The organism is Pseudaquabacterium terrae (genome assembly GCF_013266755.1).
GTDB lineage: Bacteria > Pseudomonadota > Gammaproteobacteria > Burkholderiales > Burkholderiaceae_C > Pseudaquabacterium > Pseudaquabacterium terrae.
Genome location: NZ_JABRWJ010000005.1, coordinates 1 through 112,686, shown reverse-complemented (window position 1 = coordinate 112,686; position 112,686 = coordinate 1). Strand labels below are relative to the sequence as shown.

Sequence of the window (112,686 nt, the reverse complement as noted above, 5' to 3'; positions counted from 1 at the left end):
CGAGCCGCGCGAGGACGGGCCGTCGTCGTTCCAGCCCGACATGAAGAACGCCGGCGTCGGCATCGGCCTGATCGGCTTCGTCGTGCTGGTGATCTGGGCCGGCAGCGGCTTCTTCATCGTGCAGGAAGGCCAGCAGGCGATCATCACGACCTTCGGCCGCTACAGCTCGACGGTCGACGCCGGCTTCCAGTGGCGCTTCCCGTATCCGTTCCAGGCCCATGACACGGTCGCCGTCACGCAGCTGCGCTCGCTCGACGTCGGCCGCAACAGCATCGGCCAGACCACCGGCCTGCGCGACTCGTCGATGCTGACGCAGGACGAGAACATCATCGACATCCGCTTCACGGTGCAATATCGCCTGAAGGAAGCGAAGAACTATCTCTTCGAGAACCGCGATCCGGACAAGGCGGTCGAGCAGGCCAGCGAATCGGCCGTGCGCGAGATCGTCGGCCGCAGCAAGGTCGACTCGGTGCTCTACGAGGCGCGCGATGCGATCGCCGCCGATCTCGTCAAGTCGATCCAGTCGCAGCTCGACCGACTGAAGGCCGGCATCCTGATCGTCAATGTGAACGTCCAGAACGTGCAGGTGCCCGAGCAGGTGCAGGCGGCGTTCAACGACGCGGTGAAGGCCGGCGCCGATCGCGACCGCTTCAAGAACGAAGGCCAGGCCTACGCCAGCGACGTGATCCCGAAGGCGCGCGGTACCGCTGCGCGCCTGCGCGAGGAGGCCGAGGGCTACCGGCAACGGGTCATCGCGCAGGCCGAGGGTGATGCGCAACGCTTCCGCTCGGTGCTGACCGAATACCAGAAGGCGCCCGCCGTCACCCGCGACCGCATGTACATCGACACGATGCAGCAGGTCTATTCCAACGTCAGCAAGGTGCTGGTCGACACCCGCGGCAGCTCGAACCTGCTGTACCTGCCGCTCGACAAGCTGCTGCAGCAGGCCGGCGCCACCACGGCGGCTCCGGCTGCGCCGCCGACGATGCCGGCCGCGCAGCAGACCGAGCCGAGCGCCAGCGGCGACGCCCGCGCGCGCGACGGCAGCCGCAGCCGCGACCGCGACGGCCGCTGAGGACGAGACAAGAACATGAATCGCATCGGACTCATCATTGCCAGCATCTTGATCATGCTGATGCTGGCGTCGTCGATCCTGTTCGTCGTCGACCAGCGCCAGGTGGCGGTGGTCTACGCGCTCGGCGAGATCAAGGAAGTCATCACCGAGCCGGGCCTGAAGGCCAAGCTGCCGCCGCCGTTCCAGAACGTCGTGTTCCTCGACAAGCGCGTGCAGACGCTGGACAGCCCCGAGACGCGGCCGATCTTCACCGCCGAGAAGAAGAGCCTGGTGATCGACTGGCTGGTGAAGTGGCGCATCGTCGAGCCGCGCCAGTTCATCCGCAACAACGGCACCGACATCCGCAACCTCGAGGGCCGGCTGAGCCCGGTGGTGCAGGCGGCGTTCAACGAGGAAATCACCAAGCGCACCGTGCGCGGCGTGCTCGCCGCCGAGCGCGACAAGGTGATGCAGGACGTTCGCAACCGCCTCGTCGACGAGGCCAAGTCCTTCGGCATCGAGATCGTCGACGTGCGCATCAAGCGCGTCGATTTCGTCGCCGACATCACCGACTCGGTCTACCGCCGCATGGAGTCCGAGCGCAAGCAGGTCGCCAACGAGCTGCGTTCGCAGGGCGCTGCCGAGGCCGAGAAGATCCGCGCCGATGCCGAGAAGCAGCGCGAGATCATCATCGCCGAGGCCTATCGCGACGCGCAGAAGGTGCGCGGCGAGGGCGATGGCAAGGCCTCGCTGCTGTACGCGGATGCCTTCGGCCGCGATCCGCAGTTCGCGCAGTTCTACCGCAGCCTCGAGGCCTATCGCTCCAGCTTCCGCAATCGCAGCGACGTGATGGTCGTCGATCCGTCGAGCGACTTCTTCAAGGCGATGCGCGGGCCGGGCAGCAGTGCCGGCGTCGCCCCGCCGGCCGCTGCGGCGGCTCCCGCGGCGCCGCGGCGCTGACGCCCGCGTCCCGCCGCGCGCATGGGTGACTTGCTGCTGGGTGCCCTGGCGCTGGTGCTGGTCGTCGAGGGACTGCTGCCGTTCTTCAGCCCCGGCACCTGGCGCCAGGTCTTCGAGCGCGCGATTCGCATGAGCGACGGCCAGATTCGTTTTCTCGGCTTGTCCAGCATGCTGATCGGTCTGCTGCTGCTGGCGATCTGGCGCTGATCACGCCGGCCGGCGGCCGGTCGGGGCGCGAAAATCGCCTCGATGGCGGCCAGTACAATGCCGCTTTTAATCCCCCCGGATTTCCTCATGTCGTCTGCTTGGCTGTTGCCCGAGCACATTGCCGATGTCCTGCCTGCCGAGGCCCGACGCATCGAGGAGCTCAGGCGCAGCCTGCTCGACATGGCGCGCGGCTACGGCTTCGAGCTGGTGATGCCCCCGCTGCTCGAGCATCTGGATTCACTGCTCACCGGCACCGGCCGCGAGCTCGACCTGCGCACCTTCAAGCTGGTCGACCAGTTGAGCGGCCGCACGCTCGGCGTTCGGGCGGACAGCACGACGCAGGTCGCGCGCATCGATGCGCACCTGCTCAATCGCCATGGCGTGACGCGCCTTTGCTATTGCGGGCCGGTGCTGCACGCGCGGCCGCAGGCCGCGCACAGCACGCGCGAGCCGCTGCAACTCGGTGCCGAGATCTACGGCCACGCCGGCCTGGAGGCCGACCTCGAGGTGCAGGACCTGGCACTCGACGGCCTGCGCATCGCCGGCCTGACGCGCATGGTGCTCGACCTGGCCGACGCGCGCATCATGCGCGGCATTCTCGCCGGCGTGACGCTCGAACCGGCGCAGCTGGGCGAGGTGGTCGCCGCGATGGCCATCAAGGACGTGGGCGAGCTGCGCCGCCTGTCGCACGACTTTCCCGAGGACGCGCGGCGCGGCCTGCTGGCGCTGCCCGGCCTCTACGGCGACGAGACGGTGCTCGACGCCGCGCGGCGCGAGCTGCCGCAGCGCCCGCTGATCCACTCGGCCCTCGACGACATGGCCTGGCTCACGAGCCACGTGCGGCGCGCGCATGCCGAGGTACGCATCGGCTTCGACCTCGCCGACATCGGCGGCCACGGCTACTACAGCGGCGTGCGCTTTGCGGTTTATGTCGATGGCGCGAGCGATGCCGTGCTGCGAGGCGGGCGCTACGACGAAGTCGGCGCCGTGTTCGGTCGCACCCGGCCGGCAGTCGGCTTCAGCACCGACCTGAAGACGCTGGTGGCGGTCGCCGCGCCGCAGCCGCGCCGCATGGCGATCCGCGCGCCCTGGGGCGAGGACCCCGGGCTGCGCAGTGCGATCCGCAGCTTGCGCGAACAAGCCGAGACCGTCGTCTGCATCCTGCCCGGCCACGAGCACGAGGGCGAGGAATTCGACTGCGATCGCGAGCTGGTGGCCGTCGACGGCCGCTGGGTGCTGCACGCGCTGTAGACGCGCGCCGCGGCACGCATTGATTCAACCGGACCAGAGCAACATGCAACAAGGCAATCAGATTCGCCACGGCCGCAACGTCGTGGTCGTCGGCACCCAGTGGGGCGACGAAGGCAAGGGCAAGGTCGTCGACTGGCTGACCGACCATGCGCAAGGCGTCGTGCGCTTCCAGGGCGGCCACAACGCCGGCCACACGCTGGTGATCAAGGGCGTCAAGACGGCGCTGCAGCTGATCCCGTCGGGGATCATGCGCGAGGGCGTGCCGTGCTACATCGGCAACGGCGTGGTCGTCGACCCGGTGCACCTGCTGATGGAGATCGAACGGCTGGAGGCGATCGGCGTCGAGGTGCGCTCGCGCCTTTTCGTCAGCGAGTCCTGCCCGCTGATCATGCCGTTCCACGTCGAGGTCGATCGCGCGCGTGAAGCGCTGCGCGAATCGAGCGGTGCCGGCAAGATCGGCACCACCGGCAAGGGGATCGGGCCGGCCTACGAGGACAAGGTCGCGCGGCGCGCGCTGCGCGTGCAGGACCTGAAGCATCCCGAGCGCTTCGCGAAGAAACTGCGCGAGCTGCTCGAGCTGCACAACTTCGCGCTCGCCGGCTACCTGAAGGGCCAGGCGCTCGAGTTCCAGCCGATCTACGACCAGGCGATGAAGGTGGCCGAGGCGCTGAAGCCGATGCTGGCCGATGTCGGTTACCGCATCCACAACGCGAGCCGCGACGGCGCCAACCTGCTGTTCGAAGGCGCCCAGGGCACGCTGCTCGACATCGACCACGGCACCTATCCGTACGTGACCTCGAGCAACTGCGTCGCCGGCAATGCGGCCGCGGGCTCCGGTGTCGGACCGGACCTGCTGCATTACATCCTCGGCATCACCAAGGCCTACACGACGCGCGTCGGCAGCGGTCCGTTCCCGACCGAGCTGCCGATGGATGTGCCGGGCACGGTCGGGCACCACCTGTCGACCGTCGGCCAGGAGCGCGGTGTCGTCACCGGCCGCGCGCGGCGCTGCGGCTGGCTCGACGCGGCGGCGATGAAGCGCTCGATCATCATCAACGGCGTCTCGGGGCTGTGCATCACCAAGCTCGACGTGCTCGACAAGCTGCCCGAGATCAAGGTCTGCGTCGGCTACAAGCTGGGCGGCCGCGACATCGACATCCTGCCGCTCGATGCCGACGACATCGTCGCCTGCGAGCCGGTGTTCGAGGTCTTCCCCGGCTGGCAGGAGACGACCTTCGGCGTGACGAGCTGGGAACAACTGCCTGTCAATGCACGCGCTTACCTCGAGCGCGTGCAGACCCTGATCGGCGCCCCGATCGACATGATCTCGACAGGGCCCGATCGTGAGCACACGATCGTTCTGCGCCATCCTTACAAGACCTGAATGGAGACCCTTCCATGCTGACCGACGACGGCAAGCATCTGTACGTATCCTGGGACGAGTACCACCTGCTGACCGAGAAGCTGGCACTGAAGGTCGCCGCGTCGGGCTGGCAGTTCGACCAGATCCTGTGCCTCGCGCGCGGCGGCATGCGCCCGGGCGACGTGCTGTCGCGCGTGTTCGACAAGCCGCTGGCGATCATGTCGACGAGCTCGTACCGCGCCGAGGCCGGCACGATCCAGGGGCGGCTCGACATGGCCAAGTACATCACGATGCCCAAGGGCGAGCTGGCCGGTCGCGTGTTGCTGGTCGACGACCTCGCCGACTCGGGAGTCACGCTGAAGGCGGTGGTCGAGCGCCTGCGCGGTCTGCCCTCGATCAGCGAGCTGCGCAGCGCGGTGATCTGGGTCAAGGGCGTTTCGAACTACACGCCGGAGTACTACGTCGAGATGCTGCCGACGAGCCCCTGGATCCACCAGCCGTTCGAGGAGTACGACGCCTTGCGGCCGGACGGACTGGCGAAGAAGTTTGCCGTCTGATGCAGCGGCAATGCGGGTTCTGGAAGCTGGGCCCGCAATGGAAAATGGCCGACACTTTCGTGTCGGCCATTCATTTTTTCTTGGTGCCCAGGAGAGGACTCGAACCTCCACGCCGCTAAGCGCTAGTACCTGAAACTAGTGCGTCTACCAATTCCGCCACCTGGGCAGGTACCGAAGCTAGGAGTCTAGCATAAAGACAACACAGACAACAAACCCGACGCCGCTCGGCGCTGCACTGATGAGCGAGATCGAGGGCACCGTGCTCGGGCACCGAGACGGCCACGGCTTCGTGCGCCGCGACGACAACGAGCCCGACATCTACCTCTCGCCGCAGGAGATGCGCGCGGTGCTGCACCGCGACCGCGTGCGCGTGCGTGTCGTGCGCTACGACCGCAAGGGCCGGCCCGAAGGCCGCGTGCTCGAAATCGTCGAGCGCCGCAAGACGCCGATCATTGGCCGCCTGCTGCACGAGAACGGCATCTGGCTCGTCGCGCCCGAGGACCGCCGCTACGGCCAGGACATCCTGATCCCGAAGAACGCCACGGCGAACGCCACCGTCGGCCAGGTCGTCGCGCTCGAGCTGACCGAGACGCCGTCGATGTATTCGCAGCCGGTTGGCCGCATCACCGAGGTGTTAGGCGAGATCGACGATCCCGGCATGGAGATCGAGATCGCGGTGCGCAAGTACGAGGTGCCGCATCGCTTCTCGGCGGAGACGCTGGCGCAGGCCGCGGCGCTGCCGGACCGCCTGCGCGCGGCCGACAAGCGCCACCGCATCGACCTGACCGACGTGCCGCTGGTGACGATCGACGGCGAGGACGCGCGCGACTTCGACGACGCGGTCTACTGCGAGCCGCTCAAGCGCGGCCGCGGCAAGAGCGCGTTCGACGGCTGGCGCCTCATCGTCGCGATCGCCGACGTCAGCCACTACGTCAAGCCGGGCGAACCGCTCGACGAGGATGCCTACGAGCGCGCGACCTCGGTCTACTTCCCGCGCCGCGTGATCCCGATGCTGCCGGAGAAGCTGTCGAACGGCCTGTGCTCGCTGAATCCGGACGAGGAGCGGCTGTGCATGGTCTGCGACATGCTGGTCAGCGCGCAGGGCGAGATCGAGGCCTACCAGTTCTATCCGGCGGTGATGCGCTCGCAGGCGCGCTTCACCTACACCGAGGTCGCGGCGATCCTCGGCAATACGCGCGGCGCCGAGGCGCAGCGGCGCAAGGACCTGGTGCCGCACCTGCTGCACCTGCACGAGGCCTACCGCGCGCTGCTGAAGCACCGCGGCACGCGCGGTGCCGTCGACTTCGAGACCACCGAGACGCAGATCGTCTGCGACGACAACGGCCGCATCGAGAAGATCGTGCCGCGCGTGCGCAACGAGGCGCACCGCCTGATCGAGGAGTCGATGCTCGCGGCCAACGTCTGCGCTGCCGATTTCATCCAGCGCCACAAGCACCCGGCGCTGTACCGCGTGCACGAGGGGCCGACGCCCGAGAAGCGGGTGACGCTGCAGAACTACCTGCGCGCGCTCGGCCTGGGCCTGAGCATCGGAGACGACCCGACGCCGGGCGAGCTGCAGGCGATCGCGCAGGCCACGAAAGACCGCGTCGACGCGGTGCAGATCCACCAGATGCTGCTGCGCTCGATGCAGCAGGCGATCTATACCGCGACCAACAGCGGCCACTTCGGCCTGGCCTACGAGGCCTACACGCACTTCACCAGTCCGATCCGGCGTTATCCGGACCTGCTGGTGCACCGTGTGATCAAGGCCTTGCTGCATGCCAAGCGCTACCACCTGGCCGGCGGCGTGATGGAGGATGCGGCCCCGGCCAAACCGGCGCGCAAGGGCGGCAAGGCGCTGCCGAAAGTACCGGTCGATTCGCACGAGGCGGAGCTGTGGGAGGCCGCCGGTGCGCACTGCAGCGCGAACGAGCGGCGCGCCGACGAGGCATCGCGCGATGTCGAGGCCTGGCTGAAGTGCCGCTTCATGCGCGATCACCTCGGCGAGGAGTATTCGGGCACCGTCAGCGCGGTGACCAGCTTCGGCGTCTTCGTCACGCTCGATGACCTCTACGTCGAGGGCCTGGTGCACATCACCGAGCTCGGCGGCGAATACTTCCGCTTCGACGAGGCGCGCCAGGAGCTGCGCGGCGAACGCACGGGGGTGCGCTACAGCGTCGGCTCGCGCGTGCGGGTGCAGGTCAGCCGCGTCGACCTCGATGGTCGCAAGATCGACTTCCGCATGGTGCGCGAGGGGGACACCGATCAGCTGCTGTCGCGCGGCCGCAGGCCCGTGACCAGCGCCGCGCAGGCGCTGAAGGAAGTGCAGGCCAAGGACCGCAAGGCCAAGGCCGCGCGGGCGAAGGTGGCCGCCGGCCGCGCGGTGACCGCCGGCAAGGCCGTGCGCGAGCGCGGCGGCGGCAAGAGCGGGCGCGTGCGCAAGACGCCCTGAACGGGCGGGCGCGCACGGCGCCCCGAACGGGCGGTGTCAGCGCAGCGCGTCGGCGAGCGCGTCGACCAGCGCGGACGCCGCCAGCGGCAGGCGCTGATCGCCGAGCTCGGCCGCGCGCCCGTGCAGCCAGGCCGCCGCCGCGGCGGCCTCGGTGGCGCTCCAGTCGGCGTGGGCCGACCACAACCCGCCCAGCCAGCCGGCGAGCACGTCGCCGCTGCCGGCGCTGCCCAGCCGCGCATTGCCGGTCGGGTTGATGATCGGTTGCTGGCCCGGTGTCGCGATCACGGTTCCCGAGCCCTTGAGCAGCACGCTGACCGACAGCGATTGCGCCAGGCGCGTCGCCGCGCGCAGCCGGTCGGCTTGCACGTCGGCGGCGCTGCTGCCGAGCAGGCGCGCCGCCTCGAGCGGATGCGGCGTGACCACGCTCGGCAGGCCGCGCGCCGCGCGGCCGGCCAGCAGCGCGCGCAGCGCTGGCGCGGCGGCGATCGCATTCAGCGCATCGGCGTCGAGCACCAGCTTCATGGCATGGGCGAGCACGGCAGGAAGCCATTCGGCAATCACCTGGCCGCCGCCGCAGCCGCAGACCACCGTCGCGCGGGCCAGGCGCATCGGCTGCACCAGCTCGGCCGCGGGCCGCAGCATCAGCTCGGGGCGCAGTTCGTCGAAGCCACGATCCGCGCCACCGAGCCGGCCGAGAAAAACGCGACCGGCGCCGGCTGCGGATGCGGCACGCGCCGCCAGCGCCGCGGCGCCACCCATGCCGGCCGCACCGCCGATCACCAGCACGTCGCCGAAGCTGCCCTTGTGCTGCACGTGGCGCCGCAGCGCCACGCGCGGCGGCCCGGCGAGGATTGCCGTTGCGTCCTGCGCGGCGGCGTCCACGGAGAGGTCGTCGAACCACACCTGGCCGGCGTGGTCGCGGCCATCGGCGGTGAACAGGCCCGGCTTCAGGCTCAGCAGCGACAGCGTGTGGTCGGCGCGCACCACGGCACGGCCGCGCGCCGCGCCGGTGTCGGCCGGCAGGCCGCTGGGGAGATCGAGCGCCAGCACCGGGACGCCGCAGGCGTTGATGCGCTCGATGAGGCGCGCCATCTCGGCGCGCACCGGCTGCTGCGCGCCGATGCCCAGCAGTGCATCGACGATCAGCCCGGCGTCGTCCGGCAGCGCCTGATCGAAGCGCACGCCGGCGGCCGCGGCCGTGTCGTAAGCGTGCCGCGCATCGGCGGGCAGGCGTGCCGGATCGCCGAACAAGCCGACGCTGACCTGCTTGCCGGCGGCCGCCAAGTGGCGCGCGACGATCAGGCCGTCGCCGCCGTTGTTGCCGCCGCCGGCGGCGACCCACACCACGCGCGCATGCGGCGCAGTCGCCAGCGCCAGCCGCGCCGCGGCCAGGCCGGCGCGCTCCATCAGCGTGTGCGGCGGCAACTCGGATTGCGCCGCCTGCTCGCGTGCGCGCGTCGCGGCGGTGTCGTACAGCGGCCAGGCGCGTTCGGACGGCAGCACGCGATGCAGCATCGTTCGCCTCAGCGCTTCAGCCGTTCGATGCCCAGGCCCTCGAGGTCGATCGGCGCGGGCCGGCCGCCGATCACGTCGGCCAGCGCGCGCGCCGAGCCGCAACTCAAGGCCCAGCCGCTGGAGCCGTGGCCGAGGTTCAGCCAGATACCGTCGGTGCCGCTGCGGCCGAGCACCGGCGGACCGTCCGGCAGCATCGGGCGTGCGCCTTTCCACGCCTGGACTTGGGACAGCTGGGCGCAGCCCGGGAACCAGTCGTCGAGCAGCTTGTAGAGGGTCTGCAGCGCCGGCGCGCTGTGGCGGTCGAGGCGGCCGCCGAGCTCGGCGCTGCCGGCCACGCGCACACGCTGCCCCATGCGCGAGATGGCGACCTTGTAGTGCTCGTCCATCACCGCGGAGCGCGGCCCGGGCGTCGGGTGGCCGTCGATCTGGCGCAGCGGCGCGGTGATCGAGTAGCCGTGCACCGGCACCAGCGGCAGCCGGCAGCCGAGCGGCGACAGCAATGCGGGCGCCCCCATCGCCGCGCAGACGACGATGGCGTCGAAGCGGTCCTCGGTCGCTGCAGCGTCGCTGTCGACAGCGCGGTGTTGCACGATCGGCACGCTGCCGCCGCGCAAGCCCAGCACCTGGTGCTGGAAGCGGAAGTCGGCGCCCAGTCGCTGCGCTTCGCCGCGCAGCAGGTGGGCGAACTGCCGACAGTTGCCGACGCTGTCGTTCGGCAAGTGCACGGCCGCGTGCAGGGGCGTCTGCGGGTTGAGTCCGGGTTCGAGCAGGCGCGCCTTGGCCGCGTCGATCAGGTGAAAGCTCACGCCGAGCTCGGCCAGCAGCTTCAGGCTCGTGCGGGCGAGCACCAGGTCCTGCTGCGACCGCAACAACACCAGGTATCCGCTGCTTTGCTCGTAGTCGAGCCGCAGGTCATGCGTCAGCGCGGCCAGCCGCTGCTGGCTGTAGCGTGCCAGTCGGTGCATGCGTTGGCGGTTGGCCTGGAAGCTCGCCGCGCTGCAGGCGCGCCACCAGCGCCACATCCAGCGCAGCTGGCCGCGCGCCATCGGCCGCGCCAGCCGCACCGGCGCATGGCGGCTCAACAGGTGCTTGAAGACCTTCGCCGGCATGCCCGGCGCGGCCCACGGCGTGACATAACCCGGCGCGACCAGGCCGGCGTTGGCGAAGCTGGTCTCTTCGGCGACGCTGCTGCGGCGCTCGAAGACGGTCACCTCGTGGCCGTCCGCGGCCAGCTCGTAGGCAGTCGTGACGCCGATGATGCCGGCGCCGATCACGGCAATCCGCATGTCAGTGCCGCCCGGCCGCCCGAAGGCACTGACGCACCCCGGGGATCCCGCAAGGGATCCTTCGGATCCTTGGGGGCAGCGAACGCAGTGAGCGTGGGGGCTCCATGGCGTCAGGCTCCGGCCAACACGGCTTCGATCGCCAGACCCACGCCGAGCACGGCGTCGTCGCACAGTGCCGGTGCCCAGACCATCAGGCCGACCGGCAGCGTGCCGGGCGCCTGGCAGGGCAGCGAGAGGGCGCAGCCGTCGAGCAGGTTGATCACCGACGGGTTGCGCAGCAGCAGCGCGTTGGTCGCGAAGAAGGCATCGTCGTCGTGCAGCAGCGGCGCCAGCGGCGGCGCCGTGATCGGCACGGTCGGCGACAGCAGCGCATCGAAGCCTTGCACCGCGAGCTCGACGCGCTCGATCCACGAGCGGCGGGCTTGTTGCAGGTCGAGGTAGTCGGCGGCACTGATCGCCGCACCGCGCTTGATTCGCATCGCGACGCGCGGGTCGTAGTCGGCTTCGCGCGTGGCGAGGCGCTGGCGGTGCCAGGCCCAGGCCTCGGCGGCGGCAAAGCCGCCCTGGGCCTGCAGGCCGGCCATGTCGGTGAGTGCCGGCAGCGGCAGGGTTTCGATCTGCGCGCCGGCCGCAGCAAGGCGGCGCAGCGCGCTGTCGAAGGCTGCCGCGACGTCCGGCGCCAGCGCATCGAGCATCAGCGTCGACGGCACGCCCAGACGCAAGGCGCGCAACGGGCGGCGCAGCGGCTGCGGCAGCCGCGCGGACAGGATGCCGTGCACCAGCACCGCATCGCCGACGCTGCGCGTGATGGCGCAGGTCGTGTCCAGCGTCGGCGACAGTGGGATGCAGCCTTCGAGCGGCGTCAGCCGTTGCGTGTTCTTGAAACCGACCAGGCCCTGCAGCGCCGCCGGGATGCGGATCGAGCCGCCGGTGTCGGAACCGAGTGCGGCCCAGCTCGCGCCGGTAGCCACCGAGACGGCGGCCCCTGAGCTCGAGCCGCCGGGGATCAGCGCCTCTGCGACCGAGCAAGGGTTGCGCGGCGTGCCGTGGTGCGGATTGATGCCGACGCCGGAAAACGCAAACTCGGTCAGGTTCGTGTGGCCGACGAGCACCGCACCGGCGGCGCGCAACCGGGCCACGGCCGTGCTGTCACGCACTGCCGGCGGCGCATCGGCCAGCGAGCGTGAACCTGCGGTGGTCGGCTGGCCGGCCACGTCGAACAAGTCTTTGATCGAGATCGGCACGCCGGCCAGCACGGGCAGCGGCAGCCCGGCGTCGCGAGCGCGATCGACCGCCTGCGCCGTGGCGTCGGCCGCGGCATCGAAGCGCCGCAGAAAGACATGGCGGCATGCCGGCGCGTCGCCCTGCACCTGCGACTCGCGCAGCGCCTCGCGGGCGCTGATCGTGCCCGCTGCTATACTCTTTGGGTTTATCTGGATCTGCATGCGGCATTCAAGCCCGGTCACCGAAAGGCAGCACCGGACGCTTTCACCGGATGCTCTGAAAACCGATCCAGACGAACCAATCGCGAACCGGCTTCGAAAAGGTGTCGCTGACTGCGTGCTACGAGGAGAAAACCGCGTAACGACGTCAGCGATTCGCGCCGGATTCTAGACCCAACCTTTGGAGCTACTCCATGTCAGTCACGATGCGTGAAATGCTGGAAGCGGGTGTCCATTTCGGACACCAGACCCGCTTCTGGAACCCCAAGATGGCCCCGTTCATTTACGGCCATCGCAACAAGATCCACATCATCAACCTCGAAAAGACGCTGCCGAAGTTCGAGGAAGCGATGAAGTTCGTGCGCCAGCTCGCAGGCAAGCGCGGCACGATCCTGATGGTCGGCACCAAGCGCCAGGCGCGCGACGTCATCAACATGGAAGCGCAGCGCGCCGGCATGCCCTTCGTCGACCAGCGCTGGCTCGGCGGCATGCTGACCAACTTCAAGACCGTCAAGGGTTCGCTGAAGAAGTTGAAGGACATGCAGGCCCAGAAGGAAACCGGCCTCGAGCAGCTGACCAAGAAGGAAGCGCTGATGTTCGAACGCGAGCTGTCCAAGCTCGAGAAGGACATCGGCGGCATCCAGGACATGAACGCGCTGCCCGATGCGCTGTTCGTCATCGACGTCGGCTACCACAAGATCGCCGTCGCCGAAGCCAAGAAGCTCGGCATCCCGGTCATCGGCGTCGTCGACACCAACCACTCGCCGGACGGCATCGACTACGTGATCCCGGGCAACGACGACTCGGCCAAGGCCGTCGCGCTGTATGCCCGCGCGGTCGCCGATGCGGTCACCGATGGCAAGGCCAACGCGATCAACGAAGTCACGCAGGCCGTTGCCGGCGCCGACGAGTTCGTGGAAGTCAACGAAGACGCTTGAGGCGCCCCTCGCCCCGGTCTTGAACGAGGGGCTCTACAGCCCCTTTTTCGCAAACGTTGTTTGGAGAAATTTCAGATGGCTGCAATCACTGCAAGCATGGTCGGCGAGCTGCGCGCGAAGACCGACGCCCCGATGATGGAGTGCAAGAAGGCACTGACCGAGGCCGACGGCGACATGGGCCGCGCCGAGGAGATCCTGCGCGTCAAGCTCGGCAGCAAGGCCGGCAAGGCCGCCTCGCGCGTCACTGCCGAAGGCGTGGTGTCGGCGGTGGTCAATGGCAGCACCGGCGCGATGATCGAGGTCAACTGCGAGACCGACTTCGTCTCGAAGAACGATTCCTTCCTGGCCTTCGTCAAGTCGTGCGCCGAGCTGGTGGCCCAGCACAACCCGGCCGATGTGGCCGCGCTGTCGGCGCTGCCGCTGTCGCAGGACGGCTTCGGCCCGACGGTGGAAGACGTGCGCAAGGGCCTGATCGGCAAGATCGGCGAGAACATGGCGATCCGCCGCTTCAAGCGCTACGCCGGCGACCAGAAGCTCGCCAGCTACCTGCATGGCACGCGCATCGGCGTGGTCGTCGAGTTCACGGGCGACGACGTCGCCGCGAAGGACGTGGCGATGCACGTGGCCGCGATGAAGCCGGTCGCGCTGTCGACCGCTGACGTGCCGGCCGACAAGATCGACCTCGAGCGCAAGATCGCCACCGAGAAGGCGGCCGAGTCCGGCAAGCCGGCCGAGATCGTCGCCAAGATGGTCGAAGGTTCGGTGCAGAAGTACCTGAAGGAAGTGTCGCTGCTCGACCAGGTCTTCGTGAAGGCCGCCGACGGCAAGCAGACCGTCGGCGCGATGCTGAAGGACAAGGCGACGACGGTGAAGGGCTTCACCCTCTACGTCGTCGGCGAAGGCATCGAGAAGAAGGTCGACGACTTCGCGGCCGAAGTGGCGGCGCAGGTCGCTGCCGCGAAGGGCCAGTAAGCCCTTCGTTGCCGCCAGGTAAAGCGCCTGGCGGCCCGGGCGCCGCGCCTCGCGGCGCCCTTTAAACTCCCCTTTTTGTGCCCGACCCCGAGCGGAGAAACCGAACGCATGCCCGCCTACAAGCGCCTCCTGCTGAAACTCTCGGGTGAAGCCCTGATGGGCGACGACGCCTACGGCATCAACCGCGCGACGATCGTGCGCATCGTGCGCGAGGTGCAGGAGATCACCGCGCTGGGCTGCGAGGTCGCCGTGGTGATCGGCGGCGGCAACATCTTCCGCGGCGTCGCCGGCGGCTCGGTCGGCATGGACCGAGCGACCGCCGACTACATGGGCATGCTGGCCACCGTGATGAACGCGCTGGCGCTGGCCGACACGATGCGCCAGGAAGGCATGACCGCGCGCGTGATGTCGGCGATCAGCATCGAGCAGGTCGTCGAGCCCTATGTGCGGCCGAAAGCCCTGCAGTACCTCGAGGAAGGCAAGATCGTCATCTTCGCCGCAGGCACCGGCAACCCGTTCTTCACCACCGACACCGCGGCCGCGCTGCGTGGCGCCGAGATCGGCGCGGAGATCGTGCTGAAGGCGACCAAGGTCGATGGCGTCTACACCGCCGATCCGAAGAAGGACCCGACGGCGACGCGCTACGCCAGCGTCACGTTCGATGAAGCGATCACCCGCAACCTGCAGGTGCTGGACGCGACCGCGTTCGCGCTGTGCCGCGATCAGAAGCTGCCGATCAAGGTGTTCTCGATCTTCAAGCCCGGTGCGCTCAAGCGCGTGGTGCTGGGGCAGGACGAGGGCACGCTGGTCCACGTTTGAGAGCTGAGGAGTCATCACCATGACGATCGCCGAGATCAAGAAGAACGCCGAGTTCAAGATGGCCAAGACCACCGAGGCGCTGCGCAGCGAGCTGCAGAAGATCCGCACCGGTCGCGCGCATCCGGGCATCCTCGACCAGGTGCACGTCGACTACTACGGCTCGATGGTGCCGATCAGCCAGGTCGCCAACGTCTCGTTGCTCGATGCGCGAACGATCGGCGTGCAGCCCTGGGAAAAGGGCATGGGCCCGAAGATCGAGAAGGCCATCCGCGAGAGCGAGCTCGGCCTGAATCCGTCGAGCCAGGGTGACCTGCTGCGCGTGCCGATGCCGGCGTTGACCGAGGAGCGGCGCAAGGAACTGACCAAGGTCGCGCGCCACGAGGGCGAGGAAGCCAAGATCGCCGTGCGCAACCTGCGCCGCGATGCCAACGAGCACCTGAAGAAGCTGCTGAAGGACAAGCTGGCGACCGAGGACGAGGAACGCCGCGCGCAGGACGAGGTGCAGAAGCTGACCGACCGCACCGTCGCCGAGATCGACAAGCTCGTGCATTCGAAAGAAGCCGACATCATGGCGGTCTGAGCACCGCCCGAAGCCCGCCGTGCATCGCGACCTGTCGATTCCGCAGCACGTTGCCATCGTGATGGATGGCAACGGGCGCTGGGCGAAGAAACGCTTCCTGCCGCGCTTCTTCGGCCACAAGGCCGGCGTCGATGCGCTGATCCGGATCATCGACGCCTGCGCCGACCGCGGCATCCGCTACCTGACGGTCTTCGCGTTCTCGTCGGAGAACTGGAAGCGCCCGGCCGACGAGGTGTCCGGGCTGATGGGCCTGGTGCTCGTCGCGCAGGCCAAGTACATGCAGAAGATGGTCGGCAACGGCGTGCGAGTCGTGATCGCCGGCGACCGCGAGGCGGTCTCCGACCGCCTGCGCAAGGCCTGGAACGACGTCGAAGAGGCCACGAAGAGCAACCACCGCCTGACGCTGACGGTGGCCTTCAACTACGGCGGCCGCTGGGACATGGTGCAGGCCTGCCGCCGCGCGGTCGCCGACGGCCTCAAGCCCGAGCAGATCGACGAGGAAGCGCTGTCGCGCTACATGGCAATGGGCCATGCGCCCGATCCTGATCTCTTCATCCGCACCGGCGGCGAGGTCCGCATCAGCAATTTCCTGCTCTGGCAGGCCGCGTATTCGGAGCTGCTGTTCACCGATTGCCTGTGGCCCGACTTCGGCGAGGCCGAGCTCGACGCCGCACTGGCCGCCTATGCCGGGCGCGAGCGCCGCTTCGGTGCACTCAACATGGGTGCCGCCGCGCATCCGGCCTGAGCTGCGCGATGCTGCGCCAGCGCGTCATCACCGCCGTGATCCTGATGGCCGTGCTGCTGCCGGCCTTGTTCGCGCCGCATCCGATGCCCTTCGTGCTGTTCACGCTGGTGCTGATCAGCGCGGCCGGCTGGGAATGGGCGCGACTGAACGGCCTCGCGACACCGCCCGCAGCGATCGCCTGCGGCGTCGCGCTGGCCGTCGCGTGCGGGGTGGCCGGCCTGCTGGGTCCCTTGGGCGCCGGACCGGCGTGGCCATGGTGGCTCGGTGTCGCGGTCTGGGTGCTCGGCGGAGCTGCGGTGTTGCGAGGCGGCCCGGTTGGCTGGCCCGCGGTGCCCGCGGCACTGCGCGTGCTGATCGGCCTGGCGCTGCTGTGGCTGGGCTGGTGGGCACTGGCCAACGCACGGGTCATCGGCATCAATTTCCTGCTGTCGGTGCTGTGCATCGTCTGGGCCGCTGACATTGCGGCTTATTTCGGCGGCCGCGCGTTCGGCAAGCGAAAGCTGGCGCCGGCCATCAGTCCCGGCAAGAGTTGGGAAGGCGTGTTCTCCGGCATGGCCGGCGTGCTGCTGCTGGCGGCGCTGTGGCTGGCCGCCGATCAGCGCTGGGACTTCGATTCGATGAGCCTGTTCACGGTGCTGTCGCTGCGCATCGGGCTGGCCGGCATGGCGATTGCCGCGCTGGCACTGGCGGGCCTGAGCGTCGTCGGCGATCTCTTCGAGTCGCTGGTCAAGCGCGCCGCCGGCGCGAAGGATTCGAGCCACCTGCTGCCGGGACATGGTGGCGTGCTCGACCGGGTCGATGCGCTGCTGCCGGTGCTGCCGGTGGCGCTCGCGCTGGCCCACCTCTAGAAGTTGCTTGGCAGTCGTGAGAGCAGGTTGTCGATGATCCAGCGCGTATGCATTCTCGGAGCCACCGGGTCGGTGGGTCTCAGCACGCTCGAGGTGATCGCACTGCATCCCGAGCGTTTCGAGGTTTTCGCGTTGACGGCGCAGCAGCGTGTCGACGAGCTGATCGCCTTGTGCCGGCGCTGGCGTCCGCGTTTCGCGGCCGTGGCGACCGCAGCGCAGGCGCGGGAGATGCGCGCCGTGCTGCAGGCCGAGGGCGTGCGCACCGAGGTGCTGCACGGCACGCAGGCGCTGTGCGACCTCGCGGCGCATCCGGAGGTTCACAGCGTGATGGCGGCGATCGTCGGCGCCGCCGGCTTGGCCCCGTGCATCGCCGCGGCACGCGCCGGCAAGCGGCTGATGCTGGCCAACAAGGAAGCGCTCGTCGTCGGCGGCCGCTGGTTCATGCAGGCGGTGCACCAGGGCGGCGCCACACTGCTGCCGATCGACAGCGAGCACTCGGCGATCTTCCAGTGCCTGCCCGACGACCGGCGGCAGTGGCCCGAGCGCATCGATCACATCGTGCTGACGGCCTCCGGCGGGCCGTTCCGCGCGCGCGATCCACGCAGCCTCGACGACGTGACTCCCGACGAAGCCTGCGCGCACCCGAACTGGGTGATGGGCCGCAAGATCTCGGTCGACTCGGCGACGATGATGAACAAGGCGCTCGAGGTGATCGAGGCGCGCTGGCTGTTCGACCTGGCGCCCGAGCGCGTTCGCGTCGTGCTGCATCCGCAGAGCATCATCCACTCGATGGTTGTCTGCCGCGACGGCTCGGTGCTGGCGCAGCTCGGCACGCCGGACATGAAGGTGCCGATCAGCGTCGGCCTCGCGCATCCGGCGCGGCTCGAGTCGGGTGCCAGCCGGCTCGATTTCCTGGCGCTGCAGGCGCTGACCTTCGAGGCCGCTGACCATGGACGTTATCCGGCGCTCGGCCTCGCGTACGCGGCGCTGCATGCCGCCGAGGGCAGCACGACGGTGCTGAACGCAGCCAACGAGGTCGCAGTGGCCGCCTTCCTGGAGCGGCGCATCCGCTTCACCGATATCCACCGCATCAACGCCGCGATCGTCGAGGCGCTCGAGCCGCGCAGCGGCGATGCCGACAGCCTCGATGCACTGCTCGCACTCGACGCGCGCGCCCGCGCGGCGGCCCTGGCGGCCGTGGAACGGAGCCGCCGATGATCACCACCGTGCTTGCCTTCCTGTTGACGCTCGGCGTGCTGATCGTCGTGCACGAGTACGGCCACTACCGCGTCGCGGTGGCCTGCGGCGTCAGGGTATTGCGTTTCTCGATGGGCTTCGGCCGCGTGCTGTGGCGCCGCCAGGCGACGCCCGACAGCACCGAGTTCGTGCTGTCGGCGCTGCCGCTCGGTGGGTATGTGCGCATGCTCGACGAACGCGAAGGGCCGGTCGCGCCGCATGAGCTCGATCGCGCGTTCAACCGCAAGTCGCTGTGGCAGCGCACGGCGATCGTCGCCGCCGGGCCGATCGCCAACCTGCTGCTCGCCGTCGTCCTGCACGCCGCGTCGCACTGGATCGGCGTCGACGAGCCGAAGGCCTTGCTCGGCACGCCGGCCGCCGGTGGCCTGGCCGAGCGCGCCGGCATGCGCTCGGGCGACTGGGTCCTGGCCTATGGCGAGGACGATGGCGCCTGGAACGAGCTGCGTTCGCTGAGCGAATTGCGCTGGCAGGTCACGCAGCACGCCTTGCAGGGCAGGCCGCTGCGCCTGCAGGTCAGCGATGCGCGCGGCGTGCAGCGGCGCGAGATCGTGCTGGCGCTCGACCAGCTCGAGTCGAAGGAGATCGATGCGGCGATGATGAAGCGCATCGGCCTCGGCCTGCCGTTCAGCGAACCGGTGCTCGGCGAGATCAAGCCCGGCGGTCCGGGCGCAGCGGCAGGGCTGCGCAGCGGCGACCGCGTGCTGCGCATCGACGATGTGCCGATCAACGATGCCTATGCGCTGCGCGAGCGCGTCAGCGCGGCAGTCGACGGCGACACCGGCCGGCCGATGCGCTGGCGCATCGAGCGCCAGGGCCAGGGGCTCGACATCGTGGTGACGCCGCGTGTCGCGCGCGACGGTGAACGCCGTGTCGGCCGCGTCGACCTTGCGCCCGGCCAACCGCCGGCAATGGTCACCGTGCAGTTCGGCTTCATCGAAGGCCTGCAGCGCGGTGCCGCGCGCACCTGGGAGGTCTCGGTGCTGACGCTGCGCATGCTCGGCCGCATGCTGATCGGGCAGGCCTCGATCCGCAACCTGAGCGGTCCGCTGACGATCGCCGACTATGCGGGCCAATCGGTCAACCAGGGCCTCGCGTACTACCTCGGTTTCCTCGCGCTGGTCAGCGTCAGCCTGGGCGTGCTGAACCTGTTGCCGCTGCCGATGCTCGATGGCGGACACCTCATGTATTATCTTTTCGAGGGCCTGACCGGGCGCCCGGTCTCCGACCTGTGGCTCGCGCGTCTACAGCGCGGCGGCATCGCAGTCCTGCTGGCGATGATGTCGGTAGCCCTCTTCAACGACGTGGCCCGCCTGCTGGGCCTGCACTGAACCCACCCGAATGCTTTCGATTTTTCCGTCGAGTTTGAATCGCCCTGCGGCCATCGCCGTGGCCGCCATCGCGACGCTCGCGGCCCCGGCTGCGTTTGCGGTCGAGCCGTTCGCACTCGCCGACATCCGTGTCGAAGGCCTGCAGCGCACCGATCCCGGCACCGTGTTCGCCGCGCTGCCGTTTCGCGTCGGCGACACCTACACCGATGACAAGGGCGCTGCCGCGCTGCGTGCGCTGTTCGCGACCGGCCTGTTCAAGGACGTGCGCATCGAGATCGATGGCAAGGTCGCGATCGTCGTCGTCGAAGAACGCCCGGTCATCCAGTCGGTCAACTTCGCCGGCCTGAAGGAGTTCGACAAGGACACGCTGATCAAGTCGCTGAAGGATGCCGGCATCGGCGAGGGCCTGCCCTTCGACCGCGCGCTGGTCGAGCGCGCCGAGCAGGAGATCAAGCGCCAGTACCTGTCGCGCAGCCTGTACGGCGCCGAGGTCGTCACGACGATCTCGCCGGCCGAGCGCAACCGCGTCAACGTGACCTTCACGATGACCGAAGGCGACGCCGCGAAGATCAAGGACATCCGCATCGTCGGCACCAAGGCCTTCAGCGAATCGACGCTGACCGGCCTGATGGACCTGACCGTCGGCGGCTGGCTGACCTGGTACACGAAGAACGACCGCTATTCGCGCGCCAAGCTCAACGCCGACCTCGAGACGATTCGCTCGTACTACCTGAATCGCGGCTACCTCGAGTTCGAGATCGAATCGGCGCAGGTGACGATCTCGCCGGACAAGCAGGACATCTCGATCACCATCACCGTCAAGGAAGGCCAGCCCTACACGGTGACCTCGGTCAAGCTGCAGGGTGAGTACCTCGGCAAGGACGACGAGTTCAAGGAACTGGTGTCGATCAAGCCCGGCGAGCCGTATCGCGCCGCCGCGGTCGCGGAGACGACGAAGGCCATGGCCGAGCGCTTTGGCGTCTATGGCTATGCGTTCGCGCGCATCGACGCGCGGCCCGAGATCGATCGCGCGACGGGCCAGGTCGGGCTGACCCTGGCCGCCGATCCGCAACGCCGCGTCTACGTGCGGCGCATCGATGTCGCCGGCAATACGCGCACGCGCGACGAAGTGGTGCGTCGCGAGTTCCGCCAGCTCGAGTCCTCGTGGTACGACGGCGGCAAGATCAAGCTGTCGCGCGACCGGGTCGAGCGCCTGGGCTACTTCAAGGAAGTCAACGTCGACACCAACGAGGTCGCCAGCGCGCCCGACCAGGTCGACCTGGCCGTCAACGTCGTCGAGCGGCCGACCGGCAACCTGCTGTTCGGCGTCAGCTTCTCGAGCGCCGACCGGCTGGCACTGAACGCATCGATCCGCCAGGACAATGTGTTCGGCTCGGGCAACTACCTCGGCTTCGAGGTCAACACCAGCAAGAGCCAGCGCAGCCTCGTCTTCAGCACCGTCGACCCTTACTTCACTGTCGACGGCATCTCGCGCTCGCTCGACGTCTTCTACCGCACGACGCGGCCGTTCAACAGCCTGGGCGACGAGTACCAGATCAGCAACCCGGGCGCGACGGTGCGCTTCGGCGTGCCCTTCACCGAGTTCGACACGGTGTTCTTCGGCATCGGCCTGGAGCAGACGAACATCGGCACGACCGCCGGCATTCCGAACAGCTACTTCGACTACCGCTTCCGCTACGGCCCGCGCAGCACCTCGGTGCCGCTGACGCTGGGCTGGGCCCGCGACAGCCGCGACAGCGTGGTCACGCCGACCGCCGGCAAGTTCCAGCGCGTCAACCTCGAATGGAGCGTCGCCGGCGACGTGCGCTACCTGCGCTCGAACCTGCAGTGGCAGCAGTACATCCCGTTCTGGAACAACAAGATGAGCCTCGGCCTGAACGCCGAGCTCGGCTACGGCAAGGGCCTCGGCGGCCGACCGTTCCCGGTGTTCAAGAACTTCTACGGCGGCGGCCTCGGCTCGGTGCGCGTCTTCGAGCAGAACTCGCTCGGCGTCATCGATCCGACCGGTGCCTACGTCGGCGGCGCGAGCAAGCTCAACGTCAATGCCGAGCTGTACTTCCCGGTGCCGGGCACCGGCAACGACAAGTCGCTGCGCATCTTCGCGTTCGCCGATGCCGGCAACGTCTGGCGCGAGGGCGAGCGGCTGGACGCCGGCAGCCTGCGCGCGTCGGCAGGTGTCGGCCTGTCGTGGATCTCGCCGGTCGGCCCGCTGAAGCTCAGCTACGGCACCCCGGTGCGCAGCAAGCCCACGGATAGAATCCAGCGTTTCCAATTCCAGATCGGGACTGCGTTCTGATGATCACCAAGTTTTTCAAGTCCCTGGTCGTGACCGCCGCAGCCGTTGCGGCACTGGGCAGCGCGCAGGCGCAGGACCTGAAGATCGGCTACGTCAACAGCGAGCGCGTGCTGCGCGAAGCGGCACCGGCGAAAGCCGCGCTGCAGCGCATGGAAGCGGACTTCAGCAAGCGCGACAAGGACCTCAACGACCAGGGCGCCAAGCTCAAGGCGGCCGCCGACAAGCTCGAGAAAGACGCCCCGACGCTGCCCGAAGCCGAGCGCAACCGCCGCCAGCGCGAGCTGGTCGAAGCCGACCGCGACCTGCAGCGCAAGCGCCGCGAGTTCCAGGAAGACCTGAACCAGCGCCGCAACGAAGAGACCGCCGGCATCGTCGAGCGCGCCAACAAGGTCATCAAGCAGATCTTCGACGCCGAGAAGTACGACCTGATCCTGCAGGACGTCGTCTTCGCCGGCCCGCGTGTCGACATCACCGAGAAGGTGATCAAGGCGCTCAACGCCGCGCCGGCCGGCCGCTGACGGCTTCGTTTCCCGTGCGGTGATGTCACCGGTCACGCTGGCCGAGATCGTCGCCGCCCTCGGGGGCGAACTGTTCGGTGACGCGACGCTGCCGATCAGCCGGCTCGCACCGCTCGACAGAGCCGATCCCGCGGCGCTCAGCTTCCTCGCCAATCCGCGCTACGCGGCGCAGCTCGCGACGACGCAGGCCGCGGCCGTGATCGTCGCCCCGGCGCTGCGCGAGGCGGCCGCGGCCCGCGGTGCGGTCATCGTCACCGCCGACCCCTATCTGTACTTCGCGCGCCTGACGCAGTGGTGGGCCGCGCGCACGCGCCGCCGCGCCGTGGCCGGCGTGCATCCGAGCGCGGTGATCGGCGCCGGCGTGCGGCTGCATCCGAGCGCTTCGATCGGCGCCTTCGCAGTGATCGACGACGGCACCGAGATCGGCGCCGATGCCGTGATCGGCCCGCACAGTCACATCGGCGCGGACGCGTTCGTCGGCGCCGGCACGCGCTTCGGGGGTCGGGTCACGCTGGGTGACGCCTGCCGCATCGGCGCACGCGGCATCGTGCACGCCGGCGTCGTGATCGGCGCCGACGGCTTCGGCTTCGCGCCGCAAGCGCTGGACGCCGGTGGCCGCTGGGAAAAGATCGAGCAGCTGGGCGCCGTGCGCATCGGCGACGACGTCGAGATCGGCGCCAACACCTGCATCGACCGCGGCGCCCTCGACGACACGGTGATCGACGAGGGCGTCAAGCTCGACAACCTGATCCAGGTCGGCCACAACGTGCGCATCGGCGCGCATTGCGCGATGGCCGGCTGCGTCGGCATCGCCGGCTCGGCCAAGATCGGCCGCCACTGCACGGTCGGCGGCGGCGCGATCATCCTCGGCCACCTCGAGCTCGTCGACCACGTGCACATCACCGCGGCGACGGTGATCACGCGCTCGATCCTCAAGGCGGGACAGTACAGCGGCCTGTTCCCGTTCGATGACAATGCGTCCTGGGAAAAGAACGCCGCCACGCTGCGCCAGTTGCACTCGCTTCGCGAACGGCTGCGTGCGCTGGAGAAGAAATCATGACCGCCGCCGTGCTCGATATCCACAAGATCCTCAAGAAGCTGCCGCATCGCTATCCGATCCTGCTGGTCGACCGCGTCATCGAGTTCGAAGCGAACAAGCGCATCAAGGCGCTGAAGAACGTCACCATCAACGAGCCCTTCTTCATGGGCCATTTCCCGCACCGCCCGGTGATGCCGGGCGTCCTGATGCTCGAAGCGCTGGCGCAGACGGCGGCGCTGCTGTCCTTCGAATCGATGGGCGAGGACCCGGACGAGAACACCGTGGTGTATTTCGTCGGCATCGACGGTGCGCGCTTCAAACGCGTCGTCGAGCCCGGTGACCAGCTGATCCTCGAGGCCAGCCTCGAGCGCGCGAAGGCCGGCATCTACAAGTACAAGGTGCGCGCCAGCGTCGACGGCGAGACGGCCGTCGAGGCCGAGCTGATGTGCACGATGCGCAAGGTCGCCTGACGCCGGAGGAGCGCGACGATGTCCCGCATCCATGCCACCGCGATCGTCGACGTGCAGGCCGAGCTGGCCGATGACGTCACCGTCGGCCCCTATGCGGTGATCGGCGCCCATGTGCGCATCGGCGCCGGCTCGACGGTCGGCGCGCACTGCGTGATCGACGGCCACACGACGATCGGCCGCGACAACCGCATCTTCCAGTTCGCCTCGGTCGGCGCGGCGCCGCAGGACAAGAAGTACGCCGGCGAGCCGACGCTGCTGCAGATCGGCGACGGCAATACGATTCGCGAGTTCGTGACGATCAACACCGGCACCGTGCAGGACGGCGGGCTGACCAGCATCGGCGACGACAACTGGATCATGGCCTACGTGCACATCGCGCACGACTGCCACATCGCCGACCACACGATCATCGCCAACGCGGTGCAGCTCGCCGGTCACGTGCACCTGGGCGACTGGGCGTACCTGGGCGGGCTGTCCGGCGTGCACCAGTACGTGCGCGTCGGCGCGCACGCGATGGCCGGCTTCCAGACCCGGTTGTCGCAGGACGTGCCGCCGTACGTGACCTGTGCCGGCAACCCGGCCGAGGCGCAGGGCATCAATGCCGAGGGGTTGAAGCGGCGCGGCTTCAGCGCCGAGCGCATCAGCCGCATCAAGCAGATGCACCGCGCGCTGTACCGCAAGAGCCTGACGCTGGAGGCGGCGATCGCCGAGATCGAGTCAATGAAGGCCGACGCGCCGGAATCGCTGGCCGACATCGAGCTGATGCTCGGCTTCCTCGCTTCGGCCGCCCGCGGCATCGTGCGTTAGGCGCATGTCCGGCGACGCACTGCGGCTGGCGCTCGTCGCCGGCGAAGCCTCGGGCGACCTGCTCGCGTCGCTGCTGCTGGCCGGCGTGCGCCGACGCTGGCCCGATCTGCAGGCTGCCGGCATCGGCGGGCCGCGCATGGCCGCGCAGGGTTTCGACGCCTGGTGGCCGCATGAGCGGCTCTCGGTGTTCGGGTATGTCGACGCTTTCAGCCGGCTGCCCGAGCTGCTGCGCATCCGCCGCCAGCTTGCTGAGCGCCTGCTGCAGGAACGGCCGGCGGCCTTCATCGGCGTCGATGCGCCGGATTTCAACTTCGGCCTCGAGACGCGGCTGCGCGCCGGCGGCATCAAGACACTGCATTTCGTCTGCCCGTCGATCTGGGCCTGGCGTGGTGAGCGGGTGAAGAAGCTCAGCGAAGCCGCCGACCACGTGCTGTGCCTGTTCCCCTTCGAGCCCGAGCTGCTGCAGCGGCACGGCGTCGCCGCAAGTTACGTCGGCCACCCGCTGGCCGATGTGATTCCGCTCGAGCCGCCCCGTGCGGCCAGCCGCGCCGCGCTCGGCTTGGCCGATGGCGACACGGTCGTCGCGCTGCTGCCGGGCAGCCGGCGCAGCGAGATCCGCCACATCGCGCCGCTGATCCTGGCGGCTGCGGCGCTGATGTTTCGCCAGCGCCGCGAGCTGCGCTTCGTGATGCCGGTCGTACCGGGATTGCGCGGCCTGGTCGATCCGCTGCTCGGGCAGCTGGCGCCCGGCGTGCCGGTCGAGCTGCTCGACGGCCGCTCGCACGAAGCGCTGGCGGCCTGCGACGTCACGCTGGTCGCCAGCGGCACCGCGACGCTCGAAGCGGCGCTGTTCAAGCGGCCGATGGTGATCTGCTACCGCCTCGCCTGGCTGAACTGGCAGCGCATGAAGCGCATGCGCTACCAGCCCTGGGTCGGGCTGCCGAACATCCTGAGCCGCGAGTTCGTCGTGCCCGAGCTGATCCAGGACGACGCGACGCCCGAAGCACTGGCGCGCGAGGCGCTCGCATGGCTGGACAATCGGCCCCGCGTCGAAGCGGTCGAGCGCCGCTTCGCCGAACTGCACCAACTGCTGCGCCAAGACACCGCCCAACGAGCCGCCGATGCGATCGCGCAAGTCCTCGCCGCCTGACCGCAGCCCCCAAGCGCCGGCCCGCCGCGCGAAGCGTTTGCGTGCCCCACAACAGCTCGGCCTGTCGTGGGACGTGCCGGGCGGCTTGGTCGCCGGCGTCGACGAAGCCGGCCGCGGCCCGCTGGCCGGCCCGGTCGTGGCCGCGGCGGTGATCCTCGACGAGCTGCACCCGATCCGCGGCCTCGCGGATTCGAAGGTGCTGACGCCGGCGCGGCGCGAGAAGCTGTTCGACGAGATCCGCGCCAAGGCGCTGGCCTGCTGCATCGCCGAGGCCGATGTCGAGGAGATCGACCGACTGAACATCCTGCAGGCAACGATGCTGGCGATGCGCCGCGCGGTCGACGGGCTGCGCCTGGTGCCGCACAAGGTGCTGGTCGACGGCAACCGGCTGCCGGTGCTGCGCATGCCGGGCGAGGCGATCGTCAAGGGCGATGCGCTGGTGGCCTCGATCTCGGCGGCGTCGATCCTCGCGAAGGTGCACCGCGACCGCTTGTGCCTCGAGCTGCACGAGCGCTATCCCGCCTATGGCTTCGCCGCGCACAAGGGCTATGCCACGGCCGAACACCTCGAAGCCTTGCGGGTGCATGGCGCCTGCGACATCCACCGCCGCAGCTACGCACCGGTGCGCGTGGCGCTCGGCCTGCCGGTCGATGCACTGGCGGCGGCGCAGGCGGTCGCCGACGTGATCGACGACGAGGATCGACGGTGACGTCGCCGGTCGCGCAGGCAATCACCGCCCGCGACAACCCGTTGCTGGTGCGCCTGCGCAAGCTGCTGCGCGACGGAGCCGGCTACCGCAAGGACGGCCAGGTGTGGCTCGAGGGCGAACACCTGTGCAGTGCGCTGCGCGCGCGCGGTGAGCGGCCGGCGCAGGCGCTGGTCGCCGAATCGGCCTGGGGTCGTGCGGCGCTGCGCTCGCTGGCCGAATGGGCGCCGCGTGTCGCCGTGGTGCCCGACGCGCTGTTCGACAGCGTCAGCGCACTCGAATCGCCCGGCCGCATCGGCTTCCTGTGGGCGCTGCCGGCCGCGCCCGACATCGACGGCCGGCTCGCCAGCATCGTGCTCGACCGCGTGCAGGATGCCGGCAACGTCGGCAGCCTGCTGCGCAGCGCATCGGCGTTCGGCTTCACGCAAGTGCTGGCGCTGCGTGGCACCGCATCACTGTGGTCGCCGAAGGTGTTGCGCGCCGGCATGGGCGCGCACTTCGCGCTGCGGCTGATCGAGGGGCTGCAGCCGGCAGACATCGATCGGCTGCAGGTGCCCTGCATCGGCAGCAGCCTGCAGGCGAGCGCGCCGCTGCATCGCACGGCGCTGCCGTGGCCCTGCGCGTGGTTGTTCGGCCATGAAGGGCAGGGTGTCGACCCGGCGTTGCAGGCGCGCTGCGCGCAACTGGTGCGCATCGCGCAGCCGGGCGGCGAGGAATCGCTGAACGTCGCCGCGGCGGCGGCGATCTGCCTGCACGAATCGATGCGCGGGGCGGACGCCGGTCAATAGATCAGCCGGTCCGGCCGGATGTCGCGCAGGATCGTCGTCGCGATCTCCTCGATCGACTTGTGCGTGGAACTCAGCCACGAGACGCCGTGGCGCCGCATCATCGCTTCGGCCTCGCGCACCTCGTAGCGGCAGTTGTCGAGCGAGGCGTATTTGCTGTCAGGCCGGCGCTCGTTGCGGATCTGGCGCAGCCGCTCCGGATCGATCGTCAGGCCGAAACACTTGGCCAGGTGCTGCGACAGCGACCCCGGCAGCTTGCCGCGCTCGAAGTCCTCCGGAATCAGCGGATAGTTCGCGGCCTTGATGCCGTGCTGCATCGCCAGGTACAGCGAGGTCGGCGTCTTGCCGCTGCGGCTGACGCCGAGCAGGATCACGTCGGCCTGCGCCAGGTTGCGCGCCGACTGGCCATCGTCGTGGGCCAGCGAGAAGTTGATGGCCTCGATGCGATCGTTGTACTCGGAGCTCTTCGCGGCATCCGAGAAGCGGCCGACGCGGTGGTTCGACTTGATGCCGAATTCGGCCTCCAGCGGCTCGACGAAGGCGCGGAACATGTCCAGTACCAGGCCGCGGCAATTGTCGGAGGTGACGATGTCGCGCACCTCGTCGCTGACCAGCGTGATGAAGACGATCGGCCGCTTGCCTTCGCTGGCCGCGACGCCGTTGATCTCGTCGACCACCGCGCGCGCCTTGTCGATGGTGTCGATGAACGGCCGCCGCACGTGCCGGGGCTTGGCCGCGAACTGCGCCAGGATCGAGTTGCCGAAGGTCTCGGCGGTGATGCCGGTCCCGTCCGAGACAAAGAACACACTTCGTAGGGGCATGGCGGGGCGGCCGGCAGGCGTCGATTCAGCAGCGGTTCAGGATGATAGGTGTTTCATCCCTAGAATCCAGGCCCAGCGCTTTTCGCAGTTGACTGCCCCTCGATGAGCCCCTCCCGCCTCGTACAAGAATCGACAAACGCTGGAGCGTGGGCCCGTGGTGCAGCCTGGACGGCACCGGTTTCTCACCATCACGGAGCTTTCCCATGTCTGCAACCCCCCTGGCGACCGCCTTGGTCGTACCGTTTGAACACCTGAGGATGACCGACGTCGAGGTCGTTGGCGGCAAGAACGCCAGCCTCGGTGAAATGATCAGCCAGCTGGCCGCTTCCGGCGTGCGCGTGCCCGGCGGCTTCGCGACCACCGCGCTCGCCTTCCGCCGCTTCCTCGAGCACGGCGGCCTGACCGCGAAGATCAACGCGCGCCTCGCGGCCCTGAACACCGACGACGTCAAGGCGCTGGCCGAAGCCGGCGCCGAGATCCGCGGCTGGCTGATCGACGCGCCGTTCCCGGCCGATTTCGAAGCCGCGGTGCGGCAGGCCTTCGCGACGCTCGAAGGCGACGGTCCCGCCGGCAGCTTCGCGGTGCGCTCGTCGGCCACCGCCGAGGACCTGCCCGACGCCTCGTTCGCCGGCCAGCAGGAGACCTTCCTGAACGTGCACGGCATCGACGACGTGCTGCACAAGATGAAGGAAGTCTTCGCGTCGCTCTACAACGACCGCGCGATCAGCTACCGCGTGCACAAGGGCTTCGCGCATGCCGATGTCGCGTTGTCGGCCGGCGTGCAGCGCATGGTGCGCTCCGACCTCGGCGCCGCCGGCGTGATGTTCACGATCGACACGGAATCGGGCTTCGAGGACGTCGTCTTCATCACCTCCAGCTACGGCCTGGGCGAGACGGTGGTGCAGGGCGCCGTGAACCCCGACGAGTTCTACGTGCACAAGCCCGGGCTGAAGGCCGGCAAGCAGTCGGTCATCCGCCGCACGCTTGGCTCGAAGCTGATCCGCATGGAGTTCGCGTCCGACGCCGAGCGCGCCGCCAGCGGCAAGCTGGTCAAGACGGTCGACACGCCGCCGGAGCAGCGCAACCGCTATTCGCTGAATGACGCGGACACGATCGAGCTCGCGAAGTACGCGCTGATCATCGAGCAGCACTACAAGCGCCCGATGGACATCGAGTGGGGCAAGGACGGCATCGACGGCAAGCTCTACATCCTGCAGGCCCGCCCCGAGACGGTGAAGAGCCAGGCGGTCGGCCAGGTCGAGCACCGCTACAAGCTCAAGGGCCAGAGCGCCGTGCTGGCCGAGGGCCGCGCGATCGGCCAGAAGATCGGCACCGGCCCGGTTCGGCTGGTGACCTCGATCGCCGAGATGGATCGCGTGCAGCCCGGCGACGTGCTGGTCACCGACATGACCGACCCGAACTGGGAGCCGGTGATGAAGCGGGCCTCGGCGATCGTCACCAACCGCGGCGGCCGCACCTGCCACGCGGCGATCATCGCGCGTGAGCTCGGCATCCCGGCGGTCGTCGGCTGCGGCGACGCGACCGACAAGCTGGCCGACGGCGCGCTGGTGACGGTGGTCTGCTCCGAGGGCGACACCGGCTACATCTACGACGGCCTGCTCGAGACCGAGGTCAGCGAGGTGCGCCGCGGCGAGCTGCCGTACTGCCCGATCAAGATCATGATGAACGTCGGCAACCCGACGCTGGCCTTCGACTTCGCGCAGATCCCGAACTCGGGCGTCGGCCTGGCGCGGCTCGAGTTCATCATCAACAACAACATCGGCGTGCACCCGAAGGCGATCCTCGACTATCCCAACGTCGACCCGGACCTGAAGAAGGCGGTCGAGTCGGTGGCCCGAGGCCATGCGTCGCCGCGCGCGTTCTATGTCGACAAGCTCGCCGAGGGCGTGGCGACGATCGCCGCGGCGTTCTGGCCCAAGCCGGTGATCGTTCGGCTGTCCGACTTCAAGAGCAACGAGTACCGCAAGCTGATCGGCGGCAAGCGCTACGAGCCCGACGAAGAGAACCCGATGCTCGGCTTCCGCGGCGCGTCGCGCTACATCAGCGGCGAGTTCGCCGACGCCTTCGGCATGGAGTGCGAGGCGATCAAGCGCGTGCGCAACGACATGGGGCTGAACAACGTCGAGATCATGGTGCCCTTCGTGCGCACGGTGCGCCAGGCCGAGCGCGTCGCCAAGCTGCTGGCCGATCGTGGCCTCGAGCGCGGCAAGGACGGCGTGCGCCTGATCATGATGTGCGAGGTGCCGAGCAACGCGATCCTCGCCGAACAGTTCCTCGAGCATTTCGACGGCATGTCGATCGGCTCGAATGACCTGACGCAGCTGACGCTGGGGCTGGACCGCGATTCCGGGCTCGAGCAGCTGGCCGAGGACTTCGACGAGCGTGATCCGGCCGTCAAGGCGATGATCTCGCGCGCGATCGCCGCCTGCCGCGCCACCGGCAAGTACATCGGCATCTGCGGCCAGGGGCCCAGCGACCATCCGGACTTCGCCGACTGGCTGGCCGCGGAAGGCATCGTGTCGATCTCGCTGAATCCGGACTCGGTGGTCGACACCTGGGTCCGGCTGGCCGGGCGCTGAAAGCGGGCGAGGGCGGTCTTGGACGACACCGGCCAGCCGCCGCCCCCGCAAACCACCCGCAGCTTCGCGCGCAGCCTGCACCGGCGCTATGCGCTGTTCACCGCCGGTGTCGTGCTGTTCGTCATCGTGCTTGCGCTCGGCGAGCGTGCCGGCTGGCCGCGGCACGGCATCGGCGCGAGCTTCCTGATCGCCACGGTGCTGATCTATGCGGCGATCGGCCTGCTGAGCCGCACCACCGACGAGGCCGAGTACTACGTCGCCGGCCGCCGCGTGCCGGCGATGTACAACGGCATGGCGACCGCGGCCGACTGGATGTCGGCGGCGTCCTTCATCGGCACCGCCGGCGTGCTGTACCTGCAGGGCTTTGCCGGCCTGGCCTACATCCTCGGCTGGACCGGCGGCTTCTGCCTGGTTGCGCTGCTGCTCGCGCCCTACCTGCGCCGCTTCGGCCAGTACACGGTGCCTGACTTCCTCGGCGCGCGCTACGGCGGCCAGCTGCCGCGGCTGATCGGCGTCGGCGCGACCGTGCTGGTGTCCTTCGTCTACGTCGTCGTGCAGGTCTACGGCGTCGGGTTGATCACTTCGCACCTCACCGGCTTCAACTTCGAGATCGGCATCTTCGTCGGGCTGGGCGGCGTGCTGGTCTGCTCGTTCCTCGGCGGCATGCGCGCGGTCACCTGGACGCAGGTGGCGCAGTACATCGTCCTGATCATTGCGTATGTCGTGCCGGTGCTGTGGCTCAGCGTCAACCAGACCGGCTCGTGGGTGCCGTGGCTGAGCTATGGCCAGCAGCTCGCGGTCGTCACGCAGCGCGAAGGGGAGCTGCGGGCCGATCCGCGCGAGCTCGACGTGCAGCGCCTGTGGGCGCAGCGTGCCGACGATGCCCGCCGCAAGCTCGCCGACGTGCCCGCGGCGATGGTCGCCGATGCCGAGCGGCTGGCGCGCGAGGCCGACCGGCTGCGCGCCGAGAACGCACCGCTGGCCGAGATCCAGCAGGCCGAGCGCGGCCTGCAGCGGCTGCCGCGCACGGTGGCCGATGCGCGCGCCGGGTATCAGCGCGAGCTGACGCTGGCCGATGCGCAGTCGCGCCCGATGGCCGGCATCGCGCCGCAGACCGACCCTTTCGCGGCCGTCGCCGGCGCGTCGACCGGCAGCCCCGAATCGCCGCCGCGGCGCAACTTCCTCGCGCTGGTGTTCTGCCTGATGCTCGGCACCGCGGCGATGCCGCACGTGCTGACGAGGTACTACACGACGCCCGGCGTCGCGTCGGCGCGGCGCTCGGTCGGCTGGTCGCTGTCGTTCATCGTGCTGCTGTACCTGTGTGCGCCGGTGCTCGCGGTGCTGGTCAAGTACCAGGTCTTCACCGAGCTCGTCGGCACCTCGTTCGGCGCGCTGCCGGACTGGATCCGGCGCTGGTCGAAGCTCGATTCCGGGCTGGTGTCGGTGCAGGACATCAATGCCGACGGCATCCTGCAGCTGTCGGAGCTGCGGCTGGCCGGCGACATGATCGTGCTCGCCGCGCCCGAGCTCGGCGGGCTGCCGCTGGTCGTGACCTACCTCGTCGCGGCCGGCGGGCTGGCGGCGGCGCTGTCGACCGCCGACGGGCTGCTGCTGACGATCTCCAACGCGCTGTCGCACGACCTGTACTACCGCGTGCTGAACCCGCGTGCGTCGGCCGTCAAGCGGGTGATGCTGTCGAAGATGATGGTGCTGGTCGCCGCGGTCGCCGCGGCCTGGGTCGCCTCGCTGCGCATTGCCGGCATCCTGCCCTTCGTCTCGGCGGCGTTCTCGCTCGCCGCCGCGGCCTTCTTCCCGGCGCTGGTGCTCGGGATCTTCTGGCGCCGCGCGACCCGCGCCGGCGCCACCGCCGGCATGCTCGCCGGCCTCGCGGTCTGCGTCGGCTACATGATCGCCGGGCTGCCGGCGGCGCGCATGTGGCTCGGGCTGTCGCCGCAACCGCTGCGCTGGTTCGGCATCGATCCGGTGTCGGCCGGCGTGTTCGGCGTGCCGGCCGGTGCGCTGGTGCTGATCGTCGTCAGCCTGTTGAGCCGGCGCCCCGGCCCGGCCGAATCGTCGCTGGTCGAGCAACTGCACCAGCCGGTGCCGGCGCGCCATCCGGGAACTGCCGCGAGCCCGACGAGCGGGCTATAATCGCCGGCTTTTCCCGGACTGGCCATGCCTTGAAGGCGGTCACGTCCACTTGCCACACCAGCTCCTGACGCTGCTGGGTGGCTTCCGATCCACGGAACCCACAAGGAGTGTTCATGCGTCATTACGAGATCGTGCTCGTGATCCACCCGGATCAAAGCGAGCAGGTTCCGGCCATGCTGGAACGATACAAGGGCATCGTCGCCGCTGCCGGCGGCAAGCTGCACCGGGTCGAGGACTGGGGCCGCCGCCAGCTGGCCTACCAGATTCAGAAGCTCGCCAAGGCGCACTACGTGTGCCTGAACATCGAGGTCTCGAACGAGACCTTGATCGAGATCGAGACCGGCTTCCGCTACAACGACGCCGTGCTGCGCCACCTGACGGTGGCCAAGGCCAAGGCCGAGACCACGCCTTCGGTGATGATGAAGGCGGTCGAGAAGGAAGAAGCCCGCAAGGCCGCCCAGGAGACCAGCGCCTGACATCGGCAACCGCCGCCGCGACCGAGCCGGTCGCGCCGTCGATGAACCGGCTGGTTCTGACGGCGCAACTGGTCGAACGAGGTGCGATGCGCTACACGCCCGCCGGCTTGCCGGCCCTCGACCTGAGACTCCAGCACGAGTCGACGGTCAGCCAGGATGGTTCCCCGCGCAAGGTCTCGATGGAGATCAAGGCACTGGGCATCGGGGCGATCACGCAGCACCTGGGCGCGCTGGCGCTGGGCAGCCAAGGCACTTTCGCCGGCTTCCTGGCCACAGCACGCAACGGACGCGGACTGCTGTTCCATGTCACCGCCCTGGATTTCGGCCTCGAGTCCTCGAGCCCCAACGTTTCGCAAGATTGAGAGAGGTGCACCATGCCCCCGCCCCGTGGTAAAGGTAAGTTTTCCAAGGACCGCAAGCCCAAGCGCAACCAGCAATCGCTGCTGTTCAAGCGCAAGCGCTTCTGCCGCTTCACCGTCGCCGGTGTCGAAGAGATCGACTACAAGGATGTCGACGTGCTGCGTGACTTCGTCGGCGAGAACGGCAAGATCACGCCGGCCCGCCTGACCGGCACCCGCGCGTACTACCAGCGCCAGCTGACCACCGCGATCAAGCGCGCCCGCTTCCTGGCGCTGCTGCCGTACAGCGACCAGCATCGCGTCTGAGCCAGGAGAGAACAACATGCAAGTGATCCTGCTCGACAAGGTCGCCAACCTCGGCAACCTGGGTGATGTGGTCAAGGTCAAGGACGGCTACGCCCGCAATTTCCTGATCCCGACCAAGCGCGCCCGCCGCGCGACCGACACCGCGATCAAGGAATTCGAAGCGCGCCGTGCCGAGCTCGAGAAGGTCGCCGCCGACAAGCTCACCGCCGCGCAAGCGCTCGGCGAGAAGCTGTCCGGCAAGACCGTGACGATCTCGCAGAAGGCCGGCGTCGACGGCCGCCTGTTCGGCTCGGTGACCAACGCCGACATCGCCGACGCGCTGAAGAAGACCGGCTTCGACATCGCCAAGGCCCAGGTGCGTTTGCCCACCGGTCCGCTCAAGACCGTTGGCGAGCACCCGGTGTCGGTGGCACCGCACACCGACGTGGTCGTCGAAGTCACGGTGCACGTGGTGGCCGAGGCCGAATAAGCCTGCGGCTCCCAGCACCCGAAGGGCCGGCAACGCCGGCCCTTTTCCCGAAAGGGGCCGGCATTGCCGGCCCTTTTTCGTTGGTGCGGCGATTTCGGTGGCTATGCACCGAAGCTCCCCCGCCCGTCCACAGCTCTGTCCACAGGCCGCGCAGGCGTGCGGCCGTATCATCGCCAGCGCCCATGTCTGCAGTCTTCCGCTCCGCCGAACCCCCTGCCGCCGACGACGAAGTCGCCCGGCTGCGCATCCCGCCACATTCGAACGAAGCCGAGCAGAGCGTGCTCGGCGGCCTGCTGATCGACAACCAGGCCTGGGACCGCGCCGGCGATCTGATCAACGACAGCGACTTCTACCGCTACGAGCACCGCGAGATCTTCAACGCCATCGCCGTGCTGATCAATGCGAGCAAGCCGGCCGACGTGATCACCGTGTTCGAGCGGCTGCAGAGCAACGGCAAGGCCGAGTCCTGCGGTGGCCTGGCCTACCTCAACGCGCTGGCGCAGAGCGTGCCGAGTGCCGCCAACTTGAGGCGTTATGCCGAGATCGTGCGCGAGCGCGCGATCCTGCGCAAGCTGATCTCGGCCTCCGACGAGATCGCCACCAACGCCTTCAATCCGCAGGGTCGCGCGGTGTCGCAGATCCTCGACGAGGCGGAGGGCCGCATCTTCAAGATCGGCGAAGAGGGCTCGCGCAACAAGCAGGGCTTCATCGGCATCAGCGAGCTTGCGGTGCAGCTGATCGACCGCGTGACCGAGCTCTACGAGAACGGCGCCGAGGACGTCACCGGCGTGCGCTCGGGTTTCTACGACATGGACCGCATGACCGCCGGCCTGCAGAAGGGCGACCTGCTGATCCTGGCCGCGCGGCCGTCGATGGGCAAGACTGCGTTCGCGCTGAACATCGCCGAGAACGTCGCGGTCAACGAAGGCCTGCCGGTGCTGGTCTTCTCGATGGAAATGGGCGCCTCGCAGCTGGCGCTGCGGATGGTCGGCTCGCTCGGCCGCATCGACCAGAGCGGGCTGCGCACCGGCCGCATCAAGGACGACGAGTGGGGGCGGCTGACCGAGGCCGTCGACAAGCTCAGCAAGGCGCCGCTGTACATCGACGAGACGCCGGGCCTCAATCCGGCCGAGCTGCGTGCCCGCGCGCGCCGCATGGCGCGCCAGCACGGCACGGTCGGCCTGATCGTCATCGATTACCTGCAGCTGATGAGCGGCACCTCGAAGTCCGACGGCGAGAACCGCGCCACCGAGCTGTCCGAGATCTCGCGTGGCCTGAAGGCGCTGGCCAAGGAGCTGCAGTGCCCGGTGATCGCGCTGTCGCAGCTGAACCGCTCGGTCGAGACGCGCACCGACAAGCGGCCGATGATGAGCGACCTGCGCGAGTCCGGCGCGATCGAGCAGGATGCCGACGTCATCATGTTCATCTACCGCGACGAGTACTACACCAAGGACCAGTGCAAGGAGCCGGGGATCGCCGAGATCATCATCGGCAAGCAGCGCAACGGGCCGGTGGGCACCGTCAAGCTGACCTTCCTGAAGCCGCTGACGAAGTTCGACAACCTGGCGCCCGGCGCGCTCGGCGGCGGCGAATACTGAAACCGACGCTGGACGGATCCACAGGTGCTGTATATATTCACAGCATGCGCCGGATCCCGATCGTTCCCGTCACCGAGCCGCCAGCGACCCTGGTCTACGCGCCGGCCAAGGGCCGCGGCACCGTCTGGGCGCTCGAGCACCGCTTCAATCGCGACCAGCGCGAATCCTTCGACGATGGCTGGGGCACGCTCGAGCAGGCAGCGCTGGAAGAGCCGCTGCCGATCGGCACGCAGGTGCTCGAGGAGCACGTCAAGACCATCCTCGCCGGCAACGATTCGCCGGACATCGGATTCGACCTGTCGATCAACCCGTACCGCGGTTGCGAGCACGGCTGCATCTACTGCTACGCGCGCCCGACGCACAGCTACCTGAACCTGTCGCCGGGCATCGATTTCGAGACCCGCATCATCGCGAAGGTCAACGCCGCCGAACGGCTGCGCGAAGCGCTCTCGGCGCGCAACTACACGCCGCTGCAGCTGAACATCGGCTCGGCCACCGATGCCTACCAGCCGGTCGAGCGGCGCCTACGAATCACGCGCTCGGTGATCGAGGTGCTGAAGGAATGCAGCCACCCGTTCTCGCTGATCACCAAGTCGGCCGGCGTCGAGCGCGACCTCGACCTGATCGCTCCGATGGCCGAACGGCGGCTCGCCTCGGTGTACTTCTCGATCACCACGCTCGATCCTGCGCTGGCGCGCGTGATGGAGCCGCGTGCCGCCGCGCCGCAGCGCCGGCTGAGGGCAATCGAGACATTGGCGAAAGCCGGTGTGCCGGTCGGCGTCAGCGTGTCGCCGGTGATCCCGTTCCTGAACGAACCGGAGCTCGAGCGCATCCTCGAAGCAGCGCGCGAGGCCGGCGCGACGTCAGCGTTCAGTATCGTGCTGCGCCTGCCGTGGGAGGTGAAACCGCTCTTCCTGCAGTGGCTGCAGCAGCATTTTCCGGAGCGTGCCGAGCGCGTGATGGCGCGGCTGCGCGACATGCGCGGCGGGCGCGACTACGACGCGACGTTCGGCCGCCGCATGACCGGCAGCGGCTTGTGGGCGCAGCTGTTGCGGCAGCGCTTCGAGAAGGCCTGTGCGCGGCTTGGCTTCAACCGCAAGCGTGTCGAGCTCGACCTGACGCAGTTCCAGCGGCCGGCCAAGCGCGGCGACGAATCGCCGCGGCAGGCCTCGCTGTTCTAGCCCTAGCGGCCCTAGCGGCTCAAGTACGCAGCACCAGCCCGCCCGGCGAGCGCCCGGTGCGCCGCACGCCGGCCAGGTGCGTGATCGGCTGGCAGAAGCGCTTCTGCAGCGTCGCCGCTTCGGCGAGCAGCGAGTCGCGGTCCTCGATCGAGTCGGCATGCCGGCGCGCGACCAAGCCGGCCATCTCGATCAGTTTCGCGTTGCGCGTATCGGTGCCCTTGCTCAGCAGCGACTCGACGGCCGAGCGAGGCCGGCCGCGCACCGAGTGCGCCATCGCCTCCTCGGCGATCGCGGTGATCTCGGCCTGGCAGCTGCGGATCGTCGTCAACAACGGGTCGCGGCGTTGCGCCGAGGCGACCAGCACCTCGGTGACCGCCTTGGAGACGCAGAACCGCATCGCGATCGTGCGCGCCAGGGTGTCGAGCTCGCCCGCCGGCACTTCCTTCTCCGGCAGCCGTGTCCACAGCGCGAGCAGGATGTTCGATGCCTCGACATCGAAGTGATCACTCTCGATGCCGTCGGCGAGACGGCGGGCGACGGCCAAGGCTTCATCGATGTTGCGCGTCATCAGCAGGCGCAGCGCGCTGGCGGCCTGCTCCAGGCGCTGCAGCCGCTTCGATTCCGGATGGCGCTCGCAGAAGCGCTTGATCTGGTCGTGCGCGACGACCAGGCCCTTGGGGTCGGCACTGTCGAAGCGCAGGAAGGCGATCAGCAGCAGCGTCAGCGCATCGAAGAGCTTGGACTTGATGCCCATGCCGGCCGTGCGTTCCAGCAGGCGCAGTGCTTCGTCGCGCTCGCCCTGGTAGAAGGCCAGCGTGCCGCAGTGCTGCAGGCGCAGCAGGCAGCCCGGGGTCAGTTGCGAAGCGGTGCGGTAGGTCACCAGCGCCTGCGCCAGCTCGCCCTGGTCGACCTGCAGGCTGCCGAGCACATCGTAGGCATCGGCGTGCTCGGGCGAGTCGCGCAGCAATGCCTCGACGCTGCGCCGCGCCGGGTTGATCTCGCCGGCGCCGAACTGCGCGCGGGCGACGCCCAAGCGGGCCCAGGAGACGTTCTTTTCCTTGGCCACGGCCTCGTAGATCTGCCGCGCATCGTCATGCCGATCCATCTTCAGCAGCAGCTCGGCGGCCAGCCGCGCGCTGAACATCCAGTAGGACTCGCGGCCCTGGTAGCGGCGCAGGCAGATCTTGGCCGCGACGTCGAGCTGGCCGCGCTCCAGCGCCTCGAAGATGTCGCACAGCACGCGCTTGCGGCGGCGCGCTTCGCTCAGCCGCTCGCCGAGCGCCGAGGCGGTGTAGGGCTTGATCAGGTAGCTGTCGAGCGCGGCCTCGGCGGCCTCGACGACCTTCGAGTAGCTCGCGTCGCCGGTGACCATGATGAAGACCGTCGAGTACGGCAGCTGGTTCTCGCGTCGCAGCTCGTCGAGCAGGTCCTGGCCCGACATGTCGGTGCCCTCGAAGTGGTAGTCGCACAGCACGATGTCGTACGGCCGCTGTTCGAGGGCCAGCCGCGCTTCGTTGACGCGTCCGGTCTGCTTGACATGGCCGACGCCGAGGTCGCGCAACTGCGCCGCCATCACGCTGCGCGAGGTGACGTTGCCGTCGATGACCAGCGCGTGGGCCTGATCGATGTCGCGGTCGATCATCATGCCGGGCGCCTTTCGTGCGAAGGGCGCTGGTGCAGCGCGAGAAGAATGCCGGGCAGGGACATGGGGAGGGTGACCTGGAACGGTGGTTCCCCACGATATCGGCGGCAGCGGCGGCCGCCTTGAGGGGCTGACCGCCGCTGCGAACCTGCAATTACGCGCACTTACCCGGTGCAGTTCTCGCGCCCGGGCTGGTGCCGGCGTTACTTGAACAGGTCCTTGACCCGGTCGGTCCAGCTCTTGGCGTTCGGCGAATGTTTGTCGCCGCCCTTGCGCAGCGCCTCGTCGAGCTCACGCAGCAGCTTGCGCTGTTGGTCGGTCAGCTTGACCGGCGTCTCGACGGCGACGTGGCAGTACAGATCGCCCGGATAGCTGGAGCGCAGCCCCTTGATGCCCTTGCCGCGCAGCCGGAAGGTCTTGCCGTGCTGCGTGCCCTCGGGCAGCTCGATCTCGGCCTTGCCGCCGAGCGTCGGCACCTCCATCGTGCCGCCGAGCGCCGCGGTGGTCAGCCCGACGGGAACGGTGCAGTGCAGGTCGTCGCCGTCGCGCTCGAAGATCTCGTGTTCCTTGATCCGGATCTCGATGTACAGGTCCCCGGGTGGGCCGCCGTTGGTGCCCGGCTCGCCGTTGCCGGCCGAGCGGATGCGCATGCCTTCGTTGATGCCGGGGGGGATCTTCACCTCCAGCGTCTTCTGGCGCTTGATCTTGCCGGCGCCTGAGCAGGTGGTGCAGGGCTCGGGGATCACCTTGCCCGAGCCGTGGCAGTGCGGACAGGTCTGCTGGATGCTGAAGAAGCCCTGGCGCATGTGCACCGTGCCGGCACCGTTGCAGGAGCTGCAGGTCTTGGCGCTGGTGCCGGGCTTGGCGCCGGTGCCGTGGCAGGTGTCGCAGGTGTCCCAGGTCGGGATGCGGATCTGCGCCTCCTTGCCGTTCGCGGCTTCGTCGAGCGTGATCTCCATCGCGTACGACAGGTCCGAGCCGCGGTAGACCTGCGGTCCACCCGCGCCGCCGCCGCGGCGACCGCTGTTGAAGATGTCGCCGAAGATGTCGCCGAAGGCCTCGGCGAAGCCGCCGAAGCCTTCCGGCCCGCCGCGGAAGCCACCGCCCACGCCCGCGGCGTTCGGATCGACGCCGGCGTGGCCGTACTGGTCGTAGGCCGCGCGCTTCTGCGGCTCGGAGAGCATTTCGTAGGCCTCTTTGGCCTCCTTGAACCGCTCTTCCGCCTTCTTGGCGTCGTCACCCTGGTTGCGGTCAGGGTGGTGCTTCATCGCCAGCTTGCGATAAGCCTTCTTGATGTCTTCGTCCGTGGCGTTTTTCGGAACGCCGAGGATGTCGTAGTAATCGCGCTTTGCCATCGAAAACTTTCAGCACTCGGAAGCGAAACCGCCGCGTCGGGGCGCAGACACCGTCTGACGCCTCGAACGCGGCGAGATATCGGCGCAGCCCGCGCGGGCTGCGGCCGATCTCACTTCTTGACTTCCTTGAACTCGGCGTCGACCACGTTGTCGTCGGACGGCTTGGCCTCGGCCTTCGGCGCTTCCGCACCTGCGCCGGCACCTGCACCTGCACCCGGGGCCGCACCGGCCGCACCGGCGGCACCCGCCTGCTCGGCGTACATCTTCTCGCCGAGCTTCTGGCTGGCCGTCATCAGCGCCTCGGTCTTGGCTTCGATGTCGGCCTTGTCGTCGCCCTTCATCGCTTCATCGACGTCCTTCAAGGCCGCCTCGATCTTTTCCTTCTCCCCGGCGTCGAGCTTGTCGCCGTGCTCGCCGAGGCTCTTCTTCACCGAGTGCAGCATCGCGTCGGCCTGGTTGCGGGCCTGCACCAGCTCCAGCTTCTTCTGGTCCTCGGCCGCGTTCAGCTCGGCGTCCTTGACCATGTTCTGGATCTCGTCTTCCGACAGGCCCGAGTTGGCCTTGATCGTGATCTTGTTTTCCTTGCCGGTGCCCTTGTCCTTGGCGTTGACGTGCAGGATGCCGTTGGCATCGATGTCGAAGGTGACCTCGATCTGCGGCAGGCCACGCGGCGACGGCGGGATGCCTTCGAGGTTGAACTCGCCCAGGCTCTTGTTGCCCGCGGCCATCTCGCGCTCGCCCTGGAAGACCTTGATCGTCACCGCCGGCTGGTTGTCGTCGGCGGTCGAGAACACCTGCGAGAACTTGGTCGGGATCGTGGTGTTCTTCTTGATCATCTTGGTCATCACGCCGCCGAGCGTCTCGATGCCCAGCGACAGCGGCGTCACGTCCAGCAGCAGCACGTCCTTGCGGTCGCCCGACAACACCTGGCCCTGGATCGCGGCGCCGACGGCGACCGCTTCATCCGGGTTGACGTCCTTGCGCGGCTCCTTGCCGAAGAACTCCTTGACCTTTTCCTGCACCTTCGGCATGCGGGTCATGCCGCCGACCAGGATCACGTCGTCGATGTCCGACAGCTTGACGCCGGCGTCCTTCACGGCGATGCGGCAAGGCTCCATCGTGCGCTCGACCAACTCGTCGACCAGGCTTTCCAGCTTGGCGCGGGTGAGCTTGATGTTCAGGTGCTTCGGGCCTGACGCGTCGGCGGTAACGTAGGGCAGGTTGATGTCCGTCTGCGTGCTGTTGGACAGCTCGATCTTGGCCTTCTCGGCCGCCTCCTTCAGGCGTTGCAGTGCGAGCACGTCCTTGGTCAGGTCGACGCCCTGTTCCTTTTTGAACTCGACGACGATGTAGTCGATGATGCGCTGGTCGAAGTCCTCGCCGCCGAGGAAGGTGTCGCCGTTGGTCGACAACACTTCGAACTGCTTCTCGCCATCGACATCGGCGATCTCGATGATCGAGATGTCGAAGGTGCCGCCGCCGAGGTCGAACACGGCGATCTTGCGGTCGCCCTTGCCGTGCTTGTCGAGGCCGAAGGCGAGTGCCGCGGCGGTCGGCTCGTTGATGATGCGCTTGACCTCGAGGCCGGCGATGCGGCCGGCGTCCTTGGTGGCCTGGCGCTGGCTGTCGTTGAAGTAGGCCGGCACCGTGATCACGGCTTCGGTCACTTCCTCGCCGAGGTAGTCCTCGGCAGTCTTCTTCATCTTGCGCAGCACTTCGGCGCTGACCTGCGGCGGCGCGAGCTTCTTGCCGCGCTCCTCGACCCAGGCGTCGCCGTTGTCGGCAGCGACGATCTTGTAGGGCATCAGGTTGATGTCCTTCTGCACTTCCTTCTCGGTGAACTTGCGGCCGATCAGGCGCTTGACCGCATAGAAGGTGTGGCGCGGGTTGGTGACGGCCTGGCGCTTGGCCGAGGCGCCGACCAGCACCTCGCCGTCTTCCTGGTAGGCGATGATCGACGGCGTGGTGCGTGCGCCCTCGCTGTTCTCGATCACGCGAGTCGTGTTGCCTTCCATCACGGCGACGCACGAATTCGTGGTGCCGAGGTCGATGCCGATGATCTTGCCCATGGAGTTACTCCTGCGATTGGTATTCGGTTGTCGTCGAGTTGTGGTTCAGCGCGCAGCTTTCAAGGGTCCACCGGGCGCTACTTGGGCGCGGCGACGGTGACCAGTGCCGGGCGCAGCACGCGGTCGGCGATCAGGTAGCCCTTCTGCAGCACCGCGACGACGGTGTTGGGCTCCTGTTCGGCCGGCACCATGCTGATGGCCTGGTGCTGGTGCGGATCGAACTTGGTGCCGGCGGGCGGTGCGATCTGCAGCACCTTGTTGCGCTCGAGCACGGCGCTGAGCTGGCGCAGCGTGGCGTGCACGCCCTCGAGCACCTGCTCGGTGCTGGCACCCGGCATGGCGATCGCCGCCTCCAGGCTGTCCTTCACCGGCAGCAGGCTCTCGGCGAAGGAATCGATCGCGAACTTGCGCGCCTTGCTGACTTCTTCGTCCGCGCGGCGGCGTGCGTTCTCGGCCTCGGCCTTGGCGCGCAGGAACGCATCCGACACTTCGGTGTGCTTGGCTTCCAGCTCGGCCAGGCGCTGTTCCGGCGAGGGGGCGGGGGCGGCTGCGGCGGGCGCCGCGGCCTGCGCAGGGGCCTCGGGGCTGTCGCCTGCGGGCGGAAAGGGGAAGTCGTTCTCCGGGGTGGTCGTTGTCATGGCGTTGGCTTCTTTCAAGCGGTCGCAGCCGGATATGGGGCGCATACCCGCTGCTTCAAGAGGGATTCTTGCGGAATGTTGCGAGGCGTCAGCGGTCGTCGACCGAGGCGCTCCAGCGCTGCCACTCCACCTGCGAGCGCTCCAGGTCGCGCCGGTCACGCTTGGTGGGCCGGCCCTGCTCGATGCTCAGTGCCGGCTCGGCGGCCAGCCGGCGTTCCTCGGCGGCCTTCGAACGGGCGGCCAGGCTGTCGGCGGTTTCCTCGTACAGCGCCTGGGCCACGGGCGCCGGCCCGCGCATCGCGCTGATGCCGCGCACGATCACCGTGCGTGGCCCGTGCGGCTGGCGCATTTCGACACGGTCGTCGATGCGCAGCTCACGCGATGGTTTGGCCACCTGGCCGTTGACGCTGACCCGGCCCTTGCCGATCTCGTCGGCGGCGAGCGAGCGGGTCTTGTAGAAGCGGGCAGCCCAGAGCCACTTGTCCAGGCGCAGCGTGGATGAAGATTGCATGGCGTGTGATTCTGCCGCCGCTGCTTCAGGGCCCTCAGCCGTGCGGCCCTGCCACCGGCGCGGCCAACGGCAGCCGCACCAGCGCATTTAGGCCCTCGACCGCTCCGTCCGTGCCCCGATTCTCGAGGCTCAGGCTGCCGCCGAGCGACTGCACGATGTCGCGGCAAATCGCGAGCCCGAGCCCGGAACCGGAGCTGGTCGGGCCGGCTGCGAAGGGCTGGAACAGCCGCTCGCGCAGCGCCGCGGGCAGGCCGGGCCCGTTGTCGGCGACGGTCAACAGCGCTTCTGCGCCAGGGGCGGTCAGCCGCACCGACAAGCGACCGCCCCGCGGCACGTGCCTGATGGCGTTGTGCAGCAGGTTGCGCACCAGCTCGCGCAGCGCCCACTCGTGACCCAGCACCAGCGCCGGCTGCACGACATCGAGCTCGAAATCGATCTCCCGTTCGGCCACCAGCGGCGCGAGGTCCAGCGAGACGCTGCGCACCACCTCGGCCCAGTCCTGCGGCGTCGGATCGCCTTGCTGGCGCAACTGCTCGACCTTGGCCAGCGCCAGCATCTGGTTCGCGAGCTGCGTCGCGCCGTCGATGGTCTGGCCGATCTCGAGCAGAGCCACCTCGGGCGCAACGTCGCCGCGCTGCGCCGATTGCACCTGCGTCTTCAGCACCGCCAGCGGCGTGCGCAGCTGGTGCGAGGCGTCGCGCACGAAGCGGCGCTGGTGCGCGACGAGGCTGGCGACGCGCGCCATCGCGTCGTTGGTGGCATCGATCAGCGGCATCAGCTCGCGGGGTGCTGTCGGCGCGTCGATCGGCGACACATCGTCGGGGTCGCGCGCCTTGATCGCCGCCGACAGCGCATGCACCGGGCGCGTCGCCCGCTGCACGACCCAGATCACGACGCCGGCGATCACCAGCACCAGCGCGGCCTGGCGCCACAGCGTGTCGACAAGCAGCTGCCGCGCCAGCGTGCGGCGCAGCTCGAGCGTCTCGGCGACCTGGATCGTCGCCATGCCCTGGCCGGCCTGACCGGCGACCGGCTGCAGCAGCACCGCGACACGCACCGGCTCGCCGCGGAACCGGTCGTCGTAGAAGTCGACCAGCGCAGCGTAGATGCCGCGGTCGGGCAGCCGGCCGCGCCAGGTCGGCAGGTCCTCGAAGCCCGAGACCATCTCGCCGGCGAAGCCGCTGACCTTGAAGTAGGTGCGGCTGCGGTTGTCGGCTTCGAAGGCTTCCAGCGCGGAGTAGGGCACCGCGGCACGCAGCTGCGGCGCACCGCGCTCGCCGGTGACCGAGAGCAGTTCGCCGATCGACTTGGCCGAGGCCAGCAGCGTGCGGTCGTAGGCCGTGTCGGCGGCGCGCAGCGCCTGGCGGTACAGGCTGACGGCGTTGAAGGCGACCAGCGCCAGCACCGGCAGCAGGATGCCCAGCAGCAGCCGGCTGCGCATCGACAGGTGCGACGTGTTCACTGCGGTGCGACGAGGTAGCCGAGTCCGCGCAGCGTCACCAGCTTCAGCTCGGTGGTCGCGAGCTTCTTGCGCAGGCGGTAGGCGACGACCTCGATGGCATCGGGCTGCACGTCGCTCTCGCCGGCGAAGACGAGCTCGAACAACCGTTCCTTCGCCACCGCCTGGCCCGGCCGCGCGAGCAGCGCGCGCAGCAGCGCCGATTCACGCGGCGCAAGCTCGAGCGGCGTGCCGCGCTGGTAGACGGCGCCGCTCGCGGCATCGACACGCAGGCCGCAGTAGTCCGCCGATTCGGTACGTGTCGCTTCGTGGGTGCCGCTGCCGCCGCGGCGGCGCGCCAGCGCGCGCACGCGGGCTTCGAGCTCGTCGAGGTCGAAGGGCTTCGGCAGGTAGTCGTCGGCGCCGGTGTTGAGCCCGAGGATGCGGTCGCCGACGGCGCCGCGTGCGGTCAGGATGATCACCGGCGTCGTCAAGCCGGCGTCGCGGGCGCGCGCCAGCACCTCGAGGCCATCGAGTCCCGGCAGGCTCAAGTCCAGCAGCACGATGTCGGGCACGCTGGCCTGCCAGCGGTCGAGCGCTCGGGCACCGTCGGCACAGGTCACGACCTGGATGCCGCGGCGCTCGAACGAGCGCTGCAGCGTCGCCTGCATCGTCGGGTTGTCTTCGATCAGCAGCAGCTTCATCGGCTGCCGATGATCGCAGGTTCGGTGAGGCTATCTTTTCGCGACCTGCACGTCGCGCATGATCTGCATGCCCGCGGATTCCCACTCCGGCAGCCCGCCGCGGAACCAGTAGACCTGCTTGAAGCCCTTGGCGATCGCCGCGCGGCTGGCCTTGTACGACTTCCAGCACTCGGCGCCATTGCAATGGAAGATCGTCGGCTTGGCGCTGTCGAGCTTGTCGAGGCCGGCGAAGTCATCGAGCTTGGCGTCGTAGGCGACGTCCTTCAGGCTCTTCTCGTGGTAGGGCACGAACACCGCGCCGGGGATCTGCTTGCTGCGGAATTCCTTCTCGTTGCGCGTGTCGACGACCACCGCGCCCTTGGCGAGCAGCTGCTGCACGTCGGCCGCGGTGACCACCGTTGCGCCGGGCAGGTGCGTCGGCGTGAAGGTGCCGAGCTGGGCGACGGCCTTGTACTGCGCGAGCTCGGCGTGCTGGATCACCGGCTTCAGCCCGGCGCTCTGCGCGGACGTGGCGAACCACTTGGCGACCTTGCTGCGCACGTCGGCCGGCAGGTCCTTCTTGACCGCGACCGAGAAGCCGCCGGGCACGGCGCCCGAGCTGGCCAGCACCTTGGCGACGCCGGGGTTCTCGCGCGACCACGCGTCCCATTCGCCGCGGCGGATCACGGTCGCGTCGCTCAGGCCGAGGCTGACGGCGGTCAGCCCGGCCTGCGGATAACGCGCGAACTCGACGATGCGCAGGTCCTTGAACGACAGCCCGCTGGACGTCAGCATGCCGCGCGCCATGTAGGTGTAGATCGAGTCCTGCTGCGGCAGGTAGATGCGGCCCTTGCGCATATCGGCGGTCGACGCGAGCTGCTCGCGCCCGACCAGCAGGTAGTGCTCGGACGGGTCGGTCGATCCGACCAGCTCGTAGCCGTGGGCCAGCGCCGAGGCGGCCACTTGCGCCGGCGCGATGAAGACGTCGTAGCCGCCGCTGCGCGTGGCGCGCATCGCGTCGGTCAGGTCTTCGGTCGTCGTCACGGTGACCTGCTGGTTGAGCAGCTTCTGCAGCTGCTCCTCCATGCCGAAGCGCGACAGCATCAGCCCGTTCTTGCGCGCCGTCGGCTCGATCGCGACGACGGCTGAAATGTCGCCCCACGCGGGCGCGACCATGGTGAGGCCGATGGCGCAGGCCACGGCGCCGAGTGCTGACTTCATCGCTGGACTCCCCCGAACTTCGATTGGTGGAGGGCCCGCGCTGATCTGCAGCGTGCCCGCTCGTTGCGGGCGGCATCATGCCCCAGCAGGTGTCCCCATGTGGTAACGATCGATAACAGCTCACACGTCGCGCAATGGTTGCATCGGGCGCCTGCAATGGGGCTGCCGCAACGGTGCCTGTCAGGAGTTCCCCTAGGTCGGTCGACAGCCGATCGACAGCCTGGCTGGTCACGATGCATGCTGTTTTCCAACCGACCAGGAGACACAACATGCGTCGCGACGCTTTCCTCAAGTCGATGGCCACGCTGGCCGCAGCCGGCATGCTGCCGCTGTCCGCACGGGCGTCGGCCAACCTCAAGATGATGATTCCCGCCAACCCCGGCGGCGGCTGGGACACCACCGGCCGCGCACTCGGCAAGGCGATGCAGGACGCCGGCGTCGCCTCGTCGGTGAGCTACGACAACAAGGGTGGCGCTGCCGGCGCGATCGGCCTGGCGCAGTTCGTCAACGGCAGCAAGGGCGATCCGAATGCGCTGATGGTGATGGGCGCGGTGATGCTCGGGGGCATCATCACCGGCAAGCCGCCGGTCACCCTGTCGCAGGCCACGCCGCTGGCGCGCCTGACCAGCGAGTACAACGTCTTCGTGCTGCCGGCGAATTCGCCGCACAAGACGATGAAGGACGTCGTCGAGCAGATGAAGAAGGACCCCGGCAGCATCAAGTGGGGCGGGGGCTCGCGCGGCTCGACGGAACACATCGCCGCGGCGATGATCGCGCGTGAAGTGGGCGTCGATCCGGCGAAGATCAACTACGTCGCGTTCCGGGGGGGTGGCGAGGCGACGGCGGCGATCCTCGGCGGCAACGTGTCGATCGGCGGCAGCGGCTACAGCGAGTTCGCCGAGTACATCAACAGCGGCAAGATGCGGGCGATCGCCGTCACCTCCGACAAGCGGCTGAAGGGCATCGAGGTGCCGACGCTGAAGGAGCAGGGCATCAACGTCGTGATCGGCAACTGGCGCGGGGTCTATGGCGCGCCGGGCATCAACGCCGACCAGCGCAAGGCGCTGACCGAGATGGTGATCAAGGCGACCAAGAGCAAGGCCTGGTCCGACGCGATGGAGAAGAACAACTGGACCGCCGCGCTGATGGCCGGGCCCGAGTTCGAGAAGTTCGTCGACGATGAATTCGCCAGCCTGCGGGCGGTGATGGTCAAGTCCGGGATGGTCTGATGAAGCTGCAGGCGCTGGTGGGTGTGGGTGTGCTGGGCCTCGGCGCGCTGCTCGCCGCCGGCGCCATCGGCATTTCGGGCGACGCGGGCTACGCCGGCGTCGGCCCGAATTTCCTGCCGTGGCTCGTCGCATCGGCGATGCTGCTGTGCGGCGGTCTGTTGGTCTGGGAGGCCAACAGCGGCGGCTTCCGGCAGATGGAGGCGCCCGAGGGCGCCGCGCGCGGTGACTGGCCGGCCTTCGTCTGGGTCTCGGCCGGCATCCTCGCGAACGCCGCGCTGATCACGACGATCGGCTTCATCCTGAGCTGCACGCTGTGCTTCGTGATGGCGGTGCGCGGCTTCAAGGCCTCGGAAGGGCAGCTCGACCTGAGCCCCCGTGCCTGGCTGATCGACGCGGCGATCGGCGCTGCGATCTCCGCACCGGTGTACTGGATGTTCACCAAGGCGTTGGCAATCAACCTGCCCGGGCTGACCGGCACCGGGTGGCTGTGATGATGGATATCTGGAACCAGTTGCTGCAGGGCTTCATGACGGCGGGCACGCCGGTCAACCTGCTGTGGGCGCTGCTCGGCTGCACCATCGGCACGGCGGTGGGCGTGTTGCCCGGCATCGGGCCGGCGACCGCGGTGGCGATGCTGCTGCCGATCACGCTGAAGGTCGAGGCGACGGCATCGATGATCTTCTTCGCCGGCATCTACTACGGCGCGATGTACGGCGGCTCGACGACCTCGATCCTGCTGAACACGCCGGGCGAGGCCGGCTCCATGGTCACCGCCATGGAAGGCAACAAGATGGCCAAGAACGGCCGCGCCGGTGCGGCGCTGGCCACCGCGGCGATCGGCTCGTTCGTCGCCGGCACCATCGCCACCGTGCTGGTCACGCTGTTCGCTCCGGTGGTCGCCGAATTCGCGGTCAAGCTCGGGCCGCCCGAGTACTTCATGCTGATGGTGCTGGCCTTCTGCACCGTCAGCGCGGTGCTCGGCGGCAGCACGCTGCGCGGCCTGACGGCGCTGTTCGTCGGGCTGGCGATGGGGCTGGTCGGCATCGACCAGCTCACCGGCCAGGCCCGCTACACCGGCGGCGTGCCGGAGCTGATGGACGGGCTCGAGGTGGTGCTGATCGCCGTCGGCCTGTTCGCGGTCGCCGAGGCGCTGTACGCGGTGCTGTACCAGGGCCGCGAGGTCGAGACCCAGAACCGCATGAGCCGAGTCCACATGACCGCCGCGGAGTGGCGGCGCTCGATACCGGCGTGGCTGCGCGCGACCTTCATCGGCTTCCCGTTCGGCACGATTCCGGCGGGCGGCAGCGAGATCCCGACCTTCCTCAGCTATGCGACCGAGAAGAAGCTGTCGAAGCACAAGGAGGAGTTCGGCACCACCGGTGCGATCGAAGGCGTCGCCGGTCCGGAGGCAGCCAACAACGCGGCGATCACCGCGACGCTGATCCCGCTGCTGACGCTCGGCATCCCGACCTCGAACACGACGGCGATCCTGCTCGGCGCATTCCAGAACTACGGCATCCAGCCGGGGCCGCAGCTGTTCGACAAGAACGCGGCGCTGGTGTGGGCGCTGATCGCCTCGCTGTACATCGGCAACGTGATGCTGCTGGTGCTGAACCTGCCGCTGGTCGGCCTGTGGGTCAAGCTGCTGAAGATCCCGAAGGCGCCGCTGTACGCCGGCATCCTGATCTTCGCGACGGTCGGCGTCTACGGCATGCGGCAGTCGGCGTTCGACCTGGTGCTGCTGTACGCGATCGGCCTGCTCGGCGTGGTGATGCGGCGCTTCGGCTTCCCGGCCGCCCCGGTCGTCGTCGGCATGATCCTGGGGCCGCTGGCCGAGGCGCAGATGCGCAATGCGCTGTCGATCGGCGAGGGCAAGTGGACCGTGTTCATCGAGCGGCCGATGTCGGCAACGCTGCTGGTGGTCGTGATCGCGGTGCTGGTGCTGCCGCGTGCGGTCGGCTGGTTCAGCCGGCGCCAGGGGCGCTTGAACGCCGCGCGGACCTAACGCGGCGCGCCGGCGGCCACGGCACGCCTGGCCTGCTCGTCGAGCAGCGCCGGATCCGGCACCTGCGTGGGCCAGCCCTGCAGGTGCTGCAAGCTCAGCTCGGTCAGCGCGCGCATCCAGGGGTCGCGGTCGTTGAGGCAAGGCACCAGGCGGAACTCCTTGCCGCCGGCACCTAGGAACGCCGCCTTGCCCTCGATGCCGATCTCTTCCAGCGTCTCGAGGTTGTCGGCCGCGAAGCCGGGGCAGATCGCATCGACCGTGCGCACGCCTTCGGCCGCCAGCCGCTTCAGCGTCGGCTCGGTGTAGGGCTGCAGCCACCTGGCGCGGCCGAGGCGGCTCTGGAAGCTGACGATGTAGTCCTGGGCTTGCAGCTGCAGCCGTTCGGCCAGCAGCCGCGCGGTCACCTGGCATTCGCAGTGGTAGGGGTCGCCAAGTGCCAGCGTGCGCGCCGGCAGGCCGTGGAAGCTCATCACCAGCTTGTCCGCGCGGCCCTCGCGACGCCAGTGCTCGCGCACGCTGTCGGCCAGGGCATCGATGTAGCCGGGGTCGTCGTGGTAGTGGTTGACGAAGCGCAGCTCCGGCAGGCGGCGGATGCGCCGCGCCCAGGCGGCGACTGCGTCGAACGCGCTGGCCGTCGTCGCCGCGGCGTACTGCGGGTACAGCGGCAGCACCAGGATGCGCGTCGCGCCTTCGGCCTTGAGCGCGTCGAGCGCGGATCCGATCGACGGCGCGCCATAGCGCATCGCGTGGCGCACGAGCAGCTGGTGGCCACGCTGGCCGAGGTTGCCTTGCAGCCGCTTGGCCTGGCGCGCGGACCAGGTCAGCAGCGGCGAGCCGTCGGGCGTCCAGATTGCCGCGTACTTGGCGGCCGACTGCGCCGGCCGCACGCGCAGCAGCAACCCGTGCAGCAGCAGCCACCACAGTGGGCGCGGAATCTCGACGACGCGCGGATCGGACAGGAACTCGGCCAGGTAGCGGCGCAGCGCGGCTGCCGTCGGCGCGGCCGGCGAGCCCAGGTTGATCAGCAGCACGGCGGTGCGCTCCGCGCGGTCATGCAGATGCGGCGGCTCGGGCGCGAAGCTCATCGAGTCGGCGGCAGACGGTCGAGCTCGGCCAACAGGCGCCGGCGGTCGATCGGCTTGACCCAGTAGCCGCAGAAGCCGGCACTCAGGTGGCGCTGCTGGTCCTCGGGCTGCTCGTCGGCAGAGCAGACGAAGGCCGGCACGTTCGCGAGCCCGGCCAGCTGCCGCAGCTGCGCAAGCAGCGCGAGGCCGCTGGTGTCCGGCAGGTGCGCGTCGAGCACCAGCACGTCCGGGGGCCAGTCGCGCACGATGGCCAACGCCTCGGCGCCGTCTTCGGCCACCTGCACTTCGTAGTCGCCACGCTCGCGCAGCGCTTCGGTGAACAGCAGCGCGGCGACGCGGTCGTCCTCGGCGTAGAGCACGCGCCGCGGCGGGGCGGGGGCGGGGCTCACATCAGGAGGGGTGCGGCACGGTGTCGAGGAAGGACAGCACCTCGAAGCGCACGGTGGGCGCCATCGGGTCGGAGGGTGATCCGCCGAGGCCGATCACGCCGCTGCCGTGCAGCGTGCAGCTGCCGCGGCGCAGGCTGACGACTTCCTCGGCATTGGCGAAACGCACGTAGGTGCCGTTGTAGCTCAAGTCGGTGATCTGGAACACGCCGCTGTGCCAGTCGAGCCGTGCATGCGAGCGCGACACGCGCGAGTCGTCGACGCGGAAATGCGCCTGCGGGCTGCGGCCGAGCACGACCGGCATGTGCTCGCCGTCGTAGACCTCGTTGATGTCCAGCCACATCAGGCGCACCGCCTCGGGCTCGATCGACGGTGCGACCAGGCCGAATTGCGTCGCCGCGGTGTCGGTGATGCCGCGGCGGCCGCCGAGCACATGCACCTGCACCGGCTCGGCGCGACCGCGCAGGTGCATCCAGTCGAGGCTGCGAAAGCGCTTCTGCGCCGCCAGCGGCAGCCCGCGCATTACCTCGGCGGTGATCAGCGTCTCGTTGTCGCCGGCATGGTCGAGCAGGCGGGCGGCGACGTTGACCGCATCGCCGTAGCAGTCGCCCGCCATCTCGACGATCTCGCCGCGCGCCAGCGCCACCTGCAGGCGCAAGCCGCGCAAGCCGGCCGATGCGCCGCGCTCGCGGCCGCGCGTGACCAGCTGGTCGAGGTCTTCATGCATCTGCTGCGCCGCGAGCAGGCCCTGGGACGAGTCGTCGAAGACCGCCATCAGGCCATCGCCCAGCGTCTTGATCACCTGGCCACCGCAGGCCGGCACGGCGCGCGCCACCGTCGTCACCGTGTGCGTGACGACCGAGGTCGCCTCGGCATTGCCGAGGACCTCGTACAGCGAGGTGCTGCCGCGCAGGTCGGCGAACAGCACGGTGCGCTCGGAAATGCGCGTCATGGCGGGCGAGTTTAAACGCTCGAACCGGCGCCGGCAGCGGCGCCGGCGCCTCGCATCCCCTGTCGGAAGGCCGTTTTCGGCCAGCCGAAGGTCACGTCTGCGGCCAACCTTACAGGTTGTCCAGGTACGTGCGCAGCTTGTCCGAGCGGCTCGGATGCTTGAGCTTGCGGATCGCCTTGGCCTCGATCTGGCGGATGCGCTCGCGCGTGACGTCGAACTGCTTGCCGACTTCTTCCAGCGTGTGGTCGGTCGACATCTCGATGCCGAAGCGCATGCGCAGCACCTTGGCTTCGCGCGGCGTCAGCGAATCGAGGATGTCCTTGACGACATCGCGCAGGCCGGCCTGCATCGCCGCTTCGATCGGCGCGGTGTTGTTGGTGTCCTCGATGAAGTCGCCCAGATGCGAATCGTCGTCGTCGCCGATCGGCGTTTCCATGGAGATCGGCTCCTTGGCGATCTTCATGATCTTGCGGATCTTGTCCTCGGGGATCTCCATCTTCTCGGCCAGCGTCGGCGCATCCGGCTCGAAGCCGAATTCCTGCAGGTGCTGGCGCGAGATGCGGTTCATCTTGTTGATCGTCTCGATCATGTGCACCGGGATGCGGATCGTGCGCGCCTGGTCGGCGATCGAGCGGGTGATGGCCTGGCGGATCCACCACGTGGCGTAGGTCGAGAACTTGTAGCCGCGGCGGTATTCGAACTTGTCCACCGCCTTCATCAGGCCGATGTTGCCTTCCTGGATCAGGTCGAGGAACTGCAGGCCGCGGTTGGTGTACTTCTTGGCGATCGAGATCACCAGGCGCAGGTTGGCCTCGATCATCTCCTTCTTCGCATCGCGGCTGGCCTTCTCGCCCGCATTCATCTTGCGGTTGATCTCCTTCAGATCATCGAGCGGCACCACCGCATGCTGCTGCAGGTCGATCAGCTTCTGCTGCAGCTCCTGGATCGCCGGCAGGTTGCGGCCCATGATCGCGCTGTAGTTCTTCGCCGCGTGAACTTCCTTCTCGGCCCACTTCAGGTTCAGGATGTTGGGCGGGAAGGTCTTGATGAAGTGGTCCTGCGGCATGCCGCAGCGGTCGACCACGATCTTGCGGATCTCGCGCTCGAAGCGGCGCACGTCGTCGACCTGCGAGCGCAGCACGTCGCACAGCTTCTCGATCGTCTTGACCGTGAAGCGGATCGTCATCAGATCCTCGGTCAGCATGTGCTGGGCCTTGTTGTAGCCCGCCGAGTTGTAGCCTTCCTTCTCGAAGGCCTTGCGCATCTTGTCGAAGTGGATGCGCACGGTCCCGAAGCGCTCCAGCGCCTGCGCCTTCAGCTCCTCGAGCTTCTTGGTCAGTGCCTTGCTGCCGCCCTGGCCGTCGTCGTCGTCCTCTTCGTCGAATTCGTCGAAGTCTTCTTCGGCGACGTAGTCGTCGGCTTCATCGTCGGAGACGAAACCGTCGACGACCTCGGAGATCTGCATCTCGCCGGCGCCGATGCGCTCGGACATCGCGAGGATCTCGGCGATGGTCTTCGGCGACGCGGAGATCGCCTGCATCATCGATTGCAGGCCGCCCTCGATGCGCTTGGCGATCTCGATCTCGCCCTCGCGCGTCAGCAGCTCGACCGAGCCCATCTCGCGCATGTACATGCGCACCGGATCGGTGGTGCGGCCGAACTCGGAGTCGACCGTCGACAGCGCGGCCTCGGCGGCTTCCTCGGCTTCTTCCTCGGTGGCGGTGGTGGTGTTGCCGCCGGCGATCAGCAGCGTCGCCGCGTCGGGCGCCTGCTCGTAGACCGCGATGCCCATGTCGTTGAGCATCGAGACGATCGCCTCGAGGATCTCGTTCTCGACCAGCTTCTCGGGCAGGTGATCGTTGATCTCCTGGTGCGTCAGGAAACCACGCGTCTTGCCCATCTTGATGAGCGTCTTCAGCTCGAGGCGGCGCTTGGCGACTTCCTCTTCCGTGAGCGTCGTCTCGTCGAGACCGAACTCGCGCATCAGCGCGCGCTCCTTGGCGCGCGACACCTTCATGCGCAGCGGCTTGGCCTTCTCGGCGGTTTCGGTGGTGCCTTCCTCGACGACCTCGACTTCCGGCTCGGCCTCGAATTCGGCCTCGATGTCGGCCAGATCTTCTTCCTCGGCCTTCTTCGGTGCTTCCTTGCCCTTCGCAACGGCCGCCTTGCCGCCCTTCGCGGCGGGAGTCTTCGCGGCCGGCTTGGCGGCAGCGGTCTTGGCCTCGGCCTTGGCCGGCGTCTTGGTCTCGGCCTTCGCCGGCTTGGCCGGAGTCGCCGCGGCAGTCTTGGCCTTGTGGTCGTCGGCAGCCGGCTTGTGCTTGGCGGCCACGTCGGCGGGCGCGGGTGTCTTGGCGACGACGTCGTCGGTCTTCTTGGCGTTCATGCGGTTCCTTGCGCGGTCTTCGGAAAGTTGCTTTTCCGACCAGAGAATCCTGCGGCGCGCGGACAGCACGCGACGCGGCGCGGCAACAGCCATTGAATGGCTGTGACGACGCCCCCGGGAGCCCCCAGGCATGGTGGATTCGGATCGGCCGGGCAAGTTCGCGTGGACGTCTTTACTGTGCAGCCCTTGCGGGTAAGGGTGGCCTTATCGCTATGCGTACCCGTGTCGCGGGTGGCCGGGGCCCGGAGGTGCTGCCGTCACTCTTGCCGATGCAACCAAACCAGCATTATCGGCGTGTTTGCCGCTTACGTCAAAAACGCACCTGCGGACGACCTCAACGCGCCGCGCTGGCGGCTGCCGCGTTCTTCAGCTCGGCGCGCAGCGCGATCAACGCGTTGCGGCGCGCAGTGGCCGCTTCGGAGAGCTCGCCGGACTCGATCAACCATTGCAGCTCGTCGTCGATCGCCCGCTGGCGCAGGCGCAGCAGCACGGCATTGACCTGCGAGGCCGGATCCTCGTCGTCCATCTCGTGGAAGCCGCGCACGCGGACCAGCAGCGGCCGCAGCACCTCGGCCTCGGGGTCGCGCTCGAGCTCTTCGAGCAGCGCGGCCATCGTCATCGGGCCGTGGTCGTGGCAGACCCGTTCCAGGGCCGCGAAGAAGCCACCGTAGGGCGCGGGCTGGCTGGCCAGCAGATCGTGGTCGTCGGCCGGCAACTCCTGCCACAGCGCGGCGTGGCGGGCCAGCAGCCAGGCGCTGCGATCGAGCAGCGTCGCGGTCTGTGGCGGTGCGCGCATGCCGCCCATCGCCCGGGGCCGGAAGGCCGGGGCCGGCTGGCGCTCGGCCGCCGCCTCGCGGCGCTTGCCGCGCGACCAGTGCGCCGCCAGCGTCGCCGGCTCGACGCCGCCGCGCTGCGCCAGCTCGGTGAGCAGCTGTTCGCGCAGCAGCCCGTCGGGCAACTGCTCGATCAGCGGCCGGGCCTGGCCCAGCATCTTCGAGCGTCCCTCGGCGGTGGCCAGGTCGCAATCGACCGCCGCCTGCGCGAGCAGCTGGCTCGACAGCGGCACCGCGGCGGCCACCGCCGCGTCGAAGGCCGCGGGCCCCTGCTCGCGCACGAAGCTGTCGGGGTCGTGTTCCGGCGGCAGGAACAGGAAACGCACCGAGCGCAGATCGCTCGCATGCGGCAGCGCCGCCTCCAGCGCGCGCGCCGCGGCGCGCCGGCCGGCTGAGTCGCCGTCGAAGCTGAAGACCACCGACTCGGTGAAGCGGAACAGCTTCGCGACGTGCTCGGCGGTGCAGGCGGTGCCGAGCGTCGCGACCGCATTGCCGAAACCCGACTGCGCGAGCGCGACGACGTCCATGTAGCCCTCGACGACCAGCGCATACCCGCGTTCGCGCAGTGCCTGCCGCGCCTCGAACAGGCCGTACAGCTCCTGGCCCTTGTGGAACACCGGCGTTTCGGGCGAATTGAGGTACTTCGGCTCGCCCTGGTCGAGCACGCGGCCGCCGAAGCCGATGACCTCGCCGCGCACCGAGCGGATCGGGAACATGATGCGGTCGCGAAAGCGGTCGTAGCGCTTCTGCTCGGCTTCGCTCAAGCCTTCGTCCAGGCCCTGCACGATCACCAGACCGCACTCGGCCAGCTGCGGATCGTCATAACGCGGAAAGACGCTGGCCAGCGTGCGCCAGCCGTCGCTCGCGTAGCCGAGGCCGAAGCGCGCGGCGATCGCGCCGGTCAGCCCGCGCCGCTTCAGGTAGTCGATCGCGCGCGGGTTGGCCTTCAAGGCCTGCCGATAGTGCTCGCCGGCGCGTTCGAGCAGGTCGCTCAAGGTGGCCCGCTGCTCGCGTTCCTGCGCCGCGCGGGCGCGGTCCTCGGGGCTCGCCGAGTCTTCCGGCACGACCAGGCCGACCTGCTGCGCGAGCTCGCGCACCGCGTCGATGAAGCCCAGGCCGCCTTGTTCGGTCAGGAAGCGGATCGCGTCGCCGTGGGCGCCGCAGCCGAAGCAGTGGTAGGTCTGGCGCGACGGGCTGACGATGAAGCTCGGCGTCTTTTCGCCGTGGAACGGGCACAGCCCCTTGTGGTTGATGCCGGCTTTCTTCAGCTCGACATGGCGGCCGACCACCTCGACGATGTCGACGCGGGAGACCAGGTCCTGGATGAATCCTTGGGGCAGCACGGGAGAGAGTCTATCGAGGCGGCTGGCGCCGGGCGCCGGCGTTCAGAGGCTGTCGCCGCCCAGGACGCTGCCGGGTGCACGCCTGGCGCCCGGCTGCGGCGGCGGCACCGCCGGCGCAGCCGCCAGCGCGAACAGGCCGCGCCACTCGCGCACCCAGCCGGCGACCTCGGCCGCCGGCATCGGCGCGGCGATGCCGGCGCCCTGGCCGACCTCGCAGCCCATGTCCAGCAGCAGGCGCGCCTGCGCCGGCGTCTCGACACCCTCGGCGACGGCAGTGCAGTCGAAGGTGCGGGCGAGGCTGATCACGCCCTCGACGATCGCCCGGTCCTGCGCGTCGGTCAGCATGTTGGCGACGAAGGAGCGGTCGATCTTCAGCACCTGCAGCGGCAGGCGCTTCAGGTAGGTCAGCGTCGAATAGCCGGTGCCGAAGTCGTCGAGCGCCCAGCGCACGCCGAGCCTGGCGCAGCGCTCGAGCAGCGACGACGTGAAGCCGATGTCGGTCAGCGCGGCGGTCTCCAGCACTTCGAGCTCGAGCCGCGGGCCCAGCGGCCGTTCGTGGCGCGCCAGCAGCTCGGCCAGCCGCTGTGCGAAGTCAGGCTCCTGCAGGTGACGCGCCGAGATGTTGACGCTGACCGACAGGTCCAGCCCCTCGGCTGACCAGGCGTCGAGCTGGTCCAGCGCGCGCGCCAGCACGTGGTCGCCGATGCGTGCCGAGAGCCCCGTGTGCTCGATCAGCGGCAGGAACTGCGCCGGCGGCACCAGGCCGTGCTCCGGGTGATTCCAGCGCAGCAGCGCCTCGACGCCGAGCACGACGCCGCGCTTCAGGTCGACCTTCGGCTGGTAGTACAGCGTCAGCTCGTCGTGATCGAGCGCCTCCTGCACGCGGCCGATCGCCACCACGCGCTCCTCGGCCAGCCGGCTGTGCTCGGGGTCGAAGAACAGGTAGCCGTTGCGGCCCGACTGCTTGGCGCCGTACATCGCGTGGTCGGCGTGGCGCAGCAGCGTGTCGGCGTCGCTGCCGTCGAGCGGGTAGAGCGTCGCGCCGACGCTGGCGGTGATGACGATCGGGTCGCCGCCGCTCGTCAGCACGAAAGGCTGCGCGACGACGCGCAGCACGCGCTCGACCGCCGAGCGCGCTTCGTCGACCGTGCCGGCGCGCAGCAGCAGCGCGAATTCGTCGCCGCCCAGGCGCGCGATGACATCGGACCAGGCCGTGCCGCGGGCGCGCAACGCGGTGCGCAGCCGCGCCGCCAGCTCGGCCAGCAGGCGGTCGCCGGCCTGGTGGCCGAAGCGCTCGTTGATCGCCTTGAAATGGTCGAGATCGAGGTAGCAGACCGCCATCAGGAATCCTTCGCGGTCGGTCGAGGCCATCGCCTCGACCAGCAGCTGGCTCAGGCGGGCGCGGTTCGGCAGCCGGGTCAGCTCGTCGAAATTGGCCTGGCGCTCCATGCGCTCGTGCTGCAGGCGCTGCTCGGTGACGTCGCTGACGACGAGCACGTGGTAGCGCAGCGCGCCATCGGGGCCGTGCACCGCGGACACCGTGACGTGCAGTGCGCACGGGTCGCCGCTGCGCCGGCGCTCGACGATCTCGCCGACCCAGTTGCCGCTCGAGCGCAGCGCCGCCCAGAGGCTGGCCTGCTGCTGGCGCGTGAAGGCATCGGGCGCGACCGGGCGCAGCAGGCTCGGCACGCTGCCCAGCAGTTCTTCGCGCGGCACGCCGGTGATGCGCGAATAGGTCGGGTTGGCGTCGAGGACGCGGAACTCGGCGTCGGTGATCAGCAGGCCTTCGTGCAGGTGCATGAAGAGGTTCGACGACAGGCGCTGGCGATCCTCGGCGCTGCGCCGCGCGCCGATGTCGGCCAGCGAGGCCAGCACGCGCACCGGCTCGCCGGTGTCGTCGCGCTCGACGACCGTCACGTGCACGTCGAACCAGCACCAGGCGTCGCGCACGCGCAGCCGCGCCTCGTGGCGCAGGCCGGCGCCTTGCGGGCTGCCGTCGACAGCGGCCAGCACGCTGCGCAGCGCGGCGCGTTCGTCCGGATGCACGCGGGCGAGCCAGCGCTCGATCGTCGCGGTCTGCATGCCGCTCGGGTCGTCCATCAGCGCGCGCCAGCGCCGCGACGTGAAGCCGTCGCCCGTCTGCAGGTTCCAGTCGGCGACGCCGAGGTCCGAGCCTTCGAGCGCCAGCTGCGAACGCTCTTCCAGCCGGGCCAGCTCGCCGATCGAGACATGCGGCAGCAGCACCACGGCCACCAGCGCCGCGCTGTAGGCCCACAGCAGGACGGCCGGACTGCCGCCCGGCAGCGCGGCGAACGGACCCGCGCCGGCGGCAGTGGCCAGCAGCAGGCCGCTGCACAGCACCAGCACACCCGCCGATGCGACGGCCAGCCCGCTGCGCAAGGCCAGCGCGCACAGCAGCACCGGCGGCAGCATCAGCCAGGCGAACGTGGCGGGGGTGCCGCCGGGCGCGAGCAGCACGGCCGCGATCGTCGCGGCGAGGCTGCCGGCCAGCAGCAGCGGCGTGATCAGGCGATTGCCGCCGTCGAAAGCACGCGACCAGCTGCGCGTGCTGAAGGCCAGCAGCGGCAGACCGGCGACCAGCAGGCCGAGCGTTTCGGCGATCCAGCGCTGCAGCCAGGCGATCGGCAGCTCGAGTGCGCCGATGCGGCCGGCGACGGCGAGCCAGACGGCGCCGTTCGCCGCGCTCAGCAGGCTGGCGCCGAAGACGCCGGCGCCCAGCAGCAGGCCGAGATCGCGGTACTGCTCGAGGCGGCCGCTGAAGTTCGCGCGCGCCAGCCAGCGCGCCGCGAGCCACGGGCCGGCGGTGCTGCCGACGGTGATCGCCAGTGCGAGCCAGGGGCTGGCCTCGGCGCTCCAGGCGACGACCCAGACGGCGAGCGCCACGGCGGGCAGCTGCGCGCTGCCCCAGCGCAGCAGCACCGCCAGCGCCACGCCCGACAGCGGCCACAGCAGCGGCCCGGCCGACGGGAACGCCCGGCCCAGCATGCCGGCGGCGATGAGCAGCGACAGCGCCGCGGCGAAACGCCCGAGCCAGCGCAGCAGCAGCGCGGCAGCGGGCGACAGGGCGAGGGACTCGAGCGGCGACAAGACGGTGGACCAGCTGACGGGCATTTGCGATGCTAGGCGCATCGCCGCTGACATCCCGGCGGCCGACCCATGACCGAGTGGCCCCTGAATCGGGGCTGGGTCAAGCGATGCGCCACGTGCCGGGAGGCCCGCTTCAGATCGCGAAGTCTTCGAGCGTGCGGCCGGTCGCCAGCGCCGACTTCAGCCACTTCGGCTGCAGCCCGCGGCCGGACCAGGTTTCGCCGGTCGCGGCATTGCGGAATTTCGGCGCCACCTTGCCGCCGCCGGCCTTGGCCGGCTTCGGCGCCGCGACCTTGCCGGCCAGGTCGGCGGCCGTCAAACCGTATTCGGCCATCAAGGCCTTGATCTTCGCGATGGCCGCGGCGCGTTCCTCGCGCTGCGCCTCGGCGATCTTGCGTTCGATTTCGGCGCGCTGGGCCAGCAGGTCCTGCAAGGAGGGCATCGGGTCGGTCTCCGGAAAATCAGCGCGGCAGTATAGGCCGCGCCGGACCGCGCCGATTCCTGGTTTTCACGCGCCGCGCCGAATATCAGGGATTCGGCGGCACATACCCGGCCGGCTGGTCGGCACCTTCGCCGAAAAAGAATCGCTCCATCTGGCGCGCCAGATATTGCCGCGCGCGCTGGTCGGCCAGATTCAGGCGGTTTTCATTGACCAGCATCGTCTGGTGCTTCATCCACAGCTGCCAGGCTTCCTTGCTGACGTTGTCGTAGATGCGCTTGCCCAGCTCGCCGGGGTACATCGGAAAGTCGAGGCCTTCGGCTTCCTTCTTCAGATAGACGCATTGAATGGTGCGGGCCATGGGGAATCTCCGGGAAACGAGTATGGGAATCGCGTCGGACGGGGCCGTTCAGCCCAGTTTCTTGACCAGCACCTGCGAGCGCCGGTCCCAGTTGTATTTGCGTTTGCGCGCCTCGGGCAACCAGTCGGGGTCGACCTGGGCAAAACCGCGCTTGATGAACCAGTGCATCGTGCGCGTCGTCAGCACGAAGATACTGTCCAGCCCGAGCGAGCGGGCGCGTTGCTCGATGCGTTTGAGCAGCCGCTCGCCGTCGCCCTGGCTCTGCACCTGCGGCGAAACGGTCAGTGCGGCCATTTCTGCGGTACGCGCCTCGGGATAAGGGTAGAGCGCGGCGCAGCCGAATATCACGCCGTCGTGCTCGATCACCGTGTAATTGGCGATGTCGCGTTCGATCTCGGTGCGTTCGCGGCGCACCAGCGTGCCGTCGCGCTCGAACGGTTCGATCAGCTGCAGGATGCCGCCGACATCGTCGGCGGTGGCCTCGTGCACGCTCTCGAGCTTCTCGTCGACGACCATCGTGCCGATGCCGTCGTGCGTGAAGACCTCCTGCAGGATCGCGCCGTCGACGGCCAGCGGCAGGATGTGCGAGCGCTCGACCCCGCCTTCGCAGGCCTTGACGCAGTACTGCAGGTAGAACGCCAGGTCGGTCGGCTGGTTCGGCGGCGGCAGTGCCGCGAGGAGGCGCTTGGCGTCGGCCAGCGCCAGCTCGGTGTCGATCGCGCTGTCGGGATCCTTCGGATCTTCCTGGATGCCGGCGATCTCGGTCAGGAACAGCAGCTTGTCGGCCTGCAGCGCGACGGCGGTGGCGGTGGCCACTTCTTCCATCGTCAGGTTGAAGGCTTCGCCGGTGGGCGAGAAGCCGAAGGGGCTCAGCAGCACCGTTGCGCCGATGTCGATCGCACGCCGCATCGCCGCCGAGTCGACGCGGCGCACGACGCCCGAATGCATGTAGTCGACGCCGTCGACGATGCCGATCGGGCGCGCGGTCAGGAAGTTGCCCGACACCACGCGCACCGTCGCATTGGCCATCGGCGTGTTCGGCAGGCCCTGGGAAAAGGCGGCTTCGATCTCGAATCGCAGCTGGCCGGCGGCTTCCTGCGCGCAATCGAGCGTCACGGCATCGGTGATGCGCGTGCCGCGGTGGTAGCGCGAGGTCTGGCCCTTGGCCGCCAGTTGTTCATTGACCTGCGGGCGGAAGCCGTGCACCAGCACCAGCTTGATGCCCATCGCATGCAGGATCGCCAGGTCCTGCACGAAGGCATTCAGCTTGCCGGCGGCGATCAGCTCGCCGGTCACGCCGACCACGAAGGTATTGCCGCGGTACTTGTGGATGTACGGCGCAACGGCGCGAAACCAGGGAACGAAGGTGTGCGGGAAGACCAGGCTCATCGTGGGCCGGATTGTGCCGTGCAGCGAAGGCGCCGGCGCCCGAGCGGGCTCGGCCCCCGGGGTGCGCCTAGGGTGCGTGCAGCACGACGAGCAGCGCCTGCGCCACCGTGCGGCCGGCATTGCGGATCGCGTGCGGCCGGTCGACCGGATAACGCGCGGTCTCGCCGCTCTTCAGCCGCGTGCTGGCGTCTCCGGCCTCGAGGTCGATCTGGCCGCTGAGCACGCTCAGGTGCTCGCGCGAGCCGGGCTCGTGCGGCGCGGACTCGAGCGCGGCACCGGGCTGCAGGGTCAGCTCGTACCACTCGAAGCGCCCGGCGAGCTCGATCGGGCCCAGGATGCGCAGCCGGCAGCGGGCGTCGGGTGCGCCCAGCGTGGGCGTGTCCTGCGCGGCGACGGTGGTGATCACCGGCGCCTCGGCGCGCGGCGCATCGGCCAGCAGGTCGGCCAGCGGCACGCCGAGCGCATTGGCCAGGCGCCAGACCACGGCGACCGTCGGGTTCGCCTGCGCCCGCTCGATCTGCGACAACATCGACTTCGATACGCCGGCGCGGCGCGACAGCTCGTCGAGCGACAGCTGCTGCTGCTCGCGCAGCGCGGCGAGCGCCTGGCCGACGCGTGGCGGCTCGGGCGGGGCGGGGCGGGGCGAGGGGATGCTCATCGGGTCTTGTCGCCTGAAGTGTTGTTCAGTATAGTGCACGAATCGTTCGTTAAGTCGAACACGTTCGATAGAAAGCATCATGGCCGACACCGCTGAATTCCTCGACCACGTGCGCTCCGAGCTGCAGGGCCTGCGCGATGCGGGCCTCTTCAAGGGCGAACGCATCATCACGACGCCGCAAGGCGCGCAGGTGCACACGGCCGACGGCCGCGACGTGATCAACCTGTGCGCCAACAACTACCTCGGCCTGTCGGCGCACCCGCAGGTGATCGAGGCGGCGCATCAGGCACTGCGCACGCACGGCTACGGCTTGAGCTCGGTGCGCTTCATCTGCGGCACGCAAGACATCCACAAGACGCTCGAGCAGCGCATCGCGCGCTTTGTCGGCACCGAGGACGCGATCCTCTACGCCGCGGCCTTCGATGCCAACGGCGGCCTGTTCGAGCCGCTGCTCGGCGAGCAGGATGCGGTGATCAGCGACGAGCTGAACCACGCGTCGATCATCGACGGCATTCGCCTGTGCAAGGCGCAGCGCTACCGCTACAAGCACAACGACATGGCCGACCTGGAGCGCCAGCTGCAGCAGGCTCGTGCAAGCGGCGCCCGCTTCGTGATGGTCTTCACCGACGGCGTGTTCTCGATGGACGGCACCATCGCCCAGCTCGATGCGATGCGCACGCTGTGCGATCAGCACGGCGCGCTGCTGGCGATCGACGAATGCCACGCGTCCGGCTTCATGGGCGCGACCGGCCGCGGCACGCACGAGCACCGCGGGCTGCTGGTGAACGGCCGCTCGAAGGTCGACATCATCACCGGCACCTTCGGCAAGGCGCTCGGCGGCGCCAGCGGCGGCTTCACCGCCGGGCCGAAGGAGGTGGTCGAGCTGCTGCGCCAGCGCTCGCGGCCGTATCTCTTCTCGAACACGCTGGCGCCGACGATCGCCGGCGCATCGATCGCCGTGCTCGACCTGCTCGAAGGCTCGACTGCGCTGCGCGACAAGCTGCACGCCAATACGCGCTACTTCCGCGAGGCGATCAGCGCCGCGGGCTTCGACATCAAGCCGGGCGAGCATCCGATCGTGCCGATCATGGTCTACGACGCGGTCAAGGCGCAGCAGCTCGCGGCGCGGCTGCTGGAGCTCGGCGTCTATGTCGTCGGTTTCTTCTTCCCGGTGGTGCCCAAGGGCCAGGCGCGCATTCGCGTGCAGTTGAGCGCGGCGCATGAGCGCGCGCAGCTGGAGAAGGCCGTTGCGGCGTTCCGCCAGGCCGGTCTTGAACTGGGGCTCGTGCAATGACCACGCCGCCACGCATCCTGATCATCGGTGCCAATGGCCAGATCGGCACCGAGCTCGGCGAGACGCTGATCGCGCGCCACGGCGCCGATGCGGTGATCACCAGCGACCTGGCGCCCGAGGGCCGCATCCCGCAGGCGCGCCACGAGGCGCTCGACGTCACCGACGCGGCGGCGCTGGCGACGGTGGTCAAGCGCCATGGCATCACGCAGGTCTACCTGCTCGCCGCGGCGCTGTCGGCCAACGGCGAGAAGCATCCGCAGTGGGCCTGGAACCTGAACATGAACGGCCTGCTGAACGTGCTGGAGCTGGCTCGCCAGGTCAAGCTCGAGCGCGTGTTCTGGCCGAGCTCGATCGCCGCGTTCGGCCCGCACACGCCGCGCACCGCGCCGCAGGAAACGGTGATGGACCCGAGCACCGTCTACGGCATCAGCAAGCTCGCCGGCGAGCGCTGGTGCGCCTGGTACCACCAGAACCACGGCGTCGACGTGCGCAGCCTGCGCTACCCCGGGCTGATCAGCTGGAAGACGCCGCCCGGCGGCGGCACGACCGACTATGCGGTGGACATCTTCCACCACGCGCTGAAGAGCGGCCGCTACACCGCCTTCCTCGGCCCCGAGACGCGGCTGCCGATGATGTACATGCCCGATGCGATCCGCGCGACGATCGAGCTGATGGAGGCGCCAGCCGAATCGATCCGCGAGCGCGGCTCGTACAACCTGGCCGCGTTCAGCTTCACGCCGCGCGAGATCGCCGCGGCGATCGCGAAGCGCATCCCCGGCTTCACGCTCGACTGCGCGCCCGACTTCCGCCAGGCGATTGCCGACAGCTGGCCGCAGGCCATCGTCGACGATGCGGCGCGCCGCGACTGGGGCTGGCAGCCGCGCTACGACCTGCAGGCGATGGTCGACGAGATGCTCGAGGCGCTGCGGCCGCAGCTGCTGGCCGCGTCGAACGCGAGTTAGGTGACGGTCACGCCAACGCGGTGCGCAGGGCGCTCAACACGCCGTCGGGCTGCTCCTGCATCAGGCAATGCCCGCTGGGCAGCGTGTGGATGCGCGCCTTCAGCGCCGCCGCGATCTCGCGCGTGACCTTCGGGCTCGTCATCTGGTCGGCGCTGCCGAGGATGAAGTGCACGGGGCAAGTCACCTTCGCGGCGGCCTGCAGGCCGTTGGCATAACGGTCGCAGACCGTGAAGTCGTGGTGGAACAGGTTCAGCCCGGGCTGTCCGGCGTGCACGCGGCGCATCAGCGCGCGGTTGGCGCCGTGCTGCCACACGCCCGGCGCGGGGTAGCCCGGCTTGCTCGCATGGGTCGAGATCGAGAAGGCATTGACCATGTCGATCGCCTTCAGCGGGGCGTCGCGCGCGGTTGTCAGCAGCGCCTCCGACACCTTCATCGGGTAGGCGGTGCCGACCATCACCAGCCGCGTGATGCGCTCGGGTGCGCGCGCCGCCGCTTCGAGCGCGATCAGCGAGCCCATGCTGTGGCCGACCAGCGCCGCCTGCGCTGAACCGACGGCGTCGAGCAGCGCCAGCGTCCAGTCGGCGATCGCCTCGACGTCGGGCAGCGGCGGGCCCTCGCTGCGGCCATGGCCGGGCTCGTCGACCGCCAGCACCGCGTGGCCGTGGTGAGCAAACCAGCGCGCGAGCAGGGTCCAGATGCTGTGGTCGTGCAGCGCGCCGTGCAGTAAGACGATCGCCGGCAGCGCCGGATCAAATGGCTTGCCGCCGGTGTAGGCATAGGCGCGCCGGCCCTGGACGCTCACTTCCATGGTCAGGCTCCCGCTTTCTCGGCCACGCGCAAGGCCCGCTTCAGGTCCTCGATCAGGTCGTCGGCATCTTCGAGGCCGATCGACAGCCGGATCGTGCCCGGACCGATCCCGGCACGCGCCAGCGCCGCGTCGTCCATGCGAAAGTGGGTTGTCGTCGCCGGGTGGATCACCAGCGAGCGGCAGTCGCCGACGTTGGCCAGGTGCGAGAAGATCTTCAGCGCCTCGATGAAGGCCTTGCCCTGGTTGCGCGAGCCCTTCAGGTCGAAGCTGAACACGGCGCCGCAGCCGCGCGGCAGCAGCTGCTTCGCCAGCGCATGGTCGGGATGATCCGGCAGCTCGGGATATCCGACGCGCTCGACCATCGTCTGGCCGGCGAGGAACTCGACGATGCGCCTTGTATTCGCGATGTGCCGCGCCATGCGCAGCGGCAGCGTCTCGATGCCTTGCAGGATCAGCCACGCGGTGTGCGGACTCATGCAGGCGCCGAAGTCACGCAGGCCTTCGCGGCGCGCGCGCAGCAGGAAGGCGCCGACGGTGCTCTCCTCGGCAAAGACCATGCCGTGGAAGCCGTCGTAGGGGGCACTGAGCTCGGGGAAACGGCCCGAGGCCGCCCAGTCGAAGGCGCCTGAGTCCACCAGCAGCCCGCCGACCACCGTGCCGTGCCCCGACAGGAACTTGGTCGCCGAATGGAAGATGAGGTCGGCGCCGTGGTCGAAGGGCTTCAGCAACCACGGTGGCGTGAAGGTCGAGTCGACCAGCAGCGGCAGTTTGGCGTCGTGGGCGATGGCGGCGACGGTCGGGATGTCCAGCACGTCGAGCCCCGGATTGCCGAGCGTCTCGCCGAAGACCAGCCGCGTCTCGGGCCGGATCGCCGCGCGCCAGCCTTCGATGTCGTTGGGCTTGACGAAGGTCGTCGTGATGCCGAAACGGCGCAGCGTGTAGTCCAGCAGGTTGTGCGAGCCGCCATAGAGCGCTGCGCTGGCGACGATGTGGCTGCCGGCGCCGGCCAGCGTGGCAATGGCCAGGTGCAGCGCCGCCTGGCCGCTGGCCGTGGCGATCGCGCCGACGCCGCCTTCGAGCGCCGCGATGCGCTCTTCCAGCACCGCATTGGTGGGATTGCTGATGCGGCTGTAGACATGGCCCGAGCGCTCCATGTTGAACAGCGACGCCGCATGCTCACTGCTCTCGAAGACGAAGGAGGTCGTCAGGTGGATCGGTACGGCGCGAGCGCCGGTCGCCGGGTCGGGCGCGGCACCGGCATGCAGCGCGAGGGTGTCGAAGCCGGGATCGGAGGGGCCGGGCATGGGCTGGAACGGTGGGGTGTCGTGGCCGGGCATTGTGTGCTATGTTTTTTCGACCCCCGGCGACGCGGCCGGGCCTTTCACGGCGAACGAGGAGACTTCCAGATGAAGGTCAGCGACATCCTTCGGGTCAAGGGCAGCACGCTGTACACGGCGCCGCCCGAGCAGCCGTTGGCCCAAGCCGTGCAGACGATGGCCGAGTTCGACATCGGCTCGCTGGTGGTGATGAACCATGGCGAGCTGGTGGGCATGCTGACCTTCCGCGAGGTCATCGCCTCGCTGGTCAAGAGCGGCGGCGCGGTCGGCACGTCCACCGTGCGCACGGTGATGGACGACGCGCCGCTGACCTGCACTCCGGAGACCGAGATCGACGAGGTGCGCCGCATGATGCTCGGCCGCCACGCGCGCTACATGCCGGTGCTCAACGGTCGCACGCTGATGGGCGTGATCTCGTTCTACGACGTTGCCAAGGCAGTCGTCGACAGCCAGGATTTCGAGAACCGGATGCTGAAGGCCTACATCCGCGACTGGCCGGTGGAAGAAGAAGGCGCGGCCGAACCCAAGCTGTAAGCCCGCGGCAGGGCTGCGACAATCCGGGGCCCGGCGTTGCAGCGCCGGGCCTTGTCATTTCCGCAGATTGAGAAGCATGTCCGGCAGCACCTTCGGCGAACTGTTCCGCATCACCAATTTCGGCGAGAGCCACGGTCCGGCGATCGGCTGCGTGATCGACGGCTGCCCACCCGGGATGCCACTGTCCGAAGCCGACATCCAGCCCGACCTCGACCGCCGCCGCCCCGGCACCAGCCGCCACGTGACGCAGCGCAATGAGCCCGATGCCGTCGAGATCCTCTCCGGCGTCTACGAGGGCCACACCACCGGCACGCCGATCTGCCTCGTGATCCGCAACACCGATCAGCGCAGCAAGGACTACGGCAACATCCTCGACACCTTCCGCCCCGGCCATGCCGACTACACCTACTGGCGCAAGTACGGCCTGCGCGATCCGCGCGGCGGCGGCCGCTCGTCGGCGCGGCTGACGGCGCCGATGGTCGCCGCCGGCGCGGTGGCCAAGAAGTGGCTGCACGCGCAGCACGGCACGCGCTTCATCGCCTGGATGAGCCAGCTCGGCGAGATCAACATCCCGTTCGAGGACGAGTCGCAGATTCCGCTGAACCCGTTTTTCGCGCCGAATGCCGCGGTGATCCCCGCGCTCGAGGAGCACATGGACGCGTTGCGCAAGGCGGGTGACTCCTGCGGCGCGCGCATCGAGGTGCGCGCCCGCGGCGTGCCGGTGGGGCTGGGCGAGCCGCTGTTCGACAAGCTCGACGCCGAGATCGCCTACGCGATGATGGGCATCAACGCGGTCAAGGGCGTCGAGATCGGCGCCGGCTTCGGCGCCGTCAGCCAGCGCGGCAGCGAGCACGGCGACGAGCTGACGCCCGCGGGTTTCCGCGGCAACAACTCAGGCGGCGTGCTCGGCGGCATCTCGACCGGCCAGGACCTGGTGGTGTCGATCGCCATCAAGCCGACCAGCTCGATCCGCCTGCCGCGCGCGTCGATCGACCGCGCGGGTCAGCCGACCGTCGTCGAGACCTTCGGTCGCCACGACCCCTGCGTGGGCATTCGCGCGGCACCGATCGCCGAAGCCATGCTGGCCTTGGTGTTGATGGACCACGCGCTGCGCCACCGCGCCCAGTGCGGTGATGTGAGCCTGCCGCTGCCGCCGATCGCCGCCTCGGCCAGCTGATCCGGGAACCCTGCAGTCCGTCCGCCCGGCTGGCGTTTCATCCGCCGGTGGGATGCGGCCATCCGCCGCGCATGCGCTTCGTCGCCAGGAAGCCGCGCTTCGTCGCACACTGCCTCGCGGCACGGAACTCTGCGACCTAGACTGCCGCCGCTTACACAAACGTTGCAAAGCAGCGGAAGGAACGGAACATGCGCAAAAGTCGTGTGATCGGGGGTGGTGTCGCGGCCGTGGTGGTGGTGGCGATCGCGGTCGGTGTCGTGATGACGCAACGCAATGCCGGGGCCAAGGCGCCTGACAGCGCTGCCGCCGCCAAGGGCCCGAAGGGCGCCGCATCGGCGCCGCCGCTCGAATTCCGCGCGACCGAAGTGGTGCAGCCGGCGCTGGCCGCGATGCCCAAGACGATCGAGTTCTCGGGCCCGCTGGTGGCGCCGAACACCGCGATCGTGCGCGCCAAGGCCTCGGGCACGCTGCTGGCGCTGCAGGTCGCCGAAGGCCAGCGCGTGACTGCTGGCCAGGCGCTCGGCCGCATCGACCTGGCCGAGCTGTCGAACCGCGTCGCCGAGCGCAACGCGAACCTCGAATCGGCCCGCGCAACGCTGGCCCAGGCCGAGCGCACGCATGCGTCGAACGAACGCCTGGCAACGCAGAACTTCATCTCGCCGAATGCGCTGGAGAACTCGCGCGCGCAGGTCGACACCGCGCGCGCCACGCTGAACGCCGCGCAAGCCTCGCTGGACATGACGCGCGTGGGCCTGCGCGAAGCCGCGCTGGTCGCGCCGATCGCCGGCATCGTCGCCAAGCGGCATGTGTTGCCGGGCGAGAAGGTCAGCGTCGAGCAGCAGATGCTGACGCTGGTCGATCTGCAGAAGCTCGAGCTCGCCGGCAGCGTCGGCACGCACGAGGTCGGCGCGCTGGCGCCGGGCATGACGGTGCAAGTCAAGGTCGAAGGTGTCGACAAGCCGGTGACCGCCAAGCTCGCGCGCATCGCGCCGGCGGCCGAGCCGGGCACGCGCTCGATCGGCGTGACGATCGCGCTCGACAACCCGAAGGAGACGCTGCGCGCCGGCCAGTACGCGATCGCGCGCGTCGAACTGCAGGATGCGCAGCAGCGCCTGACGGTGCCGATTCCCGCGGTCGGCAGCACCTCGGGCCAGGATCACGTGTGGTTGATCGAAGAGGGCGCGCTGCTGCGCCGCGCGGTGACCTTGGGCCGCCGCGACGAGGCCACCGGCCGCGTCGAGGTGCTGACCGGCGTCACGCCGGCCAGCCGCGTGCTGGCGATGCGCTTCGACAACCTGCGTGAAGGCCACAAGGCCTCGATCGCCACGGCCCGGCAGCCGGCGGTGGCCTCGGCCGCCGCGTCCGGCGCGCAGGCCGCCCGCTGAACGCGAGGAGATTCGATCATGTGGATCACCCGCGTTTCGATCCAGAACCCCGTCTTCGCGACGATGGTGATGGTGGCGTTGCTCGTGCTGGGCATCTTTTCGTACAACCGCCTGGGCGTCGAGCAGATGCCCGACATCCAGTTCCCCGGCGCCTTCATCGACGTCGCCTACCCGGGCGCATCGCCCGAAGCCGCCGAGCGCGAGATCGCCAAGGTCATCGAGGAGTCGCTGAACAGCATCGGTGGCGTCAAGCGCATCAACTCGCGCAGCTTCGAAGGCCGCAGCCAGACCAGCATCGAGTTCAACCTGAACACCGACATGGCGCGCGCGATGCAGGATGTGCGCGACCGCATGGCGCAGGTCCAGGCCGCGCTGCCCAAGGATGCGAAGACGCCGACCATCGTGCGCTTCAACAACGACAACGCGCAGCCGGTCGTCGTGATGGCGCTGATGAGCAAGAGCCGTTCGGGCCGCGAACTGTCGCTGCTCGCTGACCAGACGGTGAGCAAGCGCCTGGCGCGCGTCGACGGCGTGGCGCGTGTCGACATCACCGGCATGGCGGTGCGCGAGGTGCGCATCAACCTCGACCCGGCGCGGCTGCGCGCCTACGGCATCACGCCGGCCGAGATCGCCACCGCGCTGCGCGAGGCCAACGTCGACCAGCCGGTCGGCCTGCTGACGGATTCGACCGCCGACGCGATCCTGCGCGTCGAGGGCCGCGCGCGTGACCCGCGCCAGTTCACCGAGTTCGTCGTCGCCCGCCGCAACGGCCTGGCGCTGACCTTGGGCGACCTCGGCCAGTTGGTCGAGCGCGAGCGTGAATTCGAGTCGCTGGCCCGCATCAACGGCCAGCGCGCGGTGAGCTTCAACGTCTTCAAGCAGCAGGACGCCAACATCGTCGCCACCGGCGAAGCCGTGAAGGAGGCGATGGAGGAGGTGCGCAAGACGCTGCCGGCGGACATCGAGCTGCGGCTGATCTTCGCGTCGAGCGATTTCGTCAAGGGCTCGCTCGAAGGCCTGAAGCACACGCTGATCGAAGGCGCGCTGCTGACGGTGGCCATCGTCTTCCTGTTCCTGCACTCGTGGCGCTCGACGATCATCACCGGGCTGACGCTGCCGATCGCCGTCATCTCCAGCTTCATCGCCGTGTATGCGTTCGGATTCACGCTGAACTTCATGACGATGATGGCGCTCAGCCTGTGCATCGGCCTGCTGATCGACGATGCGATCGTGGTGCGCGAGAACATCGTGCGCCACGTCGCGATGGGCAAGGACCACCACACCGCGGCGGCCGACGGCACCAACGAGATCGGCCTCGCGGTGATGGCGACGACCTTCGCGATCTGCGCGGTGTTCGTCCCGGTGGCCTTCATGGGCGGCATCATCGGCAAGTTCTTCTACCCGTTCGGCATCACCGTCGCGGTGGCGGTGCTGGTGAGCCTGTTCGTCAGCTTCACGCTCGACCCGATGCTGTCGAGCATCTGGAAGGACCCGCCGTCGGCGTACCTGCGCAAGGTGCCGGTGCTCGGCTGGTCGATCCGCGCCGTCGACCACGGCATGGACCTGATGCACACGATCTACGAGCGGCTGATCCGCTGGGCGTTCTCGCCGCGGCGCTGGCGCCTGCTGCCGCTGGTCACCTACGGCCGGCCCTTCGATGCCGACAAGCGACGCGACAAGAGCCGGCCGCGCGTCTGGCGCTGGGCGACCATCACGCCGCGCGGCGTGGTGATGGGCGTCGGTGTGCTCAGCTTCGTCGGCGCGCTCGGCCTGGCGCCGCTGGTCGGCACCGAGTTCGTGCCCGAGACCGACCAGAGCTTCACGCAGCTGTCGCTGCGCATGCCGGTGGGCTCGAGCCTCGAGCGCAGCGACCAGAAGGTGCGGCAGGTCGAGGAGATCGTGGCCACGTTCCCGGAGGTCAAGACCGTATCGACCAATGTGGGCGGCCAGGGCCAGGGCTTTGCCGTCGGCCGCGGCCAGGCGACGCTGAACATCTCGCTGATCGATCGCAAGGAGCGCAAACGCACGCAGAAGCAGGTCGAGGAGGCGATCCGCGCGTCGATCGCCAAGATCCCCGGCATCGAAGCCTCGGTCGGCTTCAACCGGCCGATCTACGTCGCGATCCTCGGCAGCGACCCGGTCGGCCTCGGCCGCATCGCGACCGAGTTTGCCGAAAAGATCAAGAAGATCCCCGGCATCGCCGACGTCGACCTGTCGCTGAAGCCCGGGCTGCCGGCCTATGCCGTGCGGCTGAAGCCCGGCGCCGTGCGCGAGCTCGGTCTGACGGCGCCGCAGCTGGCCTCGAGCCTGCGTGCCTACGTCAACGGCGAAGTGGCAACCCACTGGACGACGCCCGACGGCCAGCAGGTGGAAGTGTTGCTGCGCCTGCCGGAGGAGCAGCGTGAACGCATCGACCAGATGCGCAACCTGCCGGTGGCCTTCGCCAAGGACGGCACGCCGATCGCGCTCGACACCGTCGCGACGATCGAGCCGGTGGTCAACCCCGACGTGATCCGGCGCCAGAACCTGCAGCGGCGCGAGGCGATCTTCGCCGGCACGCAGGGGCGGCCCTCGGGCGACGTCGGTGCCGACGTGCAGAAGCTGATCAAGGAGACCACGCTGCCGCCGGGCTTCAGCTTCGACGTTGGCGGCGAGACCAAGGAGCAGCAGGAAGCCTTCGCCGGCATGCTGGCGGCGATGGGGCTGGCGGCAATCTTCATCTACATCGTGCTGGCCTCGCAGTTCGGCAGCTTCGTGCAGCCGATCGCGATCATGGCCTCGCTGCCGCTGGCGCTGATCGGCGTGATGCTGGCGCTGCTGTTCTGGCGCTCGACGCTGAACGTGTTCTCGATGATCGGCCTGGTGATGCTGATGGGCCTGGTGACGAAGAACGCGATCCTCTTGGTCGACTTCGCGAACCATGCGCGCAGGCGGGGTGCGACGGTGGCCGAGGCGCTGCTCGAGGCCGGCATGATCCGCATGCGGCCGATCATGATGACCACCGCGGCGATGGTCTTCGGCATGCTGCCGCTGGCGCTGGCGCTGAACGACGGCGGCGAGATCCAGGCACCGATGGGCCGCGCGATCATCGGCGGCGTGATCACCTCGACCCTGCTGACGCTGGTGGTCGTGCCGGTGCTCTACAGCTACCTGGTGCGCGAGAAGAAACCGCAGCCGGCGGCCGACGAAGCGCCGCAGCTCACCGGCGGCCCGCTGCCGGCGCATGCGCCGGCGGATCGCGATTGATCGAGCGCTGAACGGCAAAACGCCGCCCGTGGGCGGCGTTTTGCCGTGGCTGCCTCGCCTCACGGCTTCGATGCGCGGGCCTTCACCGTCTCGAGCCAAGCCGAGTCCGCATCCACCTGCTTTCGGACCCTCGCTTCTTCGTCGGCATCGAGGAATGTGGTGGAAGCGAGCCTTGCCTTGATCTTGGGGAGGGAGACATTCCCCGACCGGATGCCTGCCTGAATCCAGCGCAAGTCGTTCGGGTGGCCGCGCGCGTACTTGGAAACCGCTGCGTCTTCGGGATCCAGGAACCAGACACGAAGGTCGTTCTGCTCGATGCTGGTCATTCGGGCCTCCCAGCCATCAGGCAGGCTTGGCAAGCTCGGTGAAACGGGATCGAGGTAGTAGCCACGGGCGCGGTGAAATTCGGAACCTTCGCCGAGCGCTGCTTTCACGTCGCCGATGCGCCCGGGATCGGCCTTGGTGTAGCACGCTTCACGGCACCACCACATGCCAAGGTGAGTTCTGGCGCAGGGCGGTGCCCCAATCGAGGGAGTCGGAACCCATGGCTCGTGCCAGGATCTCGACGGGCTGATCGAGAAGCTCATCCCACCGATCCGCGTAGTCGGGACTGCAGAGACGATCCCGGCGCCACTTCGCGATTTCGGCGCGGGCGCGCTGGATCAGTTCCGCGCGCTTCGCCTCGGGGCTCAAGAGCAAGTCGATCGCCAGCTTCTGGTGCTTGATGAGGCGATCCTTCTCGACCAGCTGTTGAGCAGCGCGGGCCGCACGGCGCTCTGCCAAGACCCGCTCCGGACCGGACTGTTCCCGGAATGCCTCAGGTGAACAGACGATGGCTTTGACCTTCCGGTGACGCTCGATGGCCACCGGTCCGCGCGCGAGCGCATCGAGAAGCTCACCGAAATTCTGCTTGGCGCGGCTGGAAGTCATGTGCTGCATGGCCGAAGTCTATGCGCACCTTGTCCATTTTGGACAAAACGATTCGATGGCGGTACCGATTGCCCCGCCGCTGAAGACGGATCGTCAGGCCTTCGCGAACGCCGCCTGGCCGGTCAGGCGATAGACGCCGCAGCCGACCACTTGCTGCTCGTCGAGCTGCACGACGAAGGAAGCCTTCGGCTGCACCGCCCCGGTTCCCGGGTTGACGATGTCGTACTCGATCCAGCCACCGGCGCCGCCTGCGGTCGCGAAGGCGTCGCGCACAAAGCGGTCGCCATCGATGCCGGGCAGCTCGTGCACACGGTGGCCTTCCATCGCCGGCTTGGCGCCGTGCACCCGGTAGGCACCGTTGCGGTCGACGACGAAGACGTACAGGTCGCGATCGAGGAAGCCGCCGTCCTTGGCGCGGAAGGTCTGCGCCGCCGCCGTCAGGCCACGCGCCTTGATCAGCTTCATCGCCTTCTCGACCAGCGCACGTGCCTCGTCGGCGCTGCCCTGGCGCAGGCGGATCGACGCCACCGCGCTCGACAGCGTCTTGGCGCGGCCGACCAGGTCCTGCGAGGCACCGGCCGATTCCTCGACCATCGCCGCGTTCTGGCGCGTGATCTCGTCGAGCTGGCCGACGCTCTGCGACACCTGCGTCAGCTCGCCGCTCTGGCGCGCGCTGGCTTCGGCGATCTGGCGCAGCGAGGTGGAAACATTGCGCACGCCGCCGACCAGCGCATCGAGCACCTGGCCGACCGCGCGCGTCTGGCGCACCGAGCTTTCGACCTGCTCGCCGGAGCGGGCGATCAACTGGCGGATCTCGCTCGACGCGGCGGCCGAGCGCTGCGCCAGCTGGCGCACCTCGGCGGCGACGACCGCGAAGCCGCGGCCGGCTTCACCGGCGCGCGCGGCCTCGACCGCGGCGTTCAGCGCCAGGATGTTGGTCTGGAAGGCAATGCCGTCGATCACGCCGATGATCTCGCCGACGCGGCGCGAGCTGTCCTCGAGCCCGGCCATCGCCTCGACCGAGCTGCGCATCGCAGTGCCGCCTTGCTCGGCTTCCTTCTTCAGGCGTTCGGTCAGCTGATCCAGCTGGCTCGCTGCCGACGCGTTGGCCGACACGGCTTCGGTGAGCTGGTGCACGGTCTCGACGGTCTGGCGCAGGCTGGCAGCCTGCTCCTCGGTGCGCTGGGCCAGCGATTCGCTGCTGGTCGCGACCAGCTGGCCGGACATGCCGACGCGCACGGCGCTCGAGCGGATCTCAGCGACCAGCGACGACAGCCGCACGTTCATGCTCTCGACCAGCGAACCGATGTGATGCAGCTCGTCCTGGCCGGGCAGGTCGATCTTGTGCGACAGGTCGCCGCCGGAGACCGCCTTCACGCCGGTGTGCAGCGTCTGCAGGCTGCGGCTGAAGCTGGCGTGGAAAGCGAAGGCGAAATACGCGGCCAGCGCGAACGCACCGCCGCCGATCGCCAGCGCGCTATCGGATCGGCCGGCGCCGAAGGCGCCCAGCGCCGCGGCCAGGCCGACGGCTTGCGACACGAGCAAGGGCGTAGCGACCAGCGCCAGCTTGGCGGACAGGCGCACGCGCTGCATCAGGCGTACGCCGGGGGTGAGCGGATGGAACTTCGAGCCAGACATCGGCAAACTCCTGGACCGGTGGAATCACTGCGCTTGCAGTTTTTGCAACTTTCGGCGCAGGAACATGTTCGCGCCGATCGCTGTTCATCGGTCGGGGGAAATGCCGGCTTGAGGCCGCGCAAATCATCCGTTCGGCGCCGCGGGCAATCCTTGGCGCATATCGAGGGCGCCCCACAAGGGGCCGCGCTCAGGTCAGCATTCGACGATGTTGACCGCGAGGCCGCCGCGGGCGGTTTCCTTGTACTTGGTCATCATGTCGGCGCCGGTCTCGCGCATCGTCTTGATCACCTTGTCGAGGCTGACGAAGTGCGTGCCGTCACCGCGCAGTGCCATGCGCGCGGCATTGACGGCCTTGACCGAGGCGATGGCATTGCGCTCGATGCACGGGATCTGCACCAGTCCGCCGACCGGATCGCAGGTCAGGCCCAGGTGGTGCTCCATGCCGATCTCGGCGGCGTTCTCGGCCTGCTCGGGCGTGCCGCCGAGCACGGCGCACAGGGCACCGGCGGCCATCGAGCAGGCCACGCCGACCTCGCCCTGGCAGCCGACCTCGGCACCGGAGATCGAGGCGTTCTCCTTGTAGAGGATGCCGATCGCGGCGGCGGTGAGCAGGAAATCGATGACCCCGCGCTCGCTGGAGCCGTGCACGAAGCGGTGGTAGTAGTGCAGCACCGCCGGAATGATGCCGGCCGCACCGTTGGTCGGCGCGGTGACGACGCGGCTGCCGGCGGCGTTCTCCTCGTTGACCGCCAGCGCGTAGAGGTTGACCCAGTCGAGCACCTGCAGCGGGTCGCGCAGCGCCGCTTCCGGGTTGCTGGTCAACGAGCGGTACAGCGCCGCCGCGCGCCGCTTGACCTTGAAGCCGCCGGGCAGAATGCCCTCGGTGCGGCAGCCGCGCACCACGCAGTCCTGCATCGCGCGCCAGATGCGCAGCAGCCCGGCGTCGATTTCCTCGTCCGTGCGCCAGTGGCGTTCGTTGCGGCGCATCACCTCGGCGATGCTGCAGTTCAGCTGCTTGGTCAGCGCAAGGAGCTGCTCGCCACTGTGGAAGGGGTGCGGCAGCGCGGTGGTGTCGGGCGCGACCACCTTGTGGCGCGTGCCGTCTGATGCCACCTCGTCGCTGACGACGAAGCCGCCGCCGACCGAGTAGTAGACGCGGTTGGCGATCTCGGCGCCCGCGCCGTCGAAGGCGGTGAAGCGCATGCCGTTGGCATGGAAGGGCAGCGTCTCGCGGCGGTGGAAGATCAGGTCGGTGGCTTCGTTGAAGGCCAGGCACAGCCCGTCGGGCAGCGTCAGCTGCTGGTGGCTGCGGACCGACTCCACCAGCACCGGGATCTGGTCGACGTCGACGATGTCGGGCTCGTGGCCCATCAGCCCGAGCAGCACCGCCTTGTCGCTGCCGTGGCCCTTGCCGGTGGCGCCGAGCGAGCCGTAGAGGTCGCATTGCAGGCGCATCACGTCGTCGATCAGGCCGTCGCTGGTCAGGCGCTGAATGAACATGCGCGCCGCGCGCATCGGCCCGACGGTGTGCGAGCTGCTCGGCCCGATGCCGATCTTGAAGAGGTCGAAGACGGAGACGGCCATGGTTCTCTCTAGCGCAGGTGGAAATCGGCGAGTGCCAGCCGCCGGGTACGGCGGCGGAACTCGATCGTCGAGCCCGGCCAGAGCGTGGTGATGCGGCCGTCTCGCGCCTGGTACCAGCTGCGGCAGCCGCCGGTCGCCCAGACAGTGGATGTCAAACGGCGCTGGATCTCGTCGTCGAAGCGATGGTGCGCCTCTTCGGTGACCCCGAGCGTCGGATGGTGATCGAGCCTGCGCAGCGCGTCGAGCACCAGGTTCAGCTGCGACTCGATGATCTGCAGCATCGAGTTGTGGCCGAGCCCGGTGTTCGGGCCGACCAGGAAGAACAGGTTCGGAAAGCCGGCGACCAGCGTGCCGAGATAGGCGCTGGCGCCGTGTCGCCACGCCTCGGCCAGGGTCCGGCCTTGCGGGCCGTCGACCGGGCAGGGCGGGCCGGCGTCGGCGGCGTCGAAGCCGGTGGCGGTGACCAGCACGTCGAGCGCATGCAGCCGGCCGTCGGCGGTGCGCACGCCTTGCGGCTCGATGCGCTGGATCGGCGCGGTCACCAGCTCGACGTTCGGCCGCGTCAGCGCGGGGTAGAAGTCATCGCTGATCAGGATGCGCTTGCAGCCCATGCGGTAGCGCGGCGTCAGCGCCTCGCGCAGCGCGGGGTCGCGCACCTGCTTCTTCATGTGGCGCAGCGCCAGCGATTCGGCGCGCGCGAGCCAGTGCGGGCGCGTCGTGAAGCCGGCCACGCGGGCTTCGTGCTGCCAGTACAGGCCCGTGCGCCAGGCGCGGCCAAAGCCTGGCAAGGTCGCGCACAGCGTGCGCTGCCAGGCGGTCAACGGCCGGTCGTGGCGCGGCATGATCCATGCCGGGGTGCGCTGGAAGACGCTCACTTTGACGGCTAGCGGTGCGAGCTCGGGCACCAGCTGGATCGAGCTGGCACCGGTGCCGATCACGCCGATGCGCTGGCCTTCGAGCGGCAGCGACCGATCCCAGTCGGCGGTGTGCAGCAGGCGCCCGCCGAAGTCTTGCAGGCCTTCGATGTCCGGCGTGCGGGGTTTGCTCAGCGCGCCGGTGGCGATCACGACGCTGCGGGCATGCTGCTGCAGCAGCGTGCCGTCGGCCGCGCGCAGCGTGGCTTCCCAGCTGGATTGATCCTCATGCCAGCGCAGTGCCACCAGCTCGGTGGCGAGGCGCAGGTGCGGCCCGAGGCCGAAATCCTCGACGCACTCGGCGAGATAAGCCTGGATCTCCGGCTGCTGCGGGAACAGCCGGCTCCAGCGCCGGTTCGGCGCGAACGAGTAAGAGTACAGCAGCGAAGGGATGTCGCAGGCCGCGCCCGGGTAGCGGTTCGCCCACCAGGTGCCGCCGACGCCGGCGGCACGCTCTATCACCTGAAAGCCGTGGCGGCCGGCCTGCTTCAGCCGAATGCCGAGCCCCAGCCCGCTGAAACCGGCGCCGACGATCAGCGTGTCGAGCGGCGCAGGAGCCATCGGCTCAGTCCTCGTACGCGCTCATGGGCACGCAGCTGCAGAACAGGTTGCGGTCGCCGTAGACGTTGTCGACGCGGCCGACCGGCGACCAGTACTTCTGCCGCCGCAATGCGGGCAGCGGGAAGGCGGCGTCCTCGCGGCTGTAGGCATGCGGCCATTCGGCCTTCAGCAGCGCTTCGGCGGTGTGCGGCGCGTTGCGCAGCGGGTTGTCGTCCTTCGGCCACTGGCCTTGTTCGACGCGGCGGATCTCCTCGCGGATCGCGATCATCGCGTCGCAGAAGCGGTCGAGCTCGATGCGCGGTTCACTCTCGGTCGGCTCGACCATCAGCGTGCCGGCCACCGGGAAGCTCAGCGTCGGCGCATGGAAGCCGTAGTCGATCAGCCGCTTGGCGACATCCTCGGCGCCGATGCCGCTGGAGTCCTTCAGCGGCCGCAGGTCGAGGATGCACTCGTGCGCGACGCCGCCGCCGGCCATCTGCGCGAGCTCGCTGCTGAAGTGGATGTCGTAGTGGTCCGCCAGGCGCGCAGCGACGTAGTTGGCCGACAGGATCGCGACCTCGGTGGCCTGCTGCAGGCCATCGGCGCCCATCATGCGGATGTACATCCAGCTGATCGGCAGCACCGCCGCGTTGCCCAGCGGCGCCGCCGACACGGCGCCCACCGCCGCGTCGCTGCCATGCCCCGGCAGCGCCGGCAGGAAGGGCACCAGGTCGTCGACGACACAGACCGGCCCGACGCCGGGCCCACCGCCGCCGTGCGGGATGCAGAAGGTCTTGTGCAGGTTCAGGTGGCTGACGTCGCCGCCGAACTGGCCCGGTGCCGCGACGCCGACCAGCGCGTTCATGTTCGCGCCATCGACGTAGACGCGGCCGCCGTGGCGATGCACCAGCGCGCACAGGTCCTTGACGCCGGTCTCGAACACGCCGTAGGTCGACGGGTAGGTGATCATCATCGCCGCCAGGTCGTCGGCGTGCGCGCGGCACTTGGCCTCCAGGTCGGCCATGTCGACATGGCCCAGCGCATCGCACTTCACCGGCACCACCTTCAGCCCGACCATCTGCGCGCTGGCCGGGTTGGTGCCGTGCGCCGACTCGGGGATCAGGCAGACATCGCGCCGCGTTTCGCCGCGCGAGGCATGCCAGGCGCGTATCGCCAGCAGCCCGGCGTATTCACCCTGCGAGCCGGCGTTCGGCTGCAGGCTGATACCGGCATAACCGGTGGCCTCGGCGAGCCACGCGCACAGCTGGGCGTTCAGCTCGGCATAACCCGCCAATTGCGCGGCCGGGGCATAGGGGTGCACCTGCGCGAATTCGGGCCAGGTGATCGGGATCATCTCGCTGGTCGCGTTCAGCTTCATCGTGCACGAGCCGAGCGGGATCATCGAGCGGTCGAGCGCGAGGTCCTTGTCCGACAGGCTGCGGATGTAGCGCAGCATCTCGGTCTCGCTGTGGTGGGCGTTGAAGACCGGGTGCGTGAGGAAGGCGCTGCCGCGCTGCAGCGCGGTGGGCAGCAGCGGCGCGGCATGGGCGGCGCAGCGCTCGAAAGACGGCAAGGCGCGGTCGCCCGCGAAGACCTGCCACAGCGCCTCGATGTCGGCACGCGTCGTCGTCTCGTCCAGCGTGATGCCGACCAGCCCGGGCTTGGCCCGGCGCAGGTTCATGCCGAGGCTTTCAGCGGCGGCGACCAGCGGCTCGGCCCGTTCACCGCAGCGCACGACCAGCGTGTCGAACGCGGTCTCGTGCGCCAGCGCGTGACCCAGCTCGGCCAGGCCGGCGGCCAGCACCGCGGTGTAGGCGGCGACGCGCTTCGCGATGCGCTTCAGGCCCTCGGGTCCGTGGTAGACCGCGTACATGCTGGCGACGACCGCCGGCAGCACCTGCGCGGTACAGATGTTCGAGGTCGCCTTCTCGCGCCGGATGTGCTGCTCGCGCGTCTGCAGCGCGAGCCGGTAGGCCGGCGCACCGTGGGCGTCGACGCTGACGCCGACCAGCCGCCCGGGCAACGAGCGCTTGAACTCGTCGCGCGTCGCCAGGTAGGCCGCGTGCGGGCCACCGGCGCCCATCGGCATCCCGAAGCGCTGCGTCGTGCCGCAGGCGATGTCGGCGCCTTGCTCGCCGGGGGGCGTCAGCAGCGCCAGCGCCAGCAGGTCGGCGGCGACGATCACCAGGCCACCCTGGGCGTGCACGGCGTCGCTGATCGGCTGCAGCGCCTGCACGTGGCCGTTCACGCCGGGGTATTGCAGCAGCGCCGCGAAGCACGGCGTGGCGCCGGCCTGCGCGGCGGGACCCACCTGCACCGTGATGCCCAGCGGCTTCGCCCGCGTGCGCACGACGTCCAGCGTCTGCGGCAGCACGTCGTCGGCGACGTAGAAGACGTCGGACTTGCTCTTGCCGACGCGCTGCGCCAGCGTCATCGCCTCGGCCGCCGCGGTCGCCTCGTCGAGCATCGACGCGTTGGCGATGGCCATGCCGGTCAGGTCGGTGACCATGGTCTGGAAGTTGACCAGCGCTTCCATCCGGCCCTGCGAGATCTCGGCCTGGTAGGGCGTGTACGCGGTGTACCAGGCCGGGTTCTCGAGCACGTTGCGCAGGATGACGCCGGGCGTCAGCGTGCCGTGGTAACCCTGGCCGATGAAGCTCTTCAGCACGCGGTTGTTGCCGGCGATGCGCTTGAGCTCAGCCAGCGCCTGGGCTTCGGAGGCCGCCGGCGGCAGCGACATCGCCGCGGCGCGGCGGATGTTGCGCGGCACCAGCGCATCGATCAGCGCGGCGCGCGAGGCGACGCCGATCACCGACAGCATGTGGCGTTCGTCGGCGGCATCGGGGCCGATGTGGCGGGCGGCAAACTCGCCGGCGGGCTCGAGCGCGGCCAGCGGCGACAGGGGGGAAGGCTGGGACATGGCGGGGGGACGGGAAACCGGAAAGAGGCGACCCGGCGCGCGCGCAATGCAGCGGGCCGGCGTGGGAATCAGGAGATCAGAGGGTCTTCAGCAGCGCGTCGTAGGCGGGCGGGTCCATCAACTGGTCGAAGTGCGCCATGTTGGTCACGTGCACCTTGAAGAACCAGCCGTTGCCCATCGGGTCCTTGTTGGCCAGCGCCGGATCGGCGCGCAGCTCCTCGTTGACCTCGACCACTTCGCCATCCACCGGCATGTAGATGTCGGCGGCGGCCTTGACCGATTCGACAACGCCGGCGACTTCACCTTTCTTGTAGCTGCGGCCGACCTCGGGCAGATCGACGAAAACCACGTCGCCCAGCGCGTCCTGCGCATGCAGCGTGATGCCGACGACAGCGGCCTCGTGGTCCTCGATGTTGATCCATTCGTGGTCGGGGGTGAACATCGTAGTCATCGGCGGAATCCTCCAGGGTGGCGAGCGGTGGGCGAGCGGTGAGCGGGTGAAGCAGGGGCCGCCTCAGGTCAGCGGCGGGTCATCGGTGATAGCGGTGCGGGGTGAACGGCATCGCCGCGACGCGCATCGGCAGGCGCTTGCCGCGCACCTCGGCGTACACCTCGTGGTGCGAGATCGCGTGGTTGGCGGCCAAGTAGGCCATCGCGACCGGCTCGAACACCGTCGGGCCCAGCGTGCCGCTGGTGACGTGGCCGAGCTTGCGGTTGTGGCCGTCGTAGATCTGCGCGCCTTCGCGCACGGGGATGCGTTCCAGGCCGGTCAGGCCGACGCGCTTGATCGTCGGGCCGGTGGCCAGTTGCCGCTCGATTGCCGCCGCGCCCGGGTAGCCGCCGGCGCGGGCCCCGCCGGGGCGCCGCACCTTCTGGATGGCCCAGGTCAGGCCGGCTTCGACCGGTGTGGTGGTTTCATTGATGTCGTGACCGTACAGGCACAGCCCGGCTTCGAGCCGCAGCGTGTCGCGGGCGCCCAAGCCCGCCGGCTTGACCTCGGGCTGCCGCAGCAGCGCATGGGCCAGCGACACCGCGTGCTCCGCGGGCACCGAGATCTCGAAGCCGTCTTCGCCGGTGTAGCCCGAGCGGGTCACGAAGCACTCGGCGCCGTCGAGGTGGAAGTCGCCGCCGGTCATGAAGGTCAGGCCGGCGACATCGGCATTCAGCCGCGACAGCGCGGTCACCGCCTGCGGGCCCTGCAGCGCGAACAGCGCGCGGTCGGGCAGCGGCACGATGGTGCAGCGGTGGCCGATGTGCGTCATCAGGTGGCGGATGTCGGCAGCCTTGCAGGCGGCGTTGACGATCAGGAACAGGTGGTCCGACCGCCGCGTCATCATCAGGTCGTCGAGCAGCCCGCCGCTCGCATTGGTGAAGAACGCGTAGCGCTGCTTGCCGACGGCGAGGTCGATCACGTCCATCGGCACCAGCGTCTCGAGCGCCCGCGCGGCATCGTCGCCGCGCAGCTGCAGCTGGCCCATGTGCGAGACGTCGAACAGCGCCGCGAAGTCGCGGCAGTGTCGGTGCTCGGCGAGGATGCCCGTGGGGTAGTTGACCGGCATCGAATAGCCGGCGAACTCGACCATCTTGGCGCCGAGCTCGAGGTGCAGGTCGTGAAGCGGGGTCTTGAGCAGTTCAGCGGACATGAACATCTCCAGAGGGCATACCGGCCCCACCCGGAGGTGGGGGCTGCCCTCGCTGTCCGCTTTACCTGAGAGATTGGCAGCGCCGGGGATACCGGTGCCGCTTGCCCCTTCGGTGGGCGGGCTCCCTCCGGTAAAGGATTGACCCGCCTCTCTCCAGTGAGGAACGCCTCCGCGAGGAAGCGCTTGCCAGTCCTTTTGCCTGAGCGTTCGAGGTGGCAGCCTCTGCGCCTTCGGCGGCTTCGGGTGAAGCTCTCTCCTGACCGCGGGCAGTGTAATCCAAGGTGCCCCGCAGCGGCCCTGGGACGAATCAGGGCTTGCCCCGCGCACTTTGCGCACGATGATTCCTGGCTCCGATGGCCGATGACGATCCGATTCCCGAGGCGCCCGACGAGGGCGCGCTGCGCCGCCTGCTGCGCGAGGCGCGCACGATCGCGGTGGTCGGGCTGTCGGCCGACTGGAACCGGCCGAGCTTCTTCGCCGCCAAGTACATGCAGCAGCATGGCTACCGGATCCGGCCGGTGAATCCGCGCTACGCCGGCGGCGCGATCCTCGGCGAACGCTGCGTCGCGCGGCTGGAGGAGGTCGACGGGCCGGTGGATATCGTCGACGTGTTCCGCCGCACCGCGGAGGTCGGCGCGATCGCCGACAGTGCGATCGCCATCGGGGCGAAGTGCCTGTGGCAGCAGATCGGCGTGATCAACCACGACGCCGCGGCGAAGGCGCGAGCGGCCGGTCTGACGACGGTGATGAACCGCTGCGTGAAGATCGAGCACGCGCGGCTCTTCGGCGGGCTGCACTGGGCCGGCGTCAACACCGGCATCGTCTCGGCGAGGCGGCGGGCATGAGCGGAGACCGCCAGTTCAAGCCCGAAACGCTGGCGATCCACGCCGGCCAGATCCCGGACGAAGCGACCGGCGCGCGCGCCTTGCCGATCTACCAGACGACGAGCTTCGTCTTCGATTCGGCCGACCACGCGGCGAGCCTGTTCAACCTGCAGACCTTCGGCAACGTCTATTCGCGGCTGTCCAACCCGACCGTCGCGGCGCTGGAGGAACGCGTGGCCGCGCTCGAAGGCGGCCGGGCGGCGGTGGCCTCGGCCAGCGGCATGGCGGCCGAGGCGATGGCGCTGATGACGATCCTGCAGCAGGGCGACCACGTGGTCGCCGCCGGCGCGCTCTACGGCGGCACGGTGACGATGCTGGCGGTGAACCTGGCGAAGTTCGGCATCCAGACCACCTTCGTCGATGCGACCCGGCCCGACGCCTTCGCCGCCGCGATGCGGCCCAACACGCGCGCGGTGTTCGCCGAGAGCCTGGGCAACCCGAGCCTGGTGGTGCTCGACATCCCGGCCGTCGCCGAGGTCGCCCATGCCCACGGCGTGCCGCTGCTGATCGACAACACCGTGCCGAGCCCGTTCCTGTGCAACCCGCTCGCGCTCGGCGCCGACATCGTCGTGCACTCGGCGACCAAGTACCTCGCCGGGCACGGCACGACGCTCGGCGGCGTGCTGGTCGAAAGCGGCCGCTTCCCGTGGGACAACGGCAAGTTCCCGGGCATGACCGATCCGTCGCCGGGCTACCACGGCGTCAAGTTCTTCGAGACCTTCGGCGACTTCGGCTTCTCGATGCGTGCGCGCATGGAAACGCTGCGGGTCTACGGCGCGGCACTGGCGCCGCTGGCGGCCTGGCAGATCCTGCAGGGCGTCGAGACGCTGCCGCTGCGCATGGAGCGGCATTGCCGCAATGCGCGCGCGGTGGCCGAGTTCCTGCGCGCGGACAAGCGCGTCGGCTGGGTCAACTATCCGGGCCTCGAAGACCATCCGCAGCACGCGCTGCTGGCGCGCCAGGTGCGGCTGATCGATGGCCTGCCCGGCGCGTCGGGGCTGCTCGCCTTCGGTGTCCAAGGCGGCATCGACGCGGGCGTGCGCTTCATCGAGGCGGCGAAGTTCATGAGCCACCTCGCGAACATCGGCGACACGCGCACGCTGATCATCCATCCGGCGTCGACGACGCATCGCCAGCTCGACGAAGCTCAAGCGCGCGCCGCCGGCGTGACGCCGGACATGGTGCGGATCTCTGTCGGCCTGGAGCACATCGACGACATCCTGTGGGATGTCGATCAGGCGCTCGCGGCCGCCAGCGCCTAGTCATTTCACTCGGCCGCCGGCTGTGCGACCATGCCAGGCTCCAGCCCTGGCAGGGAGCCCTCCATGAGCGGCATCTACGAGCAGCACCTCGACCGCACGCCGGCCAACTTCGTCGTGCTGTCGCCGGTCAGCTTCGTCGAACGCAGCGCCGAGGTCTTCGGCGACCTGCCGGCGGTGGTGCATGGCGCGCGCCACTACACCTGGCGCGAGACGCGCGATCGCAGCGCCCGCCTCGCAGCCGCCTTGCGCGCCTTCGGTATCGGCCGCGGCAGCACCGTCAGCACGATGCTCGCGAACACGCCGGAGATGGTCGAGGCGCACTATGCCGTGCCGGCGCTGAATGCGGTGCTGAACACGCTGAACACGCGGCTCGATGCGCCGCTGCTGGCCTGGCAGATGAACCATTGCGAAGCGGCGGTGCTGATCACCGACCGCGAGTTCGCGCCGGTGATCGCTCAGGCGCTTCAGATCCTGCGTGACGAGCATCGCCGCACGCCGGTGATCATCACCGTCGACGACAGCGAATACCGCGGCCCCGGCGAGCCCATCGGCGAACACAAGGGCGAGCACGAGTACGAATCGCTGCTTGCCGCGCACACCCCGCTGGCGCAGCTCGACGGCCCGGCCGACGAGTGGGATGCGATCGCGGTCAGCTACACCTCGGGCACCACCGGCGACCCGAAGGGCGTCGTCACGCATCACCGCGGCGCCTACCTGAACGCCGTGTGCAATGCGGTGACCTGGACCATGCCGCAGTTCCCGCGCTACCTGTGGACGCTGCCGATGTTCCACTGCAACGGCTGGTGCTTCCCGTGGACCGTCGCGCTGCAGGGCGGCACGCATGTCTGCCTGCGCCGCATCGACGCACAGGCGATCTTCGATGCGATGCGCGCGCACCGCGTCGACCACTACTGCGCCGCGCCGATCGTGCACAACCTGCTGGTCGCGGCGCCCGAGGCGCTGCGCGAAGGCCTGCCGCCGGGCATCCGCGCGATGGTCGCCGGCGCCGCACCGCCGGCGGCAATGATCGAAGGCATGGCGCGCATCGGCATCCAGCTGACGCACGTCTACGGGCTGACCGAGGTCTACGGCCCGGCGGCGGTCGCGGTGCAGCGGCCCTCGTGGGCGGACGAGGACATCGGCGAGCAGGCGCGGCTGAACGGCCGCCAGGGCGTGCGCTATCCGCTGCAGGAAGGCATGTCGCTGCGCGATCCGGCCACGCTGAACGAGGTGCCGGCGGACGGCGAGACGATCGGCGAGATCATGTTCCGCGGCAACATCGTGATGAAGGGTTACCTCAAGAATGACGCGGCCACGCGCCTGGCGCTGCGCGGCGGCTGGTTCCACACCGGCGACCTGGCGGTGATGGACGCCGAGCGCTACGTGAAGATCAAGGATCGCAGCAAGGACGTGATCATCTCCGGCGGCGAGAACATCAGCTCGATCGAGGTCGAGGATGCGCTGTACCGCCACCCGGCGGTGCTGGCCTGCGCGGTGGTCGCCAAGCCCGATCCGAAGTGGGGCGAGACGCCGCTGGCCTACGTCGAGCTGCGCCCCGGCATGGAAACCAGCGAAGCCGAGCTGGTCGGCCACTGCCGCGCGCTGCTGGCCGGCTACAAGGTGCCGCGCGAGGTGCGCTTCGAGGAGATCCCGAAGACCTCGACCGGCAAGATCCAGAAGTTCCAGCTGCGCGCGCGGGCGAAGTCGGCCAGCGCGATCGAATGAGCGCGCCTTGAATGTTCACGATCGAATGACCGCGCTTTGAGTGTTCACGATCGAATGACCGCGCTTTGAGTGTTCACGATCGAATGAGTCAGGAGACCCCGATGCTGACGACCCAAGACCCGCTGCTGCAACGCAGCGCCGACGCCCGCGGCGTGATCACGCTGACGATGAACCGGCCGCAGGCCTTCAATGCGTTGTCGGAGGACCTGCTCGAGGCGCTGCAGACGGAGCTCGACCTGATCGCGCGCGACGAAGCGGCGCGCGTCGTCGTGCTCGCCGCGGCGGGCAAGGCCTTCTGCGCCGGCCACGACCTGCGCGAGATGCGGGCCGCGCCTTCGCAGCGTTATTACGAGAAGCTGTTCGCGCAGTGCGGGCGCATGATGCTGGCGATCCAGCGCCTGGACGTGCCGGTGATCGCGCGCGTGCAGGGCATCGCCACCGCCGCCGGTTGCCAGCTGGTGGCGATGTGCGACCTGGCGGTGGCCGCGCGGGATGCGCGCTTTGCCGTCAGCGGCGTCAACCTCGGGCTCTTCTGCTCGACGCCGAGCGTCGCGCTGTCGCGCAACGTGAGCCGCAAGGCGGCGTTCGAGATGCTGGTGACCGGCGGCTTCATCTCGGCCGACGAGGCGCTGGCCAAGGGGCTGGTCAACCGCGTCGTCGATGCGGCGCAGCTGGATGCGGAAGTCGAGTCGCTGGTCGCTTCGATCGTCGGCAAGCCCAAGGTCGCGATCGGAATGGGCAAGCAGTTGTTCTACCGCCAGCTCGAGGTCGGCATCGAGGCGGCGTATGCCGATGCGGTGGAGACGATGGCCTGCAACATGATGAACGACAAGGCGCTCGAAGGCGTGCAGGCCTTCATCGACAAGCGGCCGCCGAAGTGGTGAGCCCCTCGGCTCTCACTGCAGCACGTCCACGCTGAGCACTTCGTTGCCGCGCCCATCCCGGTATTGCAGCGTGAAGTCGCTGTAGGTCTTGCTGGCCTGCTCGCCCGGGCGCGGGGCGATCGGCCAGTCGATCTTGCGGACCGACCCGTCGGCGAGTGCGAAGGGGGTGATCGAGCGGTACGCGGGCCAGGCGTTGCCGGCGGCGTTGCCGGTCTTCGGGCCCTGGTGCACGTTCCATCCCTGGTAGAGCCGGAAGCTCTGGCTGCTGTGCGGGGAGCTGAAGGCCGACCAGCTGAAGTCCACCGGGCTCGGCGTCGCGCTGTTGACGTTGGCCGCCAGCTGCGGGCCGGTCAGCGTCGTCGGCGCGAGCGCGGGAATCGCCGTCGCCGCGTTCACGAAGTTCATGCTGTCGATGTAGGGGAGCAGGCGGTAGTAGGTCTCCAGTGGCGTCACACCGGTATGGCCGTTGACGATCTTCCAGCCGTCGCCCTCGTACAGGTCGAAGCGATAGACGCCGTACTGGGCCCAGCCCAGTGCTGCGAAGCCGGCATCCGCCGCCGCATTCGGCGTCACCGCGGAAAGGCCGACGTCGTAGCCGCTCGCGCCTTCGGCGACGCAGTCGGCGGCAGAGGCCAGTGGCGTCGCATTGCCCGGCGCCCGGCACATCAGGAACGGGTGGTCGCTGGCCAGGTTGATGTAGTTGCCGCGCTTGCCCGCCAGGACGGGCTCGCTGCGCATCAGGTACGGCGAGATCAGCTTGCGCGAGCCGATGCCGGGACCGGTGACGACGGCATAGTTGGTCCGGCCCAGCGGCTCGATGACCTGGAACTGCATGTCACGCCGCCAGACGGTGGGCGGCGACAGCGGCGCGCCGGTGACGATCGAGTAACCCGAGGCCCGCGTCGTGCGCCAGCCGGCCGTGATGCCGGCGAACTGCTGGTTGCCGTAAAAGCGCAGCTTTTCCTCGGCCTGCTCGCTGGGGCAGCGGAAGGTGCCGGACGAGCTGCCGCTGATCACGCGGTCGGGAAGCTCCTTGCTGACGCTGCCGTTGGCATGCCGCACGTCGAGCTCCACATGGATTTCGCGCCGTGCGCTGCCGTTGGGGTTGGTGATGCGGCGACTCCCCGTGACCGTGATCTTCTCGGTGGTGCGGCCGACGTCGTGAGCGTCGCCCGCCGGGTGCCCGCCGGCCACCGCGTCGCGGGTCACGCCGTCGTGGCGCCAGCAGCGGTCGAGATACTGCACCGCCGCCGCGCCGGTGGGCACGCTGAAGGCGTAGCCGGCATCGCGGGCCACGACGATGCTGCGGATCTCGTCGACGACGCTTTGCTCCAGCTGCGTTGCGCCGGTGAGGCTGAAGTTCAGGTCGCCGGTGTGCTTCAGCGTGACGTCGAGGTAGGTGAAGTCGCCGACCTGCACCGCCGGGATGGTGAGGGTCTCGCTCGTCAGGTCGTAGCTGGCGACGGCCGGCATCGGCGTGTCCAGCCCGACGTAGGACTGCAACTTGAAGACGTAGTTGCCCTGGTGCTGCAGCGTCACGCTGATGAAGCTGCTGCCGCCGACGTCCACCGACGGGATCGTCACCAGGCCGGTTGCGGGGTCGAAGGTGGTGACCGCGGCCACAGCCGGAATCGCCATCGCGCAGGCCAGCGCGGCAAGCGGGACACCGATGCGCATGGGGGACCTCCTGACTGCAAAGGTCGATCGCAGCGCCGATTCTGATCCCGCGTGGCGCGCGGCGGCAAGCCGCCGGTGTCCAGGGCCTGTCAATGCTTAGAACGACTCCCAATCGTCGCGGGCCGCACGCGAACCGGGCGCAGCGACCACCGGGCGCGATTGCGCCTGGGCGTGCTGGATCACCGCCTTGGCGACCTCGGCCGGCCGCGGGGGTGTCGGCGCGGCGGCCAGCACCGGCTCGCCGCCGACCTGGAAGGTCGAGACGACGCCGGCCAGGCGCTGCGCCTGGTCCTTCAGGCTCTCGGCGGCAGCGGCCGATTCCTCGACCAGCGCGGCGTTCTGCTGCGTCATCTGGTCGAGCTGGCTCACCGAGCCGTTGACCTCGCTGATGCCCGCCGATTGCTCGGTGGCGGCGGCGCTGATCTCGCCGATGATGTCCGACACCCGCTGCACGCTGGAGACGATCTCGCCCATCGTGCTGCCGGCGTCCTGCACCAGCTTCGCGCCGACCTCGACGCGTTCGACCGACGAGCCGATCAGTGTCTTGATCTCGCGCGCGGCTTCGGCCGAGCGCTGGGCCAGCGAGCGCACCTCGCCGGCGACGACCGCGAAGCCGCGGCCCTGTTCGCCGGCGCGCGCGGCTTCGACCGCGGCGTTCAGCGCCAGGATGTTGGTCTGGAAAGCGATGCCGTCGATGGTGCCGATGATGTCGGCGATCTTCTTCGACGCGGCATTGATCTCATCCATCGTCTGCACGACCTGGCCGACGACCTCGCCGCCGCGTTGCGCGACCGCCGAGGCCGAGCTAGCCAGCTGGTTCGCCTGCTGCGCGGCATCGGCGCTCTGGCGCACGGTGCCGGCCAGCTGTTGGATCGCGCCGGCGGTCTGCTGCAGGTTCGAGGCGGTCTGCTCCGTGCGCTGGCTCAGGTCCTGGTTGCCCGAGGCGACCTCGGCACTGGCGAGCTGGATCGAGCCGGTCGACTCGCGCACCTGGCTGACGATGCCGCGCAACGCGTCGCGCATGTCGGCCAGCGAGCGGGTGACCTGGCCGATCTCGTCGTGGCGCTGCACGTCGAGCTCGACGGTCAGGTCGCCGTGGCCGATGCGGTCGGCGGCGCGCGCCAGCGCGGCGAGCGGCCGGCGGATCGAGCGCACCAGGAACAGCGTGCTGATCGACAGCCCGAGCACGATCAGGCCCATCACGACCGCGGCCATCCACACCGTGCGCAGGCGCTCGGCGCCGAGCGCGTCGCGCAGTGCGGCGGCGCGCACTTCCTGCAGCTTGACGAAATCGCGCTGCAGCGCGGTGTAGGCGGCGAGCGCGGGGCGCAGCTTGTCGCTCAGCAGCGTCTTCGCGCCGTCGGCGTTGCCGTCGGCCTTCAGCTTGCGCGCGTCGTCGCGCAGCGCGATGTACTGCTTGCGCGCGTCGGCCACCTTGGCGAGCACGGCCTTCTCTTCATCGCTGGTGGCCAGCTTGTCGATCGACTCCTGCAGCTCGGAAATGCGCTTGGAGGTGGCCGTGGCCTCGGCCTTCAACAGCGCGTCGAGCGCGTCGTCGGCGGCGTGGAGGCCGGCGATCGTGCGCACCGCGTTGGCATCGGTCAGCCCGGACCAGGTCAGCGCGTTCTCCAGCTTCTGCTGCTGCTCGAGCTGCGCCTGCGCGCTCTGCGCCTGCGAGCGCGTCGTGCGGATGCTGGAGGCGGTGGTCGTCACCACCACCATCACGGCCAGGATGAGGGTCGGCAGCCACAAGCGCTGCACGATCGTCAGGCCACGTGCTTTCATCGTTATTTCGTCCTGCAAATGAAAAGGGGCGGCCTTGGCCGCCCCGCACCTGGAAGGAGTGCTTCCGGGGAGGTCGGTGGTCGGTCAGGCCGCTTCGGCGGTTTCTTCCATCAGGCCCATGTCGGCGCTGCTCATCAGCGCCTCGATGTCCATCAGGATCAGCATGCGCTCGGAGACGCTACCGATGCCGGTGATGTACGAGGTATCGATCGTCGCGTTGGTGGCCGGTGCCGGGCGGATCTGCTCGCCGCCGAGCTCGAGCACGTCGGACACCGAATCGACCACCGCGCCGACGACCCGGCCGCGCACGTTCAGCACGATGACCACGGTGAAGTGGTTGTACTCGGCGGTCTCGCAGGCCAGCTTCAGGCGCAGGTCGACGATCGGCACGATCACGCCGCGCAGGTTGACGACGCCCTTCAGGAAGGCCGGCGCGTTGGCGATGCGGGTCGGTTGCTCGTAGGAGCGGATTTCCTGCACGCGCAGGATGTCGATGCCGTACTCCTCGGCACCGAGCCGGAAGGTCAGGTACTCGCCGTTGCGGGCGTGGGCGATCGCACGGCGCGCGGCTTCGTGCTGCGCGATGCGGGTGCCTTCTTGAATCATTTCCATGGTGGCTGGGTCCTTGCTGGGAGGTTGAGGCACCGACCGGCACCTGCGTTTTCTATCGGCGGCTGGCGGACAAACTTGAAGCGTGAAGCGACGGCTGCGATGCGATCAGAAGGTTTCCCAATCGCCGTCGTTGCCGCCCTTGGCCGGGGCGGCCGCCATGGCGACCGGGGCCGACGCGGCCGGCTTCAGCGGCGCCGCGACGGGCTTGGCAGCGGGCTTCGCGGCCGGCTTCGCGGTCTGCACCGGGGCGGGCCGGGCGGGTGCGGCGGGTTGGTGCGACGGGACGGGCGACCGGGCCGGCTTGTGCGAGGCAGCGGGCGCGGCGGCCGGCTTGTGCACCGGCGCGGGCGCGCTGTGCACCGCGTGGTGCGCGTCGACGCGGAACATCGAGACCACGCCGGCCAGGCGCTGCGCCTGGTCCTTCAGGCTCTCGGCGGCGGCGGCCGATTCCTCGACCAGCGCGGCGTTCTGCTGCGTCATCTGGTCGAGCTGCACGACGGCGCCGCTGACCGAGCCGATGCCGGCCGATTGTTCGGTGGCCGCAGCGCTGATCTCGCCGATGATGTCCGAGACACGCTGCACGCTGGAGACGATCTCGCCCATCGTGCTGCCGGCGTCCTGCACCAGGCGCGCGCCGACCTCGACCTTCTCGACCGAGGTGCCGATCAGCGTCTTGATCTCGCGCGCGGCTTCGGCCGAGCGCTGGGCCAGCGAGCGAACTTCACCAGCGACGACCGCGAAGCCGCGGCCCTGTTCGCCGGCGCGGGCGGCTTCAACCGCGGCGTTCAGCGCCAGGATGTTGGTCTGGAAGGCAATGCCGTCGATCACGCCGATGATGTCGGCGATCTTCTTCGAACTGGTGTTGATCTCGTCCATCGTCGAGACGACCTGCGACACCACCTCGCCGCCGCGCTGCGCGACGGCCGCGGCCGAGCTGGCCAGCTGGTTGGCCTGGCTCGCCGAATCGGCGCTCTGGCGCACGGTGGCATTGATCTGCGCCATCGAGCTGGCGGCCTGCTGCAGGTTCGAGGCGGTCTGCTCGGTGCGCTGGCTCAGGTCGGCATTGCCGCTGGCGATCTCGTTGGCGGCGGTCGACACGCCGTCGGCGCCGTTGCGGATCGCGCTGATCGAGCGGCGCAGCTCGTTTTGCAGCGTCTGCAGCGAACCCAGCACGCGGGCGGCGTCGCTGTTGCCATCGACCGGGATGTCGGCCGACAGGTCACCGCCGGCGATGCGCTGCGCATGGGCCGAGAAGGCCGACAGGAACTTGCGCAGCACCGACATCGCATCGAGGTAGTTCAACGCGGCCAACGCAGCGAAGGTGCTGCTGCTGCCGATGGTCCAGGCCGGCGACCAGCCGAGCGACAGGCCGGCGATCACGCAGCCTTGGGCCAGGAACATCAGCGACAGCAGCAGCACGGCGCGCTGCCCGGTGGACAGGAAGGAGAGCATGGGGGACGGGCTTTCGGGGAAAGGAGAGAAACGGGGAATTCAGTGGGCCGTGTCGGCCTGCAGCCGGAACACGCCGACGGCATTGGCAAGCTTCTGCGCCTGTTCCTTCAGGCTCTCGGCGGCGGCGGCGGACTGTTCGACCAGTGCGGCGTTCTGCTGCGTCATCTGGTCGAGCTGCACCACCGAGCCGTTGACGTTGCCGATGCCGCTGCTCTGTTCGGCCGACGAGGCGGTGACCTCGCCGATGATGTCGGAGACGCGGCGCACGCTGGAGACGATCTCGCCCATCGTGCTGCCGGCGTTCTGCACCAGCTTGGCGCCGGCCTCGACGCGCTCGACGGAGCTGCCGATCAGGCTCTTGATCTCACGCGCGGCTTCGGCGCTGCGTTGCGCCAGCGAGCGCACTTCACCGGCGACGACCGCGAAGCCGCGGCCCTGTTCGCCGGCGCGGGCGGCCTCGACCGCGGCGTTCAGCGCCAGGATGTTGGTCTGGAAGGCGATGCCGTCGATGGTGCCGATGATGTCGGCGATCTTCTTCGACGCGGCATTGATCTCGTCCATCGTCTGCACGACCTGGCCGACGACTTCGCCGCCGCGCTGCGCGACGGCCGAGGCCGAGCTGGCCAGCTGGTTGGCCTGGCTCGCCGCATCGGCGCTCTGGCGCACGGCGCCGGTGAGCTGCTCGAGCGAGCTGGCGGTCTGCTGCAGGTTCGACGCGGCTTGTTCGGTGCGCTGGCTCAGGTCCTGGTTGCCCGACGCCACTTCGGCGCTGGCGGTCTGGATCGAATCGGCCGAGGCGCGGATCTGGCCGACCAGCGAGCGCAGCTGCTGCTGCATCGCGCCCAGGCTCTTCAGCAGTGCGGCGCTTTCGTCGCGGCCGTCGTCGTTGACCGGGTTCGTCAGGTCGCCGCTGGCGATCGCGCGGGCCAGCTGATTGGCCTGGCTGATCGGGCGCAGGATCGACGCCGAGTTGGCCAGCGTCAGCGGCACGACCAGCAGCACCGCGACGGCCAGCGCCGCGCCGAAGCCGATCAGCGTGCGCTGCCCGGCCTGCTTCATGTTCTCGCGCGCGGCTTCCGCGGTCTGCGCATTGGCCTTGCGGATCGCGGCCAGGCCGTCTTCGGCGGCAATGATCTGCTCGGTGGCCTTGCCCGAGACCTTGTTGATCGTCGTCGCCGAGTCATAGCCCGAGGCCTCGATCTGCTTGAGCACCGGCTCGAAGGCGGCGGCGTAGGCCTTCACGCGCTGGCCCACCGCCTCGATCGTCTTGCGGTCGAGGTTGTGGTTGGCGTCGGCCAGGCTCTTCAGCTCGGCGTGCGTGAGCTTGAGCGATTCGTGCCACTTGGCCTTCAGCGCGGTGATCGCCTCGGGCTTCTCGTAGTTGATGATCAGGTCCTTCTCGTGCCGGCGCAGGTAACCCACCTGCTCGGTCAGCGAGGCGACGTGCGTATTGACCGTCAGGTTCTGCTCGGTCACCTGGTCGCTCAGGTCCTGGATGCGGAACATCCCGAAGAGCCCCGCGCCGCCGACCATCACCAGCAAGGCGACGACCATCAGGATCGCGCCGATCATGCGCAGGCGGATCGTGAAGTTGCGCATCAGACCGTGGACGAAGGCCATTGCTTTGTCTCCTACGTGGCTTCGAGGCTGAAACGGCGGGCCCGTTTTTTGGAAAACCGGGTCCCGCCGTCCTGGGGAATGTCAGTCGCGAGCGATCAGTGCCGGCTGCGGCGGACGAGCGTTCCGATGTCGAGGATCAGCGCGACGCGGCCGTCACCCATGATCGTGGCGCCCGACACGTCCGGCACCTTGCGGTAGTTGGCCTCGAGGTTCTTGACCACCACCTGCTGCTGGCCGAGCAGTTCGTCGACCAGCAGGGCGACGCGCGCCCCCTCGGCCTCGACCACCACCATGATGTTGCTGACGTGCTCGAAGTCGAAGCGCGGCACCTCGAAGACCTTCTCCAGGTCGATCACCGGCATGTACTCGTCGCGTACCTCGACCACGCGGCCGGTGGTGCCGATCGTCTTGATCATGTTCGGCTGCACCTGGAACGACTCGACCACCGAGCCCAGCGGCAGGATGTAGCACTCGTCGCCGACACCGACGCTCATGCCGTCCATGATGGCCAAGGTGAGCGGCAGCCGCACCTTGACGCTCATGCCGTAGCCTTCGGCCGAGTCGATGTCCACCGTGCCGCCGAGCGACAGGATGTTCTTCTTGACCACGTCCATGCCGACACCGCGGCCGGAGACGTCGGTGACCTGGTCGGCCGTCGAGAAGCCCGGCGCGAAGATCAGGTTCCAGCATTCCTGGTCGGTCATCGAATCCGGCGCGTCGATGCCTTTCTCGCGCGCCTTCTTGATCAGCTTCTCGCGGTTCAGGCCGCGGCCGTCGTCGCGCACTTCGATGACGATCGAGCCGCCCTGGTGCGAAGCGACCAGCGTGATCGTGCCGGTCTCGGGCTTGCCCTTGGCCACCCGGTCGGCCGGCGATTCGATGCCGTGGTCGCAGCTGTTGCGCACCAGGTGCGTCAGCGGATCGGTGATCTTCTCGACCATGCCCTTGTCGAGCTCGGTCGCTTCGCCGACGGTCACCAGGTCCACCTTCTTGCCCAGCTTGGCGGCCAGGTCGCGCAGCATGCGCGGGAAGCGGTTGAAGACCATCGACATCGGAATCATCCGGATCGACATCACCGCTTCCTGCAGGTCGCGGGTATTGCGTTCCAGGTCGGCGAGGCCCGAGGTCATCTGCTGGTACAGGCCGGGGTCGATGCCCTTGCTGTTCTGCGCCAGCATGGCCTGCGTGATGACGAGCTCGCCGACCAGATTGATCAGCTGGTCGACCTTCTCGACCGAGACGCGCAGCGTCGCCGAGTCGAGGCCGGCAGCGGCCTTGGCTTCGGCCTTCGGCGCGGCGGCCTTGGCCGGGGCGGCGGCCTTCGGCGCGGCGTCGCCCACCGGGGCGGCGGCCGGGGCCGGCGCGGCGGCCGCGCCTTCGGCGGGCGCACCGGGCGCGTCATCGAAGAAGCCGTAGCCGGGGTCGGTGCTCGCCGCTTCCGGCGGCGGCGCACCGGGCGCGCCTTCATGGAAGCCGAAGCCGGGGCCGATCGGCGCCAGGCGCACCGATTCGCGCGGCACGTGGAAGGTGAACAGGTCCAGCAGGTCGCTGTCGCTCGACGCGGTGGTGACCTTGAAGCGGCGCATGCCGTCGTGGCCGTTGCCGCCGTCCAGCGGCTCGATGGTGCCGAGGCCGGAAATTTCCTTGAACAGGTCGACGATCGAGTCGGCCTGCGTCATGTCGGGGAGCTCGCCGATCGTCAGCTCGATGACGCGCACGTCGTTCTTCAGCGGCGCGCGGGCAGGGGCCGGTGCGGCGGCAGGGGCCGAGGCGACGACGGGGGCCGAGACGGCCGCGGTGTCGACCGTGCCGCCGGCGCACAGCGTCTTGATCGTGAACAGCAGTTCAGTGGTGTCGATCTCGCCGCCGCCCGATCCCTGGTGGCGCGCGAGCATCGCTTTCAATGCATCGCCCGATGCAAGCAGCACGTCGACCATCTGCGAGGTCGGCTGCAATTCATGCCGGCGCAGCTTGTCGAGCAGCGCTTCCATCTGGTGCGTCAGCTCGGCGACGTCGGAAAACCCGAAAGTGGCCGCGCCGCCCTTGACCGAGTGCGCGCAGCGGAAGATCGCGTTCAGCTCTTCGTCGTCGGCCGCCGAGACGTCGAGGACCAGGAGCATCTGCTCCATCGTGCCGAGGTTCTCTCCGGCTTCTTCAAAGAAGACCTGGAAGAACTGACTCAGGTCGATGCCGGCGGACATGTGCGCGCCGTCGTTGCTCGTCTCTGCCATGGCAGAAGCCTCCGATGTTCTGGGTACTGCGAAGAGATGCGGAGAGAAAGACTCAGCGGATGACCTTGCCGATCACTTCGATCAGCTTGGCGGGATCGAAGGGCTTGACCAGCCAGCCGGTTGCGCCAGCGGCGCGGCCGGCCTGCTTCATCTGGTCGCTCGACTCGGTGGTCAGGATCAGGATCGGCGTGGCCTTGAACTTCGGGTTCTCGCGCAGCTTCTTGGTCAGGCTGATGCCATCCATGCGCGGCATGTTCTGGTCGGTCAGCACGAGGTTGAAGTCGGTCTTGCCGGCCTTCTCCCACGCGTCCTGGCCATCGACGGCCTCGACGACGTTGAAGCCGGCGTTCTTGAGCGTGAAGGAGACCATTTGGCGCATCGAGGCCGAGTCATCGACGGCGAGGATTGAGTGCATCGCTTACTCCGGGGATCAGGGGGTTATCGGGCGTAACAATGAAAAACTTAGAACAGCTCGATCGAGCCTGCGTCCATTTCGTCCTGGGTGACGGGGTTGGGTCGCAGCGGCGCGTCTTCGATCACCGCTTCACCTTCCTCGTCGTCACCCATCACGTCGCGCGCCAGGCGATCGGCGCAGTTGCGCAGCCGGCGCTGCAGGTGCGCGATCAGCTGCGTCGACATGTCCTGGAACTGCAGCGCGGTCACTGCGCCGCCCATGTGCTGCATCGCCTGCTGGAGAGGCTCTTTGTCGAGCGCAGGCAAACGCTCGGCGAGCGCCAGCAACTGGCCTATCTGGGCCGAGGCGCCATAGAAATGCCCCATCAGGGTTTCCGTGGCATCGGTCAGCAGGCCGGCGAGGCGCTCCAGGTCGTTGTTCGCGACCATCAAGTTGTCCTGCACATCCGCCGCTGTCAGCAGCGGCATCTGTGTCATGGACGACTCTGCCGTCGGTTCGTTGTTCAACATCGTCACTCCGCGTTGGGGTCGAGACCGGCCGTACGCATTCGGCTCTGGTGACATCATTTTTCGGCAGGGACCCCCTCGGCATTGAGCCGATGACGGCGGAAAAGGCGGCCCATTTCCACGCCAAGCGTGCTGCAGGGGAGTGGGGTTTGCCATACTCCCCGGTGATGGTCAGCCCCCAGCTCACTTCGTTCGCGTCCCCCGAGGGGCGCTCGGTGCCCTTCGGGCGGCCGGGCGGGCACCGATGACGGAAGCCTCCGCCGCCCGCCCGCTGCGGCTGTTGCACATCGAGGATTCGCCGCTCGACCACGATCTGGCGCTGGCCCACCTGCGGCGCGCCGGGTTGCGGGTGCAGGCGCTGCGGGTCGATTCCGAGGCCGACTACCGGCGCGCGCTGACCGAGCAGGACTGGGACGTCATCCTGTCGGACTTCAACCTGCCCGGCTTCACCGGTCTGAAGGCGCAGGAGATCCTGCAGCACAGCGGGCTGGCGCTGCCCTTCATCCTGGTCTCCGGCGAGATCGGGGAAGACACCGCGGTGGCGGCGATGCGCAGCGGGGCGAGCGACTACCTATTGAAGAACAACCTGTCGCGGCTGGCGCCGGCGGTGGAGCACGCCATCGAGGCCCAGCGCGAGCGCAAGGCGCGCAAGGACTTCGAGCGTGAGCTGGCGGCGTCGCGCCAGCGCCTGTCCGAGCTGGCGCAGCACCTGCAGACCAGCGTCGAGATGGAGCGCGCGGCGATCGCCCGCGAGATCCACGACGACGTCGGCGGCGGCCTGACGGCGATCAAGTTCGACCTGGCCTGGATCGGCCGCCACGTCGGCGCGCCGGAGGTGCAGCAGCGGGTGCTATCGGCGCTGGAGACGGTCGACCTGGCGATCGAGGCCAGCAAGCGCATCATGCACAACCTGCGGCCCGCGATCCTGGAGCAGGGGCTGGTCGCGGCGCTGCAGTGGATGGCGTCGCGCTTCGAGAAGCGCAACGGCATACCGTGCATATTCCGCACCACGCACGAGCTGATGCAGCTGCCGGCCGGCGTGCCGCTGGTGGCCTACCGCTTCGGGCAGGAGGCCCTGACCAATGTCAGCAAGCATGCGCACGCCACCAAGGTGACGATCGACCTGTCGCTGACGCGCGGCGTGCTGTCGCTGGAGGTGGCCGACAACGGCCGCGGGCTGTCGAGCGCCGACCTGGCCAAGGCCCGCAGCTTCGGCCTGCGCGGGCTGCACGAGCGTGCCGGCACCGTCGGCGGCTGGGTCGACGTGTCCAGCGGCGCGGGCGGCACGGTGCTGATGCTGTCGGTGCCGCTGTCGCTGCACGGGGCCGATCACGACGACGATCGGCAACGCCGCTTCGACGACGACGAGGACCACGATCCTTCGACCTGGGGGGCGCCATGAGCCCACATCCAACATGATCAAAGTGATGCTGTGCGATGACCACGCGTTGATCCGCCGCGGCATCCGCGACACGCTGGCCGACGCGCCGGACATCGAGGTCATCGGCGAGGCGGGCGACTACGGCGAGCTGCGCGCGCTGCTGCGCGGCGCCCGCTGCGACGTGCTGGTGCTGGACATCAACCTGCCGGGCCGCTCGGGCCTGGACGTGCTGCACACGCTGAAGGACGAGGCCTCGCCGATCAAGGTGCTGGTGGTCAGCATGTACCCCGAGGACCAGTACGCGATCCGCGCCTTGCGCGCCGGCGCCTTCGGCTACGTCAACAAGGGCGGTGACCCGCAGCTGATCGTGCAGGCGGTGCGCACGGTGGCGCAGGGGCGCAAGTACGTGACGCCCGAGATCGCGCAGATGCTGGTCGAGAGCCTGACCACGCCGGTGCCGGAGAACGCGCACGACAAGCTGTCCGACCGCGAGCTGCAGACGCTGGTGATGATCGCCTCGGGCAAACGCCTGTCGGACATCGCCGAGGAGCTGATGCTGTCGCCGAAGACGGTGTCGGTCTACCGCGCGCGGGTGCTCGAGAAGCTGAACCTGCAGAACAACTCGGAGCTGACGGTCTACGCGATCAGGAACGGGCTGGTCGGCGGCTGATCATCATTGGGTAGATTGACTCAGTGACGTCGCGGCGCCTTGATCGTCAGGATGCCAGTGGTGTCGCCGCGTCGTGGGTCTCATCCAGCATCAGATCGCACGACGGCGGCTCGTCAGGCACGCCGAGCAGCGGCGCGAGCTCGGCGGCGGGCATCGGCCGGCCGATGTGATAACCCTGCACGCGGTGGCAGTGCAGCGCGGCCAGCAGCCGCAGCTGCTGCTCGTGCTCGACACCTTCGGCGACGATCTCGACGCCCAGTGATCCGGCCATCTCGACGATCGCGCGCACGATCGCCGCGGTGTCGTCGCTGGTGGCGATCTCGGCGGTGAAGCTCTTGTCGATCTTGATCGTGTCGATCGGGAAGCGGCGCAGGTGGTTCAGGCTCGAATAGCCGGTGCCGAAGTCGTCGAGCGCAAGCAGCACGCCGATGGCCTTCAGCGTGCTCAGCGTCGCATGCACCGACTCGGCGTTGTGCATCAGCGCGGTCTCGGTCAGCTCCAGCTCCAGCGCCTGCGGCGGCAGGCCGCACAGCTCCAGCGTCTCGCGCACCAGCTGCGGAATGTCCTGCGTGATGAACTGCCGTGCCGACAGGTTCACCGCCATCACCAGCCGCGTATGCCCGGCGGCATGCCAGGCCTGCAGCTGGCGGCCGGCGCTGCGCAGCACCCAGCGGCCGATCGGCGCGATCAGCCCGGTTTCCTCGGCCAGCGGGATGAAGCGGTCCGGGCTGACATTGCCCAGCACCGGGTGGCGCCAGCGCAGCAGCGCCTCGACGGCGACGATGCGCCCTGATTCCGGCGCGACCTGCGGCTGGTAGTGCAGCTCGAACTGGTCGTGCTCGACGGCCAGGCGCAGCGCGCTCTGCAGCTCGACGCGCTGCAGCGCCTGCAGCCCCATGTCGCGGGTGTAGCACTGGAAGCCGTTGCGGCCCTCGGCCTTGGCGCGGTACATCGCCGCGTCCGCCTGCTTCAGCAGCAGCTCGGCGCTGTCGCCGTCGGCCGGGAAGGTGGCCAGGCCCAGGCTGGCGGTCACGTGCAGCAGGCGCTCGTCGAAGCGCAGCGGTCGCGACAACGCCTGAACGATCTCGTGCGCGACCAGCGCCGCCTCGTCGGCGCGCGGCAGGTCGACCAGCATCACGACGAACTCGTCGCCGCCCAGGCGGGCCACCGTGTCACCCTGGCGCACGATCGCCTGCAGCCGGCCGGCGACGGCGCGCAGCAGCCGGTCGCCGACCTCATGGCCGAGGCTGTCGTTGATGTACTTGAAGCCGTCCAAGTCGAGGAACAGCAGCGCCAGCGGCCGGCCGGTGCGCCGCGCCTGGCCCAGCGCCTGCGTCATGCGGTCCTGCAGCAGCGCGCGGTTCGGCAAGCCGGTCAGCTCGTCGTGGTGCGCCATGTGGCGGATGCGCTGCTCGGAGCGCTGGCGTTCGATCGCGATGCCGGCCAGCCGCGCCGCCGATTCGATGCAGTGGCGCTGGTGCGCGGTCGGCGCCCAGCCGTCCTGCGCATGGACCACGAAGCTGCCGAGCACGGCCTCGCTGTGCGACAGGATCGGCGTCGACCAGCCCGTGCCGGGTGCCGGCAGCGGGGTCGGGTCGGGGTTGTCGAGCAGCAGGATCGACGCGCTGACGCCCTTGACCTGCGATTCGGCCAGCTGCACCAGGCGGTCCAGTACCTCGGGCATCGGCGCGCGGGTGGCGATCATCTCGAGGATGTGGCCTTGTTCGCTGAGCGCCTCGCGCGCGCTGACGGTCGGCGCTTCGCGCGAGTCGACACCGGCGATGCTGTGCTGCCAGCGGCGGCGGCGGTCGAGCAGAGGCCGCCAGGCCCGCGCCAGGAGCAGGCCAGCGACGAGCCCCGCAAACAGCGCAGCGGCGATCAGCATTGGCGGCAGATCGGCAGGAAGCGCGGCGGCTTGAGTCCCGGCAGGGCCCGAAGCGTGAAGGAATTGGCTAGGCGGTGATCTCGGCGGCGGCGGCGACCAGCGATTCGTGCGCCGGCAGGCGCACGACCAGCAGTTCCGGCGTCAGCTTGAGCTTGGCCAGCACCGGCGCCTGCCACAGGCGCACGGCGTCGATGCGATCCAGATCGTCCTCGCCGGCGTCGGTCAGCACGCTGGCGAGCCGCAGGATCGCGCCCAAGGGCGAGAACGGCTCGGCGCCGAGCGGATTGGCAGCTGTGAACAGTGCATCGACCAGCTCCAGCGGCAGGTGCCAGCGTGCCGCCAGCTCGGCCGAGACCTCGGCGTGGCTGCAGCCGAAGTGTTCGCGCTCGACGCTGAAGATGCTGTCCGGCGCACCGGCCACCGATTCGACCAGCGCCACCGAGCCCGGGTCGGCCATCAGCATCAGCAGCTGGCCGCTGCGCAGCAGCAGGCCGGCGACCTCGGCCATCGCCGCGTCCTGGTCGAGCAGCGACGCGACGACCCGGGCGTAGCCGGCGGTGGCCAGGTTCTGGCGCCAGAAGCGCTGGCGGTCGAAGCCGCGCGGCCGCGGGAAGGTATCGACCAGGCACGCGGTGAGCGCCAGGCCGCGCAGGCCGTTCAGGCCGATCAGCGCAGCAGCATCGGGCAGGTGGGCGACACGCCGGCGCGCGCCGTAGCGCGCGGTGTTGGCCAGCCGCAGCACACGTGCGGTCAGCGCCGAGTCCTGCGCGATCAGCTCGGACAGCTCGACCAGCGAGACGTCCTCGCGACGAAAGGTCTCCAGCAGCCGATGCGCCACCTCCGGCAGCGCAGGCAGCGAGTTGGCGTGGACGAAGAAGCGGTCGATCGTGGACATGGTGGGCTCCCTGCTTGTCTGGCCGCCATGTGTACGGCGGCAACCCCGATTCCATTTCGACATCCAGCCCCGCGGGCTTGAATCCCAAGGGCTACTGGAAGTGTCCGAGCATGCGCTCGAGCGCCATCGTGAACGGCTGCTGCAGCAATGGCAAGGTCAGCAGCATGCCGACCAGGCCGACGCCCAGCGTGATCGGAAAACCGATCGCGAAGATGTTGATCTGCGGCGCGACGCGCGAGATGACGCCGAGCACCAGGTTGACGAACAGCAGCATGCCGACCAGCGGCAGCGCGATCCACAAGCCCATCGTGAAGATGTCGGCGCCCCAGCTGTGCACCTGCACCGCACGCAGGAAGGCGAACGGCTCCGGGCCGACCGGGAAGGCGGTGAAGCTCTTGGTCAGCGCCGCGATGATCGCCAGGTGGCCGTTGATGATGATGAACAGGAAGCCGACGATGGTGCCGAAGAAGCGGCCGGACGCGGTGCCCTGCGACGCGGTGGCCGGGTCGAAGAAGCCGGCGAAATTCAGGCCCATCTGCAGGCCGATGATCTCGCCGGCGAATTCCACCGCGGCGAACACCACCCGCACCGCGAAGCCGAGCGACACGCCGATCAGCACCTGCTGGATCACCAGCATGAAGGCGGCCGCCGAATCGAGCGGCACCACCGGCATCGGCGGCAGCGTGGCCTGCGAGCACAGCGCGATGAAGAAGGCCAGCGACACCTTGACGCGCATCGGCACCGAGCGCTGGCTGAACACCGGCAGGCTGGTGAACAGCGCCAGCGCGCGCAGGAACGGCCACAGCAGCGGCGTCAGCCACGCGGTGAGCTGCGCTTCGGTGAAGCTGATCACGTTCCGGCCCGGCGGACGCTCATCCGACCATCGTGGGAATCGACGTCAGGGTGCGCTGGATGTAGTCGACCAGCATCGTGATCATCCACGGGCCGGCCACCGCCAGCACCGCCACCGCGGCCAGCACCTTCGGCACGAAGCTCAAGGTCTGCTCGTTGATCTGCGTGGCCGCCTGGAAGATGCTGACGACGAGACCCACCACCAGCACTGCCAGCAGCAGCGGCGCCGAGATCAGCAGCAGCATGTACAGGCCTTGCTGGCCGAGCGTGAAGACGTGTTGCGAATCCATAGTGCACCTAAGTCGCGAAAGAGGCGGCCAGCGAGCCGAGCAGCAGGTTCCAGCCGTCGGCCAGCACGAACAGCATCAGCTTGAACGGCAGCGCGACGAGCACCGGGCTCAACATCATCATGCCCAGGCTCATCAGCACGCTGGCGACGATCATGTCGATGATCAGGAACGGGATGAAGATCAGGAAGCCGATCTGGAAGGCGCTTTTCAGCTCACTGGTGACGAAGGCGGGCACCAGCACCGAGAACGGCATCTGCTCGCCCTTGACCTCCGGCGCCACCTTGGCCAGCTTGGCGAACAGCTGCATGTCGCTCTGCCGCGTCTGCTTGAGCATGAACTCGCGCATCGGGCCTTCGCCGCGCTTCAAGGCTTCGTTGAACTCGATCTGCTGCGCCTGGTAGGGCGCCCAGGCCTGGGTGTAGACCTTGTCGATCGTCGGCGACATCACGAAGAAGGTCAGGAACAGGCTCATGCCGACGATCACCTGGTTCGGCGGCGCGGCCTGCGTGCCCAGCGCCTGGCGCAGCAGCGACAGCACGATGACGATGCGCGTGAAGCCGGTCATCAGCAGCAGCACCGCCGGCAGGAAGGACAGCGCGGTGAAGAACAGCAGCGTCTGGATCGGCACCGAGTAGCTGGTGCCGCCGGCCCCCTGGCCGACCAGCAGCGGCAGATTCGCGCCACCGGGTGCAGCTTGCGCTAAAGCCGCTGCAGGCAGTGCCGAAAACAGCGATACGGCCAGGCATTGGCCGGCGCGGCGCGCGAGGGGCGAAGAAAACAGGGCTTCAGTGCGCACCGTCGTCTCCCTTCGGAGCGATGGGAGCGGCACCGCGCGCGCGGTTCAGGAACTGCGCGAAGGGCAGGGCAGCGGTGGACGCGGCCGGCAGATCGGCCTGCGGCCCCATCGTGTGCAGCGTATTGATGCCACCCGGCGTGACACCGAGCACCAGCCAGCGGCGCTCCTCGCCCGCGCCGACCTCGACGGTCAACAGGCGCTGGTTCGGCCCCAGCGGCAGCGCGGCGACCAGCCGCATCGGCCCCTGCGACGCGGCGGCGCCGATCGGCGTGCGCTTGAGCAGCCACAGCGCGACGGGAATCAGGACCAGGATCGCGACGAACGCCGCGAGCGGTCCGAGGATCGAGCCACCGGTCATGCTCGGCTCAGGCGGCGCATGCGTTCGCTCGGCGTCACGATGTCGGTCAGCCGGATGCCGAACTTGTCGTTGACGACGACCACCTCGCCCTGGGCGATCAGATAACCGTTGACCAGCACGTCCATCGGCTCGCCGGCCAGCGCCTCGAGCTCGACGACCGAACCCTGCGCCAGCTGCAGGATGTGCTTGATCGGGATCTTGGTGCGGCCGAGCTCGACGGTCAGCTGGACGGGGATGTCCAGGATCATGTTGAGGTCGTTGCCGGCGCCGTTCGGTGCCATGCCGGTCGGCGCGAAGTTCGCGAACGACGCGGCAGCCACGCTCTCGAGCGCGGTGCTCATGCCGTTGTCGGCGGGCTTGGATTCGGCCAGGGCCGCCGCCCATTCGGCGGCCATGCGGTCCTCTTCGGACATCTGCGGTTCACTCATTGCCTTCTCCCAACCAGCCGGCAGGCGTGGTCGTCAACAGTCGGTCGATCTTGATGGCGTAGCGGTTGTTGGAGGTGCCGTAGTGGCAGTCGAAGACAGGAACGCCGTCGATCTTGGCCTGGATCATCGGATTCAGATCCAGCTCGATGAAGTCGCCCGGCTTGAATGCCAGCAGCTGCTCGACGGTGGCCTGCGCATAGGCCAACTCGGCGACGAGCTTGACGTCGGCCGACTGGATCTGCTGCTTCAGCAGCTGGACCCAGCGGCGATCGGGTTCGCTCGAGTCGCCCTGCATCGTGCTGTACAGCACGTCGCGGATCGGCTCCAGCGTCGAGTACGGAATGCAGAAGTGCACGGTGCCGCTGGTCTCGCCGATCTCCAGCGTGAAGCTGGTGGCGACGACGATCTCGGAGGGCGTCGCGATGTTCGCGAACTGCGGCTGCATCTCCGAGCGCTGGTACTCCATCTCGACCGGGTAGATGCCGGTCCAGGCCTTCTTGTACTCGGCCATGATGGTCTCGACCAGGCGCAGGATCACGCGCTGCTCGGTCGGCGAGAAATCGCGGCCCTCGATGCGGGTGTGGAACTTGCCGGCGCCGCCGAACAGCGCGTCGATGACGGCGAAAACGAGCGTCGGGTCGCAGACGATCAGGCCCGAGCCGCGCAGCGGGCGCACCGAGACGATGTTGAAGTTCGTCGGCACGACGATCTCACGCAGGAAGGCGCTGTACTTCTGCACCTTGATGCCACCGATCGCGACTTCCGGGCTTTTCCGGATGAGATTGAACAAGCCGATGCGGATGTTCCGCGCAAAGCGCTCGTTGATGATCTCCATCGTGGGCATGCGCCCACGAACGATGCGTTCCTGGCTGGCAAGGTCGTAGTCGCGGATGCCACCGGTGGGGGCATCCTCCTGCTCGAGCTTCTGGCTCTCGCCGGTGATGCCTTGCAGCAGCGCATCGACTTCGTCTTGCGAAAGAATCTGCTGATTCATGCGCTGGGCTTTGCTTGAATGCTGGAGGATAAGGTGGACGCGTCGATCCAGTGTTACTGGATGATGATGTTCGCGAACTGCACGGCCTTGATCGGATAGTTCACCGGCGCCTTGCGCTTCTTCTTCTTCGTGCCGGCGGTGGCCGCGTCGTCGTCGTCGTCGAGCGGCATGGTGACGCCCAGCGGGCGCATCGCTTCGCGGCGGATCTCCTGCGCCAGGCGCAGCTTGCCTTCACGCGTCAGCAGCTCGCTGGCGTTCTTGTGCGCCAGCAGCATCAGGATGTTGTTGCGGATCGCCGGCATGTAGAGCTTGAGCTCCTCGCCGACCTTGGCGTCCTCGATCTGCAGCGTGACGCCGACCTGCGCGTAGCGCTCGGCATCGCGGTCGGCCAGGTTGACGGTGAAGGGGTCCAGCGGCACGAAGATCGGCGGCACGCGCTTTTCTTCTTCCTTCGCGTCCTCGGCCTTGGCCTTGGCGGCGGCCTTGACGTCGCCGCCTTCGTCGGCTTCAGCCTCGGCTTCGGCCGCGGCGCGCTTCTTCAGCAGGAACAGGCCCGTGCCGCCGCCGGCCAGCACCAGCAGCAGCGCGGCGGCGATGATGATGATCAGCTTCTTCTTGCCGGCGGTCTTCGGCGGCGAGGCGTCGGTGACTTCGGCGGTGGCGGCGGTGGACATGGGCTCTCCGGGCGGTCAGGCACGTGCGGGGTGTTGCCGGCCATTGTTCGGCGGAGGGCCTGTTCGCAATGATCCGAATAGCGGGGGAAAGGGCGGCGATTTGGAGCCCTGGGCTGCCGGACGGACGGGCAGGGCTGCGCCGCCGGGCGTTCAGCCGGCGGGGCAGGAAGGTCGCGCTCGGTCAGGCCACCAGGTCGACCAGCCCGCGGCGTGCGCCGGGGCGAACGGTGGTGGAGACGGCGGCCGGGCCGCCCTCGTTGCCACGCTGGCCTGGACCGTTGTGGCGGCGGTGGCCGTCTTCGGCGCCGTGGCGGCCGGACGACTGCTGCTGGGGCTGCTGGAACACGCCGCCGCCGGTCAGCGTCATGCCGGCGTCGCGCAGCGAGCCGGCCAACGCCGGCAGCGAGGATTCGATCGCCTGCCGCGTCGAAGCGACCTCGGCGTGGAAGTCGACACGCGCGGCGCTGCCGTCCAGCGAGATCTGCACCAGCACCGGACCCAGGTCGACCGGGTTCAGCTCGATGCGTGCCTGCTGCACGCCGTCCTTGGCCAGCAGCGTGATCTGGGCGCCCATCGCCGGGGCGAACTCGGGGCTTTGCGGCGAGGCCGGCAGCGAATAGGTCGGTGCGTCGGCGAACGAGGGCGCTGCGGCGGTCGGCGCCGGCGCGGCCGTGGCCGGCACCAGCAGCGATTGCAGTTGGTCGGCGAAGCGCGGCGCGGCAGGCATCGCCTGGGCCGGTGCGGTGCCCGGGGCAGCAGCGGCCGCCGCGGCGGTGAAACGTTCGCCGCTCGAGGCGTCGTCGCGGCCGCCGTGGGCCTGGGCACCGGCGCGTGCCACCGGCACGCGGGCGTCCGCTGTGTCGGCGCGAAGCGGGTCGTGCGCGGGCCGATCGCCCGCGGTTTCGGCGGCGGGCGTGCGGGCGGCGCTGCGCGGTGTCGCGCGGTCGGCCGACGCTTCGGCGCCGGTGCGGGTGGTCGTCAGCGCTGCGGCAGTCGGCGTGGGCACCGCGGCGCGGGCGCCGGCAGTCGACGGCACGCGCGCGTCGGCGAGCACGGTGGCCGCGACCGGCGCCGTCAGCGGCGCCACCGACTCGGCAGCGAGCGGCGGTGCGGGGGCAATCGCCGGCGTGGTGGTGATCGTTGGCGCGCGGGCCATCGGGCTGGCGGGCTCGGCGGCGGTCACGTCGGCCGGCGCGATCTCCGGCGTCGCCGCATCGGGGCGGTCGGCTTGCAGGGTCGACGCCGCCGGGGCGGGGTCGTCGAGCCGGACCGGCTTGTCGCCGCCTTCGGCCGGTGTGATCGGCGTGTGCGGCGAGGGCAATGGCGTCGCCGGCGTCGGCGCGACCATCGTCGGGCGCGGGCTGCCGGTGTCGCTCGCACCACGATGGGTCGGCTGGATCAGTGGTTCGGTAAGGGTTGTCCGCTGCTTTGGCGCAGCGGACGCGGCGGGGGCCGGGCCACCGATGGCAGCGGCCGCTGCGGCGGCGATGGCGTTGTGGGCCAGCGGATCGATCGGCGCCCCCGCGGTGGCCGGCACCTCGGCCGGCAGCGCGGGTGCAAGGCCGGCGGCCAGGCCGATGTCCGCGGCGATCGCCGGCAGCGGCGCCGGGATCGGCGTGGGGTCGAGGGTCGGCGCGACGCCGGCGAGCAGATCGGTGACGCCGGCCAGGCCGCGGTCGTCGGCGGCCGGGGTCAGATCGGTGTCGTCGCCGTCGGCTTGCAGCGCATCGCTGCTGCGCTGCAGCGCATCGGCAAAGGCGCCGGCGCCGGCGCTGTCGGCCCCGGCGTCGGCACGCAGGCCGCCGCCGAGCGGATCGGTGGCGACGCCGGGTTTGGCGGCGGGGGCAGAACTCAGCAGGCTCAGCATGCGAAAAGGCTCGTTCAGATCAGGGACAGCGTCAGGCGCGAGACACCGTTGTCGCGGCAGCGCGAGGCGGCCTCGTCGGTGCTGCGCTGTTCGCGCCGGTCGTCGACGCGGCGCTGTTCCTGCCCGCGGCGTTCGATCAGCTTGCGCACCGCGGCGACCCGCTGCTCGCGCTCGAGCAGCACCGCGCGCGCCTGGGCGACGCGGTTCTGCGCCTGGGCCGCCGTGTGGCTCTGCTGGGTGATCGCCTGGTCGAGGCGCTGGCCGAAGCCCTGGTAACACTGCAGCAGCTCGATCGAGCCGGCCTGGCGGAACTGGGTCGACCAGCGCTGTTGATATTGCGAGCGGTAGGTCTGCAGCTGCTCGGCCTGCGCCTGCGCATGCGCGGCGGCGGCCTCGGCATTGCGGAGCACCGTGATCGCGGCGTCGCGTTCGGCTTCGGCGTGTTCGAGCAGCGTGGAGAGCGGAGTGGTCATCGCTTGGGCCTCTGGAGGGGGCATCAGGTGCCGACCAGCCGGCACAGCTGGCTGCGGCTCATGTCGAGCGGGGCGCGGTCGTGCATGTCCTGCTGCAGCAGGCCGACGAGTTGCGGCTGCAGCCGGACCGCGAGGTCGAGCTCGTGGTCGTGGCCCGGCTGGTAGGCGCCGAGCTGGATCAGGTCACGCGCGCGCGTCAGCTTCGACAGCAGCGCGCGGGCGCGGCGGGCCGCTTCGATCTGCTCGCGCGGGGCGACGCTGGTCATCACGCGCGAGATCGAGCGTTCGACGTCGATCGCCGGGAAGTGGCCGCTTTCGGCCAGCTCGCGCGACAGCACGATGTGGCCGTCGAGAATGCCTCGCGCGGCGTCGGCGATCGGGTCCTGCTGGTCGTCGCCCTCGGACAGCACGGTGTAGAACGCGGTGATCGAGCCGATGCCGTTCAGGCCGTTGCCCGAGCGCTCGACCAATTGCGGCAGCTTCGCGAAGCAGGACGGCGGATAGCCCTTGGTGGCTGGGGGCTCGCCGATGGCCAGCGCAATCTCACGCTGGGCCATCGCGTAGCGCGTCAGGCTGTCCATCAGCAGCAGCACGTGGCGGCCTTCATCGCGGAAGTGTTCCGCGATCGCCGTGGCGTAGGTCGCCCCCTGCATGCGCACCAGCGGCGGCGCATCGGCCGGCGCGGCGACGACGACCGAGCGCGCCAGCCCTTCCTCGCCGAGGATGTCCTCGATGAATTCCTTGACCTCGCGGCCGCGTTCGCCGATCAGCCCGACGACGATGACGTCGGCGGCGGTGTAGCGGGCCATCATGCCCAGCAGCACCGACTTGCCGACGCCGGTGCCGGCGAACAGGCCGATGCGCTGGCCGCGGCCGATTGTCAGCATCGAATTGATGGCCCGCACGCCGGTGTCCAGCGGCGTGCGCACCGGGTCGCGGTCCATCGCGTTGATCGGGCGGCGCACCATCGGCTCGGGCCGCACGTATTGCAGCGGGCCGTTGCGGTCCATCGGGTGGCCGTGCGCGTCGACGACGCGGCCGAGCAGGCCGTCGCCCATCGGCAGGTGCAGGCCGCGGTCTTCGGTGCGGCGCCACAGCTGGTTGTCCTTGCCGAGCAGCGGCGGTGCCTGCGGCGTCGTGCGCGCGCTGACGCGGGCGCCGCTGGTCAGGCCGTGCACCTCGCCGGTGGGCATCAGGAAGGCGCGGTCGCCGTTGAAGCCGACGACTTCGGCCAGCACCGGGTCCTTGGCCTCGCCATGCACCTCGCAGACCGAGCCGACGGGCGCCCGCACGCCGGCGGCCTCGAGCACCAGGCCGGTGACGCGCACCAGCGTGCCCTGGTTCTGCAGCGGCGTGCGCAATGCGGCGTAGTTCTCCAGATCCTTCAGGTAGTGGTGCCAGCGCTGCACGCGCGCGGGCACACCGGTGTCGATGTCGACGTCGGGGCGGGCGGCAGGGTGGGACATGAAGGGCGGTGGGCGCAGGCTGCGCCTTTTGGCGCGGATGCAGGATGTTCGCCCAGCCACCCGGTCGGGGCCGGCGGATAAGGGGCACAAAACCGGCTTGACTCCGGTCTTGAGGCCGTCAGCGACCCTTCCAGCTGGCCCAGGCCAGCCCCAGCGCCGACAGGCTCCCCACCACCAGCACCGGCGCCAGCAGCGGCGCGTTCACTTCGGTCGCGAACTTGTGCAGCCCGACGCCGGGGATCACCGCCAGCGCGGCGGCGAAGCCGAACCAGCGCGCGGCCGGCGCGCGCAGCAGGAACTGCACCGCGGCTGCCAGGCACAGCGCCATCGTCGCGGCGAGGTACGGGCCGCGGGCGGCAGGCGGGTGCGGCTCGATGCCGGCCAGCAGGGCGATGTTCATGCAGGCGAACATCGCCAGCAGCGACACCAGCGTTGCCAGGGCGAGTGCGCGGAGGGAATCGTTCGAGGTCATCTCAGTTGCTCCGGTACAGGTTGGGGAACTGGGAGGCCGCTGACGGCCCGTTGCGGTCGTTGGTGTGGGTGGTCGTTTGGGACTTGTTTCGTGTTGAGCGCCCGAGCGGCTCGGGGTGCGGGCACGGCGGGCCGAATCCGGCGGTCGGCCCTGGGGGGCCGACTG

The 112,686-nt window shown here is 69.1% G+C and carries 99 protein-coding genes, 1 tRNA gene and 2 riboswitches (1 of these 102 only partly in view); of the genes, 46 read left to right on the top strand and 54 right to left on the bottom strand.

Going from position 1 to position 112,686, the window contains the following annotated elements; genetic code table 11:
• The 6 genes from hflK to HLB44_RS16480 all read left to right on the top strand — a co-directional run.
• Positions 1-1,075: the 3' portion of an FtsH protease activity modulator HflK gene (gene hflK / locus HLB44_RS16505; protein WP_425500814.1), read on the top strand. The gene continues 194 nt to the left of window position 1, outside the view; the window shows 1,075 of its 1,269 coding nt (coding positions 195-1,269); its start codon lies off the left edge, out of view; its stop codon occupies positions 1,073-1,075.
• A 15-nt stretch (positions 1,076-1,090) separates the two neighbouring features.
• Complete coding sequence (hflC, locus tag HLB44_RS16500; RefSeq protein ID WP_173124472.1) at positions 1,091-2,014, top strand: protease modulator HflC; 924 nt, start codon at positions 1,091-1,093, stop codon at positions 2,012-2,014.
• Positions 2,015-2,035: 21 nt separating this feature from the next.
• Positions 2,036-2,221 carry a DUF2065 domain-containing protein gene (locus HLB44_RS16495; protein ID WP_173124470.1) on the top strand — a complete coding sequence of 62 codons (186 nt, stop codon included), beginning with the start codon at positions 2,036-2,038 and terminating at the stop codon, positions 2,219-2,221.
• Positions 2,222-2,308: 87 nt separating this feature from the next.
• Positions 2,309-3,472, top strand: a complete 1,164-nt coding sequence (locus HLB44_RS16490) for an ATP phosphoribosyltransferase regulatory subunit (RefSeq protein ID WP_173124468.1) — start codon at positions 2,309-2,311, stop codon at positions 3,470-3,472.
• 43 nt (positions 3,473-3,515) lie between these two features.
• Positions 3,516-4,856 (top strand): adenylosuccinate synthase, encoded by a 1,341-nt coding sequence (locus HLB44_RS16485; protein ID WP_173124466.1) that lies wholly within the window; start codon positions 3,516-3,518, stop codon positions 4,854-4,856.
• 14 nt (positions 4,857-4,870) lie between these two features.
• Positions 4,871-5,392, top strand: coding sequence for a phosphoribosyltransferase (locus HLB44_RS16480; RefSeq protein WP_173124464.1), 522 nt, complete (start codon positions 4,871-4,873; stop codon positions 5,390-5,392).
• Positions 5,393-5,473: 81 nt separating this feature from the next.
• On the opposite strand, the gene HLB44_RS16475 is transcribed toward HLB44_RS16480, so the two are convergent.
• Positions 5,474-5,558, bottom strand: a tRNA-Leu gene (locus tag HLB44_RS16475).
• 72 nt (positions 5,559-5,630) lie between these two features.
• Between HLB44_RS16475 and rnr the strand changes: the two genes are divergently transcribed.
• Positions 5,631-7,844: a ribonuclease R gene (rnr, locus tag HLB44_RS16470; protein ID WP_173124462.1), complete on the top strand. Its 2,214-nt coding sequence runs from the start codon at positions 5,631-5,633 to the stop codon at positions 7,842-7,844.
• Positions 7,845-7,880: 36 nt separating this feature from the next.
• Here rnr and HLB44_RS16465 read toward each other — a convergent pair whose 3' ends face one another.
• The 3 genes from HLB44_RS16465 to HLB44_RS16455 form a co-directional block, all read right to left on the bottom strand.
• Positions 7,881-9,359, bottom strand: coding sequence for an NAD(P)H-hydrate dehydratase (locus tag HLB44_RS16465; RefSeq protein WP_173124461.1), 1,479 nt, complete (start codon positions 9,357-9,359; stop codon positions 7,881-7,883).
• An 8-nt stretch (positions 9,360-9,367) separates the two neighbouring features.
• A complete protein-coding gene (locus HLB44_RS16460) occupies positions 9,368-10,645 on the bottom strand; it encodes a D-amino acid dehydrogenase (RefSeq protein ID WP_173124459.1) in 1,278 nt (425 codons plus the stop codon).
• A 110-nt stretch (positions 10,646-10,755) separates the two neighbouring features.
• On the bottom strand, positions 10,756-12,090 hold the full coding sequence (locus tag HLB44_RS16455) for an amidase (protein ID WP_173124457.1): 1,335 nt from the start codon (positions 12,088-12,090) through the stop codon (positions 10,756-10,758).
• A gap of 191 nt (positions 12,091-12,281) precedes the next feature.
• On the opposite strand from HLB44_RS16455, the gene rpsB reads away from it, so the two are divergent.
• The 16 genes from rpsB (at position 12,282) to HLB44_RS16375 (ending at position 27,369) form a co-directional block, all read left to right on the top strand.
• A complete protein-coding gene (rpsB, locus tag HLB44_RS16450) occupies positions 12,282-13,025 on the top strand; it encodes a 30S ribosomal protein S2 (RefSeq protein ID WP_173124455.1) in 744 nt (247 codons plus the stop codon).
• A gap of 75 nt (positions 13,026-13,100) precedes the next feature.
• Entirely contained in the window at positions 13,101-13,997 is an 897-nt protein-coding gene (gene tsf, locus HLB44_RS16445; protein ID WP_173124453.1) for a translation elongation factor Ts, read from the top strand.
• Between the two features lie 108 nt (positions 13,998-14,105).
• Positions 14,106-14,816, top strand: a complete 711-nt coding sequence (pyrH, locus tag HLB44_RS16440; protein WP_173124451.1) for a UMP kinase — start codon at positions 14,106-14,108, stop codon at positions 14,814-14,816.
• Positions 14,817-14,835: 19 nt separating this feature from the next.
• Positions 14,836-15,396 (top strand): ribosome recycling factor, encoded by a 561-nt coding sequence (frr, locus tag HLB44_RS16435; protein WP_173124449.1) that lies wholly within the window; start codon positions 14,836-14,838, stop codon positions 15,394-15,396.
• Positions 15,397-15,415: 19 nt separating this feature from the next.
• A complete protein-coding gene (gene uppS, locus HLB44_RS16430) occupies positions 15,416-16,141 on the top strand; it encodes a polyprenyl diphosphate synthase (RefSeq protein WP_343051350.1) in 726 nt (241 codons plus the stop codon).
• 8 nt (positions 16,142-16,149) lie between these two features.
• The gene (locus tag HLB44_RS16425; RefSeq protein ID WP_173124447.1) at positions 16,150-16,989 is read left to right on the top strand and encodes a phosphatidate cytidylyltransferase; all 840 of its coding nucleotides are present in this window, start codon (positions 16,150-16,152) and stop codon (positions 16,987-16,989) included.
• A gap of 33 nt (positions 16,990-17,022) precedes the next feature.
• Positions 17,023-18,207, top strand: a complete 1,185-nt coding sequence (gene ispC / locus HLB44_RS16420; protein ID WP_173124445.1) for a 1-deoxy-D-xylulose-5-phosphate reductoisomerase — start codon at positions 17,023-17,025, stop codon at positions 18,205-18,207.
• Positions 18,204-19,574, top strand: a complete 1,371-nt coding sequence (rseP, locus tag HLB44_RS16415; protein WP_173124443.1) for an RIP metalloprotease RseP — start codon at positions 18,204-18,206, stop codon at positions 19,572-19,574. The genes ispC and rseP overlap by 4 nt, the downstream gene beginning before the upstream one ends.
• A 10-nt stretch (positions 19,575-19,584) precedes the next feature.
• Complete coding sequence (bamA, locus tag HLB44_RS16410; RefSeq protein WP_173124441.1) at positions 19,585-21,891, top strand: outer membrane protein assembly factor BamA; 2,307 nt, start codon at positions 19,585-19,587, stop codon at positions 21,889-21,891.
• Positions 21,891-22,409, top strand: a complete 519-nt coding sequence (locus tag HLB44_RS16405; protein ID WP_173124440.1) for an OmpH/Skp family outer membrane protein — start codon at positions 21,891-21,893, stop codon at positions 22,407-22,409. Before bamA ends, HLB44_RS16405 begins: the two co-directional genes overlap by 1 nt.
• A gap of 22 nt (positions 22,410-22,431) precedes the next feature.
• Positions 22,432-23,469 (top strand): UDP-3-O-(3-hydroxymyristoyl)glucosamine N-acyltransferase, encoded by a 1,038-nt coding sequence (gene lpxD, locus HLB44_RS16400; RefSeq protein ID WP_173124438.1) that lies wholly within the window; start codon positions 22,432-22,434, stop codon positions 23,467-23,469.
• Positions 23,466-23,918: a 3-hydroxyacyl-ACP dehydratase FabZ gene (fabZ, locus tag HLB44_RS16395; protein ID WP_173124436.1), complete on the top strand. Its 453-nt coding sequence runs from the start codon at positions 23,466-23,468 to the stop codon at positions 23,916-23,918. Before lpxD ends, fabZ begins: the two co-directional genes overlap by 4 nt.
• 18 nt (positions 23,919-23,936) lie before the next feature.
• The gene (gene lpxA, locus HLB44_RS16390; RefSeq protein ID WP_173124434.1) at positions 23,937-24,725 is read left to right on the top strand and encodes an acyl-ACP--UDP-N-acetylglucosamine O-acyltransferase; all 789 of its coding nucleotides are present in this window, start codon (positions 23,937-23,939) and stop codon (positions 24,723-24,725) included.
• Between the two features lie 4 nt (positions 24,726-24,729).
• Entirely contained in the window at positions 24,730-25,875 is a 1,146-nt protein-coding gene (gene lpxB, locus HLB44_RS16385; RefSeq protein WP_173124432.1) for a lipid-A-disaccharide synthase, read from the top strand.
• The gene (gene rnhB, locus HLB44_RS16380) at positions 25,847-26,584 is read left to right on the top strand and encodes a ribonuclease HII (RefSeq protein WP_173124430.1); all 738 of its coding nucleotides are present in this window, start codon (positions 25,847-25,849) and stop codon (positions 26,582-26,584) included. The genes lpxB and rnhB overlap by 29 nt, the downstream gene beginning before the upstream one ends.
• Positions 26,581-27,369 (top strand): TrmH family RNA methyltransferase, encoded by a 789-nt coding sequence (locus HLB44_RS16375; protein WP_173124428.1) that lies wholly within the window; start codon positions 26,581-26,583, stop codon positions 27,367-27,369. The genes rnhB and HLB44_RS16375 overlap by 4 nt, the downstream gene beginning before the upstream one ends.
• On the opposite strand, the gene ppsR is transcribed toward HLB44_RS16375, so the two are convergent.
• Positions 27,363-28,187 (bottom strand): posphoenolpyruvate synthetase regulatory kinase/phosphorylase PpsR, encoded by an 825-nt coding sequence (gene ppsR / locus HLB44_RS16370; protein ID WP_173124426.1) that lies wholly within the window; start codon positions 28,185-28,187, stop codon positions 27,363-27,365. The two genes, HLB44_RS16375 and ppsR, sit on opposite strands and share 7 nt — an antisense overlap.
• A 203-nt stretch (positions 28,188-28,390) precedes the next feature.
• Between ppsR and ppsA the strand changes: the two genes are divergently transcribed.
• The 8 genes from ppsA to HLB44_RS16330 all read left to right on the top strand — a co-directional run bounded on the left by ppsA (position 28,391) and on the right by HLB44_RS16330 (position 37,327).
• A complete protein-coding gene (ppsA, locus tag HLB44_RS16365) occupies positions 28,391-30,787 on the top strand; it encodes a phosphoenolpyruvate synthase (RefSeq protein ID WP_173124424.1) in 2,397 nt (798 codons plus the stop codon).
• 18 nt (positions 30,788-30,805) lie between these two features.
• Complete coding sequence (locus HLB44_RS16360) at positions 30,806-32,938, top strand: VC_2705 family sodium/solute symporter (RefSeq protein ID WP_173124422.1); 2,133 nt, start codon at positions 30,806-30,808, stop codon at positions 32,936-32,938.
• Positions 32,939-33,051: 113 nt separating this feature from the next.
• A complete protein-coding gene (gene rpsF / locus HLB44_RS16355; RefSeq protein WP_173124420.1) occupies positions 33,052-33,414 on the top strand; it encodes a 30S ribosomal protein S6 in 363 nt (120 codons plus the stop codon).
• 41 nt (positions 33,415-33,455) lie between these two features.
• The gene (priB, locus tag HLB44_RS16350; RefSeq protein WP_173124418.1) at positions 33,456-33,776 is read left to right on the top strand and encodes a primosomal replication protein N; all 321 of its coding nucleotides are present in this window, start codon (positions 33,456-33,458) and stop codon (positions 33,774-33,776) included.
• A gap of 12 nt (positions 33,777-33,788) precedes the next feature.
• Positions 33,789-34,079: a 30S ribosomal protein S18 gene (gene rpsR, locus HLB44_RS16345; RefSeq protein WP_173124416.1), complete on the top strand. Its 291-nt coding sequence runs from the start codon at positions 33,789-33,791 to the stop codon at positions 34,077-34,079.
• A gap of 16 nt (positions 34,080-34,095) precedes the next feature.
• The gene (gene rplI / locus HLB44_RS16340) at positions 34,096-34,548 is read left to right on the top strand and encodes a 50S ribosomal protein L9 (protein ID WP_173124414.1); all 453 of its coding nucleotides are present in this window, start codon (positions 34,096-34,098) and stop codon (positions 34,546-34,548) included.
• Between the two features lie 182 nt (positions 34,549-34,730).
• A complete protein-coding gene (gene dnaB, locus HLB44_RS16335; protein WP_173124412.1) occupies positions 34,731-36,146 on the top strand; it encodes a replicative DNA helicase in 1,416 nt (471 codons plus the stop codon).
• 44 nt (positions 36,147-36,190) lie between these two features.
• Positions 36,191-37,327: a PA0069 family radical SAM protein gene (locus HLB44_RS16330; protein WP_173124410.1), complete on the top strand. Its 1,137-nt coding sequence runs from the start codon at positions 36,191-36,193 to the stop codon at positions 37,325-37,327.
• Between the two features lie 19 nt (positions 37,328-37,346).
• On the opposite strand, the gene HLB44_RS16325 is transcribed toward HLB44_RS16330, so the two are convergent.
• The 8 genes from HLB44_RS16325 to HLB44_RS16290 all read right to left on the bottom strand — a co-directional run bounded on the left by HLB44_RS16325 (position 37,347) and on the right by HLB44_RS16290 (position 46,884).
• The gene (locus tag HLB44_RS16325) at positions 37,347-38,972 is read right to left on the bottom strand and encodes a response regulator (RefSeq protein WP_173124408.1); all 1,626 of its coding nucleotides are present in this window, start codon (positions 38,970-38,972) and stop codon (positions 37,347-37,349) included.
• A 200-nt stretch (positions 38,973-39,172) separates the two neighbouring features.
• The gene (dnaJ, locus tag HLB44_RS16320; RefSeq protein WP_173124406.1) at positions 39,173-40,324 is read right to left on the bottom strand and encodes a molecular chaperone DnaJ; all 1,152 of its coding nucleotides are present in this window, start codon (positions 40,322-40,324) and stop codon (positions 39,173-39,175) included.
• A 110-nt stretch (positions 40,325-40,434) separates the two neighbouring features.
• On the bottom strand, positions 40,435-42,393 hold the full coding sequence (gene dnaK, locus HLB44_RS16315; RefSeq protein WP_173124404.1) for a molecular chaperone DnaK: 1,959 nt from the start codon (positions 42,391-42,393) through the stop codon (positions 40,435-40,437).
• Positions 42,394-42,470: 77 nt separating this feature from the next.
• Complete coding sequence (gene grpE, locus HLB44_RS16310) at positions 42,471-43,031, bottom strand: nucleotide exchange factor GrpE (RefSeq protein WP_173124402.1); 561 nt, start codon at positions 43,029-43,031, stop codon at positions 42,471-42,473.
• A gap of 88 nt (positions 43,032-43,119) precedes the next feature.
• A complete protein-coding gene (locus tag HLB44_RS16305) occupies positions 43,120-43,542 on the bottom strand; it encodes an RNA-binding S4 domain-containing protein (protein WP_173124400.1) in 423 nt (140 codons plus the stop codon).
• Between the two features lie 34 nt (positions 43,543-43,576).
• Positions 43,577-44,983: a sensor histidine kinase gene (locus tag HLB44_RS16300; protein WP_173125526.1), complete on the bottom strand. Its 1,407-nt coding sequence runs from the start codon at positions 44,981-44,983 to the stop codon at positions 43,577-43,579.
• Between the two features lie 17 nt (positions 44,984-45,000).
• Positions 45,001-45,684 carry a response regulator transcription factor gene (locus HLB44_RS16295; protein WP_173124398.1) on the bottom strand — a complete coding sequence of 228 codons (684 nt, stop codon included), beginning with the start codon at positions 45,682-45,684 and terminating at the stop codon, positions 45,001-45,003.
• A gap of 30 nt (positions 45,685-45,714) precedes the next feature.
• Positions 45,715-46,884, bottom strand: a complete 1,170-nt coding sequence (locus HLB44_RS16290; RefSeq protein WP_173124396.1) for a rhodanese-like domain-containing protein — start codon at positions 46,882-46,884, stop codon at positions 45,715-45,717.
• Positions 46,885-47,153: 269 nt separating this feature from the next.
• Here HLB44_RS16290 and HLB44_RS16285 point away from each other — a divergent pair, with 269 nt between their 5' ends.
• From HLB44_RS16285 to HLB44_RS16275, 3 genes are read left to right on the top strand one after another with little or no spacing between them, the layout of a single operon-like run.
• The gene (locus HLB44_RS16285) at positions 47,154-48,113 is read left to right on the top strand and encodes a Bug family tripartite tricarboxylate transporter substrate binding protein (protein ID WP_173124394.1); all 960 of its coding nucleotides are present in this window, start codon (positions 47,154-47,156) and stop codon (positions 48,111-48,113) included.
• Complete coding sequence (locus HLB44_RS16280) at positions 48,113-48,604, top strand: tripartite tricarboxylate transporter TctB family protein (protein ID WP_173124392.1); 492 nt, start codon at positions 48,113-48,115, stop codon at positions 48,602-48,604. The genes HLB44_RS16285 and HLB44_RS16280 overlap by 1 nt, the downstream gene beginning before the upstream one ends.
• Positions 48,605-48,606: 2 nt before the next feature.
• Positions 48,607-50,118, top strand: coding sequence for a tripartite tricarboxylate transporter permease (locus HLB44_RS16275; protein ID WP_173124390.1), 1,512 nt, complete (start codon positions 48,607-48,609; stop codon positions 50,116-50,118).
• Here HLB44_RS16275 and hemH read toward each other — a convergent pair.
• The 10 genes from hemH to HLB44_RS16225 all read right to left on the bottom strand — a co-directional run bounded on the left by hemH (position 50,115) and on the right by HLB44_RS16225 (position 63,055).
• The gene (hemH, locus tag HLB44_RS16270; protein ID WP_173124388.1) at positions 50,115-51,203 is read right to left on the bottom strand and encodes a ferrochelatase; all 1,089 of its coding nucleotides are present in this window, start codon (positions 51,201-51,203) and stop codon (positions 50,115-50,117) included. The two genes, HLB44_RS16275 and hemH, sit on opposite strands and share 4 nt — an antisense overlap.
• On the bottom strand, positions 51,200-51,592 hold the full coding sequence (locus HLB44_RS16265; RefSeq protein ID WP_173124386.1) for a response regulator: 393 nt from the start codon (positions 51,590-51,592) through the stop codon (positions 51,200-51,202). The genes hemH and HLB44_RS16265 overlap by 4 nt, the downstream gene beginning before the upstream one ends.
• A 1-nt stretch (position 51,593) precedes the next feature.
• Entirely contained in the window at positions 51,594-52,541 is a 948-nt protein-coding gene (locus HLB44_RS16260) for an adenylate/guanylate cyclase domain-containing protein (protein WP_173124384.1), read from the bottom strand.
• 109 nt (positions 52,542-52,650) lie between these two features.
• On the bottom strand, positions 52,651-54,924 hold the full coding sequence (gene rpoD / locus HLB44_RS16255; protein WP_173124382.1) for an RNA polymerase sigma factor RpoD: 2,274 nt from the start codon (positions 54,922-54,924) through the stop codon (positions 52,651-52,653).
• Between the two features lie 334 nt (positions 54,925-55,258).
• Complete coding sequence (dnaG, locus tag HLB44_RS16250; RefSeq protein WP_173124380.1) at positions 55,259-57,100, bottom strand: DNA primase; 1,842 nt, start codon at positions 57,098-57,100, stop codon at positions 55,259-55,261.
• Between the two features lie 42 nt (positions 57,101-57,142).
• Complete coding sequence (locus tag HLB44_RS16245) at positions 57,143-60,232, bottom strand: bifunctional diguanylate cyclase/phosphodiesterase (protein WP_173124378.1); 3,090 nt, start codon at positions 60,230-60,232, stop codon at positions 57,143-57,145.
• Positions 60,233-60,341: 109 nt separating this feature from the next.
• Positions 60,342-60,650 (bottom strand): H-NS histone family protein, encoded by a 309-nt coding sequence (locus HLB44_RS16240; RefSeq protein ID WP_173124376.1) that lies wholly within the window; start codon positions 60,648-60,650, stop codon positions 60,342-60,344.
• A gap of 85 nt (positions 60,651-60,735) precedes the next feature.
• The gene (locus HLB44_RS16235; protein ID WP_173124374.1) at positions 60,736-61,008 is read right to left on the bottom strand and encodes an oxidative damage protection protein; all 273 of its coding nucleotides are present in this window, start codon (positions 61,006-61,008) and stop codon (positions 60,736-60,738) included.
• A gap of 48 nt (positions 61,009-61,056) precedes the next feature.
• On the bottom strand, positions 61,057-62,397 hold the full coding sequence (gene argA, locus HLB44_RS16230) for an amino-acid N-acetyltransferase (protein ID WP_173124372.1): 1,341 nt from the start codon (positions 62,395-62,397) through the stop codon (positions 61,057-61,059).
• A gap of 67 nt (positions 62,398-62,464) precedes the next feature.
• A complete protein-coding gene (locus HLB44_RS16225) occupies positions 62,465-63,055 on the bottom strand; it encodes a helix-turn-helix domain-containing protein (protein ID WP_173124370.1) in 591 nt (196 codons plus the stop codon).
• 79 nt (positions 63,056-63,134) lie between these two features.
• On the opposite strand from HLB44_RS16225, the gene kbl reads away from it, so the two are divergent.
• The gene (gene kbl, locus HLB44_RS16220; protein WP_173124368.1) at positions 63,135-64,349 is read left to right on the top strand and encodes a glycine C-acetyltransferase; all 1,215 of its coding nucleotides are present in this window, start codon (positions 63,135-63,137) and stop codon (positions 64,347-64,349) included.
• Entirely contained in the window at positions 64,346-65,311 is a 966-nt protein-coding gene (locus HLB44_RS16215) for an NAD-dependent epimerase/dehydratase family protein (protein WP_173124366.1), read from the top strand. The genes kbl and HLB44_RS16215 overlap by 4 nt, the downstream gene beginning before the upstream one ends.
• A gap of 7 nt (positions 65,312-65,318) precedes the next feature.
• On the opposite strand, the gene HLB44_RS16210 is transcribed toward HLB44_RS16215, so the two are convergent.
• On the bottom strand, positions 65,319-66,119 hold the full coding sequence (locus tag HLB44_RS16210; protein ID WP_173124364.1) for an alpha/beta fold hydrolase: 801 nt from the start codon (positions 66,117-66,119) through the stop codon (positions 65,319-65,321).
• Between the two features lie 2 nt (positions 66,120-66,121).
• Positions 66,122-67,423, bottom strand: coding sequence for an O-acetylhomoserine aminocarboxypropyltransferase (locus HLB44_RS16205; protein WP_173124362.1), 1,302 nt, complete (start codon positions 67,421-67,423; stop codon positions 66,122-66,124).
• Between the two features lie 102 nt (positions 67,424-67,525).
• Here HLB44_RS16205 and HLB44_RS16200 point away from each other — a divergent pair, with 102 nt between their 5' ends.
• From HLB44_RS16200 to HLB44_RS16185, 4 genes are all read left to right on the top strand, one after another.
• Entirely contained in the window at positions 67,526-67,990 is a 465-nt protein-coding gene (locus HLB44_RS16200; protein WP_173124360.1) for a CBS domain-containing protein, read from the top strand.
• Between the two features lie 76 nt (positions 67,991-68,066).
• Entirely contained in the window at positions 68,067-69,167 is a 1,101-nt protein-coding gene (gene aroC, locus HLB44_RS16195) for a chorismate synthase (protein WP_173124358.1), read from the top strand.
• Between the two features lie 188 nt (positions 69,168-69,355).
• Positions 69,356-70,552, top strand: coding sequence for an efflux RND transporter periplasmic adaptor subunit (locus tag HLB44_RS16190; RefSeq protein ID WP_246312312.1), 1,197 nt, complete (start codon positions 69,356-69,358; stop codon positions 70,550-70,552).
• An 18-nt stretch (positions 70,553-70,570) separates the two neighbouring features.
• Positions 70,571-73,798 carry an efflux RND transporter permease subunit gene (locus HLB44_RS16185; RefSeq protein ID WP_173124356.1) on the top strand — a complete coding sequence of 1,076 codons (3,228 nt, stop codon included), beginning with the start codon at positions 70,571-70,573 and terminating at the stop codon, positions 73,796-73,798.
• A 59-nt stretch (positions 73,799-73,857) separates the two neighbouring features.
• Here HLB44_RS16185 and HLB44_RS16180 read toward each other — a convergent pair whose 3' ends face one another.
• The 8 genes from HLB44_RS16180 to gcvT all read right to left on the bottom strand — a co-directional run bounded on the left by HLB44_RS16180 (position 73,858) and on the right by gcvT (position 83,967).
• Positions 73,858-74,289: a DUF6036 family nucleotidyltransferase gene (locus HLB44_RS16180; RefSeq protein ID WP_173124354.1), complete on the bottom strand. Its 432-nt coding sequence runs from the start codon at positions 74,287-74,289 to the stop codon at positions 73,858-73,860.
• Positions 74,273-74,737 carry a type II toxin-antitoxin system Phd/YefM family antitoxin gene (locus tag HLB44_RS16175; protein WP_173124352.1) on the bottom strand — a complete coding sequence of 155 codons (465 nt, stop codon included), beginning with the start codon at positions 74,735-74,737 and terminating at the stop codon, positions 74,273-74,275. The genes HLB44_RS16180 and HLB44_RS16175 overlap by 17 nt, the downstream gene beginning before the upstream one ends.
• An 84-nt stretch (positions 74,738-74,821) precedes the next feature.
• A complete protein-coding gene (locus tag HLB44_RS16170) occupies positions 74,822-76,366 on the bottom strand; it encodes a methyl-accepting chemotaxis protein (protein WP_173124350.1) in 1,545 nt (514 codons plus the stop codon).
• A gap of 192 nt (positions 76,367-76,558) precedes the next feature.
• A complete protein-coding gene (locus HLB44_RS16165) occupies positions 76,559-77,950 on the bottom strand; it encodes an L-serine ammonia-lyase (RefSeq protein ID WP_173124348.1) in 1,392 nt (463 codons plus the stop codon).
• Positions 77,951-77,958: 8 nt separating this feature from the next.
• Entirely contained in the window at positions 77,959-79,425 is a 1,467-nt protein-coding gene (locus HLB44_RS16160) for a flavin-containing monooxygenase (protein WP_173124346.1), read from the bottom strand.
• 4 nt (positions 79,426-79,429) lie between these two features.
• Positions 79,430-82,324 (bottom strand): aminomethyl-transferring glycine dehydrogenase, encoded by a 2,895-nt coding sequence (gene gcvP, locus HLB44_RS16155; RefSeq protein ID WP_173124343.1) that lies wholly within the window; start codon positions 82,322-82,324, stop codon positions 79,430-79,432.
• A gap of 76 nt (positions 82,325-82,400) precedes the next feature.
• Positions 82,401-82,775 (bottom strand): glycine cleavage system protein GcvH, encoded by a 375-nt coding sequence (gcvH, locus tag HLB44_RS16150; RefSeq protein WP_173124341.1) that lies wholly within the window; start codon positions 82,773-82,775, stop codon positions 82,401-82,403.
• A 79-nt stretch (positions 82,776-82,854) separates the two neighbouring features.
• Complete coding sequence (gene gcvT / locus HLB44_RS16145) at positions 82,855-83,967, bottom strand: glycine cleavage system aminomethyltransferase GcvT (RefSeq protein WP_173124339.1); 1,113 nt, start codon at positions 83,965-83,967, stop codon at positions 82,855-82,857.
• A 42-nt stretch (positions 83,968-84,009) separates the two neighbouring features.
• Positions 84,010-84,134: riboswitch (glycine riboswitch) on the bottom strand.
• Between the two features lie 10 nt (positions 84,135-84,144).
• Positions 84,145-84,236, bottom strand: a riboswitch (glycine riboswitch).
• A gap of 84 nt (positions 84,237-84,320) precedes the next feature.
• Here gcvT and HLB44_RS16140 point away from each other — a divergent pair.
• The 4 genes from HLB44_RS16140 (at position 84,321) to HLB44_RS16125 (ending at position 88,722) form a co-directional block, all read left to right on the top strand.
• Positions 84,321-84,812 carry a CoA-binding protein gene (locus HLB44_RS16140; protein WP_173124337.1) on the top strand — a complete coding sequence of 164 codons (492 nt, stop codon included), beginning with the start codon at positions 84,321-84,323 and terminating at the stop codon, positions 84,810-84,812.
• Complete coding sequence (locus tag HLB44_RS16135; RefSeq protein WP_173124335.1) at positions 84,809-86,113, top strand: O-acetylhomoserine aminocarboxypropyltransferase/cysteine synthase family protein; 1,305 nt, start codon at positions 84,809-84,811, stop codon at positions 86,111-86,113. Before HLB44_RS16140 ends, HLB44_RS16135 begins: the two co-directional genes overlap by 4 nt.
• A gap of 63 nt (positions 86,114-86,176) precedes the next feature.
• Complete coding sequence (locus HLB44_RS16130; RefSeq protein ID WP_173124333.1) at positions 86,177-87,838, top strand: acyl-CoA synthetase; 1,662 nt, start codon at positions 86,177-86,179, stop codon at positions 87,836-87,838.
• A 101-nt stretch (positions 87,839-87,939) separates the two neighbouring features.
• Positions 87,940-88,722 carry an enoyl-CoA hydratase gene (locus HLB44_RS16125; RefSeq protein WP_173124331.1) on the top strand — a complete coding sequence of 261 codons (783 nt, stop codon included), beginning with the start codon at positions 87,940-87,942 and terminating at the stop codon, positions 88,720-88,722.
• Positions 88,723-88,734: 12 nt separating this feature from the next.
• Here HLB44_RS16125 and HLB44_RS16120 read toward each other — a convergent pair whose 3' ends face one another.
• The 8 genes from HLB44_RS16120 to HLB44_RS16085 all read right to left on the bottom strand — a co-directional run bounded on the left by HLB44_RS16120 (position 88,735) and on the right by HLB44_RS16085 (position 99,023).
• Positions 88,735-90,399, bottom strand: coding sequence for a hypothetical protein (locus HLB44_RS16120; protein ID WP_173124329.1), 1,665 nt, complete (start codon positions 90,397-90,399; stop codon positions 88,735-88,737).
• Positions 90,400-90,495: 96 nt separating this feature from the next.
• Positions 90,496-92,184, bottom strand: a complete 1,689-nt coding sequence (locus tag HLB44_RS37885; protein WP_173124327.1) for a methyl-accepting chemotaxis protein — start codon at positions 92,182-92,184, stop codon at positions 90,496-90,498.
• 84 nt (positions 92,185-92,268) lie between these two features.
• Positions 92,269-92,796 (bottom strand): chemotaxis protein CheW, encoded by a 528-nt coding sequence (locus tag HLB44_RS16110; protein ID WP_173124325.1) that lies wholly within the window; start codon positions 92,794-92,796, stop codon positions 92,269-92,271.
• 105 nt (positions 92,797-92,901) lie between these two features.
• Complete coding sequence (locus HLB44_RS16105; RefSeq protein WP_173124323.1) at positions 92,902-94,248, bottom strand: methyl-accepting chemotaxis protein; 1,347 nt, start codon at positions 94,246-94,248, stop codon at positions 92,902-92,904.
• Between the two features lie 39 nt (positions 94,249-94,287).
• Positions 94,288-95,868 (bottom strand): methyl-accepting chemotaxis protein, encoded by a 1,581-nt coding sequence (locus HLB44_RS16100; RefSeq protein WP_217283694.1) that lies wholly within the window; start codon positions 95,866-95,868, stop codon positions 94,288-94,290.
• A 95-nt stretch (positions 95,869-95,963) separates the two neighbouring features.
• Positions 95,964-98,099: a chemotaxis protein CheA gene (locus tag HLB44_RS16095; RefSeq protein WP_173124321.1), complete on the bottom strand. Its 2,136-nt coding sequence runs from the start codon at positions 98,097-98,099 to the stop codon at positions 95,964-95,966.
• A 52-nt stretch (positions 98,100-98,151) separates the two neighbouring features.
• A complete protein-coding gene (locus HLB44_RS16090) occupies positions 98,152-98,514 on the bottom strand; it encodes a response regulator (RefSeq protein ID WP_173124319.1) in 363 nt (120 codons plus the stop codon).
• A gap of 47 nt (positions 98,515-98,561) precedes the next feature.
• Positions 98,562-99,023: a hypothetical protein gene (locus tag HLB44_RS16085; protein WP_173124317.1), complete on the bottom strand. Its 462-nt coding sequence runs from the start codon at positions 99,021-99,023 to the stop codon at positions 98,562-98,564.
• 241 nt (positions 99,024-99,264) lie between these two features.
• Here HLB44_RS16085 and HLB44_RS16080 point away from each other — a divergent pair, with 241 nt between their 5' ends.
• Both HLB44_RS16080 and HLB44_RS16075 read left to right on the top strand, forming a co-directional pair.
• The gene (locus HLB44_RS16080; RefSeq protein ID WP_173124315.1) at positions 99,265-100,422 is read left to right on the top strand and encodes a hybrid sensor histidine kinase/response regulator; all 1,158 of its coding nucleotides are present in this window, start codon (positions 99,265-99,267) and stop codon (positions 100,420-100,422) included.
• Positions 100,423-100,435: 13 nt separating this feature from the next.
• The gene (locus HLB44_RS16075; protein WP_173124312.1) at positions 100,436-101,071 is read left to right on the top strand and encodes a response regulator; all 636 of its coding nucleotides are present in this window, start codon (positions 100,436-100,438) and stop codon (positions 101,069-101,071) included.
• A 46-nt stretch (positions 101,072-101,117) separates the two neighbouring features.
• Here the strand turns inward: HLB44_RS16075 and HLB44_RS16070 are convergent, their stop codons facing one another.
• The 13 genes from HLB44_RS16070 to HLB44_RS16010 form a co-directional block, all read right to left on the bottom strand.
• Complete coding sequence (locus HLB44_RS16070; protein WP_173124310.1) at positions 101,118-102,956, bottom strand: putative bifunctional diguanylate cyclase/phosphodiesterase; 1,839 nt, start codon at positions 102,954-102,956, stop codon at positions 101,118-101,120.
• 67 nt (positions 102,957-103,023) lie between these two features.
• Positions 103,024-103,851 (bottom strand): HDOD domain-containing protein, encoded by an 828-nt coding sequence (locus tag HLB44_RS16065; RefSeq protein ID WP_173124308.1) that lies wholly within the window; start codon positions 103,849-103,851, stop codon positions 103,024-103,026.
• A 91-nt stretch (positions 103,852-103,942) separates the two neighbouring features.
• Positions 103,943-104,704, bottom strand: coding sequence for a flagellar biosynthetic protein FliR (gene fliR, locus HLB44_RS16060; protein WP_173124306.1), 762 nt, complete (start codon positions 104,702-104,704; stop codon positions 103,943-103,945).
• A 19-nt stretch (positions 104,705-104,723) separates the two neighbouring features.
• Positions 104,724-104,993, bottom strand: a complete 270-nt coding sequence (gene fliQ / locus HLB44_RS16055; RefSeq protein ID WP_173124304.1) for a flagellar biosynthesis protein FliQ — start codon at positions 104,991-104,993, stop codon at positions 104,724-104,726.
• A 7-nt stretch (positions 104,994-105,000) separates the two neighbouring features.
• Positions 105,001-105,735, bottom strand: a complete 735-nt coding sequence (gene fliP, locus HLB44_RS16050; RefSeq protein WP_173125520.1) for a flagellar type III secretion system pore protein FliP — start codon at positions 105,733-105,735, stop codon at positions 105,001-105,003.
• 43 nt (positions 105,736-105,778) lie between these two features.
• Positions 105,779-106,147: a flagellar biosynthetic protein FliO gene (gene fliO / locus HLB44_RS16045; protein WP_173124302.1), complete on the bottom strand. Its 369-nt coding sequence runs from the start codon at positions 106,145-106,147 to the stop codon at positions 105,779-105,781.
• Positions 106,144-106,575, bottom strand: a complete 432-nt coding sequence (fliN, locus tag HLB44_RS16040) for a flagellar motor switch protein FliN (RefSeq protein ID WP_173124300.1) — start codon at positions 106,573-106,575, stop codon at positions 106,144-106,146. The genes fliO and fliN overlap by 4 nt, the downstream gene beginning before the upstream one ends.
• The gene (gene fliM / locus HLB44_RS16035) at positions 106,568-107,569 is read right to left on the bottom strand and encodes a flagellar motor switch protein FliM (RefSeq protein ID WP_173124298.1); all 1,002 of its coding nucleotides are present in this window, start codon (positions 107,567-107,569) and stop codon (positions 106,568-106,570) included. The genes fliN and fliM overlap by 8 nt, the downstream gene beginning before the upstream one ends.
• A gap of 53 nt (positions 107,570-107,622) precedes the next feature.
• Positions 107,623-108,243 (bottom strand): flagellar basal body-associated FliL family protein, encoded by a 621-nt coding sequence (locus tag HLB44_RS16030; RefSeq protein ID WP_173124296.1) that lies wholly within the window; start codon positions 108,241-108,243, stop codon positions 107,623-107,625.
• 181 nt (positions 108,244-108,424) lie between these two features.
• On the bottom strand, positions 108,425-110,110 hold the full coding sequence (locus HLB44_RS16025) for a flagellar hook-length control protein FliK (protein WP_173124294.1): 1,686 nt from the start codon (positions 110,108-110,110) through the stop codon (positions 108,425-108,427).
• Positions 110,111-110,124: 14 nt separating this feature from the next.
• Positions 110,125-110,583: a flagellar export protein FliJ gene (gene fliJ, locus HLB44_RS16020; RefSeq protein WP_173124292.1), complete on the bottom strand. Its 459-nt coding sequence runs from the start codon at positions 110,581-110,583 to the stop codon at positions 110,125-110,127.
• Positions 110,584-110,606: 23 nt separating this feature from the next.
• A complete protein-coding gene (gene fliI / locus HLB44_RS16015; protein ID WP_173124290.1) occupies positions 110,607-112,049 on the bottom strand; it encodes a flagellar protein export ATPase FliI in 1,443 nt (480 codons plus the stop codon).
• A 118-nt stretch (positions 112,050-112,167) separates the two neighbouring features.
• Positions 112,168-112,521 (bottom strand): hypothetical protein, encoded by a 354-nt coding sequence (locus HLB44_RS16010; RefSeq protein ID WP_173124288.1) that lies wholly within the window; start codon positions 112,519-112,521, stop codon positions 112,168-112,170.
• Positions 112,522-112,686: the final 165 nt, after the last annotated feature.

What these genes read in the sequence shown, in the direction of transcription:
- hflC (WP_173124472.1), top strand. Translation starts at nt 1,091, where the DNA reads ATGAATCGCATCGGACTCATCATTGCCAGCATCTTGATCATGCTGATG.
- HLB44_RS16495 (WP_173124470.1), top strand. Translation starts at nt 2,036, where the DNA reads ATGGGTGACTTGCTGCTGGGTGCCCTGGCGCTGGTGCTGGTCGTCGAG.
- HLB44_RS16490 (WP_173124468.1), top strand. Translation starts at nt 2,309, where the DNA reads ATGTCGTCTGCTTGGCTGTTGCCCGAGCACATTGCCGATGTCCTGCCT.
- HLB44_RS16485 (WP_173124466.1), top strand. Translation starts at nt 3,516, where the DNA reads ATGCAACAAGGCAATCAGATTCGCCACGGCCGCAACGTCGTGGTCGTC.
- HLB44_RS16480 (WP_173124464.1), top strand. Translation starts at nt 4,871, where the DNA reads ATGCTGACCGACGACGGCAAGCATCTGTACGTATCCTGGGACGAGTAC.
- rnr (WP_173124462.1), top strand. Translation starts at nt 5,631, where the DNA reads ATGAGCGAGATCGAGGGCACCGTGCTCGGGCACCGAGACGGCCACGGC.
- HLB44_RS16465 (WP_173124461.1), bottom strand. Translation starts at nt 9,359, where the DNA reads ATGCTGCATCGCGTGCTGCCGTCCGAACGCGCCTGGCCGCTGTACGAC.
- HLB44_RS16460 (WP_173124459.1), bottom strand. Translation starts at nt 10,645, where the DNA reads ATGCGGATTGCCGTGATCGGCGCCGGCATCATCGGCGTCACGACTGCC.
- HLB44_RS16455 (WP_173124457.1), bottom strand. Translation starts at nt 12,090, where the DNA reads ATGCAGATCCAGATAAACCCAAAGAGTATAGCAGCGGGCACGATCAGC.
- rpsB (WP_173124455.1), top strand. Translation starts at nt 12,282, where the DNA reads ATGTCAGTCACGATGCGTGAAATGCTGGAAGCGGGTGTCCATTTCGGA.
- tsf (WP_173124453.1), top strand. Translation starts at nt 13,101, where the DNA reads ATGGCTGCAATCACTGCAAGCATGGTCGGCGAGCTGCGCGCGAAGACC.
- pyrH (WP_173124451.1), top strand. Translation starts at nt 14,106, where the DNA reads ATGCCCGCCTACAAGCGCCTCCTGCTGAAACTCTCGGGTGAAGCCCTG.
- frr (WP_173124449.1), top strand. Translation starts at nt 14,836, where the DNA reads ATGACGATCGCCGAGATCAAGAAGAACGCCGAGTTCAAGATGGCCAAG.
- HLB44_RS16425 (WP_173124447.1), top strand. Translation starts at nt 16,150, where the DNA reads ATGCTGCGCCAGCGCGTCATCACCGCCGTGATCCTGATGGCCGTGCTG.
- ispC (WP_173124445.1), top strand. Translation starts at nt 17,023, where the DNA reads ATGATCCAGCGCGTATGCATTCTCGGAGCCACCGGGTCGGTGGGTCTC.
- rseP (WP_173124443.1), top strand. Translation starts at nt 18,204, where the DNA reads ATGATCACCACCGTGCTTGCCTTCCTGTTGACGCTCGGCGTGCTGATC.
- bamA (WP_173124441.1), top strand. Translation starts at nt 19,585, where the DNA reads ATGCTTTCGATTTTTCCGTCGAGTTTGAATCGCCCTGCGGCCATCGCC.
- HLB44_RS16405 (WP_173124440.1), top strand. Translation starts at nt 21,891, where the DNA reads ATGATCACCAAGTTTTTCAAGTCCCTGGTCGTGACCGCCGCAGCCGTT.
- lpxD (WP_173124438.1), top strand. Translation starts at nt 22,432, where the DNA reads ATGTCACCGGTCACGCTGGCCGAGATCGTCGCCGCCCTCGGGGGCGAA.
- fabZ (WP_173124436.1), top strand. Translation starts at nt 23,466, where the DNA reads ATGACCGCCGCCGTGCTCGATATCCACAAGATCCTCAAGAAGCTGCCG.
- lpxA (WP_173124434.1), top strand. Translation starts at nt 23,937, where the DNA reads ATGTCCCGCATCCATGCCACCGCGATCGTCGACGTGCAGGCCGAGCTG.
- lpxB (WP_173124432.1), top strand. Translation starts at nt 24,730, where the DNA reads ATGTCCGGCGACGCACTGCGGCTGGCGCTCGTCGCCGGCGAAGCCTCG.
- rnhB (WP_173124430.1), top strand. Translation starts at nt 25,847, where the DNA reads ATGCGATCGCGCAAGTCCTCGCCGCCTGACCGCAGCCCCCAAGCGCCG.
- ppsR (WP_173124426.1), bottom strand. Translation starts at nt 28,187, where the DNA reads ATGCCCCTACGAAGTGTGTTCTTTGTCTCGGACGGGACCGGCATCACC.
- ppsA (WP_173124424.1), top strand. Translation starts at nt 28,391, where the DNA reads ATGTCTGCAACCCCCCTGGCGACCGCCTTGGTCGTACCGTTTGAACAC.
- rpsF (WP_173124420.1), top strand. Translation starts at nt 33,052, where the DNA reads ATGCGTCATTACGAGATCGTGCTCGTGATCCACCCGGATCAAAGCGAG.
- priB (WP_173124418.1), top strand. Translation starts at nt 33,456, where the DNA reads ATGAACCGGCTGGTTCTGACGGCGCAACTGGTCGAACGAGGTGCGATG.
- rpsR (WP_173124416.1), top strand. Translation starts at nt 33,789, where the DNA reads ATGCCCCCGCCCCGTGGTAAAGGTAAGTTTTCCAAGGACCGCAAGCCC.
- rplI (WP_173124414.1), top strand. Translation starts at nt 34,096, where the DNA reads ATGCAAGTGATCCTGCTCGACAAGGTCGCCAACCTCGGCAACCTGGGT.
- dnaB (WP_173124412.1), top strand. Translation starts at nt 34,731, where the DNA reads ATGTCTGCAGTCTTCCGCTCCGCCGAACCCCCTGCCGCCGACGACGAA.
- HLB44_RS16330 (WP_173124410.1), top strand. Translation starts at nt 36,191, where the DNA reads ATGCGCCGGATCCCGATCGTTCCCGTCACCGAGCCGCCAGCGACCCTG.
- HLB44_RS16325 (WP_173124408.1), bottom strand. Translation starts at nt 38,972, where the DNA reads ATGATGATCGACCGCGACATCGATCAGGCCCACGCGCTGGTCATCGAC.
- dnaJ (WP_173124406.1), bottom strand. Translation starts at nt 40,324, where the DNA reads ATGGCAAAGCGCGATTACTACGACATCCTCGGCGTTCCGAAAAACGCC.
- dnaK (WP_173124404.1), bottom strand. Translation starts at nt 42,393, where the DNA reads ATGGGCAAGATCATCGGCATCGACCTCGGCACCACGAATTCGTGCGTC.
- grpE (WP_173124402.1), bottom strand. Translation starts at nt 43,031, where the DNA reads ATGACAACGACCACCCCGGAGAACGACTTCCCCTTTCCGCCCGCAGGC.
- HLB44_RS16305 (WP_173124400.1), bottom strand. Translation starts at nt 43,542, where the DNA reads ATGCAATCTTCATCCACGCTGCGCCTGGACAAGTGGCTCTGGGCTGCC.
- HLB44_RS16300 (WP_173125526.1), bottom strand. Translation starts at nt 44,983, where the DNA reads ATGCGCAGCCGGCTGCTGCTGGGCATCCTGCTGCCGGTGCTGGCGCTG.
- HLB44_RS16295 (WP_173124398.1), bottom strand. Translation starts at nt 45,684, where the DNA reads ATGAAGCTGCTGCTGATCGAAGACAACCCGACGATGCAGGCGACGCTG.
- HLB44_RS16290 (WP_173124396.1), bottom strand. Translation starts at nt 46,884, where the DNA reads ATGAAGTCAGCACTCGGCGCCGTGGCCTGCGCCATCGGCCTCACCATG.
- HLB44_RS16285 (WP_173124394.1), top strand. Translation starts at nt 47,154, where the DNA reads ATGCGTCGCGACGCTTTCCTCAAGTCGATGGCCACGCTGGCCGCAGCC.
- HLB44_RS16280 (WP_173124392.1), top strand. Translation starts at nt 48,113, where the DNA reads ATGAAGCTGCAGGCGCTGGTGGGTGTGGGTGTGCTGGGCCTCGGCGCG.
- HLB44_RS16275 (WP_173124390.1), top strand. Translation starts at nt 48,607, where the DNA reads ATGGATATCTGGAACCAGTTGCTGCAGGGCTTCATGACGGCGGGCACG.
- hemH (WP_173124388.1), bottom strand. Translation starts at nt 51,203, where the DNA reads ATGAGCTTCGCGCCCGAGCCGCCGCATCTGCATGACCGCGCGGAGCGC.
- HLB44_RS16260 (WP_173124384.1), bottom strand. Translation starts at nt 52,541, where the DNA reads ATGACGCGCATTTCCGAGCGCACCGTGCTGTTCGCCGACCTGCGCGGC.
- rpoD (WP_173124382.1), bottom strand. Translation starts at nt 54,924, where the DNA reads ATGAACGCCAAGAAGACCGACGACGTCGTCGCCAAGACACCCGCGCCC.
- HLB44_RS16245 (WP_173124378.1), bottom strand. Translation starts at nt 60,232, where the DNA reads ATGCCCGTCAGCTGGTCCACCGTCTTGTCGCCGCTCGAGTCCCTCGCC.
- HLB44_RS16240 (WP_173124376.1), bottom strand. Translation starts at nt 60,650, where the DNA reads ATGCCCTCCTTGCAGGACCTGCTGGCCCAGCGCGCCGAAATCGAACGC.
- HLB44_RS16235 (WP_173124374.1), bottom strand. Translation starts at nt 61,008, where the DNA reads ATGGCCCGCACCATTCAATGCGTCTATCTGAAGAAGGAAGCCGAAGGC.
- argA (WP_173124372.1), bottom strand. Translation starts at nt 62,397, where the DNA reads ATGAGCCTGGTCTTCCCGCACACCTTCGTTCCCTGGTTTCGCGCCGTT.
- HLB44_RS16225 (WP_173124370.1), bottom strand. Translation starts at nt 63,055, where the DNA reads ATGAGCATCCCCTCGCCCCGCCCCGCCCCGCCCGAGCCGCCACGCGTC.
- kbl (WP_173124368.1), top strand. Translation starts at nt 63,135, where the DNA reads ATGGCCGACACCGCTGAATTCCTCGACCACGTGCGCTCCGAGCTGCAG.
- HLB44_RS16215 (WP_173124366.1), top strand. Translation starts at nt 64,346, where the DNA reads ATGACCACGCCGCCACGCATCCTGATCATCGGTGCCAATGGCCAGATC.
- HLB44_RS16210 (WP_173124364.1), bottom strand. Translation starts at nt 66,119, where the DNA reads ATGGAAGTGAGCGTCCAGGGCCGGCGCGCCTATGCCTACACCGGCGGC.
- HLB44_RS16205 (WP_173124362.1), bottom strand. Translation starts at nt 67,423, where the DNA reads ATGCCCGGCCCCTCCGATCCCGGCTTCGACACCCTCGCGCTGCATGCC.
- HLB44_RS16200 (WP_173124360.1), top strand. Translation starts at nt 67,526, where the DNA reads ATGAAGGTCAGCGACATCCTTCGGGTCAAGGGCAGCACGCTGTACACG.
- aroC (WP_173124358.1), top strand. Translation starts at nt 68,067, where the DNA reads ATGTCCGGCAGCACCTTCGGCGAACTGTTCCGCATCACCAATTTCGGC.
- HLB44_RS16190 (WP_246312312.1), top strand. Translation starts at nt 69,356, where the DNA reads ATGCGCAAAAGTCGTGTGATCGGGGGTGGTGTCGCGGCCGTGGTGGTG.
- HLB44_RS16185 (WP_173124356.1), top strand. Translation starts at nt 70,571, where the DNA reads ATGTGGATCACCCGCGTTTCGATCCAGAACCCCGTCTTCGCGACGATG.
- HLB44_RS16180 (WP_173124354.1), bottom strand. Translation starts at nt 74,289, where the DNA reads ATGTGGTGGTGCCGTGAAGCGTGCTACACCAAGGCCGATCCCGGGCGC.
- HLB44_RS16175 (WP_173124352.1), bottom strand. Translation starts at nt 74,737, where the DNA reads ATGCAGCACATGACTTCCAGCCGCGCCAAGCAGAATTTCGGTGAGCTT.
- HLB44_RS16170 (WP_173124350.1), bottom strand. Translation starts at nt 76,366, where the DNA reads ATGTCTGGCTCGAAGTTCCATCCGCTCACCCCCGGCGTACGCCTGATG.
- HLB44_RS16165 (WP_173124348.1), bottom strand. Translation starts at nt 77,950, where the DNA reads ATGGCCGTCTCCGTCTTCGACCTCTTCAAGATCGGCATCGGGCCGAGC.
- HLB44_RS16160 (WP_173124346.1), bottom strand. Translation starts at nt 79,425, where the DNA reads ATGGCTCCTGCGCCGCTCGACACGCTGATCGTCGGCGCCGGTTTCAGC.
- gcvP (WP_173124343.1), bottom strand. Translation starts at nt 82,324, where the DNA reads ATGTCCCAGCCTTCCCCCCTGTCGCCGCTGGCCGCGCTCGAGCCCGCC.
- gcvH (WP_173124341.1), bottom strand. Translation starts at nt 82,775, where the DNA reads ATGACTACGATGTTCACCCCCGACCACGAATGGATCAACATCGAGGAC.
- gcvT (WP_173124339.1), bottom strand. Translation starts at nt 83,967, where the DNA reads ATGTCCGCTGAACTGCTCAAGACCCCGCTTCACGACCTGCACCTCGAG.
- HLB44_RS16140 (WP_173124337.1), top strand. Translation starts at nt 84,321, where the DNA reads ATGGCCGATGACGATCCGATTCCCGAGGCGCCCGACGAGGGCGCGCTG.
- HLB44_RS16135 (WP_173124335.1), top strand. Translation starts at nt 84,809, where the DNA reads ATGAGCGGAGACCGCCAGTTCAAGCCCGAAACGCTGGCGATCCACGCC.
- HLB44_RS16130 (WP_173124333.1), top strand. Translation starts at nt 86,177, where the DNA reads ATGAGCGGCATCTACGAGCAGCACCTCGACCGCACGCCGGCCAACTTC.
- HLB44_RS16125 (WP_173124331.1), top strand. Translation starts at nt 87,940, where the DNA reads ATGCTGACGACCCAAGACCCGCTGCTGCAACGCAGCGCCGACGCCCGC.
- HLB44_RS16120 (WP_173124329.1), bottom strand. Translation starts at nt 90,399, where the DNA reads ATGCGCATCGGTGTCCCGCTTGCCGCGCTGGCCTGCGCGATGGCGATT.
- HLB44_RS37885 (WP_173124327.1), bottom strand. Translation starts at nt 92,184, where the DNA reads ATGAAAGCACGTGGCCTGACGATCGTGCAGCGCTTGTGGCTGCCGACC.
- HLB44_RS16110 (WP_173124325.1), bottom strand. Translation starts at nt 92,796, where the DNA reads ATGGAAATGATTCAAGAAGGCACCCGCATCGCGCAGCACGAAGCCGCG.
- HLB44_RS16105 (WP_173124323.1), bottom strand. Translation starts at nt 94,248, where the DNA reads ATGCTCTCCTTCCTGTCCACCGGGCAGCGCGCCGTGCTGCTGCTGTCG.
- HLB44_RS16100 (WP_217283694.1), bottom strand. Translation starts at nt 95,868, where the DNA reads ATGGCCTTCGTCCACGGTCTGATGCGCAACTTCACGATCCGCCTGCGC.
- HLB44_RS16095 (WP_173124321.1), bottom strand. Translation starts at nt 98,099, where the DNA reads ATGGCAGAGACGAGCAACGACGGCGCGCACATGTCCGCCGGCATCGAC.
- HLB44_RS16090 (WP_173124319.1), bottom strand. Translation starts at nt 98,514, where the DNA reads ATGCACTCAATCCTCGCCGTCGATGACTCGGCCTCGATGCGCCAAATG.
- HLB44_RS16085 (WP_173124317.1), bottom strand. Translation starts at nt 99,023, where the DNA reads ATGTTGAACAACGAACCGACGGCAGAGTCGTCCATGACACAGATGCCG.
- HLB44_RS16080 (WP_173124315.1), top strand. Translation starts at nt 99,265, where the DNA reads ATGACGGAAGCCTCCGCCGCCCGCCCGCTGCGGCTGTTGCACATCGAG.
- HLB44_RS16075 (WP_173124312.1), top strand. Translation starts at nt 100,436, where the DNA reads ATGATCAAAGTGATGCTGTGCGATGACCACGCGTTGATCCGCCGCGGC.
- HLB44_RS16070 (WP_173124310.1), bottom strand. Translation starts at nt 102,956, where the DNA reads ATGCTGATCGCCGCTGCGCTGTTTGCGGGGCTCGTCGCTGGCCTGCTC.
- HLB44_RS16065 (WP_173124308.1), bottom strand. Translation starts at nt 103,851, where the DNA reads ATGTCCACGATCGACCGCTTCTTCGTCCACGCCAACTCGCTGCCTGCG.
- fliQ (WP_173124304.1), bottom strand. Translation starts at nt 104,993, where the DNA reads ATGGATTCGCAACACGTCTTCACGCTCGGCCAGCAAGGCCTGTACATG.
- fliO (WP_173124302.1), bottom strand. Translation starts at nt 106,147, where the DNA reads ATGACCGGTGGCTCGATCCTCGGACCGCTCGCGGCGTTCGTCGCGATC.
- fliN (WP_173124300.1), bottom strand. Translation starts at nt 106,575, where the DNA reads ATGAGTGAACCGCAGATGTCCGAAGAGGACCGCATGGCCGCCGAATGG.
- fliM (WP_173124298.1), bottom strand. Translation starts at nt 107,569, where the DNA reads ATGAATCAGCAGATTCTTTCGCAAGACGAAGTCGATGCGCTGCTGCAA.
- HLB44_RS16030 (WP_173124296.1), bottom strand. Translation starts at nt 108,243, where the DNA reads ATGTCCACCGCCGCCACCGCCGAAGTCACCGACGCCTCGCCGCCGAAG.
- HLB44_RS16025 (WP_173124294.1), bottom strand. Translation starts at nt 110,110, where the DNA reads ATGCTGAGCCTGCTGAGTTCTGCCCCCGCCGCCAAACCCGGCGTCGCC.
- fliJ (WP_173124292.1), bottom strand. Translation starts at nt 110,583, where the DNA reads ATGACCACTCCGCTCTCCACGCTGCTCGAACACGCCGAAGCCGAACGC.
- fliI (WP_173124290.1), bottom strand. Translation starts at nt 112,049, where the DNA reads ATGTCCCACCCTGCCGCCCGCCCCGACGTCGACATCGACACCGGTGTG.
- HLB44_RS16010 (WP_173124288.1), bottom strand. Translation starts at nt 112,521, where the DNA reads ATGACCTCGAACGATTCCCTCCGCGCACTCGCCCTGGCAACGCTGGTG.